The organism is Hyphomicrobium sp., assembly GCF_019753045.1.
Classification (GTDB): domain Bacteria; phylum Pseudomonadota; class Alphaproteobacteria; order Rhizobiales; family Hyphomicrobiaceae; genus Hyphomicrobium_B.
On sequence record NZ_JAIELN010000008.1, the window covers coordinates 114,553 to 198,247 of the forward strand.

77 protein-coding genes and 1 tRNA gene (1 of these 78 cut by a window edge) are annotated in these 83,695 nt (G+C 59.4%); 44 read left to right on the forward strand and 34 right to left on the reverse strand.

What is annotated here, in order from left to right; all coding sequences use genetic code 11:
* Positions 1-306, forward strand: the 3' portion of a protein-coding gene (locus K2Q04_RS10635; RefSeq protein ID WP_291163036.1) for a nucleoside deaminase. 219 nt of this gene lie to the left of the window's left edge; 306 of the gene's 525 nt are visible here — the last part of the coding sequence; its start codon lies off the left edge, out of view; its stop codon occupies positions 304-306.
* 9 nt (positions 307-315) lie between these two features.
* On the opposite strand, the gene K2Q04_RS10640 is transcribed toward K2Q04_RS10635, so the two are convergent.
* Positions 316-996 carry a hypothetical protein gene (locus K2Q04_RS10640; RefSeq protein ID WP_291163039.1) on the reverse strand — a complete coding sequence of 227 codons (681 nt, stop codon included), beginning with the start codon at positions 994-996 and terminating at the stop codon, positions 316-318.
* A 418-nt stretch (positions 997-1,414) separates the two neighbouring features.
* Here K2Q04_RS10640 and K2Q04_RS10645 point away from each other — a divergent pair, with 418 nt between their 5' ends.
* Entirely contained in the window at positions 1,415-1,804 is a 390-nt protein-coding gene (locus K2Q04_RS10645; RefSeq protein WP_291163042.1) for a hypothetical protein, read from the forward strand.
* Between the two features lie 40 nt (positions 1,805-1,844).
* Here the strand turns inward: K2Q04_RS10645 and K2Q04_RS10650 are convergent, their stop codons facing one another.
* Entirely contained in the window at positions 1,845-3,590 is a 1,746-nt protein-coding gene (locus K2Q04_RS10650) for a carboxylesterase family protein (protein WP_291163045.1), read from the reverse strand.
* A 441-nt stretch (positions 3,591-4,031) separates the two neighbouring features.
* On the opposite strand from K2Q04_RS10650, the gene K2Q04_RS10655 reads away from it, so the two are divergent.
* A complete protein-coding gene (locus K2Q04_RS10655; RefSeq protein WP_291163280.1) occupies positions 4,032-5,654 on the forward strand; it encodes a carboxylesterase family protein in 1,623 nt (540 codons plus the stop codon).
* 73 nt (positions 5,655-5,727) lie between these two features.
* On the opposite strand, the gene K2Q04_RS10660 is transcribed toward K2Q04_RS10655, so the two are convergent.
* Both K2Q04_RS10660 and K2Q04_RS10665 read right to left on the reverse strand, forming a co-directional pair.
* Positions 5,728-6,396, reverse strand: coding sequence for a response regulator transcription factor (locus K2Q04_RS10660; RefSeq protein ID WP_291163048.1), 669 nt, complete (start codon positions 6,394-6,396; stop codon positions 5,728-5,730).
* Positions 6,393-7,784 (reverse strand): ATP-binding protein, encoded by a 1,392-nt coding sequence (locus tag K2Q04_RS10665; RefSeq protein ID WP_366935751.1) that lies wholly within the window; start codon positions 7,782-7,784, stop codon positions 6,393-6,395. The genes K2Q04_RS10660 and K2Q04_RS10665 overlap by 4 nt, the downstream gene beginning before the upstream one ends.
* Positions 7,785-8,041: 257 nt before the next feature.
* On the opposite strand from K2Q04_RS10665, the gene K2Q04_RS10670 reads away from it, so the two are divergent.
* The 5 genes from K2Q04_RS10670 (at position 8,042) to K2Q04_RS10690 (ending at position 11,853) form a co-directional block, all read left to right on the forward strand.
* Positions 8,042-8,776: a MotA/TolQ/ExbB proton channel family protein gene (locus K2Q04_RS10670; protein ID WP_291163283.1), complete on the forward strand. Its 735-nt coding sequence runs from the start codon at positions 8,042-8,044 to the stop codon at positions 8,774-8,776.
* Positions 8,773-9,438, forward strand: coding sequence for a hypothetical protein (locus K2Q04_RS10675; RefSeq protein WP_291163054.1), 666 nt, complete (start codon positions 8,773-8,775; stop codon positions 9,436-9,438). Before K2Q04_RS10670 ends, K2Q04_RS10675 begins: the two co-directional genes overlap by 4 nt.
* Positions 9,435-10,034, forward strand: coding sequence for a hypothetical protein (locus K2Q04_RS10680; protein ID WP_291163057.1), 600 nt, complete (start codon positions 9,435-9,437; stop codon positions 10,032-10,034). The genes K2Q04_RS10675 and K2Q04_RS10680 overlap by 4 nt, the downstream gene beginning before the upstream one ends.
* A gap of 74 nt (positions 10,035-10,108) precedes the next feature.
* On the forward strand, positions 10,109-10,345 hold the full coding sequence (locus K2Q04_RS10685) for a hypothetical protein (RefSeq protein ID WP_291163060.1): 237 nt from the start codon (positions 10,109-10,111) through the stop codon (positions 10,343-10,345).
* The gene (locus tag K2Q04_RS10690; RefSeq protein WP_291163063.1) at positions 10,345-11,853 is read left to right on the forward strand and encodes a sodium:solute symporter family protein; all 1,509 of its coding nucleotides are present in this window, start codon (positions 10,345-10,347) and stop codon (positions 11,851-11,853) included. Before K2Q04_RS10685 ends, K2Q04_RS10690 begins: the two co-directional genes overlap by 1 nt.
* A 35-nt stretch (positions 11,854-11,888) precedes the next feature.
* On the opposite strand, the gene K2Q04_RS10695 is transcribed toward K2Q04_RS10690, so the two are convergent.
* The 3 genes from K2Q04_RS10695 to K2Q04_RS10705 all read right to left on the reverse strand — a co-directional run bounded on the left by K2Q04_RS10695 (position 11,889) and on the right by K2Q04_RS10705 (position 13,918).
* On the reverse strand, positions 11,889-12,677 hold the full coding sequence (locus K2Q04_RS10695) for a molybdopterin-binding protein (protein WP_291163066.1): 789 nt from the start codon (positions 12,675-12,677) through the stop codon (positions 11,889-11,891).
* A complete protein-coding gene (locus tag K2Q04_RS10700) occupies positions 12,674-13,534 on the reverse strand; it encodes a cytochrome b/b6 domain-containing protein (protein WP_291163069.1) in 861 nt (286 codons plus the stop codon). Before K2Q04_RS10700 ends, K2Q04_RS10695 begins: the two co-directional genes overlap by 4 nt.
* A 90-nt stretch (positions 13,535-13,624) precedes the next feature.
* Complete coding sequence (locus K2Q04_RS10705) at positions 13,625-13,918, reverse strand: pentapeptide MXKDX repeat protein (protein ID WP_291163072.1); 294 nt, start codon at positions 13,916-13,918, stop codon at positions 13,625-13,627.
* Between the two features lie 228 nt (positions 13,919-14,146).
* Between K2Q04_RS10705 and K2Q04_RS10710 the strand changes: the two genes are divergently transcribed.
* The gene (locus tag K2Q04_RS10710; RefSeq protein WP_291163075.1) at positions 14,147-14,644 is read left to right on the forward strand and encodes a DUF2165 domain-containing protein; all 498 of its coding nucleotides are present in this window, start codon (positions 14,147-14,149) and stop codon (positions 14,642-14,644) included.
* 181 nt (positions 14,645-14,825) lie between these two features.
* Here the strand turns inward: K2Q04_RS10710 and K2Q04_RS10715 are convergent, their stop codons facing one another.
* Positions 14,826-15,608 carry a DUF4239 domain-containing protein gene (locus K2Q04_RS10715; RefSeq protein WP_291163078.1) on the reverse strand — a complete coding sequence of 261 codons (783 nt, stop codon included), beginning with the start codon at positions 15,606-15,608 and terminating at the stop codon, positions 14,826-14,828.
* A gap of 600 nt (positions 15,609-16,208) precedes the next feature.
* On the opposite strand from K2Q04_RS10715, the gene K2Q04_RS10720 reads away from it, so the two are divergent.
* On the forward strand, positions 16,209-17,105 hold the full coding sequence (locus K2Q04_RS10720; RefSeq protein ID WP_291163081.1) for a MurR/RpiR family transcriptional regulator: 897 nt from the start codon (positions 16,209-16,211) through the stop codon (positions 17,103-17,105).
* Between the two features lie 292 nt (positions 17,106-17,397).
* Complete coding sequence (locus tag K2Q04_RS10725; protein ID WP_291163084.1) at positions 17,398-18,159, forward strand: TorF family putative porin; 762 nt, start codon at positions 17,398-17,400, stop codon at positions 18,157-18,159.
* 125 nt (positions 18,160-18,284) lie between these two features.
* On the opposite strand, the gene K2Q04_RS10730 is transcribed toward K2Q04_RS10725, so the two are convergent.
* Complete coding sequence (locus K2Q04_RS10730) at positions 18,285-19,493, reverse strand: diaminopropionate ammonia-lyase (protein ID WP_291163087.1); 1,209 nt, start codon at positions 19,491-19,493, stop codon at positions 18,285-18,287.
* A gap of 42 nt (positions 19,494-19,535) precedes the next feature.
* Positions 19,536-20,756, reverse strand: a complete 1,221-nt coding sequence (locus tag K2Q04_RS10735; protein ID WP_291163115.1) for a M24 family metallopeptidase — start codon at positions 20,754-20,756, stop codon at positions 19,536-19,538.
* A 53-nt stretch (positions 20,757-20,809) separates the two neighbouring features.
* Between K2Q04_RS10735 and K2Q04_RS10740 the strand changes: the two genes are divergently transcribed.
* The 5 genes from K2Q04_RS10740 to K2Q04_RS10760 all read left to right on the forward strand — a co-directional run bounded on the left by K2Q04_RS10740 (position 20,810) and on the right by K2Q04_RS10760 (position 27,755).
* Entirely contained in the window at positions 20,810-22,042 is a 1,233-nt protein-coding gene (locus tag K2Q04_RS10740; RefSeq protein WP_291163118.1) for an extracellular solute-binding protein, read from the forward strand.
* 177 nt (positions 22,043-22,219) lie between these two features.
* On the forward strand, positions 22,220-23,584 hold the full coding sequence (locus K2Q04_RS10745; RefSeq protein ID WP_291163121.1) for a glutamine synthetase family protein: 1,365 nt from the start codon (positions 22,220-22,222) through the stop codon (positions 23,582-23,584).
* 108 nt (positions 23,585-23,692) lie between these two features.
* Positions 23,693-24,997, forward strand: a complete 1,305-nt coding sequence (locus K2Q04_RS10750; RefSeq protein ID WP_291163124.1) for an FAD-binding oxidoreductase — start codon at positions 23,693-23,695, stop codon at positions 24,995-24,997.
* A 28-nt stretch (positions 24,998-25,025) separates the two neighbouring features.
* Positions 25,026-26,747: an amidohydrolase gene (locus K2Q04_RS10755; protein WP_291163127.1), complete on the forward strand. Its 1,722-nt coding sequence runs from the start codon at positions 25,026-25,028 to the stop codon at positions 26,745-26,747.
* 366 nt (positions 26,748-27,113) lie between these two features.
* Positions 27,114-27,755: a TetR/AcrR family transcriptional regulator gene (locus tag K2Q04_RS10760; RefSeq protein WP_291163130.1), complete on the forward strand. Its 642-nt coding sequence runs from the start codon at positions 27,114-27,116 to the stop codon at positions 27,753-27,755.
* Positions 27,756-27,887: 132 nt separating this feature from the next.
* Here the strand turns inward: K2Q04_RS10760 and K2Q04_RS10765 are convergent.
* The 3 genes from K2Q04_RS10765 to K2Q04_RS10775 form a co-directional block, all read right to left on the reverse strand.
* Positions 27,888-27,964, reverse strand: a tRNA-Arg gene (locus K2Q04_RS10765).
* 204 nt (positions 27,965-28,168) lie between these two features.
* Positions 28,169-29,713, reverse strand: coding sequence for a HAMP domain-containing sensor histidine kinase (locus K2Q04_RS10770; protein WP_291163133.1), 1,545 nt, complete (start codon positions 29,711-29,713; stop codon positions 28,169-28,171).
* A complete protein-coding gene (locus tag K2Q04_RS10775) occupies positions 29,713-31,167 on the reverse strand; it encodes an FAD-dependent oxidoreductase (protein ID WP_291163136.1) in 1,455 nt (484 codons plus the stop codon). Before K2Q04_RS10775 ends, K2Q04_RS10770 begins: the two co-directional genes overlap by 1 nt.
* Positions 31,168-31,625: 458 nt before the next feature.
* On the opposite strand from K2Q04_RS10775, the gene rpmH reads away from it, so the two are divergent.
* From rpmH to yihA, 4 genes are all read left to right on the forward strand, one after another.
* Positions 31,626-31,760, forward strand: coding sequence for a 50S ribosomal protein L34 (gene rpmH, locus K2Q04_RS10780; RefSeq protein WP_092869043.1), 135 nt, complete (start codon positions 31,626-31,628; stop codon positions 31,758-31,760).
* A 78-nt stretch (positions 31,761-31,838) separates the two neighbouring features.
* Entirely contained in the window at positions 31,839-32,213 is a 375-nt protein-coding gene (rnpA, locus tag K2Q04_RS10785; RefSeq protein WP_291163139.1) for a ribonuclease P protein component, read from the forward strand.
* A 91-nt stretch (positions 32,214-32,304) separates the two neighbouring features.
* Entirely contained in the window at positions 32,305-34,173 is a 1,869-nt protein-coding gene (yidC, locus tag K2Q04_RS10790; protein ID WP_291163142.1) for a membrane protein insertase YidC, read from the forward strand.
* Between the two features lie 50 nt (positions 34,174-34,223).
* Positions 34,224-34,880: a ribosome biogenesis GTP-binding protein YihA/YsxC gene (gene yihA / locus K2Q04_RS10795; protein ID WP_291163145.1), complete on the forward strand. Its 657-nt coding sequence runs from the start codon at positions 34,224-34,226 to the stop codon at positions 34,878-34,880.
* Positions 34,881-34,882: 2 nt separating this feature from the next.
* Here the strand turns inward: yihA and K2Q04_RS10800 are convergent, their stop codons facing one another.
* Positions 34,883-36,811: a Clp protease N-terminal domain-containing protein gene (locus tag K2Q04_RS10800; RefSeq protein ID WP_291163148.1), complete on the reverse strand. Its 1,929-nt coding sequence runs from the start codon at positions 36,809-36,811 to the stop codon at positions 34,883-34,885.
* Positions 36,812-37,096: 285 nt separating this feature from the next.
* Between K2Q04_RS10800 and argB the strand changes: the two genes are divergently transcribed.
* The 3 genes from argB to K2Q04_RS10815 are packed head-to-tail and all read left to right on the forward strand — an operon-like array spanning position 37,097 to position 39,463.
* The gene (argB, locus tag K2Q04_RS10805) at positions 37,097-38,053 is read left to right on the forward strand and encodes an acetylglutamate kinase (RefSeq protein ID WP_291163151.1); all 957 of its coding nucleotides are present in this window, start codon (positions 37,097-37,099) and stop codon (positions 38,051-38,053) included.
* Positions 38,053-38,799, forward strand: a complete 747-nt coding sequence (locus tag K2Q04_RS10810) for a pyrimidine 5'-nucleotidase (protein WP_291163154.1) — start codon at positions 38,053-38,055, stop codon at positions 38,797-38,799. Before argB ends, K2Q04_RS10810 begins: the two co-directional genes overlap by 1 nt.
* 10 nt (positions 38,800-38,809) lie before the next feature.
* Complete coding sequence (locus K2Q04_RS10815) at positions 38,810-39,463, forward strand: LysE family translocator (protein WP_291163157.1); 654 nt, start codon at positions 38,810-38,812, stop codon at positions 39,461-39,463.
* Positions 39,464-39,489: 26 nt separating this feature from the next.
* On the opposite strand, the gene K2Q04_RS10820 is transcribed toward K2Q04_RS10815, so the two are convergent.
* A complete protein-coding gene (locus K2Q04_RS10820) occupies positions 39,490-40,248 on the reverse strand; it encodes an SDR family oxidoreductase (protein WP_291163160.1) in 759 nt (252 codons plus the stop codon).
* A gap of 125 nt (positions 40,249-40,373) precedes the next feature.
* Between K2Q04_RS10820 and K2Q04_RS10825 the strand changes: the two genes are divergently transcribed.
* Positions 40,374-41,171: a hypothetical protein gene (locus K2Q04_RS10825; protein ID WP_291163162.1), complete on the forward strand. Its 798-nt coding sequence runs from the start codon at positions 40,374-40,376 to the stop codon at positions 41,169-41,171.
* Positions 41,172-41,200: 29 nt separating this feature from the next.
* Here K2Q04_RS10825 and K2Q04_RS10830 read toward each other — a convergent pair whose 3' ends face one another.
* The 5 genes from K2Q04_RS10830 to K2Q04_RS10850 all read right to left on the reverse strand — a co-directional run bounded on the left by K2Q04_RS10830 (position 41,201) and on the right by K2Q04_RS10850 (position 45,002).
* A complete protein-coding gene (locus K2Q04_RS10830; RefSeq protein ID WP_291163165.1) occupies positions 41,201-42,130 on the reverse strand; it encodes a 3-hydroxybutyryl-CoA dehydrogenase in 930 nt (309 codons plus the stop codon).
* Positions 42,131-42,165: 35 nt separating this feature from the next.
* Positions 42,166-43,110 carry an FAD-binding protein gene (locus K2Q04_RS10835; protein ID WP_291163167.1) on the reverse strand — a complete coding sequence of 315 codons (945 nt, stop codon included), beginning with the start codon at positions 43,108-43,110 and terminating at the stop codon, positions 42,166-42,168.
* On the reverse strand, positions 43,110-43,865 hold the full coding sequence (locus K2Q04_RS10840; RefSeq protein ID WP_291163169.1) for an electron transfer flavoprotein subunit beta/FixA family protein: 756 nt from the start codon (positions 43,863-43,865) through the stop codon (positions 43,110-43,112). Before K2Q04_RS10840 ends, K2Q04_RS10835 begins: the two co-directional genes overlap by 1 nt.
* Positions 43,866-44,164: 299 nt before the next feature.
* Positions 44,165-44,746, reverse strand: coding sequence for a cob(I)yrinic acid a,c-diamide adenosyltransferase (locus K2Q04_RS10845; RefSeq protein WP_291163286.1), 582 nt, complete (start codon positions 44,744-44,746; stop codon positions 44,165-44,167).
* 67 nt (positions 44,747-44,813) lie between these two features.
* Positions 44,814-45,002, reverse strand: a complete 189-nt coding sequence (locus K2Q04_RS10850; protein WP_291163171.1) for a twin transmembrane helix small protein — start codon at positions 45,000-45,002, stop codon at positions 44,814-44,816.
* A gap of 257 nt (positions 45,003-45,259) precedes the next feature.
* On the opposite strand from K2Q04_RS10850, the gene K2Q04_RS10855 reads away from it, so the two are divergent.
* The 4 genes from K2Q04_RS10855 to K2Q04_RS10870 all read left to right on the forward strand — a co-directional run bounded on the left by K2Q04_RS10855 (position 45,260) and on the right by K2Q04_RS10870 (position 49,610).
* Positions 45,260-46,873, forward strand: coding sequence for a peptidoglycan DD-metalloendopeptidase family protein (locus K2Q04_RS10855; RefSeq protein ID WP_291163174.1), 1,614 nt, complete (start codon positions 45,260-45,262; stop codon positions 46,871-46,873).
* Positions 46,873-48,303, forward strand: coding sequence for a S41 family peptidase (locus K2Q04_RS10860; RefSeq protein ID WP_291163177.1), 1,431 nt, complete (start codon positions 46,873-46,875; stop codon positions 48,301-48,303). The genes K2Q04_RS10855 and K2Q04_RS10860 overlap by 1 nt, the downstream gene beginning before the upstream one ends.
* A gap of 84 nt (positions 48,304-48,387) precedes the next feature.
* Positions 48,388-48,909, forward strand: coding sequence for an RNA pyrophosphohydrolase (locus K2Q04_RS10865; RefSeq protein ID WP_291163180.1), 522 nt, complete (start codon positions 48,388-48,390; stop codon positions 48,907-48,909).
* Positions 48,910-49,067: 158 nt separating this feature from the next.
* On the forward strand, positions 49,068-49,610 hold the full coding sequence (locus K2Q04_RS10870) for an RNA pyrophosphohydrolase (protein WP_291163183.1): 543 nt from the start codon (positions 49,068-49,070) through the stop codon (positions 49,608-49,610).
* Positions 49,611-49,656: 46 nt separating this feature from the next.
* On the opposite strand, the gene K2Q04_RS10875 is transcribed toward K2Q04_RS10870, so the two are convergent.
* From K2Q04_RS10875 to K2Q04_RS10895, 5 genes are all read right to left on the reverse strand, one after another.
* Positions 49,657-49,860, reverse strand: coding sequence for a DUF2474 domain-containing protein (locus tag K2Q04_RS10875; RefSeq protein WP_291163186.1), 204 nt, complete (start codon positions 49,858-49,860; stop codon positions 49,657-49,659).
* Positions 49,857-50,864 (reverse strand): cytochrome d ubiquinol oxidase subunit II, encoded by a 1,008-nt coding sequence (gene cydB, locus K2Q04_RS10880; RefSeq protein ID WP_291163189.1) that lies wholly within the window; start codon positions 50,862-50,864, stop codon positions 49,857-49,859. The genes K2Q04_RS10875 and cydB overlap by 4 nt, the downstream gene beginning before the upstream one ends.
* A gap of 5 nt (positions 50,865-50,869) precedes the next feature.
* Positions 50,870-52,300, reverse strand: a complete 1,431-nt coding sequence (locus K2Q04_RS10885) for a cytochrome ubiquinol oxidase subunit I (RefSeq protein ID WP_291163192.1) — start codon at positions 52,298-52,300, stop codon at positions 50,870-50,872.
* Between the two features lie 283 nt (positions 52,301-52,583).
* Positions 52,584-52,847 (reverse strand): hypothetical protein, encoded by a 264-nt coding sequence (locus K2Q04_RS10890; RefSeq protein ID WP_291163194.1) that lies wholly within the window; start codon positions 52,845-52,847, stop codon positions 52,584-52,586.
* Between the two features lie 92 nt (positions 52,848-52,939).
* The gene (locus K2Q04_RS10895) at positions 52,940-53,065 is read right to left on the reverse strand and encodes a hypothetical protein (RefSeq protein ID WP_280140589.1); all 126 of its coding nucleotides are present in this window, start codon (positions 53,063-53,065) and stop codon (positions 52,940-52,942) included.
* A 264-nt stretch (positions 53,066-53,329) separates the two neighbouring features.
* Between K2Q04_RS10895 and K2Q04_RS10900 the strand changes: the two genes are divergently transcribed.
* Entirely contained in the window at positions 53,330-53,614 is a 285-nt protein-coding gene (locus K2Q04_RS10900; RefSeq protein ID WP_291163199.1) for a hypothetical protein, read from the forward strand.
* Positions 53,615-53,921: 307 nt separating this feature from the next.
* Positions 53,922-55,238 carry an MFS transporter gene (locus K2Q04_RS10905; RefSeq protein WP_291163201.1) on the forward strand — a complete coding sequence of 439 codons (1,317 nt, stop codon included), beginning with the start codon at positions 53,922-53,924 and terminating at the stop codon, positions 55,236-55,238.
* Between the two features lie 82 nt (positions 55,239-55,320).
* Here the strand turns inward: K2Q04_RS10905 and K2Q04_RS10910 are convergent, their stop codons facing one another.
* Both K2Q04_RS10910 and K2Q04_RS10915 read right to left on the reverse strand, forming a co-directional pair.
* Positions 55,321-56,844, reverse strand: a complete 1,524-nt coding sequence (locus K2Q04_RS10910; protein ID WP_291163204.1) for an acyl--CoA ligase — start codon at positions 56,842-56,844, stop codon at positions 55,321-55,323.
* Between the two features lie 57 nt (positions 56,845-56,901).
* A complete protein-coding gene (locus K2Q04_RS10915) occupies positions 56,902-57,906 on the reverse strand; it encodes a 2-dehydropantoate 2-reductase (protein ID WP_291163207.1) in 1,005 nt (334 codons plus the stop codon).
* A 158-nt stretch (positions 57,907-58,064) separates the two neighbouring features.
* On the opposite strand from K2Q04_RS10915, the gene oxlT reads away from it, so the two are divergent.
* Complete coding sequence (gene oxlT, locus K2Q04_RS10920) at positions 58,065-59,342, forward strand: oxalate/formate MFS antiporter (RefSeq protein WP_291163211.1); 1,278 nt, start codon at positions 58,065-58,067, stop codon at positions 59,340-59,342.
* An 81-nt stretch (positions 59,343-59,423) separates the two neighbouring features.
* Here oxlT and K2Q04_RS10925 read toward each other — a convergent pair whose 3' ends face one another.
* Together K2Q04_RS10925 and ubiG are read right to left on the reverse strand one after the other, a co-directional pair.
* On the reverse strand, positions 59,424-60,080 hold the full coding sequence (locus K2Q04_RS10925) for a rhomboid family intramembrane serine protease (RefSeq protein WP_291163214.1): 657 nt from the start codon (positions 60,078-60,080) through the stop codon (positions 59,424-59,426).
* Between the two features lie 50 nt (positions 60,081-60,130).
* On the reverse strand, positions 60,131-60,913 hold the full coding sequence (gene ubiG / locus K2Q04_RS10930; protein ID WP_291163217.1) for a bifunctional 2-polyprenyl-6-hydroxyphenol methylase/3-demethylubiquinol 3-O-methyltransferase UbiG: 783 nt from the start codon (positions 60,911-60,913) through the stop codon (positions 60,131-60,133).
* Between the two features lie 196 nt (positions 60,914-61,109).
* Here ubiG and K2Q04_RS10935 point away from each other — a divergent pair, with 196 nt between their 5' ends.
* The 6 genes from K2Q04_RS10935 (at position 61,110) to K2Q04_RS10960 (ending at position 69,305) form a co-directional block, all read left to right on the forward strand.
* Positions 61,110-62,372, forward strand: a complete 1,263-nt coding sequence (locus K2Q04_RS10935) for an aspartate kinase (RefSeq protein ID WP_291163219.1) — start codon at positions 61,110-61,112, stop codon at positions 62,370-62,372.
* A gap of 84 nt (positions 62,373-62,456) precedes the next feature.
* Complete coding sequence (ptsP, locus tag K2Q04_RS10940) at positions 62,457-64,751, forward strand: phosphoenolpyruvate--protein phosphotransferase (RefSeq protein ID WP_291163221.1); 2,295 nt, start codon at positions 62,457-62,459, stop codon at positions 64,749-64,751.
* Positions 64,752-64,852: 101 nt separating this feature from the next.
* Entirely contained in the window at positions 64,853-65,722 is an 870-nt protein-coding gene (locus K2Q04_RS10945; protein WP_291163224.1) for a helix-turn-helix domain-containing protein, read from the forward strand.
* 108 nt (positions 65,723-65,830) lie between these two features.
* On the forward strand, positions 65,831-66,910 hold the full coding sequence (gene prfA / locus K2Q04_RS10950; protein WP_291163227.1) for a peptide chain release factor 1: 1,080 nt from the start codon (positions 65,831-65,833) through the stop codon (positions 66,908-66,910).
* A gap of 1 nt (position 66,911) precedes the next feature.
* Positions 66,912-67,793, forward strand: a complete 882-nt coding sequence (prmC, locus tag K2Q04_RS10955; RefSeq protein ID WP_291163230.1) for a peptide chain release factor N(5)-glutamine methyltransferase — start codon at positions 66,912-66,914, stop codon at positions 67,791-67,793.
* Positions 67,794-68,219: 426 nt separating this feature from the next.
* Positions 68,220-69,305 carry a DUF4167 domain-containing protein gene (locus K2Q04_RS10960; protein ID WP_291163233.1) on the forward strand — a complete coding sequence of 362 codons (1,086 nt, stop codon included), beginning with the start codon at positions 68,220-68,222 and terminating at the stop codon, positions 69,303-69,305.
* A gap of 76 nt (positions 69,306-69,381) precedes the next feature.
* Here K2Q04_RS10960 and K2Q04_RS10965 read toward each other — a convergent pair whose 3' ends face one another.
* Entirely contained in the window at positions 69,382-70,161 is a 780-nt protein-coding gene (locus K2Q04_RS10965) for an MOSC domain-containing protein (RefSeq protein WP_291163235.1), read from the reverse strand.
* Between the two features lie 195 nt (positions 70,162-70,356).
* Between K2Q04_RS10965 and clpB the strand changes: the two genes are divergently transcribed.
* The 3 genes from clpB to K2Q04_RS10980 all read left to right on the forward strand — a co-directional run bounded on the left by clpB (position 70,357) and on the right by K2Q04_RS10980 (position 73,898).
* Positions 70,357-72,951, forward strand: coding sequence for an ATP-dependent chaperone ClpB (clpB, locus tag K2Q04_RS10970; protein ID WP_291163238.1), 2,595 nt, complete (start codon positions 70,357-70,359; stop codon positions 72,949-72,951).
* A gap of 213 nt (positions 72,952-73,164) precedes the next feature.
* Entirely contained in the window at positions 73,165-73,596 is a 432-nt protein-coding gene (locus tag K2Q04_RS10975) for an addiction module toxin RelE (protein ID WP_291163240.1), read from the forward strand.
* A gap of 2 nt (positions 73,597-73,598) precedes the next feature.
* Complete coding sequence (locus K2Q04_RS10980) at positions 73,599-73,898, forward strand: helix-turn-helix domain-containing protein (RefSeq protein WP_291163242.1); 300 nt, start codon at positions 73,599-73,601, stop codon at positions 73,896-73,898.
* A gap of 182 nt (positions 73,899-74,080) precedes the next feature.
* Here the strand turns inward: K2Q04_RS10980 and mddA are convergent, their stop codons facing one another.
* Entirely contained in the window at positions 74,081-74,884 is an 804-nt protein-coding gene (mddA, locus tag K2Q04_RS10985; protein ID WP_291163244.1) for a methanethiol S-methyltransferase, read from the reverse strand.
* Positions 74,885-75,204: 320 nt separating this feature from the next.
* Here mddA and K2Q04_RS10990 point away from each other — a divergent pair, with 320 nt between their 5' ends.
* Positions 75,205-76,236 carry an AraC family transcriptional regulator gene (locus K2Q04_RS10990; protein ID WP_291163247.1) on the forward strand — a complete coding sequence of 344 codons (1,032 nt, stop codon included), beginning with the start codon at positions 75,205-75,207 and terminating at the stop codon, positions 76,234-76,236.
* A gap of 63 nt (positions 76,237-76,299) precedes the next feature.
* On the opposite strand, the gene K2Q04_RS10995 is transcribed toward K2Q04_RS10990, so the two are convergent.
* Complete coding sequence (locus K2Q04_RS10995) at positions 76,300-77,784, reverse strand: DUF1254 domain-containing protein (protein WP_291163250.1); 1,485 nt, start codon at positions 77,782-77,784, stop codon at positions 76,300-76,302.
* 443 nt (positions 77,785-78,227) lie between these two features.
* On the opposite strand from K2Q04_RS10995, the gene K2Q04_RS11000 reads away from it, so the two are divergent.
* The 3 genes from K2Q04_RS11000 to K2Q04_RS11010 all read left to right on the forward strand — a co-directional run bounded on the left by K2Q04_RS11000 (position 78,228) and on the right by K2Q04_RS11010 (position 80,283).
* On the forward strand, positions 78,228-78,689 hold the full coding sequence (locus K2Q04_RS11000; RefSeq protein WP_291163253.1) for a hypothetical protein: 462 nt from the start codon (positions 78,228-78,230) through the stop codon (positions 78,687-78,689).
* A 228-nt stretch (positions 78,690-78,917) separates the two neighbouring features.
* The gene (locus K2Q04_RS11005; protein WP_291163256.1) at positions 78,918-79,736 is read left to right on the forward strand and encodes a c-type cytochrome; all 819 of its coding nucleotides are present in this window, start codon (positions 78,918-78,920) and stop codon (positions 79,734-79,736) included.
* A 118-nt stretch (positions 79,737-79,854) separates the two neighbouring features.
* Complete coding sequence (locus tag K2Q04_RS11010) at positions 79,855-80,283, forward strand: cytochrome c family protein (RefSeq protein ID WP_291163259.1); 429 nt, start codon at positions 79,855-79,857, stop codon at positions 80,281-80,283.
* A gap of 174 nt (positions 80,284-80,457) precedes the next feature.
* Here K2Q04_RS11010 and K2Q04_RS11015 read toward each other — a convergent pair whose 3' ends face one another.
* Positions 80,458-80,718 (reverse strand): hypothetical protein, encoded by a 261-nt coding sequence (locus K2Q04_RS11015; protein ID WP_291163262.1) that lies wholly within the window; start codon positions 80,716-80,718, stop codon positions 80,458-80,460.
* Positions 80,719-80,914: 196 nt separating this feature from the next.
* Positions 80,915-82,987 (reverse strand): M23 family metallopeptidase, encoded by a 2,073-nt coding sequence (locus K2Q04_RS11020; protein ID WP_291163265.1) that lies wholly within the window; start codon positions 82,985-82,987, stop codon positions 80,915-80,917.
* Positions 82,988-83,695: the final 708 nt, after the last annotated feature.

An 83,695-nucleotide genomic window follows, 5' to 3' on the forward strand; every position in this document is an offset into this window, starting at 1 on the left:
GATAGAGATCCGACCGCACACGGCGAAATGGTGGCGATCCGGGCTTTTCTCTCGGCTCACGGCCCCGATGTGCTCCAGGGGAATACGACACTCTACACCTCGGGCGAGCCCTGCTGCATGTGCATGGGCGCGATCCTGTGGTGCGGCATCGGACGGCTCGTTTATGCCGCGTCGGTCGAACAACTTTCGACGAAGATAGGTCAGATCATGCTGTCGGCAGAGGATGTCGCGTCGAAAGCGCCCTTCGTTTCAATCGACATCGCCGGACCCGTGCTCGGCGAGGATGCGATGAAGTTATTCAAGTAGAGCCGGTTGCTAAGACAGACGCTTGCCAAACTTGCGATCGGCGACTGTCGCACCGAACAGCGCCATTGTTACGAACTCGCGGGCTGCCCGCAGAAGCTGCCTTCGAACATTCTTGGCTTTCGCTTTAGCCCGGGCGCTGTCGTGGACGATCGCGGAATTTCCCGGGGCCTTCGACCATTCCAGACCGCGATGCGTGTCGGGAAGCGCCTGAAGGGATGTGCCGACCGTTCTGGCGATCGCTACCATCAGCAGAATTTCATCGTTGTTCACTTCAGCTCGCCGGCAAAGCTCCGACCAATTGTCCAGCAGCTTGGTCGCCCCGGCTGTCGGGCTCCATACCGTCACTCTTGACGTGGGGTAGAGCCTGGCCATGCGCTCTCGTATTTCATTGAAGGCCAAGCCGACGTCGGCGCTAATTGCGAGCCCTGATGCTATGGGTTCTTTGATGCTGCAGTCGACGTCCATGCTGACGATCGTCTTGCCGGGGTATTCCACCCTCGCGCGCTTTATGTAGACGGGCTTGAGCAAGGTCGCTGCGTGCCACTCAGCAGGCGTTGTCGCGTAGAGGTGGTGCGGAATATCGAACTTCGACAAATCCTCGGCCAGGCGCGCAGCCAGCGGTCGATAGTCCGGCGTGAAAAATCCAATCACAACGTAACTGTCATTCGTCCCGCCGATGATGTCGGTCATGACCTGCCCCCGGCTACGTTCATTGCCGATTTCTCAGATTTTGTGGTCGAAGAGTCCCCAGAAGACGCGGGCCAGCCGAAGCAACGCGACGCATCCCCGACCGGCATATCGGCCGCGGCAGCGCACCGCAATTCGCCTTATGGCCTAGCTCTTTCGCTGGTTGCCGATCCTCGAACATCAGGTCTCGGCGCCGATCGGCACGATTGTTCTACCCGGGGGTGCCAATGGCCGCGGCGCTGGAGGCGCGTTTCTCGCGGCAGCGATCTTCGGCGTCGAGTCAAATTTGCCAAAGCATTTTTACAATTTGTTTTGCGCGTTCCGCGCCTCCGCTCCTCCGCTCCGATCACCGGCGTACGCGTCGCGGGACGATGCTACAGTCGGAGCGGTGCGACGGCTCTCATCGCTGAAGAGGTGTGCTGTGGGCGATATAACGAATGTGGGCTTGATGGTCGTCATCGGCGTCGGGACGGCCGTCGGAGCTTTCGCCGGGATGGTGTTCGGTAATGCGATGGACCCCAACGCGCTCCTCGCAGTCCTTTCCGGCCTGACAGGTACGGTGGCTGCAGCGGTGTCGCGCAATGCGCTGGTCGAACTGGGCTTCGGCGTCGGCGAGTTCGAGCAGGCGTTACCAATGCCCGTCTTCATATTTGCTATTATTGCCTCGATCTTCGGAAGTCTGGCAGGCCTCGAAGTTGCCGCGCTTTCGAACGTCCTTTTGCCGGTTTACATTGGCGCACTCGCGGGTTTGTTTTCGTCGATCCTGACGGCACTGCTCGTTATTTCCTATCATATGCCGACACAAAAATAGGGCCGCGTTGAAGCGGCCCTAAGTTGCTCGAGACCTCAAATTACTGCAGCGGATACAGCAAAACCGTATCCCAGAAATCGCAATTGTACGTAGCGCGGTAGCTCGAGCGTCCGTTCGTCGAGAGAGGAATGTCCTGAACGAGGTAGCTCGCGTTGCTGCCTGCGTATTTCGGCCAGGGCGAGTTCCCCGAACCGTTCGGATTGCCCGTTGCGGCGAAGTTGGTCCACGCGGCAACCAGCTGATCGGAGAGATTGCTTTCCGTCTGATTGAGATCGCGAGGCATCCCGGTCGCTTGGTCCAGGTTCACGCCGAGCTGGCCGCCATGCCAGTTGTTGAAGAGGAACTGGATGTCGATCGTGTGCGCGGCGTTCGGTTTGAAGCCTGGCATTTTCGGGAAGTAGTAGGGCGCGTCGGAGTAGGTGAAGTCATAGGCGTAGGTAGGAATCTGTGGCGCCCAAAGATTCAGGACGTGATCTGCCTGACATTTCTGCGCATCCGTCGTCACCCTATTGTAGGCTTTCATCGGATCGTTGCCGTAGGCCGACAACGGATACTGATTGAGAACCGCAGTCGCCGTTCCTGCCGGATAGGCCGGCGGTGCGCCACCGGGACCAGCGTTGCCTGAGTAAGTTTTCGTAACCGCGGCCGTGTATTGATCCGCTGTCATTGGTACCTGAGGCGGTCCGGAGAAGTACTCGGTAATGCTGATACCGAAATTGCCTTCGTCGCGAACGCGGCCGCCCATGGTCGGCATCTTGTTATACTGTCCGGTGGTCCACGCCTTTTGGGGAGCAATCGGAATAACTGTGCCGTCAACGAAAGGACCCGTGATGTAAGGCCCGTTGGCGTTCGGCGTGCCCTGGAGCTGCAGAATTCTTGCGGCCGTCAGATCTCTGAGACACGCAGCTGCCGGCTTGCCCGAGGTCGTGGGACATCCCGCTGCGGCAGCAAAGTTCTGCCCGTTTGTTTGGGCCGTAGACGCTGCCGGGAGATTGGGCAGAGGTCCGCTCTCATAAATTGCCCGGCTGAAGAGATTGGCCGAGAACGGCGAGAGGACGTTCGCGCCAGTGTCAGTTGCGCCCGCCGATTGTCCGCCAACAGCCACTTTATTCGGATCGCCTCCGAACGCCGCGATATTGCGCTGAACCCAGCGAAGTACGGCTTGAATATCCATGATGCCGTAGTTGCCCCACAGATGTCCTTCGCTGTTCAGAGCCGGATGCGAGAGATATCCGAATAGTCCCATGCGGTAATTCAGAGTGACGACAACGGTCTCTTTTCCATCCGGGCCGCCTTGGGCAAGTTTCGTACCGTCGTAGTCATTCGATTCACCGTCGACGTTGCCGCCGCCGTGAATCCAAACGATGACGCCCTTCTTCTTATTGCTGTTGCCGGTCGTGAAAACGTTCAGATAGAGGCAGTCTTCGGTGGTGCTCGTCGGGCCCGCGAACGCACCGAGTTCAGTGACTTGCGGGCAGGTGTTGGCGAACTGCGTCGCGTCGAGCGTTCCTTTCCATCTGCTTACAGGCTGCGGCGGCTGCCAACGAAGCTTTCCGACAGGTGGCGCGGCGTAGGGGATGCCCAAGAAAACGTTGACGCCATTCTTCGTGTATCCTTGCACCTTCCCGTCGGTGACGGAGACTGTGGGGCCGCCCTTTTTGTTGCCGTCGGAATTGTCGTCGTGCGCGAATGCCGGCGTGCATGCGATACCTGCAGCGGCTAGCGAAAGCGCAAATGCGCGTCTGCTCCATGCGCTGTGGTATCGCGGACTATAAGATCTACTCATGTTTCTGCTCCTTGGCGTTTTTTTGATTCTCCGAATGCGATCGTTCGCGCTCGCCGACAGAATTTTTCGGCGAGCAGGAGCAGCGAAGCGCGGTTTCAGAAACATTGCTCGGTGTGAGGTGTACTGAATCTCTCCGAGAGCGCACAGCCGTCCAAAAAATTGCGCTGCGCTGCGCGCTCTTCTTTGAGAGCGACTCGATTGGTGAAGCGCGAGTGCGTGCACTCATTGACGAGATCGGTACGCTCTGAACGTAGCCGCCATTTTCATTTCATCGGAAAACTGATCGTCCCGCTTGCGGGCACATGATCCCGCGCCGACGCCCAAGTGCCGGCGCCGCGCTATTGGCTGCGATCAACCAAAGAAAATTTTGATATGGGAGTAATTGCCTTGATCAAGTCTTCCGATTATCGGGGGCGCCGGCCCCTTTCGTCGCCTCTCTCCATGTTTGCGCGAGGCATTTGCGTGGCGTCCTTCGCGGCATTGACGTTTGCCGGAGCCGCCCTGGCGGACAATGATGGACCAACGGTCAGCACCGGCGATGGAAACGTTCGCGGGTTCAGCAAGAACGGCGTCAATATTTTCTTGGGCATCCCCTACGCCGCGCCGCCGGTCGGAAAACTTCGGTGGCAGCCGCCGCAAGCTATCAACAAATGGAAGGGCATGCTCGACGCGACGCAGTTCGCCAATACATGCCCGCAGGTGACGGAGCTCGGCGCCTTCGCCGGTCCGTCCAGCACGACCGAGGATTGCCTCTATTTAAATGTCTTCACGACGGGGAGCAGTCACAACGGGAAGAAGAAGCCGGTCATCGTGTGGATCCACGGCGGCGGCAATATCGACGGAGAGACTGTCGATTATGATGCAAGCAAACTTGCGCAGGGTGGGCCGGACGGTGTCGCGTCGGTCGTCGTGACGATCAATTATCGCTTAGGCGTGTTTGGCTTCTTCTCGCATCCTGCAATCAATGGCGAAGGCCATCTCTGGGGCAATTACGGCGCTCTCGATCAGCAAGCCGCGCTTCGTTGGGTTCAGCGCAACATCGCGTCGTTTGGCGGAGATCCGAACCGGGTCGCGCTCGGTGGCCAGTCCGCCGGCGCTGTCGACACGGGAGTAAACCAAGTGTCGCCCTTGGCGCACGGGCTCTTCAACAGAGCTATTTATCAGAGCTCGCCGGGCTTCTTCTCGACACTTCCGTCGGCGAGCGACGCGCTGACGAAGGGCAAGAATTTCGGCACCGCGGCAGGATGCTCAGGATCGAACGCGGCGGCTGCAAATTGTCTGCGCGGATTGACAGCCGCTCGCATTCTTCAGCTCCAGGGCACGCCGAATGCCGACGGACAATATACGTCGGGTCCTTTTGTCGACGGAACGATCATCCCTTTGACGCCGCAGCAGGCATTCTCGAGCGGCAGGTTCAACAAGATGCCGATCATAGGTGGCGCGGTGAAGGACGAGTTCACGTTCATAACCGGCATTACGGAATACTTCTCGGGGCCGCCGCAAGCTCCGATGACAACGGCGCAATATGCGGCGGCGGTCACCGGCCCTGCCGCGGCACAGTATCCGCTCTCGGCATACGGCGGCGATCCGATGCTTGCTTACGAACGGTTCTTGACCGATCCGAACAAGTGCCGCGAACTTCACGTCGTGCAGCTGTGGGCGCCTCAGGTGCCGACTTATGCCTACGATTTCACCTATCAGAATGCGCCGTATTACTTTCCAAAAATGCCCGGGTTCAAACCGCTCGCCGCGCATACGATCGATATTCAGTTCGTCTTCAATAACTGGCACGGCGGGAATTTGGGTGTGAACCTCGACCAGAACTCCGGTCAGCCGCGAGAACTCAATCAGCAAGAAACCGGCCTGTCCGACCAGATCGTTGCGGCTTGGACGAACTTCGCGGATAGCGGCAATCCCAACGGCTCCGGAAATTCGCCTTGGCCGAAATTCGAAGGTGGAAGCGCCAAATATTTCGTCCAGGACATCCCGCTCTCGACAACGTCGATTGCGAACTTCAGAGCCGCCTACAAGTGCGATTTCTGGGATACGCAGTTGAGCTATTGATGATGCGTGCCGATGCAATGGTTGGTGGGGCCACTGCCATTGCATCGGTTTCTGCTCGTGAGGCAAAGGCAATCTACGACGGCTGAACTTCAAATCTCGCGTCTTCGATGGTGACGAGACCAGCGCTCACGGCAAGCCAGACGAGATGCGCATCGTTTTGCGCGCCGATCTTGCCTTTGATCGCGTAGTGATGATTGCGCACTGTCTTCGTGCTGAGATTGAGCATCTCGGCGATAGCCTCGCTCGTCAGCCCTGAGGCCAGAAGGCGAAGTATTTCGGTTTCGCGAGGGCCAAGCTGGTCGATAACGCGCTCGGGTCCCGCAAGGCGATCGCTTGCGATGGCTCGCGAAATATCTTCGCTCAAGAAGCGGCCGCCGGCCGCGACGGCCTTCACAGCCTTCACCAATTCTCCCGGAGCACTGCTCTTCGTTACGTAGCCGGATGCGCCGGCTTCGAAAGCCTTGAGCGCGAATGCGACTCCCAAGTGCATCGTGAAGATCAGGATCTTGGCGTCTTTGTCCCACTGACGAATGTGGCGCACGCCTTCGAGACCGCTCGCGCCCGGCAGCGTCAGGTCCATGACAACGACGTCCGGCCGGTGTTCCTTGTAGGCGCGATAAGCCTGCTCGGCGTCATCGGCCTCAGCGCAAACGTGAAGTCCATCCTGGCGTTCGAGCAACCGATGGTAGCCTTCACGGACGATCGGGTGATCGTCCACGAGAAGGATCGTGACCGCACTCATGCGGTTGCCTGACAGAAGGCCATGCCATTGGGAGCGCCGAACACCGGGATGATGGCTGCTACGCGCACACCCTTCGCGGCTTTGACGATGGACAGGCTGCCGCCAAGTGCTGCTATGCGTTCGCGCATTCCGAGAATTCCGTGGCCGTTACCGCGGCTGATATTGCTGGCGTCGCCGCCACCGTCGTCTTCCACGGTCAGGCTGATCGTGTTGCGCGCAAGGCCGACATGCTCGACCCTCAGGCGTACCTCCGTCGGCGACCCATGCTTCATCGCATTGGTCAGGCACTCCTGAGCGACGCGGTAAATGTCGATCGCTACCTGCTTCGGCAGCGCAGTCATTTTGCCGATGACGTTCAGGCGGACGACAGCGCGGGACGCAGACTGCGTGTTGTGGTCCGATACAAGCTGGCGAAGGCTGGCTTCGAGCCCGATCTCATCGATATTCTGCGAACGCAGACGAACGAGCGCTTCGCGAAGATTTTCCATCATGCGTTGTTGGGCGCGGGTGATCGCGCGCGCATCTTCGATGAGATCCTGACGGTCGGACGGGGATCCCGCTTCGATGCTGGCCGCGAGGGCCGCCGTTGCTGTCAAGCACTGGCCGAATTCGTCGTGGAGATCGCGTGCGAGCGCGCGGCGCTCCTCCTCCTGGACTTGAAACAGCCGGGTCGTCAGTGCCGTGCGTGCCGAGTTCGTGCGCTCCAGTTCTTCGGACAGGTCGTTGACCGCACGGGCGATCAGATTGAATTCGGCGGTACGGAACCGCGGCAGCCGCCACGCAAGGTCGCCTTGCTGCAATTTTCGCAATCCCTCGATGATGGTCCGCGCCGGGATCAGTGCATGCCCGATCATAAGCGTAGTGAGGACAGCTATTGCTGCCGCCATCGCCATAGCGACGCCAACGACGATCGAGACTTGATGCCAAGAGAGACGGAGCGCGGCTTCCGGCTGAGCGGCGGACAGGACGTATCCTGCATCCTTGTCGCGGATGGAAAGATAGCGCTTTTGCTCGACCTGCGGACCAAAGAGGAAACCATACGTTGCCGCGAACCAGGCAGGAGCGGGCTCGCCGAGCGCTTCGATTTGACTGCAGAGTTGACGAGGATCGACGCCGGGCGGTTTTACCATTACACAAATTCCGGGCGAAACGATGCTTGCGGTCGCTAACGTTTCCCACTCGGGCATCGGCAGCAGCGTCTCCCTGCTTACGCCGTTTCGCCATACGAGTTTTTGCCAGTAAAGCGCTGCGAGATGCTGACTGACGCGATCCGCGGTTGCCCCTGTTTGAGCGTCGATCGAGCGATGGGCATCAACCATGACCCAGCCGATTGCGCCAGCCAGACACAACAGCACAACGGCCAAAAGGCGTCCTACGAGGCGGACCATCAAGTTCACGGCTTAGCTCCCCATGTTCTGCGCCGGCTGATTTGGCACCGACAACAGCGTTATTGGCAATAGCCTAACCCATTGTCGGGCATTTTGCCCAACGTCTCGCGTGGCCTGTGCCCTTTTCGAAAACGTCGTGTTGCCTTCAGTTCTCGACCCCGGATGGGGCTTTAACCGGCGTGGGAAGTGTGAACTTGGAATATCGTGGGGAATTTCGAAAGCTTCTTGGGGGCGACCCTCAGGACGAGACGCCGGCATTGTTGCGACGCACGCCGCTGCTGTACTGGATGATCTTCACCGGCGTGACCCTTTTCGCAGCGGTTCTGCTTTGGCATTTCGGGCTGATCCAGCAGATGGTCGTCAGCGACCGCACACATATCTCTTCGTTGATCGGGGTGCTCTATATCGGGGCGTCCCTGCATTGCCTCTGGCGGACCATCATCATCTCCCGCGAAGACGATGCAGCTCGGCGGGCAGGCCAACTGGTGGCCGCAGACAGCCGTCTTCTCGCTTTTCATGAGAACGCTGCGGGCGTCGCCAACGAACTCCCGAAGGGCCTCGTCACGTCGCATATTCGCAATCTGGCGACGAAGGCCGGTCTGCAAGGAGGCGGTCGCCTCGATCAAACGCTCCTTCTGCGGGGACTGGCGGGACAGTTGCGGGGATCCAATCACTTCGGGTCATTCGCCAGCGATACGTTGATGAAGCTCGGACTGCTCGGAACGATCGTCGGCTTCATCATGATGTTGGCTCCCATCGCCGGCCTCGATGCCGAAAATCGCGTGGCGCTCAAATCATCCATGACGCTCATGGGCGACGGCATGGCGGTCGCCATGTACACGACGCTTGCGGGTCTCGTCGGGTCGATCCTGATCAAAATACAGTACTACATGCTCGACGACGCCACGAACCGCGTCTTCAACCGCGCGGTCGGCATGACCGAGGTTCATGTCGTCTCGGCCCTCGAACGGCAATCGGCGGGAAGCAAATGATCGACGAGTTTGATCTCGCTTCGCGCGACGAGCCGTTCGATCCGTTTGGCGTGATGCTGTTCAAGGCGCTTCAGGTCATCGCCTTTCTGTTCTTCATCACGCTGCTGATGGTGGCGCCGGACGCGAAGAGCGGCAAGGTCGACACCAAAGCGGAATTTCTCATCACCATTTCGTGGCCGGACAACCATCCCGACGACGTCGATCTCTTCGTGCAAGATCCGCTCGGACATATCGCCTTCTATCGCCGGCGTGAGGCGGGATTCCTGGTTCTCGATCGCGACGATCGCGGTGGCGCGAATGACTTCATCCTTGTCGGGGACACGAAGGTGAATTCGCCGATCCGGCAGGAAATCGTCAGCATCCGCGGCATCGTTCCGGGCGAATATACAGTGAATGTCTACCACTTCACGGCGTCAACCGGAAAACCGGTGCCGGTATCGGTGAAGGTGGAGAGGCTCAATCCCACCGTGCAGGTCGTGCACTACGATACGATTGAACTCAACGGCAGCGGCGAAGAGAAAACGGCCGTTCGCTTCACGATGGATAAAGAGGGCCAAGTTACCGGCGTCAACCGCGAGCAGAAGTCATTGTTACGCGAACTCGCCTCGTTCAACGGCTCGGTTTGGACCGGCATGGGCATGGACAAAGGCGACGGCAAATGAGCCTGCAAAGCGAAATTCTCGGATTGGCGCTCGCATATGCAGCGCTCGGCGTTCTGCTGCTGATCCTGCTCACGCGTACCAATCTGTCGTTGCGTGCCAAGGCTGGTGCGGTTGTTGCGATGAGCGCTCTGTACGTCGTCGTCTTCTTCAAGCTTCAGGGTCTGCTCGGATGGTCTGCGTACGAAGGCTTGCCACCGCGATTTGAATTGTTGTGGGCGCGGGTCGTCGAAAGCAATGTCGTCAACAACGAACCCGGCGCCATCCATCTATGGGTCGAGGAACTGGACGAGAAAAATCGGCCGAGCCTCGTGCCGCGCGCGTTCGTTCTGCCCTATTCGGCGGCGCTCGCGCAGAAGGTTGAAGCGGCCAAAAACGAGCTCAAGCTCGATCACCATCTGTGGGGGAAGCCTAAAGACTTCGGTTCGGGCGGTGGTCAAGACAATCCCGGAGGCGCAGCTGTTCGCACGGGCGGCGGTATCGGAGGAGATCCATCCGGCGGGGGACTTCTCGATTCCAAGTTTCTTGGCGGCGGTGCGCCTGCCATCGAATTCGCGCCTTTGCCCCCGCCGACGTTGCCGCCCAAAGACGCTCCGTGATGTTCGAGGTGCGGTAGCTTCGGCTTTCACAATTAGGAAGTGCCCATAAAAATAAAAATGAGGGAGTGCTCGCGGTGTCCGACGACGGCAAGACCAATCCCAACAATCACGCAGCTTGGATCATAGGATGGTTCATTCTCGATGCAGTCGTCGCGCTCGCTCCACCGATTTACTGGGCCTTTGACCGCAACAGAACCGCGATCCTTGGACTGCCGGCCGTCGTGACCTACTTCGTTGCCGTAGCGGTTTTCATAACGGCGAGCATCGTAGCGGCTTATCTGGCTGAAGCCCGTTCAGGGAAGGCCGGCTGATGCTCATCACATTCGGCGCAATCGCAATATTCTTTGCTGTCATCATCGTCGTTCTGCAGCTCAGCGGCATCAAAGACCGCGATTTTACCGACTATGCGGTCGGCGGGCGCTCTTTCGGCGCGCGCTATCAGGCGATGTCGTTCCTCAACACGTGGTATCCTGGTGCGATGTTCACGGCGTTCGGCGGCATGGCCGCGAGCGCGGGCGTGATCTCGTTCTACGTGCTTTCCTACAGTCTGCTCACCGTCGTCCTCATGTACTTGATGGCGAAGCCTGTGTGGATTTGGGGGAAGACGTTCAATCTTCGCACGCAACCCGATCTTCTGGCGTTGCGTTTCGGCTCGCGTCATATCCGGACGATTGCCGCCGTGGTTGGCATCATTTCCGGCGTGCCTTGGCTCGTGCTCGGCATGCAGGCGCTCGGTACGCTTTTCCAGCATATGTCACTCGGCACGCTGTCGTTTGCTGAAGCCGTCATGCTTGGCGTGGCCGTCATCGCGCTCCGGCAGGTTTGGACCGTGCGCATGGGAATGCGCGGCGTCGTCATCTCCGACATGGCGCAGGGCATCGTCGCCTACATCATAGGCAGCGCCGTGCTGATCGGCCTTATCGTGTGGATGGTGCTCGCACGCGGCATCTCGTTCGACGCGCTCGATCAGAAGATGTTCGCCATACCCTCCGTCGGTTCGGCAGAGGGCCCGCTATACCTTTTCAGCCTGATCCTGACGGGCGCGATCGGCGGTTGGTGCTGGCCGTATATCTTCGTTCGCCTCTTCACCGCCGATGGTGTGGAAAGCCTGAAGAAATCTGCGGCGCTCGCTGTTCCGCTGTCGCTCATCTTTGGCGTCGCGCTGCTGATATTTGGAATGCTGGGGTCGCAAGTTCCAGGCGTTTCGGCGCATCCCAATGACGTCTGGTTCATTGTCAGCAAGGAAGCCGGAGGGCTTTGGCTTCTCGGATTGGCGGGCGTGATCGTGCTCGCGGCCTCGATGGGGCACACGGATGGTAACATTCAAGCGACGGGCGCGCAGATCGCCAACGATCTCGTCGGCAACTATTGGCAGCTCGGCGAGCGTCAGCTGATCGTCATCGCCAAACTCGGAATGCTCGCATTGACGATCCTGTCGTCGTGGCTCGCCTGTCTGGAGTTACCCGCGCTCTTCTCGCTTGCTGTCCTTGCTTATCAGGGCATCATCCAACTTGCCGTGCCGCAGTTCCTCGGCATCTTCTGGAAACGGGGCAACAAGTACGGTGCGATTGCTGGAATGGTCGTGGGGTTCGTCGTTGCGGTCGTTCTTGAGCTTGGCTATCCGGGTTACCTGCCATGGGCATACGGGCTGACCTCGGGAGCCGTCGCGCTCGTCGTCAATCTGACGATATACGTCGCGATGGCTTACCTCATTCCCCAATCTCAGGCCGAGCGGCGGCGCGTCGAAGAGCTGTTCGATTTGATCGAAGGGAAGCGTTCAGCTGCTGCGGTTTCGAAAGGCGTGCGAGAGCCGGCATAAGGTCTAGGGCCGTGCTGCCGCACGGCCTGGGACATCTAGATGCCTGCGTACCAATCGTATCCGAGGTCTTCCCAAAATCCGCCCTTGCCGCGGCCCATATGGGCGAAGCTATCCACGAGTTCGATGGTGTGAACATACTTTGGCTGTTTGTAGCCGAGCGCGCGCTCGATGCGGACGCGGATCGGTGCGCCGTTGGCGACGGGTAGACTTTCGCCATTGAGCCCGTATGCCAAGATCGTCTGCGGATGGCGCGCGTCGATGAGATCGCAGCTCTCGTAGTAAGGAACCGCGCCGGCGTTGTCGTCGTACTTGTCATAGCAATGAAAGACGACGTAGCGCGCGTTCGGCTTCAGGCCGGCTTCGTCAAGAATGCGAGAGAGCGCCGTGCCGGTCCATTTGGCAATGCAACTCCATCCCTCGACGCAATCGTGCCGAGTGATCTGAGTTCGCGATGGCATGTTCCGCAGCTCTGCCAGCGAGTAGCTTCGCGGCCGCTCGACGAGCCCGGTTACCGCGAGGCGGTAGTCAGCAAACCCGTTGCCTTTGAGCGTCAAATACTCGTTCGTTTGCGGATCGGTCGATCCGTTGGGACGCTGGCCCTGGCGAATCTCGGTCTCGGAATATTCCGGTGCGAGCGCGCCGTTGCGGATCAGCAGCCGCTGGGCGTGGTAGGTGAGATCGTTTGCCTTTTCGAGAACGGCGCGCGCGTGGCTGTCGTTCTGGCTCAGGAAATCGAACGCATCGCAGCCGCCGAGAACCAGCGATGAAGCCCCGGCGGCGCCTGTAACCAAGAGCTTGCGGCGGGTCAGCATGATCTTGCTCATGGCTTCTTCCCTTCATTCGCGATCTTGTCGGGGCCAATGGAAGGGCTTGTGCGATACCACCCCGTTATCATCGAGCGCAGTTCGTTGAATGGACCCGCCAACAAAACCATCAGGACGTGGACGAAGAAGAACAGGACCAGCAGGAACATCGCGAGGAAGTGGAGCGTGCGCGCGGTCTGGCGGCCGCCGAACAGTTCGACCAGCCAGGGAAATCCCGCGTCAATACCTGGGCTCATCGTCAGTCCGGTTGCGATGATCAGCGGAAACAAGACGAAAAGGACGGCGCAGTAGGACAGCTTCTGGAGGACGTTGTAGCTCTCGCCGTGATGAAAGCGGAAGCGCACGTGGTCTCTGACGTCATTCGGAAAATTCTCAAGATCGCTGCGCGTCGGTGCGAGGTCGCGGCGCAGATGGCCGTTGGCGAAACTCGCTGCCAGCCAAACGACAAGTGTCGCAACGAGCAGCCATGCAAAGAAGAAATGTACGACTCGCCCCGTCGCGAGATCCCGGTAGGACGGAATCGTGAGCGCTGCCGGAATACCCCGATAGTTTGGGTCGTCCGCAGGGCCGCTTACGCCGAAGACACCGGTCGTATTGAATTCGTGTCCAAGGATGCTCGTCCGCCCCTCGGGGCCATGAGGTGTGTCGACGGCACGCATGCTCAGAACGGCGTTATCGTATCCGAAGCCGCTCTGATTGCCGATGTAGAGCGTCGGATGGGCATTGAAAATCTGCAGCCCCGACAACAGCAGAAAGAACAAGCAAACAGCCCACGTCCAGTGAGTGAGCCGCGTTATGAGGGCCTGGCGGTAAATTAGCGGTCCTTGCGACGCCGTGCTTTCATGAGCGATGGACATTTGCTCTCCGCATTTTACGAGGGCGGCCACGATCAGGGTTCCGCGCTTCGCCCCGATGGGGGAAGCGCGGAGCGGTGAACCTCAGGAATCTTACTTCTTTTCCGGAGCCATCGAGTCATGGGCCGACTGGCCCATGGCGTCAGATCCCATACTGTCCTTCTTCATCGCGCCTGAACCCATGGCATCTTTACCCATGCTGTCTTTGTTCATCGCGTCGGACCCCATACTATCCTTTTTCATTGCGGCGGAATCCTTCGTCATGCTGCCGCTTTGCATGGCATCGCCGGCTTTGCTCGTGGCATCGTCGGCAAAAACGGGGCTCGCCAGCGAGCCTGCAGCGGCGAAAGCGACTGCAAGTGTGATACTGCGAATGGGTAGGGCCATGCCTAATTCTCCGGACCGGCGTGACCACCCGGACCCTATGGCCGGCATGCACGCTGCCCTCCGTTGTTCGATGGCGGCGGGGCGATGGTTACATCGGCAATAAAAAAAATCGGGCGGGTCGAACTCTCGGAAATCGTGGGATAGTTAAGGCGAAGGCAGGCATTTCATGTCGGGCGAAGACCGGCTTTCCTCTCACGGGGAGAACCATCGAATGCGGGGAACAAGCCAATGCTCATAACGCGGTATGCCAAGATCACAATGTGTTTTGCACTTGGCGCGGTTTGTCTGTTGATCGCCTTCAACAACGTCACGGACTACGGGACGAACTACGTGTTCGTGCAGCACGTGTTGAGCATGGACAGCACGTTGCCCGACAGCACCCTCAAATACCGCGCGATTTCAAATCCTGTCTTATGGGAAGTGGCATACGCGGCGATCATAACGGCGGAGGCTCTGACAGGCGTTTTGTTCGTTAGCGGAGCGGCAGCACTTTGGCGCGCGAGGCGCGCGCCGGCCGAGGAATTCAATCGTGCAAAGGGTTATGCGATTGCGGGGGCTACGCTTGCGTTCCTCGTCTGGTTCTTCGGCTTCATGGGCATAGGCGGCGAATGGTTCGCGATGTGGGGATCGCAAACGTGGAACGGCCAACAGGCAGCTTTCCGATTCTATATGACGATGCTTGCGGTGTTGGTTTTTCTAAATCAGCCCGATGCCGATTTGGAGTGAGGGTAACGACGCTCTAACAGCCTTCACGTTGGCTGCCTCTTTCGCGCGGCCGTCGGCAATCCGCTTACGCCGAATGTTATTGAGCTGGATGACATCAACACCATCGTCAAGAAGTAGCGCCTTCCCAAGGGCTGTGCCGGGATCATCGAGCCGTTGAAAGCATTTTCCGCGGGGCCAAGCGCTAGGTGCGATGGCCGAAATCCGTGAGAACCCTGCTGAGTGGTTCGCTATCGATGTGTACAGGTCCGGTGAAGGGATGATCGATTGAAATGATCACAAGAAGTCCCATAAAGACGATCGTCGATAGGATGCCTGTCATCAAAACTTGAGCGCCAAGATTTTCGGTTCCAAAGAAGAATGTGAACCCGACAGTGAGGATCGCGCCAAATACTAAGACGAGCCACAAAACGCTCGGCATGATGCCGTCGGCGAGCTGAATTCTCGTTCGCCGAGATTGGGTAAGGGCGTCGAGCTGTTTGAACATCTCGGTATATACCGCCGACGCCCCTCCGTTTGCGCTGCTTGCGCGAATTGCCGCCAGATAAAGATCATCGAGTGATTTTCGCACATCGTCGCTCGCCTCCTCTCCGGCCATTCGCGGCCAATCTTTCTCGATCGCGAGACCCAAGTAGTTGCTAAGCGCATTCCGCAACGCAACCGCGTCAGGTGCCGGACCTGGAGAGAGTCGATAAATCGTTGCGGATGCTCCCGCTTCTTGGAGGACAGCGGTTTCGGCATCGCTAAAGCGCTCCCAAACGACGATTACCGCGAATGCCAGAAGGACCGCGTAGATGACGCCGACGGTCGCGAATTTGAAGCCGGCAATTTCATTGTTCGACGTCAATCGCTCCAGTCCGACTCTGCGTCGGACGAGCACTGTGCCGATCATCGCGGCTGCCGTGGGAATGATAACGACCAGGAGGGTCCCGAGCCAAAGAGGGAGTGAGGACAGGTAATGCGACATGACTGATTTCCCCGACAGGCGCTGCGGGGACAATAAGCATGGCCACGCGTAATGCGCATCTGCTGCGCGGTGACTTGGGGGTGATCTTCGGATGGGGGCGGAAGCCGTGGATGCGCCTGCGTAGCACTTTCGCGGCGGGACTAGTTTGCCGCTGAGCGCCCGCCAGACGAAATTCTGCGGACACCGATACATGCTAAGCTATTGATTTCTTTGGCGCGCTGAAGATGATGAAGATGAGAATTTTGACATTTCGGTCAGCTTGGCTCGCTGGGCAGAAGACGTCCAATAACTACCCAGCTATGACCCTAGTTGTAGCATTCCGCTAAAGGAACGCGGCCGACGCTGGTGCTGTGAAAGCTGAGACCCGAGCCGCTTCCGGTGCTGCAATGGGCACAAGCCATGAAAAAAGATGTGCGAACGGCAAGTCGGCTGGAGATCGAAGCGAGGTTTAGGCTAAACACCTAATTGCAATGGTACAGATGTGCACCTCATTGCGATCGAGCTCACACCCTTTACGTTCTACGGTTGGGGTGGCAAATGGTTCGGTGGCACATGAAATTTCTTCGGGCCATATCCATTTCATTTTTGGGCTGTGGACAGATGGCCGATTCACCAATTCGCTCAGACGATGCTTCTCAGGTTCTTGAGGCGTTGACCCGGTGCCTCGAAGATCTGACGCCTGAACTAAGGAAGGCTGCCACACATGTATTAGAGAATTCGAGCCTCATCAGTGTCAGTTCGATACGGGAGATGGCGCAGCGGGCTGACGTCAGCCCGAATACTCTCGTTAGAATGGCTCGAGCAGTTGGATTCGAGCGCTACGAGGACTTCCGCAGGCCCTTTCGGGACAAGGTCATCAATGGTGACGATCCCTTTCCCGAGCGCGCATCCTGGCTAAAGTCCCTATCGAAAGGCGGCAAGCTCTCGGAATTGTACACAGGAATGGCCACAGCGTCGATAAACAACATCGAACGGCTATTCTCTGAAACGAATGCCCGCGCGATCAAGGGAGCTGCGGACGACATAGTCAAAGCTCAAATGACGTATGTTTTAGGAGTGGGCATCTTCAATGCAATGGCTATGAATTTTACGCACCTGGCGGGTATCGCCTTGGGGTCAGTGATTGCCATCCCACGCGATGGCTTATCGCCGATCGAAGGGATCGCTCGTGCGGAAAAAAGAGACGTGCTTCTCGCGATGGCATTCAGGCCTTATCGGCGCGATGTCGTACAAGCTGTTGCGCTTGCAGTTTCGCGAGGCGTCAAGGTCATCGGCATTTCCGATAGTCCTGCCGCGCCGATCATGGCGCGGGCAAGCCATCGATTTGTGGTTCCAACGGATCCATCGCAGTTTTTTCCCTCTACCGTGGCCCTCGCCTCTCTTCTTGAGACGATTATTGCATTCGTTGTTGCTGGATCTGGGCCTGAAGCGGTGACCAGAATGGAAGAGCTGCAGGAGCGCGACGACGACCTCGGTATCAATTGGAATGAAGATTGAGCGCCGCACGGGTAGCGTTGAGACCGGATGCCAGAAACTGGATCTGGCCAACGAGGCATTTCCGGAGCGGCAGATTATTAGACTAAGAACCTTCGCGCCGAGTGCCTGACGCGGCGCCTTTCTGATTCTCGATGCCTCTTTCCTGAGCAGCTGAACTCGATGATGGCAATTGTTGCGGGAAGATCACGCATCTCGCCATGAAACAAATGTGTTTTCATTTGAATTGAAAAAAACATTTGTATTATTATGATGAGGCTACGTCGCAATCGAATTGCACATGACGGGGGACCAGATGTTTGAACGAGAAGTGGGGGCTAAGATAAGTGCAGTCGCTCTGGCGCTGTTTGGCCTAGCCGGCAACGCGTCGGCAGACGAGGCGAAGTTTGGATACTCACTATCGATAACGGGATCGAGCGATTACATTTTTCGAGGTATCTCTTATACTAGCCAGGCCCCGACCATTAACGTCTATAACGAGTTCACTTACGGTATTGCATATCTTGGCCTTTGGACGTCGACCATCAATTACGGGACCCTCGGGCCTTACGAACAGGATATCTATCTGGGGCTTCGGCCCGTCACAGGTCCCATCAGCTGGGATCTTGCGGCGCAATATTACATTTACGGCAACCGCGACCATGGCCAGTTCGGATCGGTATTCGACACTTCCTATCTGGAATTCAAAGTCGGCGCTACGGCATCGCCGGTCAAAAATCTGATGGTGGGCACAAATGTCTTTCTGATCCCCGATCAAGGGTACGCCGCCACGAACAATCTCTCCTTGGAAGGTGCTGTCTCCTATGATCTTCCGCAGATTGGAGAGTTTTCACCGTCCGTAAGCGGCCTCATCGGCTGGTCCCACTCCGGAACGAACAAATATTATCCGACAGGCTATTGGGAAGGCCTTCAGCAATACACCTACTGGAATGCCGGTCTTAAGCTCACCGTCGACAAGTATTTCATGGATTTTCGCTACTGGGGCACTTCAATCGACCACAACGACATCGCCAGCGACAGATTCGTATTTTCGGCCGGTGTTAATTTGCTCCCCTAACCGCGCTTCAGAATTTTAAACCCGGCCGGGCAAGAGGCGATTCCCTCGCCTGCCTCGGAGAAAGCCGCTGCGTGCAAAACCCCGCGCAGCGGCTTTTGAGATTCCGAAAGCTCCGCCTTTCGTACTTATATGCCGTCACAAGGCAGTCCGGCGGAGACGACAAGCGGTGAAAGGCCTACAATCTGATTGTAGCGCGATAAGTCCATTGCACCTTCTGTGTTGACCACGAGAATGCGGGAATTGGAATTAAGCTCGATCCGGCTGCTCAGGGAGGCATCTTGCGCCAAGCGAATAAGACCCGCGAGTCCCACGCCCCCACTTTCGCCAGCAACAATCGCTGGATCGTTTCCCATCGGCTTTGCCAATTGATTCATTGCCGAAATCGCGTCGTCTTCTTTGACAATCATGAAGAAATCGGCCTGGCGTGAAAGGATACGCCAAGCGAGGTGAGATGGTTCAAAGCATTCCAGCATCGCCATCACGGACGGCGCGTTACCAGCAATCTTATGGATATTTCCTTTGGCGGCGCTTGCATACAGGCAAGCGGCTCGTTCCGGCTCGACGACGATGATTGTCGGCCGTTCCGCGCCAAGAGTCGTGGCCAAGTGACCGGTTATGGCGGCAGCCAAGACCCCGATCCCCGCTTGGACGAAGATGTGGGTTGGAGCGTTTGGGATTGTGCGCATCGCTTCGGATATGATCGGCACGTATCCTTGCATGATGAACTTCGCGGCGTGTTCGTCGCCGGTTCCGGATAGATCGGAAACTAGAATGGCTCCAGATCGAGCGCAGGCCCGCGCTGCTTCAGCGAGCGCTTCTTCATATGGGCCGTCTACGCGAATGACATGAGCTCTCCACCGTTCAATCGCGGCTATCCGTTCTTTACTGATGTTAGCGTGGACAAACACGACAGCTTTTGCGCCCACAAGGTGGGCGCCGTAAGCAACAGCCAATCCTTGGTTCCCCGTGGTCGCACAGCCAAAGACCATCTGCCGTGCAATATCTCGAACACTGCGCGTGTGAAGCTCGCTCACATTCACCGCGCGCCCCAATTGCGATGATGCATTTTCGAGTACCAAACGAATTATTGCATATGAGCTGCCGAGGGCTTTGAAGCTCCCAGCGTGCAGGCGGTGACTCTCGTCTTTAATATAGATTCCATCGACATTTAATTTTTTTGCGAGAGCCCCAAGCGAATAGAGCGGCGTAGGCTTGTGATTTTCTCGAAGTTCAAGAAAACCCTCCACTTCGGCGGCCGCCTCTGCGCGGAGTGCTTCTGCGTCCTGCGCGGTCAGCGGCCTTCTATATTCCGGTAGTTCATTACGTATCAGCATCCCTGTGTCCGTTGTGACATGCTGCTGAAGATCCAGATCAGATCAGCCTCCGACGACCAAAAGCCGCCGAGGTGTTTCGGACAGCACCTCGACGCCTCCGTTGAGGAAGACCACGGTATCGATGTGCCCGGCACCTCCGACGAAGCTCTCGAAGTTGGTTACGAGGCCATGCTCGACATACTTGTCGTGCTCGTCGAGTTCGACATTCCAATTGAACTCACCAACCCAGTCCGGTGGAAAGGCGATTCCGAGCTGGTAGCCCCCAATCCAATCCCTTAGCTTCCATAGGCCGAACGATTGGTAGTACTCGCGGAGTTGCGCGCTTACCGTTGCGAATGAAATTCCGGGCTTGGCCACGTTCCTGAGGACGTCGACCGCACCGGCTGCGACGTCGCTGGCCTCCATCAGATCTTTTGGCGGCTCTCCCAGATAGAACTGTCGTGCGGTGTTGGCGTGGTAGCGGTGCTTGACGCCGCAAGGGTCGGCGAGGAGCTGGCCGTGACCAATGCGGCGGGTGCTGGAGAAGGCATGGCAGTAATTACGGGTGCGCGAGATCGTGTCGTGCAATCCGGCGGTTTCACCTCCCGCCCGAGCCATTGCCAGCTCCAACTCGGCCCACACTTCGATCTCGGTCATGTCTTGCCGGAGGTTGTTCGACAGGAGGTGCGCGTAGCCGGCATCCAGGATTCGTGATGCCTCGCGGATCACGCGAATTTCAGCGTCGGACTTAATGCGCTGAAGATCACGCATCATGACCGATACATCCAACACCGTGACCTGACCGCGGAGCGCTGATTCGAGGTGCTCGGTGGTGGCGGCGTTCTGGCGCGGCGACCATTTCTCGAGCCCCCATGTCCCCGACAGCCAGCCATTGGAGGCGAGTTCGTTCAAGATGAAGCCGTGTACGCTTTTCAGGCTGGGATCATCGGAAGTGGGATGCCGAACATCGGTAGCAATCGACGTAAAGGCGATCAGCCGGGCGTGGTCGGCCGTGTCAAACACGATAAGGCTGTCCTCGTCGACGTGGACGGCGGTGAAGTTGACGGGTGGCCATTCCGTAGTCGATCCGGTCCGATACCAGCGCGCTTGGTAGCCGTGTAGCCAGCACTGCGACTCCGGCGAGGACAGCAAGACCACATCGATACGCGCCTTCGCCATTGAGGTGCGGAGCTTGTTCAATCGTGAGGCGTATTCTTCGGTACTGAAGGCATGCTGCGGCGGCACTTTCTCATCCATCAGCTGCTGCAGAATGTTCAGATCCATTAATGCCTTCGCTTTTTCATCTTACCGACACGAGCAGTCCGCGAAATCTGCCCTTGAGCCGCACTACATGCTGCATTTATCCTTGCGTCAACAAAAAACAGAATGCGTTCTGTTTTTTGTTGACGCAAATATTGTGTGCGGATTACCTTCACTTCATGGGCCGAAGCTCAACGAAGCTGAAGGGGAAGATAATGAAGATTCTGAAATCGGGAGTCGCGGCTCTGATTTTCTCCGCTGCGGCGTTTCATGCAAACGCAGAAGACAAGACGCTCAATCTTTATAGTTGGTCCGGATTTTTCGATCAGAAGATACTCGACGATTTCACCGCCAAGACCGGATACAAGGTCCGTTATGATGTCTTTGACACCGACGAAATGCTGGAGACAAAGCTGCTCACAGGGTCCAGCGGCTACGACCTCGTAACGCCCAGCGGCCTTCCCTTTTTGCAGCGGGAAATCAAAGCAGGTGCCGTGCGCACTTTTGATACGAAGCTAGTTCCCAACATTTCAAAACTCGATCCGGCGATCGCCGATCTACTGAAAGTGAGCGATCCGGAAGCGAACCATTCGACCGTTGTCGTTTGGGGATCGACTGGCATTGCGTTGAATATCGATAAAATAAAAAAGGTATTCCCAGATGCGCCGCTCGATAGCTACGATTTGGTATTCAAGCCGGAAAATGCTGCAAAGTTGTCGAAATGCGGATTCGTCGTGGTCGACTCCGCCACCGATGTTGTCCCTATCGCCATGCACTATCTCGGCATTGACACCTTTAGTGACGATCAGAAGCAAATCGACAAGGCGATCAGTCTTTTGAAAGCGATTCGTCCCTACATCACCTACATGGAAACGACCAAGTATAAGAGCGATTTGGCTGACGGATCCATATGTGCGGCCATCGGATGGTCTGGTGACGTGATTGCAGCTGCAAAAAATGCGATTGAAGCAAAGACCGGCGTCAAACTCTCCTACGTCGTGCCCAAGGAGGGTACCCTTGCTTGGCTGACGACCATGGCAATTCCATCCGATGCGTCAAATCCGCAAGCAGCCTATGCCTTCATGAATTACGTTCTCGACCCAAAGGTCTCGGCGCGGATAACCGAGACCTCCGGATATGCATCACCCGTAACCGAGTCGAAGTCGTTTTTGCCGCCGGAATTGGCGGAAGATCCGGCCCTCTTTCCGTCTGACAGTGTGAAGAAGCGCTTTTTTATGGGCTCCTCTCAGAATCCGGCGACCGTGCGTTACGTGAACAGGGAATGGACCCGCTTTAAAACCGGCGAATGATGGTTTTTCATGAAGCAAGTGACAGGGCGGCGTGAACAAACGAATTTGCGGCGAGTAGGAATGTCAAATGCGCTTCTTTTTCCAGTGCATCTAACAAATCGGACTTTCGAGTTCCGCAGAGATTTTTGCATTCTGCGCCTACAACCATGTAGCTGACTTCCTTCAAGAGAAAAAATCATGTCCTCTCATCTCTGGGCGCAGAACCTTCCAGACTCTTTTGTCCAGTACCAACGCGGCCGTCGAATTTACGAAGTGGAGTGCATGATCCCCGACATCGCTGGCATTTCGCGGGGAAAGGCGATGCCGGCCGCCAAATTCGCGGTTGCCACCAAGATGTTTCTGCCGTCGTCGGTCTTCTATCAGACGATTACCGGAAACTATGCGGATCTCGACATCACCGATCAATGGACCGAGGTCGATGTCGTCCTAAAGGCGGACATGTCGACGGCCTGTGCCGCTCCTTGGGCGGATGAAGTCACACTACAGGTCATCCACGACGTCGAAGACAAGCACGGCAATCCACTTCCCATCGCACCGCGGAACGTTCTTCGCCGCGTTCTAAGACTCTACGAAATGCGCGGCTGGCGGCCGGTAATTGCGCCGGAGTTGGAATTCTATCTGACCCAGCCGAATTCCAACCCTAACGATCCGATCGAGCCGCCAATCGGCCGCACGGGTCGCAAAGGCATTGGCCGGCAATCCTATTCGATCACGGCTGTCGATGAGTATGGCAATGTAATAGATGACATTTACGAGTTTGCCGAAGCGCAGGGCTTGGAGCTCGCTTCTGTGATCCAAGAAGGAGGTGCCGGTCAGCTCGAGATTAACCTCACGCATGGTGATCCGCTTCGCCTTGCCGATGAGGTGTTCCTTTTCAAAAGATCTATCCGGGAAGCGGCGCTTCGCAACGGTTGCTTCGCGACCTTTATGGCAAAGCCGATGAAGAATGAGCCGGGGAGCGCCATGCACATCCACCAGAGCGTTGTCGACATCGCCACCGGAAGGAACATCTTCTCCCACGCCGACGGCTCCGAAACCGATGAATTTCATCACTTCGTTGGCGGATGCCAGAAACATTTCTGGGCGGCGACGGCTTTGTTTGCGCCATACGTCAATTCATTCAAGCGCTTTTCGGGCGACGACAGCGCCCCGACGAATATCGAATGGGCGGCCGACAATAGGACGACGGGTTTGCGTATTCCCGTGTCGGCGCCCGAGTCCAGGCGCGTGGAAAACCGGGTCGTCGGCATGGACTGCAATCCGTATCTCGCGATCGCCGGAAGTCTTGCAAGCGGCTATCTGGGTATGATCAACTTTGAAAAGGCGAGAGAGCCAGCCTCCGGCGAAGGCTACGGTCGCGGGCTATCGTTACCGCGAAGCCTTTCCGCTGCACTTCAGAAACTATCGGAAGATGAGGCGTTTCGCGATGTAATAGGAGAAGACTTCTGTTTGCTCTATGAAGGTATAAAGCACGCGGAACTGGATGAGTTCCAAAGCGAGATTTCCCCATGGGAACGCCAGCACCTGCTCATGGCGGTATGAACCTCCGAGCACCTTTTTTGGCAAGGTGAAACTCATTTTCTGCTCCGCAAGAAGCCGTGCACGGGGGGCTGCGGCGCACCTTCCCAAAATGTTCGAACCAATGATGTCATGGATCTTCTGACTATAAACGATCGGCCCGGCGTTCATCCCGATACCTACTACGCGGCGTCGGCTCACCATTCTCTGGAGCGCCCGGCGGCGGAAGGCGACGTCAACTGCGATGTCTGTGTAATCGGGGGAGGCCTTACAGGCGTCTCAAGCGCATTGCATCTCGCGGAAAAGGGCTATCGGGTTGTCCTGTTGGAGGCGAACAGGGTCGGGTGGGGCGCCTCAGGGCGCAATGGCGGACAGGTCAACACGGGCATGCGGCTCCATCAGGATGAGTTGGAGCACATGTTCGGCGATGACACAGCGCACCAACTCTGGGGAATCGCCGAAGAAGCCGTTACGCTCGTGCAAGACCTGATTGGCAAGCACAACATCGCGTGCGCCTTCAAACGCGGGGTGCTGACGGCGTGTCACCGCCACCGATATGTCGATGAGACACGACGATACGTTGATAAGCTGCAGCGGGAATACGGCGTCAGCGGACTGACGTTCCTTGATCGTGATGCCTTCCGAGCGATACTGCCATCGGACTTCTACTGGGGCGGTTCTCTTGACATGAATGCAGGTCACCTGCATCCGCTGAATTACCTCCAGGGCTTGGCAAAAGTAGCCGAGCAGCTGGGCGTTAGGATATGCGAAACATCGCGGGTCGTTCGTATCGACGATGCATCGCCAGCGACAGTGCACACGGACGACGCCAAGATTTCGGCTGACTTTGTGATCATTGGCTGCGATGGCTACGTCGGAGATCTCAATCGAGAGATCGCTCGCCACGTCATGCCGATTAACGGCTTCATAGCGGCGACCCGGCAGCTTTCAGAAGGGGAAGCGTCTCACGTTTTGACGCATGACTACGCGGTTGCTGACACGAAATTCGTCATCAACTACTTCCGACTCTCCGAAGACCGTCGTCTGCTTTTCGGCGGCGGCGAAAGTTATGGCTATCGCTTTCCGACCGATCTCGATGCCGTCGTCCGCAAGCCGCTCCGCAAAGTCTTTCCGCAGTTGGGCGATGTCGCGTTCGATTATCGGTGGGGTGGGACGCTCGGAATAACGGTCAGCCGCATGCCCTACTTCAGACGCTTAGGAGGAAACATTCTGACGGCAGGTGGATTCTCCGGCCAGGGAGTTGCGCTCGCGACCCTTGCAGGAAAGCTTCTCGCTGATACGATCGCCGGCCAAGCTGAAAAATTCGACCTAATGGCTTCGCTGCCCGCCTCGCCTTTCCCGGGCGGTTCACGTTGGCGGTCGCCACTCCTAGCCCTTGCCATGTCCTGGTACGCGTTGCGAGACGCTTTGTCGTGAGAGTCGGCGATCAAAGGAATTCTGGAAAATGAACATCATTGGGCCGATCGACTACATCCTGTTTGGCGGACGGATGAAAACGATGGACGAGACACGACCTTTTGCCGAAGCGCTCGCTATTTCCGGAAACAGGATCGTTGCCGTCGGCACCGACGCGGAGGTTGTGCCGTTGGCGCAAGTGCGAACAAGACTCATTGACGCCCGCGGCGGAACGATACTTCCGGGTTTCAACGACGCGCACGTGCACATTTTCAGCGGCTCCACGAGTTTGGTTCAGCTTTCGCTCGCCGGCGTGCAAGGTTTCGACAACGTGAGGTCCGTTATCGCCAACCACATGGCGGCGCACCCGGATACGCCCTCGATCGTCGCGCAAGGCTGCCTTTACTCCGCAATATCGCCCGCAGAGCCGATAACGCGGCATCATCTCGACCGGATTACAAACGATCGTCCCCTTCTCCTGTTGGCCTACGATCTTCATACAGCTTGGGCGAATACCATTGCGCTCGAACGCGCGGGCATCCTCAGAGGACGCCAACTTGCCGTCGGCAACGAGATTGTGATGAGCGGCGATGGCTTGGCGACGGGTGAACTGCGCGAAGCAGATGCCATTTCGCTGGTCTACGAGCAGTTTGAGGGCGGTGGGAGAGAGACACTCGGTATCGCGACCGGAGGCGAACCGGACGACGTAACTGAGGCAGAGCGTTCCTACGACATCGCGCTCTTGCGACGTGGCCTTGCCCACTGCGCCAGCCTTGGAATCACGTCAATCCAGAATATGGACGGCAATCGATATCAGCTCGAGCTTCTGGACGAGATCGAGCGGATGGAAGGTCTGCCGGTCCGTGTTCGGATGCCGTTCCATATGAAGAACTTCATGCCGCTTTCGGATCTGCTCCAGAATGCAGCTGCCTGGAACCGCCTCTTCGACTCCGACAGGCTGCGTTGCAACTTCGTGAAAGTATTCATGGATGGCGTAACGGAAAGCGAAACCGCTTTCTTCCTGGAGGACTACGCGCACCGGCCTGGCTGGAAGGGAGAAGTTCTCTTCTCGCAGGAGCACTTCAATAGCATCTGCGCGACGGCCTCGCGTCTAAACCTTCAGGTGGCAGCCCATGCGGTCGGCGACGGCGCGGTTCGTCGTGTGTTGAACGGCTACGAGCATGCTTCGGACGTGGCCGGAGGGTGCGATCTTCGCCATCGCGTGGAGCATATCGAAGTAATTCATCCAGAGGATATTGGGAGATTCAGCAAGATTGGGGCTGTCGCCTCGATGCAGCCAATTCATGCACCTTCGCGGTCAGAGATGAACGTGGAAACGGCACCACGCTTTATTGGCCCAGATAGGTTGCCCTACGCATTTGCTTGGCGTGCGCTCGCCGATGCCGGAGTTCCAATGATATTCTCGACTGACTGGCCCGTGGCGCCGCTCGATCCGATGCTTTCGATTTCGGCGGCGATGACGCGCGAACCCCTCGCCGACGAAATTCCCGACCAGCGACTTCCACTCGATGAGATACTGCGCGGTTATACGCTGAATGCGGCTTGGGTCGAGTTCATGAGCGATCGCAAAGGCATGTTGAAAGAAGGCTATTTGGCCGACGTTGTCGTCCTCGATACCGATATCGAACGCATGGCTCCACAAGACTTGGCGACTGTCAGCATCGCGCTGACCATATGCGACGGACGGATCACGTTTGAGCAATCGAGCAGAGTAAGCGCCACTGCCTCGGCAGATGTTCTTCACGCTTGAAAGAGCTTACGGTATCAGAAAATAATACTTCCGATAGGTCGCGTGTTCCCCGAAATTGGTGATTTCGACTTAAAATCCGCCTCGAGTGTTTTTGCCCTTTTTTGATATTTAGGTGGGCGGAGTGGCTGGGTATACCACACCGCTTAGTTTAGAACTCGAAGCGGGAAAATTCGAGGCTTCTACGCGCCTTTTGTTAGCCCCACCTCGCCCGTTCCGCAAGACGACCTTGTCGCGTCCCTGGTTCTGCCGGAGACGGGACAGTCTGTTTGTTTCGATGGGTTTCCGTGTAAACACGCTCAGCCGTCGGGTGTTATCGATGCCCGTCGCCGGAACGATATGAAGACCTTCTCGTCAAAGGGACTGAAAATGAACGCTGTCGCATCGGAAAAGAAAGAACCAAAAAGAGAAAAGAATGCGATCGCCATCCGTCGTAAGATATTAGTCTCGTCGAGAGAGCTTTTTTCCGAAGATGGTTATCAGGCCGCAACGATTACGCGCATTCGGGAGAAGGCGGATGTCTCGATTGCAACTTTCTACAAGTACTTTGACTCAAAGCAGTCAGTTCTTCTGGCGCTTCTCGAGGACGAGCGCGAAACGTATAAGTCGTCCATAAGCCGCGCGGTAGAAGCTGCTGTAGATCGGCCGGTCGCATACGTGGTGTCTGTCGTCGAAGCCTTACTCGATCCACCTGACGATCCCAAGTTGAAGATGCTTTGGCGTGAAGCGATAGCGGCGACAATCGTGATTTCGGCCGATCCCGACGTGGGACCACAGATTAGATCCGACAACGAGTTTTACCATCGTCAGCTGGAAAGCGCGTTTGACCATCTTCGTAGCCTTGGCCTACTCCAGCCCAACGCGCCGGTCAAAGCGCTGCTTGGTGTCGTAGAATGCGTCGTCGCATACGGTTTTCAGAGCTATGTATGCGAAAGATATGCGGATCGAAAAAGTTTTCTCCGTCAAATTAGGCAGCAACTTTCGAGTATTCTGACGCCGTGGTTGGCATAAACGGTTGTTTGCGCGATTGCCTGCCCAAGTGGCCCGCCGCCGCGACCCCGTAGGCTTAAAGCCGTTCTGGCGCGCGCCGCATCCGACGGCCTCGATCAGAAGACGCCCGCAGTTCTCTCTTTTGTTCGCAAATGGCGCGCCGGGAAGGATTCGAACCCACGACCCCCAGATTCGTAGTCTGGTGCTCTATCCAACTGAGCTACCGGCGCATTTTTCGTCGCATTGGGGTGGATGGCCCCGTCCGGCGGTGTGGCCGGGCGGCGAAGCACCCCTCTCTAGTGGGTCGCGTCGCGGAGCGCAAGTGCTTCGGACAGAGCTTTAGCGGACGAGACGCCGCGCTCCCCCTCACCTCAGCGCTGGTCGCGAATCCCGATGCGCCGCGCGTGTCGGGATTGAGCGCTCTCGAGGCCGTTTCAGTCGACGTGCCGATCCGGCAGCTCAATGCGGAAATGCGCGCCTTTTTTGCTGTCCATAAGCTTCAGCGAGCCGCCGTGGGCCTGCACCAGCTCGGCCGAGATGACGAGGCCGAGGCCCGTTCCACCCTTCTTTGTGGAGCCTTGGAATGCCTTGAAAAGATTTTCCCGGGCCTTGGGCGGAATGCCGCTGCCGTTATCCATCACATCGATGATGACCTTGCGTCCTTCGCGATGAGCTGCAACGCGAACCTCGCCGTCGGTTTTACCTTCAACACTTTCGATCGCCTGCGCGGCGTTGCGTATGAGATTGCTCAAGGCGCGGAACAGGTGCTCTTGATCGGCGTCGACCCGGAGCTTCGCGTCCATGTCGGTGATGAATGCAACGGTGCCCTCGCGGGGGAGACCCTGACTGTCGGCGACTTCTTCAACGAGAGGCTTCAGCAACATCAATTCGCGGCGTGGGGCAGCTTCGGAAACGCCGCCGAATTGCAGCGATGAATTGCAAAACTGAATTGCCCGATCGAGGGACGCAATGAGCTTTGGCACAAAGCGCTGTACCGTCGGGTCAGGGAGATCGACGAGTCTGTCGGATATCAGCTGCGCATTCGCGAGCATGTTCCGCAAATCGTGATTGATCTTCGAAACCGCCATGCCGAGTTGCGCAAGACGGTTCTTCTGAGTGAGCAAATTGCCGAGCTGACGCTGCATGCTCGCAAGTTCGCGTTCGGCGATGCCGATCTCGTCGCTGCGGCCGGTCTCCGGCATAATGCGGCTTTGATCTTCGGGGTTTTCCGCGAAGTGCAGCATGTTGCTCGTGATACGCGTCAACGGCTTCACGAACAGGCGGCTCAGCGCAAAATAAACGACGACAGCCGTCAGCACCGAAAGGATGATCGACAGCCAAAGAATGTTCATGCCGTAGCGGATCATCGCCGCCTTGAGCGGCGCTTCCGGAATGACGATTTCGATCAGGTTGTTGTTGTCGGGCCCGCTGTGACCGATGACGCGGATGGTGCGATCACTCGAGAGCAGCGTCGTCACTGCATCCTTGGCCTGCTGGAGACGCGTCGTCAGGCTTTCCCAGAAGTTGTCGGGCTCAGGCGGCAGGTAATACACGTAGTCGATGGTCAGATCGCCTTCGGGCGGAAACACCATTCGGCGTTCGCCTTGGCTCCGCGATGCGATTGCGCGCACTTGCGCGGTCCGAAGGAGATCGGCGCGGAGAGCCGATGGAATTTGTCCGCCGGGAAAGGCATCGGACGTTAGCGCCGCAAGTTGCGCTGCCGTCAGCCGTTCTTGAAGCCAGGTCACGCGATAACTCGCGATGGACGGCAGAAAGATCAGCGCTTCGGCGAGCAGAACAAACGCGGCCGTGAGGATGATGAGCTTCGCCGGAAGGCCGCGGCTTTCCCAGAGATGCTTTAGGGCATGCCAGGGCGCGCCGGCAAAAGACGTCTTCGCCTTCAGGTCGTCAGTTTCTGGGTTGTTGCCGTTGGTAATTGCGCGCTGCACCGGATCGTACTTCTCCATTGCGGAGATCATTAACCGAGCTTTGCCAGTAACGCGATGACTTTGCGCAAAAAGGGGTTACTCGGAACTGTTGCAAAGTAACGGAATGCAGCTTTCTTGTTGATCTCCGAAAGCGTGGGGTAGGGCGAAATCCATTCCGTCATCGCCTTGATGTTGAGGCCTTGGGATATGGCGAGCGACCACATCTGAATCAACTCGCTGGCCTCGGCTCCGACGATGCCTGCGCCCAATATTTTCCCGTGCTTCGACGTTATGACCTTTATGTGCCCGTCGGTCTCGTGTTCGAGCTGCGCCCGGTCGTTCTCGTGATAGGGCCAGCGCAAGACGTTTATTCTGCCGTACTTGGCGCGCGCCTCGGTTTCGTTGAGGCCGACAGTTGCAAGTTCGGGGTCTGTAAAGACGACGCGCGGTGCGATCCGGGCCTTTGCTCTCGCAGGCAAGCGGAAAAGCGATCTCCGCAAGACTGTCTCGGCATGCTCGCCCGCCACGTGCGCGTATCGCGGTGCGCCCGTTGCGTCGCCGATCGCGAACACCCGGCTATTGGCCGTTCTCAAGCCTGCATTAACTTTGATGGCAGTTGGCGTGACCTTTACGCCGGCGGCGTCGAGACCGAGATCGGTAATGTTGGCTTTCCGTCCGGCTGCGAGGAGGATCGCCGTTCCTTCGATGGTTTCGGAAACCGAATTGGTTTGAAGTTCGACGACGATTTTCCCCGCTGTGCCCGAGACGCGCTTTATCTGCACACCTTCGCGAATGAAGATGCCTTCGTCGGAAAGCCGCGCGATGAGTGCGACTGTGAGTTCGGCGTCTTCGCCGCAGAGCGCATTGGCGCTGTCGAAGACCGTCACACGCGAGCCAAGGCGGCGATAAGCCTGCGCCAGTTCCAATCCGGTCGTTCCCGCGCCGATGATGAGGAGGTGCGGGATCAGGCCCGTATTGTCGAAAATTGTTTCGTTCGTGAAGTAGGGGACATCCGCCAGGCCCGGAATGGGCGGAATGATTGGCGAGGAGCCGGTTGCGATGACAATCCGGCGCGCCGTGATACGGTAGTCGCCAGCTACAACCGTCGACCGGTCGACGAATCTCGCAGCTGCCGAGATGACGCGGATGCCGAGGCCTGTGAAACGCTCGACGGAAAAGTTCGGCGAAATTTTCGCGGTCACGTCGTCGATGTAATGGCTGACCGCGGCGTGGTCGATGAGCGGCTCGACACCACGGACGCCGAATGACGAAGCGGTGCGCATTGCGTAGGCTCGCTTGGCTGCGGCCAGCAGGGCTTTCGACTGCACGCCTCCGTAGTTAACGCTGTCCCCACCCATTTTGTGCTTTTCGATCAGAACCACGCGCTGGCCGAATGCGGCCGCGGCCGAGGCGAGGGCCAAGCCGCCTGCGCCCGCACCGATTATGCAAAAGTCGGTTTCGATGTTTTGGCTCTGGGGGGCCTCGTCGGCCGTATCCTTGGGCATAAAGAGCGATCCAGAAATGAAATTGGTTCAGCGAATTCGAATGCGCTTTTGATGCTCGCCGGGAAAACGCGGGCGTTACTCTTTCCAACGGCGGTCAGCGGAATAGTTTAATATGCCGGTGCCGCTTTGGGTGCGGGAGATCCTCGCTATCCCCTGCTAGCAAGCGCGCAGGGGGCGAGGGCTTTATTGCGGCATATACGACTCGTGGCGCGGGGTGGTTGCTTTGCGGGCGTTTGGGGAGGACAGGCGCAAACCTTCGGATTAGAACGGTTGCTGTGGCTTGCGCTCGTTGACTTGCCCAATCGGCCCGACTATAAGGGCGCGAATTCCCGAGATATCTGCACTCTGCTGGGGTCTTGAGCCCCGGGCGATGTGTATTGGTAAGTCTCGGAAACAAATAAGCAATATGCCGGCGTCCAGCACTGGATGCGGCTCAAGAGACTTGGACGGAGAGTTCCGTGAAGCGCACATATCAACCGAGCCGCCTTGTTCGCAAGCGCCGCCACGGATTTCGCAAGCGTATGCTGACGGCCGGTGGTCAGAAAGTTCTGGCGCGCCGTCGTTCGAAGGGCCGCAAGCGTCTTTCGGCCTAGTCGGGTCTAGCGCCGAGGCCCCGCTGTCGCTTTGTCGCGGCTTTGGAGGCTGTCATTCCGATCCTGCCAACGCTCAAAGTGCGGTCCGAATTTCTGGCTGTGCGTGGCGGCCGGCGATCATCCACGCCGGCATTTCTGATTGAAATGCGTGAACGATCCGACGCGCCGAAGCGCGTCGGCACGGGGCCCCGTTTCGGGTTCACGATCACAAAGAAGATTGGGAACGCGGTTACACGTAACCGTATTCGCCGCCGCCTGAAGGCGGCTTTCGCGGCAGATCTCAAACGAAGGGAACTCGGGTCCTGCGACTATGTCGTGGTTGCCCGCCGTGCCGCCCTGGACCGTCCATTTGCCCTGTTACTTGGCGACGTTAGCCAAGCCATGTCCGCGCTGGCCCGCAGCAGGCCAGTCCGGACCGATAAAATCCCGGTCAATAAAAAAGGTTCAGCGTGACTGGGTGTCCCCTTCCTTTTATGACCAGTTTCCGCCATCGCTTCCGGGCTAAACGAGGCCCCTGCCGCCGGCGCTGTGCCCTGAGGATTTGATGAGCTCTTCCAACGATCCCAAAGACCAGAACAACTTGATCCTCGCCGTGGTGCTGTCGATCGTGGTGCTGATGGGCTGGCAATACTTTTTCGCGCGCCCGCAAATTCAACACGAGCAGGCACGCCAGGAATTCAACAACGCCCAGAACAACGGCACGGCAAACGTCGAGCGCCCGCCCAACGGCGCGACCTCGCCGGTTGCTCCTCCGTCCGCGGCTGTTCCCGGCACAACGCCGCCGCTGCCTGAAAAGGCGCTGACGCGTGAAGAGATTCTCAAGCAATCGCCGCGGGTCGAGATCGCCACGCCGTCACTCGAAGGCTCGATCGATCTGAAGAGCGGTCGCATCGACGATCTCGTGCTGTCGAAATATCGCGAGACGGTCGATCCCAACAGCCCGAAGGTGACGCTGCTGTCGCCTGCCGGTTCGATTGATCCTTATTTTGCTGAATTCGGCTGGGTGCCCCAAGCGGGTTCAGCCATCAAGGTGCCGGACCGCGACGCGGCTTGGACGATCGAAAGCGGGACGAAGCTGACGCCGGAAACTCCGGTGAGCTTGGTGTGGGACAACGGCCAAGGGGTCGTCTTCCATCGCACCATCTCGGTCGACAAGGACTACATGTTCAAGGTCGTCGACGAGGTCGAGAACAAGACCGGCGCAGAGATAACTCTGATGCCCTATGCGCGCGTGCATCGCAGCGGCCATCCGCCTTCGCAGGTCTTCTCGGTTCTGCATGAAGGTCTCGTCGGCGTTTCCGGCGAGCACGGTCTTCAAGAGTTCAGGTTTGCCGACGCCGTCAAAAGCGGCGTTCCGACGACATTCGAGAATGTCATCGGCGGCTGGCTCGGCATAACGGACAAATACTGGGCGACGTCGCTGGTTCCTGATCAGGCGGCTCCCTATCGCGCGACGTATACCGCGCTGCCCGCCCGCGATCCGGGCGGCAAGGACGCGTTCCAAACGGACTATCTGCGCGGCGCTCTCTCCGTGCCGCCGGGAATGCGCAAGGGAACCGAGGGGCATCTGTTCGCCGGCGCCAAGAAGGCTTCTTTGATCGACGGGTACGAGAACGCGCTGCATATTCTGCGCTTCGACCGCATGATCGATTGGGGCTGGTTCTATTTCATCACGCGTCCGCTCTTCCATTTGATGGAGCTCATCAATGGCGTCGTGCACAACTTCGGCATCACCATTCTCATTCTGACGGTGTTCGTGAAGGCGGCCTTCTATCCGCTTGCCACCAAGCAGTACGAGAGCATGGCACGCATGAAGATGATGCAGCCGGAAATGGCGCGCATCAAAGAGCTGCACAAGGATGATCCGCAGCGGCAGCAGAAAGAGATCTTCGAGCTTTATCGCAAGGAGAAGATCAATCCGCTTGCCGGTTGTTGGCCGATCCTATTGCAGATCCCGGTCTTTTTCGCGCTCTATAAGGTGCTGTTCGTCACGATCGACATGCGTCACGCGCCGTTCTTCGGGTGGATCCACGATCTTTCCGCACCCGATCCGACATCGCTCTTCAATCTGTTCGGACTGCTTCCGTTCGCGACGCCGGAGTTCCTGCACATTGGCGTGTGGCCGCTGATCATGGGCATCACGATGTGGGTTCAGATGCAACTCAACCCGCCGCAGCCTGATCCGATCCAGCAGCAGATCTTCCAGTGGATGCCGGTCATGTTCACGTTCCTGCTGGCGAGCTTCCCGGCTGGTCTCGTGATCTACTGGGCGTGGAGCAATACGCTCTCGATCGCGCAGCAGATGCTGATCAACAAGCGGGCGGGCGCCGAGATTCATCTCTTCGGGAATCTCAAACGAACGTTTGCCCCGCTCCTACGATTGTTCGGGGCCAGTAGCGGCTCCGGCAAATAACTTTGCCGGAGCCGGCCTCTTTTGCGGGGGCCGCTCCATCGGATCAGATAATGACAGACGTCGCGACGTTATCGGCTGACGAGATAGAAAGGGGCCGGCGTCTTTTCACGCGTGCCTGGACCTTCGCGCGCGGCACGCCCGATCTCGATCACCTGCCGCCCGACGACCGCCCGGAGATAGCCTTCGCCGGACGTTCAAACGTCGGCAAGTCGAGCCTCATCAATGCGCTTGTCGGCCAGCTTCGGCTCGCGCGCGCGTCGAACACACCGGGGCGGACGCAGGAGCTGAATTTCTTCACCGATCCGGAGCGCGATCTCTTTCTCGTGGACATGCCGGGCTACGGGTTTGCGGAAGCTCCGAAAGAGAAGGTGGCGGCCTGGAACAAGGTCATTCGCGCCTATCTTGCCGGACGGCGAACGCTTCTCAGGGTATTTCTTCTCATCGATGCGCGCCATGGGCTGAAGCCGCCGGACGATGAGATTTTGAACCTGCTCGACGGGGCGGCCGTGTCCTATCAGGTCGTGCTGACCAAAGCGGACAAGATAAAACCGACGGACCTCGAGAAAGTCATTGAGCGCACGCTGAAAGCGCTCGCGAAACGTCCCGCGGCTTTCCCAGCCATCATCGCAACGTCATCGGAGAAGGGGCTGGGATTTGAGGAGTTGCGCGGAACGATCGCGCAGCTTCTGGAATCGCACGGCAAGTGACGTCAGTGCAGAAACTTCTGCATTAGGGCCATTCCGGATTCGCCGAAGGTTGCGAGTGCTCCGCCGACGACCGCCGCGACCGTCCAGCCGAGAAAGCGCGTGAGGGTTCGTGCGATATTGGCGCGGACCTTTACTTCAACGATCTGATCGGGAAGCGCGGTTTCCGCCGCGACGCCGTCCGCGCCGATCGTGCGGGCAGACACGATAATCTGCAGGCTCGACCAGCCGCGCGATTGCGGCGTGATGAGAAAACGCCAGCTCGCGAAATCGTCGCTCGCGTAGCCCAGATTGCTCTCAATCCATTGCGTCTCGGGCGACGCGGATTCGATGAAGAATCCGCCCTCGGGGGCGCGAATGCGAACCGACATTGCCTTGGTGATAGCAACGGCGTGCTGCCAGACTTTGCCGCCGCCTTCGAGACCTTCCGTCAGCGCTTTTACCGAGGATTTGGCGATGCGGATCTCGGCGCGCGAGGTTTTTCCGACGCGCATCGAGCGCGGAATATTTTCCGCGAGTTGTCCGGTGTCGACGTTAGGGCCCTTGGAGCGCTTTTCCTTCCGACGTGCTTTGCCGTCCGGCGCTGGGCGCTGCGAAACAGGCGGGCCCATTGGAGAATCGGTCCGGAAAGCAGGGTCGTGACCGAGCGTGGGTCTCGAACCCGGAGGTGCTGAACCCGGCGCTATCGGGGCGCCCTGTGCGGACCCCATCGGAGCCGACGGCATTGGAGCAGAAGGCATGGGACCGGAAGGCATCGGACCACGCATCCGCGGGGCGGCGGGTCCGCCGTGGATCGGCGCTCCGGGCGGAATTGGAGGCGGCTGCATCCTGGAAGGTTGCGGGCGCGGTGGCAGATCCGCGAAGATATCGGGAGGCGGTGCGGGGCTCGCCTGTGGTGATGCCGGGCCGGCCGGATGGGGCTGCGGGAATGACTGGTCGTTCGGTCTCGCGGGTGCGGCCGGAGATTGCGGTCCCTGCCAGGCGGGATGAGACCACGACGGATCGGGCTGGGCACGACCTGGCTGCGGATGCTCGGGTTGCGCTGCCGGCGCGCCGCCGCCAAAGCTTGGTTCGGGCCGATGCTGTTGCGCTTGGTGCGCTTCGCGCTCGCCGCCAGTCGGCAATTGCGGGTCGAGTGGTGCGGGAGCTTCGGGCGCCGGAAAAGGTGCAGCTTCGGTCGGCGGCTGTGGTCCGGTCGCGGCACTCGGACTGCTGAACGTCGGCTCTTGCCGGTTTGGTTCTTTTGTCTGCTCGCGCTGGGGCTCAGGCGCCGAGGGTTCCGGATGCGATGGCACGGGGCTCGTGGCGTCAGGGCTATAAGGCCCAGGCTGGGGCGGCGCCGGCGCTGGCGGCGCGGGCCGCGGCATATCCTTCATGATTTCGCGCAACGACGGCGCTGCACGGGATTGGACGCGTTCGCGTGCCCGGGCGAGTACGTCATCGGCGACGGGCGGGGCCGGCCCTGCCGGTACGTCGCGCGGCGGCGCCAGTGCGGCTTGCAGGGCCCGGATGGCGTTATCGAATGTCAGCCCGTGGGATTCGAGAATTTGTGCGGCCGTGCTTCGCGCGTCGCCGACAATTGCGGCCAGCACGATCGCGCCGTTGATATCGCGCCTGCGGCTTCCGCGCGCGGCCGCAGCCGCAGCCTCGAGGATGCGCCGAACGTCCTTCGATACGCCGAGGGAATCATGACGTTCAGGAGACGGTTCAGTGCCTTGCAGGACGCGAGAGACGACATCAGCCTTCAGGCGTTCAGCGTTGATTTGGCTAGCATCCAGCACCGCGGCCGCATCGGGATCGTCGCAGAGGGCCGCGAGCAGATGCTCAAGCGAAACCTCTGCCGCGCCGCTCGACCCGGCAAAGTCGGCCCCCCGTGCCAGTGTGGCACCGAGATCAGACGACATCGGAATCTGCGTAATATCTGTGGCCGTCACGCCCACGACGTCTCCCAAACTGAAGGCCAAGACGGCCAAGACTGGCCAGGACTCAACGCATTAACGTGCCGAAAGGACATGCTGATGGCAAGGTATAGCAATGGCATGATCCTGACACGGCAGAATGACTTTTCGTCCCCAGATGCCCTAAACGCCTGCGTCAGTAACGCCCGCGGGTGGTAAAGGCCGGGAATTCCGTTGAGGCATTCGGCCGAGAAGCTATAAGACCGCGACGAAGCGACCGGCTCCCCGCCGGCGCGAACAGAATGGCAAAAGGGGGAGCGCGTGACGTCAACGAAAAGTCTCTCGGGAAATGCAGGAGCGGCGCCTGTTGAAACGCCTCTCAGCGCACATCAGCAAGCGCGTATCCTCGCGGAAGCCATACCGCATCTGATTCTCTACGATGAGAAGACCGTCGTCATAAAATTTGGCGGCAATGCGATGGGCGACGAGGAGCTTTTCAAAGCCTTCGCGCAGGATATCGTTTACCTGAAGCAATCGGGCATCAATCCGATCGTCGTGCACGGCGGCGGTCCGCAGATCGGCAGCATGCTGCAGAAGCTCGCGATCAAGTCGGATTTCGTTCACGGTCTGCGCGTGACGGACAAGCCGACGGTCGAGATCGTCGAGATGGTTCTCTGCGGAAAGATCAACAAAGAAATCGTTTCCGCCATCAACCGGCAAGGCGGCAAGGCGGTCGGCATCTCGGGCAAAGATGCCAACCTGATGATCGCCAAGAAGATCACCGAAATGCCGCACCCTCAGTCGAACGAGATGCAGAAGGTCGACATCGGCTTTGTCGGCGATCCTCTGGAGGTCAACCCGCATATCGTCGAAGTGATTTCGAAGTCCGATCTCATTCCGGTGATCGCGCCTGTCGCCATCAGCCGTGACGGTGAAACGTTGAACGTCAACGCCGACACATTCGCGTCGGCTCTCGCGGCACGCATGCAGGCCAAGCGCCTGCTTCTCTTGACCGACGTTTCCGGCGTGCTCGACGAGAACAAGAAACTCATTCCGAGCCTTTCGATCGAGGAAGCGCGCGCGATGATCAAGACCGGCGCGATTTCGGGCGGCATGATCCCGAAAATCGAGGGCTGCATCGAGGTCGTCGAGGCGGGCGTCGAAGGCGTCGTCGTGATCGACGGGCGCGTGCCGCACTGCGTGCTGTTGGAACTCTTCACCGAACACGGCGTCGGCACGCTCGTGAAACGCGCCGAGCGCAAGCGGGGCAAGGCCTGATGGCCATTACGGCCTCAGCGTCGGATTTGCCGAAGCTCCCGCCGGCTGCGGCCAGGCGCGGGTTCAATCACGTCGACGCCTGGATTTTCGATCTCGACAACACGCTCTATCCGGCGTCCTGCAATCTCTTCGCGCAGGTCGATGTGCGCATGAGCGAGTTCATCGCCAAGACAATCGGTGTGCCGCGTGAGCACGCACGCCATTTGCAGAAAGCCTACTATCGCCAGTTCGGCACGACGCTCGCCGGGCTGATGAAAGTTCACAAGCTTCCTCCCGGTCCGTTCCTCGAATACGTGCACGATATCGATCTCTCCGTTGTTCCGGCAATGCCGGATCTCGCGGCTGCGATCTCAGCCCTTCCGGGACGCCGGCTTATTTTTACGAACGGCTCGCGCCTTCACGCGGAGAACGTGGCGCGCAAGCTCGGCGTGCTCGATCTCTTCGAGGACATCTGCGATATCGCGGCGATGGAGTATGTGCCGAAGCCCGAGCGCGAAGCCTTCGACCGGATGCTTAAGCTGCACGACGTTCCTGCGGCGCGGGCGGCCATGTTTGAAGATATGCCGCACAACCTCGTGCCGGCATCGACACTCGGGATGACGACGGTGCTCGTTCATTCCGACTACATCGATCATCCCGCGCAGCTGAAAATCCGGGAATGGCGTGAGCTTCCCGATCATGTGCACTACTTGACGCGCGACCTCACAAAATTTCTCGTCGACGAGGTCTCGGCTCCAGCGAAGTAGGATGAGTGCGATGCCAGGCGCTGTCCAAGGGCTTGCCATCTTTGGTGTCCCGCTCGCATTTATTTGGCTCTCCTTCATGGTCGAGCTGACGCCCGGCCCGAACATGACGTATCTCGCCGTTTTGACGTTGGCCGATGGCCGGCGCGCGGGTTTTGCGGCAGTTGCCGGTGTTGCCTCCGGTCTTCTTCTGATTGGCCTTCTTGCGGCACTCGGTGTCGCGGCGCTCATTTCCGAATCGCCGATGCTCTACCAGTTTTTCCGCTGGGCCGGGGCTCTCTACATGTTCTGGCTGGCTTACGACATCTGGCGCGGCGAAGAGCCGGCGGAGGCAGAAGGCGAGGCCGGACGTTCAACGCCTAACAGGTATTTCTTTCGCGGCTTCCTAACGAATGTCCTCAATCCGAAAGCGGCAGTTTTCTATATCGCGGTGCTTCCGCAATTCATCGATGCTAGCCGGGATCTGCTACCGCAAACGATTTCGCTCACTCTGGCCTACGTGGCCGTCGCGACGATCGTTCATGGCGGGATCATCGCATTGGCGTCGAGAGCGCGGCCGTTGCTGCAGAATGCGGATCGCATGCAAATGGTGAGACGCGTGCTCGCGGTCGGTCTTCTGCTGGTCGCGGTGTGGCTTCTGTGGTCGACGAAAGCTTCCACCTTCTAGGCAAGCGACTGCACGGCGGCCATCGATCAGCCGCGGCCGATGAAGGGCATTCCCGTCGCCATAAGCGTCATGAACTGCACGTTGGCATCCAGCGGCAGGTTGGCGATGTAGAGGACTGCGTCGGCAACGTGGGCAACGTCCATCCGCGGCTCAACCATGACGCGACCGTCGGCTTGAAGAATTCCGCTCGCCATTTTCGCTGTGACGTCGGTCGCGGCGTTGCCGATATCGATTTGCGAACAGGCGATGTTATCGGCGCGGCCGTCGAGTGAAATGGATTTCGTGAGGCCGGTAATGGCGTGCTTCGTCGCCGTGTAGGCGGCCGAGAATGGGCGCGGCACTTGCGCGGAGATGGAGCCGTTGTTGATGATCCGTCCGCCTCTCGGTGTTTGTGCCTTCATGATGCGGATCGCTTCGCGCGCGCAGAGAAACGGTCCCGTCAGATTGACATCGACGACGCGTTTCCATTCTTCGAGTGGCAAGTCTTCGAGCGGTACACCCTGCGTGAATGTTCCGGCGTTATTGAATAGGAGATCCAAACGGCCGAAAGCTGAGCGCGCCTTTTCGAAAGCGGCGTGGACGGCGGTTTCATCGGAGACATCGGCTGGTGTGACAAGGAACCGGCCACCGCCAGATGCGGCGTCGGCGGCGGTTTTTTCCAATTCGGCGATGCGCCGGCCCAGGAGAGCGACGTCAAATCCGTCGGCCTGAAGCTTCAGAGCAACAGCCCGGCCGATGCCCGATCCGGCGCCCGTCACCATTGCCACGCGTGAATTGCCAATCATCTTCGTCTCTTGTGCTGAACATGCGAAACGGCTGCATAACTCCGAACGGCCCGGCGCGCCAGTTTGTGACGCCATGTGGGCATGATAGAAGAATCGCCGCTCGGGGCAGCACGGGGGTCGCGGTCATGGCGGGAACGGAAGCGGCAGGTTCCGCATTTTGCGTCAATTGCGGCACGGCATTGCGGGGGAAATTCTGCAGCGGCTGCGGCGCGCCCGCGGCGGTCCACCAGGACAAAGAAGGCTGGAGCGCTCTTTCTTCCGAGTTCTTGAGCTCTCGTCGCGACAACAGCTTCTTTCCGGTTGTCGTTTCGTTTCTGATCCACCCCGTCGATACGATCATCCGGCTGACGGACGATCCCGCTTACCGGTCGCATTGGGGGTTCCTGACGGCGATGGTCGGCGCGCAGCTGACGCTCGCTTACGTCATCATGCCGAAAATCTTCGCAGCGCTTTTCAATGTTCCTAATACAGCCAACAGCGCGACTGTCGTGACGAGCGAGGTCGTACAGTACGTTGGGATGGCGATCCTGACGCCCATTCAATATTACGTGTGCCGCGCACTGGGCACACTGCGGCGGTCACCGATGTCGTACGTGAAGCTGTGCGTGTTGAGCGTCAGCTATGGGGCGATCGTGGCGATAGCCGTCACGCTCATTGCGTTCGCGATAGGGGTTGCCGTCCTGAAGACCCAGGCAGACATCGATCTCGCTTTGGTTTGGCAGGTTTTGACGCTCGCAACTTACGCCGCCGTCCTTGCCTTCGTCTCGGCGAGTCATAAGAGATTTTGGGGAATGTCCTGGCCGGTTGCGATCGGCGTCACGCTCTTTGTCGGCGCTATGTCGTGGCTGGTCGTTTATCCGGCGCTCACGGCGATTGCCGAACGGGCGGATGTGGCTGGGACTTTGGGCAGCGTATTGGGATAGACGTCAGATAGCGCTAGGCGCCCCAGCCTTTAGCGCGTCGGTACCGGCTTTTCGCCCCGGTAGTCGTAGAAGCCGCGCTTCGTCTTGCGGCCCAGCCAGCCGGCCTCGACGTATTTCACGAGGAGCGGACATGGGCGGTATTTTGAGTCCGACAGGCCTTCGTACAGGACCTGCATGACGCTCAGACAGGTGTCGAGACCGATGAAGTCGGCAAGCTCCAAGGGACCCATCGGATGGTGCGCGCCGAGGCGCATCGCCTTGTCGATCGCATCGACAGTGCCCACGCCCTCGTAGAGCGTATAGACCGCCTCGTTGATCATCGGCAGCAGGATGCGGTTGACGATGAAGGCCGGGAAATCTTCCGAAACTGCTGTCGTCTTGCCGAGGCTTTCGACGAATTGGCGTGCCGTCGCAAACGTCTCGTCGCCGGTCGCGATGCCGCGAATAAGCTCGACGAGTTCCATGACCGGCACTGGGTTCATGAAGTGCATGCCGATGAAGTCTTCGGGCCGGTCCGTGGTCGATGCGAGCCGCGTAATCGAAATGGATGACGTGTTCGAGGCCAGCATGGCCGTCGGCTTCAGGTGCGGACAGAGCGCCGCGAAGATCTTGTGCTTCAGGGCTTCGTCTTCGGTGGCTGCCTCGATAACGAGATCGCACTCTCCGAAGTCCTCAAACGACGGCGCGAAGCTGATGCGCTCCAGCGCCGTGTCGCGATCTTCTTCCTTGATGAGGCCCTTGGCGATCTGGCGCGCCATGTTCTTGTGGACGGTTTCGATGCCCTTATCGAACGACTCTTTCTTCAAGTCGTTCATGGCGACCGTGTACCCCGACAGGGCAACGACGTGGGCGATACCGCTGCCCATTTGACCGGCACCGATGATGCCGACCTTGCTGATCGTCCTGGCAGGTTTCACGCTGACCCTGCCTTTTTCCATCAGCTTCTGAGCTTGCCCCATGAACGCATGTCCTTCGCGGTGAAAAGAAGCCGGGCTTAGCGCCCGGCTTTCTGGAGTTCTGCGTCGAGTTCGGGCAGCGCTTGGAACAGATCAGCTACGAGCCCGTAGTCCGCGACCTGGAAGATCGGCGCTTCGCCGTCCTTGTTGATCGCGACGATGATCTTGGAATCCTTCATGCCGGCGAGATGCTGAATGGCACCCGAAATGCCGACCGCGATGTAGAGGTCGGGCGCCACGACCTTGCCGGTCTGTCCGACCTGCCAGTCGTTGGGCACGAAGCCAGCGTCGACAGCGGCGCGCGAGGCGCCCATGGCGGCGCCCAGCCGGTCAGCGATCGGGGCGATGTACTTGGTGAAGTTCTCGCCGTTCCCCATGCCGCGGCCGCCGGAGATGATGATCTTCGCCGAGGTCAGCTCGGGGCGGTCAGATTTCGAGAGTTCGGCTTTCTCGAAGGTCGAGATGCCGACAGGGGCCGGAGCGGCGATCGTTTCGATTGCAGCAGAGCCGCCTTCGCTCGCGGCCGGGAAGGCGGACGTGCGGACGGTGATCACCTTCGTTGCATCCGACGATTGAACGGTCTGGATGGCGTTGCCGGCATAAATCGGACGTTCGAACGTATCGGGCGAAACGACCTTGGTGATGTCGGATATCTGCATGACATCGAGCTTGGCGGCGACGCGCGGCAGGACGTTCTTGCCGTATGCGGTCGCCGGAGCAACGATGGCCGAATAGCCTTTGGCAATCGAGAGGATGAGTGCGGTGACTTCCTCGGCGAGGCCCTTGGCGAGCTGCGGCGCATCCGCGACGAGAACCTTCGAAACGCCTGCAAGTTTGGCTGCGGTCTCGGCGGCGCTACCAACGTCGGAGCCTACAACCAGAATGTGGACGTCTCCGCCAAGATCCTTCGCCGCGGAAAGCGTTTTGGCCGTTGCCGGCGAGAGCGTATTACCGGAAAGCTCTGCGAGGAGAAGTGTCGTCATTAGAGAATCCCCGCTTGGCTTTTCAGGAGTTCAACAAGTTCGGCAACGCTGCCGACCTTCACGCCGGCTTTACGCGATGCAGGTTCGCTCGTCTTCAAAACTTTGAGACGGGGCGCGATATCGACGCCAAAGTCTTCCGGCTTCTTGACATCGAGCGGCTTTTTCTTGGCCTTCATGATGTTCGGAAGTGAAGGGTATCTCGGCTCATTCAATCGCAAGTCGGTCGTGACGACTGCGGGCAGGTTGACCTTGATGGTTTCGAGGCCGCCGTCGACCTCGCGGGTAACGGATAGCGAGCCCGCTTCGGGAACGACCTTTGAGGCGAACGTGGCCTGCGGCCAGTCGAGCAAGCTCGCGAGCATTTGGCCGGTCTGATTGCTGTCGTCGTCGATCGCTTGCTTGCCGAGAATGACGAGATCGGGCTTTTCGGTCTCCACGAGGGCTTTGAGGAGCTTCGCTACGGCGAGCGGCTCAACGAGCGTGCCTTCAGGGACTTCAATGAGAATGGCGCGGTCGGCGCCGATGGCGAGCGCTGTACGGAGCGTTTCCTGGGCCTTCGCCGAGCCGATCGAGACGGCTACGACTTCCTTGGCGCCGCTCTTTTCCTTGAGGCGAACAGCTTCTTCGATGGCGATTTCATCGAATGGGTTCATCGACATCTTGACGTTTGCCAAGTCGATGCCGGAGCCGTCCGGTTTGACGCGAATCTTGACGTTGTAGTCGACGACGCGCTTGACCGGCACAACGATCTTCATGTCATTCGCCAGAATGTCCGGCGCTCCCTTGTTGTTGTTTCCCGCGCTTCGGACGAACGCAGGTTCTTGCAGCGCGCCTGCTGGTCCAGTCGGGCAAACCGGCTGCACCCCAAAGGGCCGGCCTGCCCGGTGGCAGAAATTAGCTCTCGCAACTGCGAAGGCCGAAAGCTACGGGTGGGTTTTGCTCAAGTCAATCGGCGCGTGCGTCGCGGTGTCCTAAAGTTTTGGGGTCATTTCAGGCTACCGGAGAAGGGCTTGTCGGGTCTCTCGGTTTATTGCCCTTCGGTCATCCGTGCCTGTCACCGGTTCTTACCGGGCACCCACAGGATATCGCTTTTGCCCCGATCGTTGACGTAGCGGCTTGCGACGAAAAGGAAGTCGGAGAGGCGGTTAATGTATTTGAGGGCGGGCGCGCTCACGGGCTCATCGGGAAGGGCGGCCAGTTCGACCATTTTCCGTTCGGCCCTGCGCGAAACCGTCCGTGCGACGTGAAGTGCCGCGCCAACCGGGCTGCCCCCTGGTAGAACGAACGACCGTAAGGGATCGAGTTCGGAATTCATCTGGTCGATCTCGCCTTCCAGCCGCGTCACCTGCGCATCGGAGATGCGCAGCGGCTCGTAGGAAAGTTTTTGGCCTCGATCCGGCACACAGAGATCGGCGCCCAGATCGAAGAGATCGTTCTGGACGCGAAGTAACATTGCATCCACGTCTGGCTGTTCGCCCGCCAATTGGGTGCGCGCGACGCCGATGACGGCATTCGTTTCATCAACGGTGCCGTATGCCGCTATACGGGGGGACGTCTTCGGAACGCGCTCGCCAGTCCCTAGCGCCGTCGTCCCGGCATCGCCGGTTTTGGTATAAATGCGATTGAGTACGACCATCGGTGCGAAAACCTGGTTTGGCTCATGCAAGAGAAAAGCGTCAGCGCCTGTGGCAGGCGGCCCGCCATTAGTGGGTCACAAAGACGTAGGCAAGAATAATAAGGATTGCCACAAACTGGAGGCCAACGCGCCACCGCATGAGCTTCTGGCTCAGATTGGGGTTTTTGCCCCTCATCATGTTCCAGAAGCCGAACAGCAACACGATCAGTACAGCAAAAACAGCAATCGTAGTGGCATGGTAGAGAATAGTTTGCATTACCTACATCCGGACCGTGATTTGAGATTTTGCTTACGCCTTCCACCTGGGATGAGCAATGTTCATGTGGTTAAACGGACTGTCAGTACAGGTACGCGGCCAGCCCGGACAGGGTTCGGCCTCCAAAGCATTACGCATTTGAAATTTGCTCTCCGCAGTAAATCCCTTAATTTTTCCGCCGCATCATTCGCGCGCTCGGTTCGGGTCGTCCCAAATCGTGCACACTCTGCGATGTGCGCCCAATGAGCCGAGGTCTCGTGTCAAAGAACCTATCGTCGTCGCGCAGTGGACGGCCTCGCCTGAATGGCGTGGGCGGACGCGCGGGATTGGCCGGCGCACTGATGCTGTCGCTCGCCGTTGCTCCGCTCCATCCTCTTTACGCGGAAGACGCTCTGCCTTCCGATCCGGGCACCGCGCGCAAGGTGCTCGAAGAGAAGAAGCGCGAACTCGACGCCAATGCCGCCAAAGAGCTGACGATCCAATCTGACGTCCTGCAGCTCGGCGCCGAGCGCGAACGGCTGAACGGTCGTCTCGTCGAGACGGCGGCCCTCATTCAGCGCAGCGAAGCGCAGATGACGTCGATCGAGGGTCGGCTTTCGGAGCTCGAAGAGCAGGAACGTGTCGTGCAGGGCTCGCTTGCCCAGCGGCACGGCCAGATCGCGGGATTGCTGACCGCATTGCAACGCATGGGGCGTAATCCGCCGCCCGTTCTCGTAACGGCGCGCGAGGATGCCCTGGGAATGGTGCGCAGCGCGATGCTGCTGTCGTCGGCGTTTCCAGATCTGAGAGACCAAGCGGTCACGCTCGGAACGCAGCTCGCCGATTTGCAGCGCGTAATGGGTAATATTCGCACAGAGGGCGCGAGGCTGCAGGCCGAAACGGACCGCCTCAACGAGGCGCGCACCCGTCTCGCCAGCCTCATGGAAGCCAAGAAGCTGACGCTCGCCGATCGTCAGTCGGAACTCGCGTCGGTTCGCGTCGCGACCGCCGACATCACGAAGAGCGTCACCAACCTGTCGGAACTGATCAACCGTCTCGATACGACCGTGACGGAGAAGACCGGGCTCGGCGCTTACAACGAGGAACTCAAGGCACGGCATCTCGCTGACGCGTCGCAGGGACAGACTCAGCCGGCCGGACCGCAGATCATCAAGCCTCCGCCGCCCGAGCAGGATGGCGATAACGCAAAGCCGGCGGACGTCGGAACGCTTGCCACCAATCTCCCCACCAATCCGGCCGTCAAATCGCCGACAGCCGCTCCGCAGGCGAAGGCCATACCGGTTGGCGGGCTGACGAAAGTCGCGGCGCCTGAAGCCGACCTTGCGAAGGCTGCACCGAGTCCAGCCGGTGGAAGCGGCTCAAAAGTCGCGATGGTCGAACTGGCTCCCGGCGGATCGTCGCTCATCACCGGCAGTCCGGGCCGAATCAAACCTGCTATTCCGTTTTCCGACGCTCGCGGCAAACTGCCTTTGCCAGCCCAAGGACGGCGCGCTCTAACGTTCGGCGAGCGCACCCAATTCGGCGGCCAGTCGAAGGGCATGGTCATTGAAACGCGGGCTTCGGCGCAGGTCACATCACCGTGTGATGGCTGGGTTGTCTACGCGGGAGAATTCCGCAGCTACGGCCAACTCTTGATCATTAACGCGGGCGATGGCTATCATGTGCTGCTCGCGGGTCTATCGCAGATCGACGTCCAGCCGGGACAGTTCGTGCTGACTGCTGAGCCTGTCGGCACAATGAGCGGTGGGCAAAAGAATTCCTCGCCCGCGCCTGTTAGCGGACCTGTTTTATATGTTGAACTTCGTAAAGATGGGCGTCCCATAGATCCCGATCCCTGGTGGGCATCAGGTCAGCAGAAGGTACAAGGCTAATGCGCAAGACTGACTATGCATTCTGGACATTCCTGTTGATGACAGGTCTGGCCGGTGCGACCACGCTGCTGAACGTCACTCAGACGTACTCGGCAACCGCGTCGCAGAATTCAGAGCTCTATAAGCAGCTCGATCTCTTCGGCGACGTGCTTGAGAGGGTTCGCTCGGATTACGTAGAAAAGCCCGACGATACGGCGCTCATCGAAGCGGCGATCAACGGCATGCTGGCCTCGCTCGATCCGCACTCATCCTACATGAGCCCGAAGAATTTCCGGGATATGCAGGTCCAGACGCGCGGCGAATTCGGTGGCCTTGGAATTGAAGTCACCATGGAGAACGGCGTCATCAAGGTCGTTTCGCCCATCGACGACACACCCGCCGCCAAGGCCGGCCTGATGGCGAACGATCTCATCACCCATCTCGATAACGAAGCAATTTCCGGCCTTACGCTCGAACAGGCCGTCGAGAAGATGCGCGGTCCGGTCAATACGCCGATCATGCTGACGGTCGTGCGCAAGGGCAAGGATGAGCCGTTCGACGTGAAGGTCGTGCGCGACGTGATCCGCATCAACGCCGTCAAGTCGCGTGCCGAAGGCGATATCGGATACGTGAAGGTTACGACCTTCAACGAGCAGACGCACGCCAACCTTGTTAAAGCCGTCGAAACTCTCGACAAGCAGATCGGGCCCAACATCAAGGGTTACATCATCGATCTGCGCAACAACCCGGGCGGTCTCCTCGATCAGGCCATCGCGGTGTCGGATGACTTCCTCGAGCAGGGCGCCATCGTTCTCACCAAGGGCCGCAACAACGAGGAAACGCAGCGGGCGAACGCTCGTCCGGGCGACATCTCGGACGGCAAGAAAATCGTCGTCCTGATCAATGGCGGCTCGGCCTCGGCTTCGGAAATCGTTGCGGGTGCTTTGCAGGATCACAAGCGTGCGACGGTCATCGGCACGCGGTCGTTCGGCAAGGGATCGGTCCAGACGATCATTCCGCTCGGCGCCAACGGTGCAATCCGCTTGACCACGGCTCGTTACTACACGCCGTCGAACCGGTCGATCCAAGCCAAGGGCATCGAGCCGGATATCAACGTCGAGGAAGCCGTGCCGGATGACATGAAGGACAAGATCGCCGCCGAGAAGCCGCGCGGCGAAGCCAGCCTTCGCGGCCATCTGAAGAATCCTGACGGCACCGAGAAGGAAGACGAACTGGGCGAACCGTCGGGCTCGTCGTCCTACGTCGCCAAGGACGCCGACAAGGACACGCAGTTGCAGTACGCAATCAACTTCCTGCACGGCACCGCGAAGGGTCCGGAGACATCCAGCGCGACGCCGTCGCCTGCACCGACCACGACGGGACCGACGTCCGGATCGAACAACAAGGCACCGGTTCCGTCCGACGATGACAAGAAGGTCACGCCGAACTAAAGCAACCTGCAGAGGTTAGGGTTTGAAGGGCGCCCATTCGGCGCCCTTCATTTTGTTGGGCTCTATTCAAAAAGGGGCAGGGCTATGCCGGATCAGTTGAAGAAGGCCGCAGCGGGTGAGCTTGGATATCGTCCCTGCGTCGGCCTCATGGTCATCAACGCGCAAGGCCTCGTGTGGGTCGGCCGGCGCGCCGACGTCCCCGGCGACGCCGAGGGACGTGGGACGTGGTGGCAGATGCCGCAAGGCGGCATCGATCCGGGCGAAGATCCGGCGACGGCGGCCCGGCGTGAGCTTTTCGAGGAAACAGCGATCGTCTCGGCCGAACAAATCGGGGAGCTATCGAAATGGCTGACCTACGATCTCCCCGACAATCTCATCGGCGTCGCATGGGGCGGGAAATATCGCGGACAAAAGCAGAAATGGTTCGCCTTCCGCTTCACCGGAGATGACAGCGAAATCAACATCATGCCTCCCAACGGAGAGCCTGAGTTCGTGGCTTGGCGTTGGGCGCCGGCTGACGATCTGCTCGATCTCATCGTGCCGTTCAAACGAGAGGTCTACCGGGATGTCTTAGCTGAATTCGCTCCGTTCGCGCGTGGCGGCTGATATGAGGGCCTTCCAGCCCTCGGGAAAGCTGCCTAAAAAAGCGCCTTGTGGCGTTTGTCCCCTACGTGACAGTCTAATGTCATAAGACTGCTATGATTTTCTGTACGATAGGCGAATCATAACGCAAACTTGAGTCAAGTTATCCACAGGCTCGGCTAATGTCTTTGCTGCCTGATCTTCCAAGCCTCTCGCACCATGCGCTTCCTTTCCGGACGTGTGTCGGCATTATGCTGCTCAATCGGCAAGGCTTGGTGTGGGTCGGCCGCCGCCGTCCCAAGTGGGCGGGCGATCATCAGGCGTACATCTGGCAAATGCCCCAGGGCGGTATCGAGAAGTTCGAAGCACCGCGGCTAGCGGCTCTGCGGGAGCTTCGCGAGGAAACCGGCGTTACGAATGCCGAGGTGATCGGCGAGCATCCCGAGTGGCTCACCTACGAGCTTCCTGACAGCTTGCTCGGCATCGCGCTCAAGGGCCGGTATCGCGGCCAACGGCAGAAATGGTTCGCTATGCGGTTCCTCGGAGACGATAGCGAAATCGATATCTTGCCGAAGGAAGGCACGAAAGCCGAGTTCGATACGTGGCGCTGGGCTCCGCTCGAGTCGGTTCCGAAGCTGATCGTGCCGTTCAAGCGCGAAATCTACGAGCGCGTGACGGGCGATTTTGCGCACCTGGCGCGGCCATTGGCTGAAGGCCAGGGCTAGAGTTCCAGCTCGTCCGCGAGTTGTTCGACGTTCAGCAAACAAATTATCAGTGTGGCACGGTCATGCCGGCGGCCGACATGAGCATTCGAATAAGAACAGCGGCGACACCGACGGTGATGACGCCTGCGGCGTAGATCAGCACGAGCCAGCCGATGCGGCGCAGCCACGAGGGCTTCTCCATTTCGGCATCTTTGGTGCGGGCGATGCGCGTGCCGCGCGCCGGCTGCCCGCGCGGAGCGCCCGGCGTCAATGGTAGCCCTCGCCGGCTCTCACCTTCCCGCGAAACACGCTGTAGGCCCAAGCCGTGTACACGAGGATGAAGGGAATGATGAAGAGCGCTCCAACGAGCGTGAAGCCAAGGCTTTGTGGGGGCGATGCCGCATCCCAGATCGAAATCGACGGCGGAAGGATGTTCGGCCAGAGGCTGATGACCAAGCCGCTATAGCCTAGGAAGATCAACACCAGCGCGAGCACAAACGGCAGGGCGTGAGAGTCTCGCTGTACTGCCCATAGCAATGCGAGCGTCGCCAAGACGACGAGTACAGGCACCGGCGAAAATAGGATGATGTTGGGGAACGAGAACCAGCGTTCGGCTATCGCCCGGTGCTCAATGGGCGTCCAGATGCTGACGATGACGATCGCCACGAAGAGGGTGATGACGATCGGGCGCGCGAGCACGCGCATGCGCTCCTGTAGTGGGCCCTCGGTCTTGATGATCAGCCATGTTGCTCCGAGAAGCGCGTAGGCGAAGAGCAAGGCCAGTCCCGTAAAGATGCTGAATGGCGTCAGCCAGTCGAACGGCCCTCCGGTGTAGGCGCGGTTCGTTACCGGGAAACCCCTGATGAACGTGCCGAGGACGACACCTTGCGAAAAGGTTGCGAGGTAGGAGCCAAAGGCGAACAACGTATCCCACGTGTGTCTTGGCGTCCGTTCGGCACTCAAACGGAATTCGAAGGCGACGCCACGAAGAATGAGGCCGGCGAGCATCGCGATGATCGGGAGGTAAAGGGCGGTCAGAACGACCGAATAGGCGACGGGAAAGGCTGCGAGGAGACCTGCGCCGCCGAGCACCAGCCACGTCTCATTGCCGTCCCATATCGGCGCGACGGAGTTCACCATCAAATCGCGATCGGAGCGGGCGGGCACGAACGGGAAGAGGATTCCGACACCCAGATCGAAGCCATCCATGATGACGTACATCATCAGGCCGAAGCCGATGATCAGTGCCCAGATGAGCGGAAGATCAATGCCCATGGCTGTCAATTCCCTGGCGCTGATGGAACAACGTTGTCGGCTCCGGAAATCGGGCGGGCGGGACGACGGAACGGATCATCGATGGGGCCGGCGGCCGGGCCCGCGCCTTCGTCCGGACCTCGCGCAACGATTTTCAGCATGTAGGCGATGCCCACGCCGAAGACGAGGCAATACAAGACGATGAATACGATCAGCGAGATCGAGAGCTGGAGAACGGAATGGTTCGATGCGCCGACCGCCGTGCGCATCACATTGTAGACGACCCAAGGCTGGCGCCCCATCTCGGTCGTTATCCAACCGGCGAGGATGGCAAGCAGTCCCGCCGGTCCCATCCACAACGCAAAACGCAGGAAGGATCTCGATGTGTACAACGCGGACTTCCACCACAGCCACAGGCCCCAAAGGCCGAGCGCGAGCATGAGGACGCCGAGCCCAACCATGAGGCGGAATGTCCAGAAAGCCACCGTCGCATTCGGTCGATCATCCGGCGGAAATTGCTTCAGTCCCGGGATCTCGCCGTAGAGCTTATGGGTCAGGATCAGGCTGCCGAGATATGGGACTTCGACAGCGTACATCGTTTTCTCCTCAGCCATGTTCGGCCAACCGAACAGTATGAGAGGGATACTCTCGCCGGGAACGCTCACCCAATGGCCTTCGATCGCCGCCACCTTGGCCGGCTGGTATTCAAGCGTGTTGAGGCCGTGCTGATCGCCGATGAATATCTGGATAGGCGTCAGAACCAAAACGAGCCCTATCGCCATCAGGAACATCGTGCGTATGGCGGGCGTCGATCGGCCGCTCAGAATATGCCATGCGGCAGCTGCGCCGACGAGGAGCCCCGTCGCCAAGTAGGCCGCGACCGTCATATGCGCGAGCCGGTATGGGAATGATGGATTGAAGACGACTTTCAGCCAATCGGTGGGAACGACCTGATCATTGACTACAGTGAAGCCTGCCGGCGTTTGCATCCAACTGTTGGACGCGAGAATCCAAGTTGCCGAAATCAACGTTCCAGCGGCGACCATGATGGTCGCAAAGAAATGAATGCCTGGGCCGACTTTTTGCCAGCCGAAAAGCATGACGCCGAGGAAGCCAGCTTCCAAGAAGAATGCGGTGAGAACCTCATACGCTAGGAGGGGGCCAGTGATCGGGCCGGCAAAGGTCGAGAATACGCTCCAGTTGGTTCCGAACTGGTACGCCATGACGATGCCCGACACGACGCCCATAGCAAAAGCGATTGCAAATACCTTCACCCAATATTGGTAGAGTTGGCGGTATTTGGCTTGCTCAGTCCACAGCCATAGACCTTCCAATACCACGAGGTAGCTTGCGAGCCCGATCGTGAGTGCGGGGAAGATGATGTGGAACGAGATAGTGAATGCGAACTGGAAACGCGCCAGATCGATGGCCAGAGCCGATGCGGCGGTGGTATCCATGCTTTAGCCTCGGAATCCGAACGCGCGAGTATCACACGCTCTACTTCACCAGCGTAAAAGTCGCGGCTACCTTGCACCCGGCGCCGCTGCTCTTAAACAGCGTCGCCTCCGCGAACTTAATGAACGGCTAAGGCGAGGGCGACTTTTCAGAATACATCATCGTTCGCAATAGTTCGTTCGCTGATCTATTTTATCGCGACGAGCAATTCAGAAAAATCAGAAATTCAAATCAAGAATTCAAGCTAAGAAAGCGCTTCGCGTATTCTTTGCGAAAGTCATGCGGCTAACGACGCTGGCCGCCGCCACCACTACTTGGGACGCCGCCGGGCCGCGTGTTATAAATCGACGGATTGGTGTAGTTTCTCAGCCGCTCCGGATAGGTCGGGCCAGGCGAGCCGACATTTCGATCGCCGCCGCTATTTACGGTGCTCGGCGGTGTGCGGATGATCACGCCCGATCCGCCGGACGTCTGACCTGATGCTGTCTGCGCCCAGACAGGCGCGACAACTACCAGCGTCGCCGCTACAGCAAGGATTGGTTTTTTCATTTTTGCCTCATAACTCATCGTCACGCAGGGGCCGATCCGCCTCATTCACATGGGGAATCCGGATCAGGCTGCAAGGCTGGCCGGGACCGGCGTCAGCGGACGAGGAAGATGGTCCAGGTGGCAAGGCCGACTAGGACGGCACAGAGTAGCGTCAGCATGACCGGATAGCTCACCGGAGGTCTGTCGCTACCGTCGGGTGGATCAGTGAGTTTTGACATGGAGCATCAAGAATGCAAATTGTTTGAGCTGAGTATGATGGAAACTTAATACGATTTTTCAGTGAGTTGGCAGCTAAATGTCGAAAAGTGGTTGATCTTTCGTGAATAAGGTTTTGAACTTGGTTCCGCATCGGCGCGTCGCAGATCTACGATCATCTAACATAGAGCATTTGCGGATTGGCCGAATAGTCTGGAATTTGACGCGATCCGGCATATTTTGAGTCCGCGGCGGGGGAGTGCTTCCGAGAGCTGAGGAGCTTCAGGATGCCAATGCCATACCTCAGCGGCTGCATTGCGGCCGTGGTCGCTATTCTCGGGCCCGGCGCGTTCAGCACGATCGCTTATGCGGATGCGGAGCCCGAAAGCCTTCGGATCCAGAGAGAAGCCGAGAAGTCTTACAAGACGACGCCGGTCGTCCCGATCGATCGGCCAAATTCTCATCACCGAGAGTTTTTGAAAGATGGGCCGGCCGGCTATCAGCTCGGTCCGGCGCCGCCTATTCCCGGCACGGGTGGGCCCGGAACCGGAAAACGTGCGTCCGGAAAATAGGGTGATGATTTTTTCCAGGGGTCCGAGCGGCCCCTACAAGCTCACGCAAGTCGCGGGAGCGCGTGTCACGCCGCCGGACGATCTGCGTAGAGCAGCCCGTCCTCCAACACATGCCGAACCTAAGTCTCGCCGGGCAACGTCCTGATGGGGAAAGGCGAATGGCGCTCGCTAGAGGCGCTGCGGCATCCGGCACATTGGACAATTTGCCCAATGCCCTCGCGGTTGGGACCGGGACAAGAAGCTACGAAGAGGCTCGCGGACGCTTTGCGCGCAGAGCTGGGCATGGTTCAAGGAGCAATTACGGCCGATGAGTGGAGCCTCAGCCACGTTCGAACGGGACGCGAGAATTCTGAATGCGCGTCACGGCGATGTTAATCCCGGCGAGATCGCCATCGGGGTCATCATCGGCCGGACCTCGGAGTTTTTCGACTTCTTCGTCTACGCCATCGCGTCGGTCCTCGTTTTTCCGAAGCTCGTCTTTCCGCATCTCGATGCGCTGACCGGCACGCTTTATTCCTTCGCGATCTTCGCGCTCGCTTTCGTGGCGCGTCCGATCGGCACCGTCATCTTCATGGGTATCGATCGCGCCTACGGTAAGGGCGTGAAGCTGACCATCACGCTGTTCCTTCTCGGCAGTTCGACCGTCGCGATCGCGTTTCTTCCCGGCTACGAACAGATCGGCTGGGCATCGGCGTTTCTTCTCGCGGCTTTCCGCATCGGCCAGGGCCTTGCCCTCGGCGGCGAATGGGATGGTCTTCCCGCTCTGCTGGCGCTCAACGCGCCTGCAAAGCGGCGCGGCTGGTACGCGATGATTCCGCAACTTGGCGCGCCGCTCGGCTTGATCGTCGCAGCTGCACTTTTCGCCTATTTTGCATCGAACCTGTCGTCGGAAGATTTCCTCGGTTGGGGCTGGCGCTATCCGTTCTTCGTTGCCTTCGCGATCAACGTCGTTGCGCTCTTCGCACGGCTTCGCATGGTGGTGACGCCGGAATACACGGAGCACTTCGAGCACCGTGAACTCGAGCCGAAGCCTATCGGCGAGACGATCCGCGCCGAGGGCGTGCACGTCGTCGTCGGTGCGTTCGCGCCCCTCGCGAGCTTCGCGCTCTTTCACATGGTCACGGTGTTCCCGCTTTCGTGGGTCTTCCTCTACACGGACCAGAGTCCGTCGCGCTTTCTTGTCATCGAGCTGATTGGCGCTGTCGTCGGTCTCGTCACTATCGTGCTCTCGGGATATGTGGCTGATCGCGTCGGCCGTAGAAATCTGCTGTCGGCGACGGCGGCGGCCATCGCCGCGTTCAGCGGGTTCGCGCCGCAGCTTCTCAACGGCGGCGACGTTGGCGAAATCATCTTCATGGTGTCCGGCTTCATTCTGCTCGGCCTGTCGTTCGGGCAGTCGTCGGGCGCGGTGGCGTCGAACTTCTCGAAGGCTTATCGCTACACCGGATCGGCGTTGACGACGGACCTTGCTTGGCTCGTCGGCGCTGGGTTTGCACCGTTCGTCGCGCTTTATCTGTCGAGCAAGTTCGGTCTGATGGCGGCGGGTGGGTACCTGCTCTCGGGCGCCGTGGTAACGCTGCTGGCGCTTGCGATGAGCCGTCAGCTCGAATCGACCGATCGCTAAGTCTCTTCGATCATTTCTGTTATAAAAAACGCGCCCGGCTGTCAGCTGGGCGCGTTTTTTATCGTCAGCTTGTGCGCTCGCCTCAGGCGAGGCCGAGCTTCTGCGCCAGGCCGATGCGCTGAAGCTTGCCCGTCGCGCCTTTCGGAATTTCCGGCAAAAGCAGAATCTTGCGCGGCACCTTGTAGTTCGCCAAGCGCTCGCCGGCGAAATCACGCAGCTCGCGTTCGGTTGCTTCCTGGCCTTCCCTGAGAACAACCGCAGCGGCGACGTCCTCGCCGAGCTTGTCGTGCGGCACGGCAAATGTGACGACCTGCAGGACGGCGGGATGGTCCATCAGAACTTCGTCGACCTCGCGCGGTGATACCTTCTCGCCGCCGCGATTGATGATCTCTTTCAGGCGGCCCGTGATCGTGATGTAGCCGTCGGCATCGATCGTGCCCTGGTCGCCGGTGCGGAACCAGCTGTTGGTGAAGGCTTCGCCGTTCGCCTTGTCATTGTTCTCGTAGCCAGCGGTGACGTTGTCGCCGCGGATGACGATCTCGCCGACTTCGCCGGCTTTAAGCAAATTGCCCTCTGGGTCCATGATGGCGACCTCGGGTCCGGCGGCGATGCCGACGGTGCCAGGCTTCCTGACGCCACCGATAGGGTTCGACGCCATTTGGTGCGACGCTTCGGTCATGCCGTACGCTTCGACGACGGGCGCGCCGAATGCGGCTTCGAGCTCGGTGATGACTTGCGGCGGCAGTGACGATGACGACGAGCGAATGAAGCGCAGCTTATGACGCGCAATCGTTTCGCGATTGTGGCTGGCGCGGCCGACGATCGCCTGATGCATGGTCGGGACTGCCGTGTACCAAGTCGGCGCGGCCTCTTCCATTGCCAAGAAGAATTTGAGGGCATTGAAGCCGGGCGTGCAGAAGATCGAGCCGCCACGTGACAACGGCGCAAGCACGCCTGCGATGAGGCCGTGGATGTGGAAGAGCGGCATGATGTTGAGCGCGCGATCATCGGCCGTGAGGTTCAAGGCGGTCGCGATGTTCGAAGCGGATGCTGCGACGTTCCCGTGCGTCAGGGGCACGATCTTGGGACGAGACGTGGTGCCGGACGTGTGGAGGATCAGTGCGGTATCGTCGCTATCTGCCGGGCCAGGCCGTGCAGGCTGTTCGCGGTGGGCGGCAGTTGTCGAAAGCGTGAAGGCGCCCGCGCCGTGCGCGGGATCGGGCTTCAGCGTGATGATGGTGATGCCACGCTTTTCAGCAACGCCGACCGCGGGCGATGTGCTGCCTTCCTCGACGATGAGCGCCTTCGTGTTGATGTCCGACATGTAGAAGTCGAACTCGTCGGCACGATATGCGGGGTTGAGCGGCGCGGCGGTCGCGGCAGATGCGGTGGCAACGAATGCCGTTGCCATTTCAGGGCCATTCGGAAGCACGATTGCGACGCGGTCTCCGCGGCCTATCCCAAACTCATTGAGGCGAGCGATCGTGCGCAAAACGAGCGTGCGAAAGCCCGCATACGTCAGCGGTTCGGTGCCCGAAGCTCGGATCGCCGGGGCTTGGTCGTCGCCCGCTTTGAGAAGGTCGTGAAGTGTCGTGCTCGTTGTCATTTGTTGCTCGTGTTTCCGATGCCTCGCCATTTGTAGGCGTCGTTAGACTTTTTCAACTCAGGCTTTTTCGATTCTCAGGCGGCCACCGTCGCGTGCCAGCGTGGCTGCAAGCAGCTTCACGCAGGCGTAAACCGTCTCGATTTGCGGGGTCGGGACGTTTGCGATCTGGCCCAGTTCGATGACTGAGCCAATCAGCGCATCGGCTTCGATGCCGCGGCCTGCCTCGATATCCTGAAGCATCGACGTTTTGTGCGGGCCGACGGCCTCAGCGCCCGCAATGCGTTTCTCCAACGGAATGCGGAAGCGAACGCCGAGAGCCTCGCCGACGGATTGGGCTTCGCGCATGAGGCGGGCCGCCGCGTCCCGCGTCGGCTGGAATTTGCAGATATCCTCAAGCGTAGCATGCGTGAGGGCGCTGATCGGATTGAAGCTCAGATTGCCCCAGAGCTTGGTCCAGATCTCGGCGCGGATATCACCCGCGACAGGCGCCTTGAAGCCCGCCTTCTGCAGTGCCTCGGAAATACGCACTATGCGTTCAGTTTTCGAATTGTCGATTTCGGCGATCGAGAATCGGTTGCCTTCGATATGCTTAATGACGCCGGGCTCGGTTATCTCGGCAGCCGGATAAACCACGCTGCCGAGCACACGCTCTGCCGGCAGGTTGTCGGCGATGATGCCGCCGGGATCGACACTTTCGAGGCGGCGGCCTTCGTGCGGCCCGCTGACGCGCAAGAAATACCACCAGGGAATTCCGTTCTGTGCGGTGAGCACGGCGGTGTCGCGACCATACATCGCGGAAAGATCGCGAACGACGGCTGCGACCTGATGTGCCTTCATGCCGAGTATAACCAGATCCTGTTCAGACACATCCGCGATTTTGTCTGTCGCAGCGATGCGAGAGACGTTTTCGCGGCCATTCTCTTCGATCAGCTTCAGCCCATTCGCACGGATCGCGGCGAGATGTGGCCCGCGAGCGATGACCGTAACTTCTTCGCCAGACTGCGCGAGGCGCGCGGCTAGCAGTCCGCCGATACCGCCTGCACCGACGACACAAATTCTCATTTAACTTAGTCCTTCACGTGTTGCGCAGCGCAGAAAACTTTGTCGCCGGTTCGCGTCAACGCTCCACTTGTCGAGCGTGATAATTCACGATTTATGTGCGGAGCGCTTTTTAGTGCGAAATCAAAAAGAATTACAAGCCTGAGGGAAGGCCCGTACTTATGACAATTCAAGCGGAGTCCAGTGCTCCCACCTCGAGCTTTGCCGCCCAGTCGTCGAAGCGCTGGCTGCAGCTGCTTCTTGGCGTGCTGTGCATGACCATGATCGCTAACCTGCAATACGGTTGGACGCTCTTCGTCAATCCGATAGCCACCAAGTTCGGTTGGGAAATGGCGGCTATCCAATGGGCCTTCACCATTTTCGTGTTGACGGAAACGTGGCTCATCCCCTTCGAAGGCTATCTCGAAGACAGGTTCGGACCGCGGCCGCTCGTGCTGTTCGGCGGTCTCATGGTCGGCATTTCGTGGGCGATGAACTCTTATGCGAACTCGCTCATGATGCTCTACGTCGCACAGGCGATCGGCGGCGTCGGCGCGGGCGCGGTTTACGGCACGTGTGTTGGAAACGCTCTCAAATGGTTTCCAGACCGGCGCGGCCTTGCGGCGGGTGTGACGGCCGCGGGCTTTGGAATGGGATCTGCGCTGACGATCATTCCGATCTCTAAGGTCATTGCCGCCGACGGGTACGAAGCGGCGTTTCTCTATTTCGGGATTTTGCAATCCGTCGTCATCGTGATTGCGTCGTTCCTTCTCAAGTCGCCATCGAAGGAAGTGCTCGCGGCCCGGCCAGTGACGCTCGTCTCGGCGCGCCGGTCGTTCGCACCGACGGAGATGCTGAAGTCGCCGATTTTCTGGGTCATGTATGCGATGTTCGTGATGATGGCGGCCGGCGGCTTGATGGCCACGGCGCAGCTCGCGCCGATCGCAAAAGACTTCAAGGTTGCGGACGTCCCGGTGTCGCTTCTCGGCATTACGCTGCCGGCGTTGACGTTTGCGCTCTCTCTCGATCGCATTCTCAACGGCGTGACGCGGCCGTTCTTTGGTTGGGTCTCGGATAAGATCGGACGTGAGCAGACGATGTTCATCGCCTTCGGCATCGAGGGCGTCGGCATTCTCGCGCTCGGCCACTACGGGCATGATCCGATCATGTTCGTGCTGTTGACGGGTCTCGTGTTCTTCGCGTGGGGTGAAATCTACAGCCTCTTCCCCGCGACGTGCGGCGATACGTTCGGCTCGAAATTCGCGACGGCGAATGCCGGTCTTCTCTACACGGCGAAGGGAACTGCCGCGCTACTCGTGCCGTTCTCCAGCATCCTGACGCAATCGACGGGAAGCTGGCACGCCGTGTTCTACGCGGCGGCGGGAATGAATATCCTGGCGGCTGTTCTCGCGCTCTTGGTTTTGAAACCGATGCGCGAGCGGGCTTTGCGGAAGCAGTAACGCGTCTCTAGATTTCAAATGCTTTGAAAGTCTCGAGCGAGCTGGAACCTCGTTCCGGCTCGTTCGCTTTTCTCCGAAACGTCACGCCGTTTGCGAGGGACCGCCGCGCTTTCTGAACAGCAAGGCGATTGCGAAACCTGCAGCAAAGCCGCCGACGTGGGCCATGTACGCGATGCCTCCGGTGTCGGCCGTCTCGGTCTCCGCAACGGAGCCGACGCCGCTGAAGAGCTGCAGGACGATCCAGAAGCCGATAACGACCACCGCCGGCATCGAGATGACCTGGCGAACGACGAGCACGTCCACGCGTGATTTTGGAAACATCAGAATGTAGGCACCGAGCACGCCTGCAATTGCGCCTGACGCACCGACGTTCGGAATGCTTGAGCCTGTATTGAAGACGTATTGGGCGAACGTCGCGGCGATGCCGGCGGTCAAATAGAAGGCGAGATATTTTGCCGGGCCGAAGTTGTCCTCGACGTTATCGCCGAAGATATAGAGATAGAGCATGTTGCCGAAGAGGTGCATCCAGCCGCCGTGCATGAACATGGCGGTGAAGATCGTGGGCCATTCCGTGGCCGGGCTTTGACTGAAGTGGCTTGGAATGAACGCCCACTTTTCGACGAACGCGTCGCCGACGCTGAGTTCGACCAAAAAGACGAGGATGTTGGCCACTATCAGCGCGTAGTTGACGACGGGAGTGTTGAGTACCGTCGAGTCGTCGTCGCCGATTGGAAACATGCCCGTCCCCTCAAGAAGCTGCGCCGTGCTCAACGCCGTTACTTGCCCGATCAGGCTGGGTGTAGCTTCCGTGCCGACATCAGATAATTGACGCCGGTATCGGGGTTTCGGGTCCACACGTCCTGCAGCGGATTATACGTGATGCCTTCGAAGTGCGTGTCGGTCAGGCCGGCCGCCCTGACATATTGCCCGAGTTCTTCGGGCGTGATGAAGCGGTCCCATTGATGGGTGCCGCGCGGCAGCCAGCCGAGGACATACTCAGCGCCGACGATCGCGAGAGCCCAGGCCTTGAGCGTCCGGTTGAGTGTCGAGAAAACCGCGATGCCACCGGGCGCGACCAAGGCCGCGCATTCGGCCATGAACTTCGCGGGGTCCGGAACGTGCTCGACGACTTCGAGACATGCGACGATATCGAACGAGCGGCCTTCGGCGACGAGGTCTTCGACGCGGGCTGCGCGGTAATCGATTGCCAGGCCCTGCGGTTCGGCGTGCGACTTCGCGATCGCGATGTTGCGTTCCGAGGGATCGATGGCGGTTACGGTTGCGCCCATACGGGCTAAGGGTTCGGCGACGAGGCCGCCACCGCAGCCGATATCGATCGCCGTCAGGCCGGACAGCGGCCTCAGGGCTTTGGCGTCGCGGCCGAACTGTGCCACCGCCGAATCGCGGATGAACGAGAGGCGTGGGGGGCCGATCTGGTGAAGGGGGCGGAATTTCCCCGTGGGGTTCCACCATTCGCTTGCGAGGCGAGAAAAACGCTCAACCTCTTCGCTATCGAGCGTTCGGTCGGCGGTTCCAGATCTTGGGGCTCCAGATTGTTGCGGTGCGGTCATTATCCTCTCCGGTCTTGAGCCCTACTCGTGAGCCGGGCGCGCATATTGTCAAGCGATTGTCCGATCTTGCCGGGCCCAGGGCAGTTGCAGGGGGGCGCGTGAGCGGTTAAGAAGCGCCGGACTCAATCCAAATCTCATTACGCGTTTGGCCCCTATCCGGGTCCGAGCGGGTTTGCTCAGGGAAAGCGCTTCGCCGATGGCGACGGTAGTCATGAAATTTGGCGGTACCTCCGTCGCCAATATCGAACGGATTCAAAATGTCGCTCGCCACGTGAAGCGCGAGATCGATGCCGGCAATAAGGTTGCCGTCGTCGTTTCGGCCATGTCGGGGGTGACGAACCAGCTCGTCGCCTGGGTCAAGGATGCGTCTCCCCTTTACGACGCCCGGGAATACGACGCCGTGGTCGCAACCGGCGAGCAAGTGACGGCAGGCCTTCTTGCGATCACGCTTCAGGGCATGGGCCTCAGGGCGCGCTCGTGGACGGGCTGGCAAGTCCCCGTGAAGACGAATGCCGCGCACGGCACGGCGCGCATCACGGAAATTCCGGGCGCTCAGATCAAAAAGGCCATCGAGGGTGGCGAAATCGCGGTCGTTACCGGCTTCCAGGGAATCGAGCCGCTCGAGAAGCGGATTTCGACGCTCGGCCGCGGCGGCTCCGATACGAGCGCCGTTGCGATTGCCGTCGCGCTCGAAGCGGACGTATGCGACATTTATACCGACGTCGACGGCGTCTATACGACGGACCCACGCATCGTTCCGAAGGCAAGGCGCCTCGCCAAGATCTCGTATGAAGAAATGCTCGAGATGGCGTCCCTCGGATCGAAGGTCTTGCAGACCCGTTCCGTCGAGCTGGCGATGGTCTACAAAGTGAGAACGCGTGTTCTCTCGAGCTTTGTCGCGCCCGACGGCATGAAGGCCTTCAGCCCCGACAATATCGAAGATATCGGCACTATCGTATGCGACGAGGATGAGATCGTGGAACAGCAAGTCGTGAGCGGCATCGCCTATGCGAAGGACGAAGCCAAGGTTACTCTGCTCAAGGTTGACGATAAGCCGGGCGTCGCCGCTCGGATTTTCGGGCCGCTCGCGGACGCGAACATCAACGTCGACATGATCGTCCAGAACGTCGGCGCCGACGGCAAGCATACGGACATGACGTTTACCGTTCAGGCGGCCGAGCTTACGCGCGCGATCGACGTCTTGAAGAAGGCGAAGGCCGACATCGGCCATTTCGACATCAAGAGCTCAGCCGACATCGTGAAAATTTCGGTTATCGGCGTCGGGATGCGCAGCCACGCGGGCGTGGCGGCGCAGATGTTCAAGGTGCTCTCGGAGAAGGGCATCAACATTCACGCCATTTCGACGTCTGAGATCAAAGTCAGTGTATTGATCGAAGCGGCGTATGCGGAGCTTGCCGTTCGCGCATTACATTCCGCCTACGGGCTCGACAACGATTAGACGGGCGCTCTTCCAAGCCCCGTCTCTTTGCGGATATGAAACAATCTGCGGCAGCAGTCTGCCGGCGGGACGGTTGGCAAGGTTATGATAGCGCGGCGCGACGATCCGAGACCCCTACCGAGCGAAACCTCGCTCCGGGTGATCATGCGCCATTTGCGCGAGATCATGGCCGATGGCGGCGAGGGGCAGGAGAAGCTCGACCGTATCGTCCGCCAGATCGCCGGCGTCATGGTTGCCGAGGTCTGCTCGATCTATCTGAAGCGTCAGGACGGCTCGCTCGAGCTTTTCGCGTCTGAAGGCCTCAACCCCGATTCTGTCCATACAACCCGTCTGAAGCGCGGCGAAGGCCTGGTCGGCCGCGCGTCGGAGCTCGGCGTGACGGTGAACGAGCCGGAGGCTTCGAACCATCCGGCGTTCTCCTACCGGCCGGAGACGGGCGAAGAGATTTATCACTCCCTCCTGGCCGTGCCGATTTCGCGTTCGGGGCAAGTCCTCGGCGTGCTCGTCATTCAGAACCGGACGCCAAGGGAATATTCCGACGAGGACGTCGAGGTGCTGCAGGCGACCGCGATGGTAATCGCGGAGAACCTCGTTTCAGGCGCGGTCGCGGGTACAGTCGCGTCCATCGAAGCATCGCGCTCGCAGCCGGGTGTGATCGAAGGCGAGCCGCTGTCCGACGGGATCGCGCTCGGCCATGTCGTGCTGCACGAGCCGCGCATCGTCGTCACGCAGCTGCTGGCGGAAAATCCCGCTATCGAAGTCGAGCGTCTGGATCTCGCTCTCGACAAGCTGCAAAAAAATATCGACGAAATGTTCGAGCAGGAGCATCTGTCGAACGTCGGCGAGCATCGCGATGTGCTCGAAGCCTACCGCATGTTCGCGCATGACAAGGGCTGGCATCGCCGTTTGCGCGAAGCTGTCGAAGGCGGTTTGACGGCGGAGGCGGCCGTCGAGCGCGTTCAAAACGCCATGCGCACGCGCATGCTGCGCCAGCACGATACGTACTGGCGGGAGCGCCAGCGCGATCTCGACGACCTCTCCGACCGGCTGCTGCGCGTCCTTGCGGGACGTCTCAAAAGTTCCGAGGACGACGGCGGGCTTCCGCCCGATACGATCCTCGTTGCGCGCACGATGGGGCCTGCGGAGCTGCTCGATTACGATCGAAGCCGCCTGAGGGGGCTCGTCGTCGAAGACGGGTCGAGCCAGAGCCATGTCGCGGTCGTCGCGAAAGCGCTCGGGATTGCTGCGATCGGGCAGGCGACCGGCATCGTCGACAGGGTGTACGCGGGAGATGCGGCGATCGTCGATGCCGTCACGGGCGAGGTTCACCTTCGCCCGACAGGCGAACTCATTTCTGCATATTCCGATAAGGTGCGGTTCCGGGCGCGCCGGCAGAAGCGCTTTCAGTCGTTGCGCGACCGCCCGGCAATCACCAAGGACGGAATTCCGATCAGCTTGATGATGAACGCCGGCCTTCTGGTCGACCTGCCTCATCTCGATGAATCGGGCGCCGACGGGATCGGCCTCTATCGTACCGAGCTCCAGTTCATGCTGTCGGAGGCGTTTCCGCGCCTCGACCGGCAGACGCAGCTTTACCGTGCGGTGATCGACGAAGCCGGCGGCAAGCCCGTCGTATTCCGCACGCTCGACGTCGGCGGCGACAAGGTGCTTCCGTACCTTCGCCAGCCGAAGGAAGAAAATCCGGCCATGGGCTGGCGCGCGATTCGGATGGCTCTCGACCGGCCTGAGCTTTTCCGGCTTCAGATCCGCGCGCTGCTCAAGGCGGCTGCCGGGCGCGAGCTTCGCGTCATGATCCCGATGGTGTCTGCGAGCTATGAACTCGGGGCCATCCGGGCGCTGATCGAGCGGGAAAAGGCGTTCCTGACCGAGCACGGGCATCCGCTGCCGGAGAAGGTGCTCGTCGGTGCGATGTTCGAGGTTCCGGCGCTGCTGTTCGAGCTCGACGCTTTCCTGACCCGGGTCGATTTCGTGTCGGTCGGTTCCAACGATCTGATGCAGTTCCTGTTTGCTTCCGACCGTACGAATGCCCGCGTCGCGAGCCGCTTCGACGTACTGGCGCCCGCACCGCTCAGGGCGCTCAGAGCGCTCGTCACGGCGGCGAACAGCTACAACGTGCCGGTTACGCTCTGCGGCGAGATGGCGGGAAGTGCGCTCGAGGCGATGACGCTCATCGCGCTCGGCTTCCGGTCATTGTCGATGGCGCCGGCTTCCATCGGTCCGATCAAGGCGATGGTGCTGTCGCTCGATGCCGCCAAGGCGAGCACATTCGTCGACGGACTTTTGAAAGAAGGTGCGAAAGACGTCCGCATGTCCTTGCAGCAATTCGCGGAAAAGGAGCGCGTCGCGATCGACGGTTAACGAACATCGCTCATTTTTGCGCTCGGGCTTTGACAAACAAGCATTTTTTAGCCAAGAGTATGCTTAACGTTGGGGGCCGGCGCGTGATGCCGGAATGTTGTATGCGTCGTGGCTTTGAGCAGACCGTTCCGGTCGGGGGTTATGAGTATGCGCGGCCGGTCGCGGCGCGCATGGATTCGGCTCAACACCAGCAGATCGCTGAAAGCCGCGCGCTTATCGGGCAATTCTTCATCGATCTCAGACGGGCATTGCGGCTGACACTGCCGCAGGCGGCGGAGTACCTGCAGGTTCGCCCGGAGGTCATCGAAGCGCTCGAGACCGGCCATGTCGAATACTTGCCGGACTGGGCCGACACCTCTGCGATCGTCATGACCTATACGTCCATGGCGGGCATCAACGGCCGCCCGGCGCTGAACGCCATCGGTCAGCTGATCTCCTATCTTTCCAGTTTCGCACCGGTTCAGAGCCTCCCCGCCGCCAGCGATTATCCGCCGGCTCACGTTCAGGCGCAGGCGTATTCACCGCCCCGGGCCCAGGCGCAGCAGTTTCCGTATTCGCAGCCATTGCCACGGTCCGAGCCGCGCTCGCTACCAAGCAACCCGGCGAGCCCTCCGAGGGACAGGCCGGCCGGCCGGCAAGGCGGCGGCGTGCAGGCGGCGAACTTCATGCGCGCCGGTTCGGCGATTGCGAACGGCGCCAAGCGGCTGCCGCAAGAAGCGCTCAATCAGTTCCGGCGACGGCCGCAGCGGGCGCTTTACGCCGTATCGCTGCCGCTCGGCCTGATGCTCCTTACGTTGCATTCGTCTATTTTTGAAACCGTCTCAAAGCCGTTCGGGTCGGCCGTGCGCTGGGCCAGCAGCTATTTTCAGGAACATTACGGCCCCATCCGAGACGGCATGCGCTATATCGAGGTCGAGGATCCCCGGTCGCGGCGGGGGGACAAATTGCGGATTGGCAGCGGTTCGTATTAGATACGCCCGGCTGATGCGCGACCTTCGCGCTCAGAGCGCCCCGCGGCTCTTTCGCGGCCTGTCATCAAAGCCCACATTTAAGCCCCACCGGCGAAACTCATCGAACACATGTCAGCACTGCCGCGCGAAAAACTCGACCGTCTTTCCGAACGCTGGATCGCCATTCAGGATCAGCTGAACCATGGCGTGTCACAAGCCGACTACGTGAAATTGACCAAGGAATTCTCGGAGCTGAGCCCGGTCGTGGCGCAGATCGACTCGCTGCGCAAAGCGGAGGCGGAGAACAAAGACCTCGAGCAGCTCATTCGCGATCCGAGCGCCGACAAGGACATGGTCGATCTCGCCTATGCGGAGCGCGCCGAGCTTGCCGAACGCATCACGGGTCTCGAGCAGCAGCTTCGCATCGCGCTCCTGCCGAAAGATGCGGCGGACGAGAAAAGCGCGATTCTTGAAGTCCGGGCAGGAACGGGCGGCGATGAAGCGGCGCTGTTCGCGGCGGATCTGTTCCGCATGTACACGCGCTATGCCGACCTCAAGGGCTGGAAGACGGAAATCATTTCGGCGTCCGAGAACGATCTCGGCGGCTACAAGGAAATCATCGCCTCGATCACGGGGCAGGGCGTGTTTGCGCGACTGAAGTTCGAATCCGGTGTGCATCGGGTGCAGCGCGTTCCGGCGACGGAAGCGAGCGGGCGCATTCATACGTCGGCTGCAACTGTCGCGATCATGCCGGAAGCCGAAGACATCGATATCGACATCAAGCCGGAAGACATCCGCATCGATACGATGCGGGCTGGCGGCGCCGGCGGTCAGCACGTCAACAAGACGGAAAGCGCCGTCCGCATCACGCATTTGCCGACGGGCATCATCGTCGTGTCCGCGGAAAAATCGCAGCATCAGAATCGCCGGCTGGCCATGGCCGTTCTCAAGGCGCGCGTTTACGAACTCGAACGCGAGAAGGCTGCAAACGAGCGTTCCGACGCACGCAAATCGCAAGTCGGCTCGGGCGATCGTTCGCAGCGGATCAGGACCTACAATTTTCCGCAGGGCCGGGTCACCGATCACCGGATCAACCTGACGCTCTACAATCTCGATGAGATCATTGCGGGCGGTGGGCTCGATGCCTTGATCGACGCGCTCGTGACCGATCATCAGGCGACGATGCTTGCGGAACTGAGCGCGGCGTAACATGCCGACTTCCTTGCGCCTGCGGCCAGAGCAGAGTGTCGCCGACGCTTTGGCGACAATGACGCGCGCATTCACCGAGGAAGGTCTCGAAAGCCCGCAACGCGATGCGCGTTTTCTGCTGCAGGGTTTGCTCGGGATCGATGGCGCGCAGCTGCTCTCGGCATCCTCACGGCCCTTGGGAACTGCCGCAGAGATCGTCAGCGCGGGCGCCAATCGCCGGCTCGCGCACGAGCCTGTTTCGCGTATTCTCGGGCGACGCGAATTCTATGGCCGGATGTTCACCGTGACGCCGGACGTTCTCGATCCAAGGCCCGACACCGAGGCCGTCATCGAACTCGCCCTCGACGTCGTGAAGTCGAGCGGGCTTTCGGGGCGGCCGCTTAGAATTGCCGACGTCGGTACGGGCTCGGGCATTCTGATTTCGACGCTGCTGGCCGAACTTCCCGACGCAACGGGGGTGGCGACAGACGTCAGTTTGGCCGCACTCGATGTCGCTCGGGGAAACGCCGAGAGATTGGGTGTTGCCAGCCGAATCGCGTTCGTTGCGACATCTGGTCTCTCCGGCTGTGCTGGCCCATTCGACCTCCTCGTCTCAAACCCTCCCTATATAAGCGGAGAGGAGATTGCCGGCCTCGAGCGAGAAGTGAAGGATTTCGATCCTCTCCTGGCTTTGGATGGCGGGGTAGACGGGTTAGACGTTTACCGTGAGATCGCCCGTAATGCCTTGGAATTGCAGAGCCCGCTACGGATCATTCTCGAGGTAGGCTCGACCCAAGCGGATGCTGTGGAAAGCCTATTTAAAGCAGTCGGGGCGCGGCCCCTCGGCCGGCGCCTTGATCTCGGCGGACATACCCGAGCTGTTGCAGTGGAGATACATCTCTAACCTAACCGATCATTTCTATTTGCGGAAACGTGTTTCCGGGGTAATATTGGAGGCGAAGAGTTTGATCGGATGCGCCCGGAGCTGACGTGCCGCTGAAGCGGCGATAAACCCGGCCTTCCCATCTCAGATCATCAGCGCAAACTTTCTCGGACGCCTTGGTCCGTTGAGTGTCGAGCGTCGAGCTTCTTTCCTCGGCGCGTGTGCTGACAAAGCTCCTTTGAGGACGGCTCTAGTATCTTTTGCAGGGTTGATGAACGGGATTACTGCGATTTTGCCCAAGGCAGTGGGGCAAGAGCCGGGACTGAGGTCCGTGGGGCAGTGGTGGCTTTAGAATCGACTTATTGAATTGGATCGGAGGATCCATGGCGCCGCATACCGATCAGCGTGCGCCGATGGCAACGTATCAACAAGCATGAACGGGAGCCCATGAGGCAAGGTCAACAGAACCGTCGCGGTCGCGGTCGAAACAACAACAATAATAACAACAATAACCGCAAATCGCAGAATCCCCTGATGCGCAGTTTCGAGAGCTCGGGGCCCGACGTGAAAATCCGCGGCACGCCCTCGCATATTGCCGAGAAGTACATAACGCTCGCGCGTGACGCCCTGTCGTCGGGCGATCCGGTGCTGGCTGAGAATTACCTGCAGCACGCGGAACACTATAATCGCATCATCCTCGGCTATCGCGAACAGATGGCGCAGCAAGGCGGCGTTGACCCCATGGGTAACGGAGCCGCCCGCACGCATTCGCTCGCTGGGCCTGAGGGTTCGGACGGCGATGAGTTCGGTGAAGAGGAGGGCGACGAGTTCGCCGCTCAGCCGCCGGCTGGTGGCCAGGGAGGGCAGCAGCCCGATCTGCAGCAGCCGTCGTTCCCGCAGCAGCAGCCGCGCAACTTCGACAATCAGAACCGCTACGAAAACCGGCAGCCGCGCCACGAGCGCTTCAACAACAATCGCAACGATAATCGCGGCGATCGGGGCGACCAGCAGCGGTACGACCGGAACGATCGCAACGACCGCCAAGACTTCCGCGGCGATCGCTATGACCGCGGCGACAACCGCTACCGCGACGACCGGCGTCCGCATGGCGGCGAAGGCAATCACAATCAGGGCGAGGGCGGTTTCCGCCGCCGTGAACGTTATCAGGGCCCGAACGGCAATGCTAACGGCGGCGATCGCGATGGCGCCAATGGTTTCCCGCAGCCCGTCGTGGGTGCGCCGCAGCCTGTCGCTGAACGCGCAGAACGCCCTGAGCGCGCGGAGCGTCCGGAACGGGTAGAACGCGCGGAACGTCCTGAGCGGACAGAGCGTGCTGAACGGCCCGAGCGTCCTGAACGCGCTGAACGTTCCGAACGAGCAGAGCGTCCGGCTCCAGCGGCCGCTCCGGCCTCTATCGAGCAGGAGCAACCAGCATTCCTTCGCCGTCCGGTTCGCCGACCGCGCCGTGAGGAGCCCGCCGAGGCTCCGGTCGCGCCGCCGGCCGCTGCGAACGCGAACGAAGACCAGGAATAAACGCGGTCGTCAGCGCATACATTTTTCGCCGGTCACGGTCTCCGTGGCCGGCGAAATGCGTTTTGGGCGGCTTTCTCTATCCGTCGATGATTTCGAACTCGTCGCCGGTCTGGACGTGGCCGCCATCAACGACGCGAGCGTAAACGCCGAAATCGCTGTGTCCGAGTGTCTTCGAAAGGAACGAGGGAATTTTCAAATCGCGGACGCCCGTTTCGGGATCGACGTTGGTCGCGGCGCAGCGTTCGGTGCGCTTGAAAACCTGAAGCACCGTGCCGCTGCGCCCGCGGAGTTTTTTGCCGACGAGATCGAGTTCGCTCCAAGGCGCGAGACCGCCGATCACGAGATTGGGACGGAAGCGGCGGACATCGATGGTGGTGCCGAGCATCGCGCCGAGCGCTTGGACGCTTTCGCGATTGACGATGTGCACGCACTTGGCGGCGATATCTGAAAAGCTGTGGCCGGGGCTCGAGACGATCCGCGGCGGGCCCCGAAGGCCGGAGGTGACGACCCGCGCAATGGCATCTTCGATCCGGCGGCGGCCGTCTTCCGTGCGCAGGTCGCCGCGGGCGATCTCGATGCCAGCCTTAGCGATAACGAGCGTCGATGTCTGGTCGTCGAATTCTGTGCGAAGCGTCGCCAGTTCCTCGTTCTTCATCAGCATGACGAAGTGGATCTTCGAGAGATGGCGCGGGTTCTCCGGGTCGAAGGGGCCGGGTCCGTTTTCGATTGCGTATGCACGGTCGAAGGGCAAGGTCTGCATAGGGGTCAAAGGAACGCTTTCGAGCGGTTCCGGCATCAAACCCTTAACCGGGTAGCGATAAAGAGCTTCAATCCTTGCGGGACCAACCTTTGCCATGCCGCGAATATTCCCTCGGGTTTGCCTTCCCAGCCCCTTTTTCCGGCGCCGCCCGCGCCTATATCGCGTTTATCATACGGGGCGGTGGGGATGCCTACCATTGGGTCTTTGTCCGTACCTGGATGATATATATCAAATCGCATGGCATTCTTTCCGGGCCTTATGGGGTGGTGAGAATGCGCTGGAGAACGCGACATGAATTTTGAACGGTACACGGACCGCGCCAAGGGCTTCGTTCAGGCAGCCCAGTCGCTGGCGCTTCGTGAAAATCATCAACAGGTCACCCCTGCTCATCTCTTGAAAGTGCTGCTCGACGATCCGGAGGGTCTCGCAAGCGGTCTCATTCAGCGGTCGGCCGGAGATTCGCGGAAGGCGCTACGCGAAGTCGAGGCCGATCTCGCCAAAAAGCCGAAGGTGACCGGCGGTTCCGGCCAGGTCTACGTATCGCCGGAGATGGCGCGGCTTTTCGATTCCGCCGAGAAACTTGCCGACAAGGCGAGCGACAAATTCGTCACGGCCGAGCGGCTGCTGCTCGCGCTGGCCTCCGATGTCACGACGGACGCCGGTAAGATCCTGCGCGACGCGGGCGTCACGGCCGAGAAGCTCAATGGCGCGATCAACGACATCCGCAAGGGCCGCACGGCCGACACGGCGTCTGCCGAACAGGCTTATGATGCCTTGAAGCGCTATTCGCGCGATCTGACCGAAGCGGCTGCGACCGGCAAGCTCGATCCCGTCATCGGACGCGACGAAGAGATCCGCCGCACTATCCAAGTGCTGTCGCGGCGCACGAAGAACAATCCCGTCCTGATCGGCGAACCCGGCGTCGGTAAAACGGCCATCGCCGAAGGCTTGGCGCAGCGCATCGTCAAGGGCGACGTGCCCGAGAGCTTGAAGAACAAGCGGCTTCTCTCGCTCGATATGGGCGCGCTGATTGCAGGCGCCAAATATCGTGGCGAGTTCGAGGAGCGTTTGAAAGCCGTTCTGTCCGAGGTCGAGGCCGAAGGCGGCAACATCATTCTCTTCATCGACGAGCTGCACACCATCGTCGGTGCCGGCAAGACCGAGGGCTCGATGGATGCGGGCAACCTGTTGAAGCCGGCTCTCGCCCGCGGTGAATTGCACTGCGTCGGCGCGACCACGCTCGAGGAATACCGCAAGCACATCGAGAAGGACGCTGCCTTAGCGCGGCGCTTCCAGCCGATCTTCGTCTCGGAGCCGACGGTCGAGGATACGATTTCGATCCTGCGCGGCTTGAAGGAGAAGTACGAGCTGCATCACGGCGTGCGCATCACCGATAGCGCGCTGGTCTCTGCAGCAACGCTGTCGAACCGCTACATCACGGACCGCTTCCTGCCGGACAAGGCGATCGACCTTGTCGACGAAGCCGCGTCGCGTCTCCGGATGCAGGTCGATTCCAAGCCCGAGGAACTCGATGCGATCGATCGCGATCTGATGCAGCTGCTGATCGAACGCGAAGCCTTGAAGAAGGAAACCGATGCGGCTTCGAAGGACCGTCTCGGCCGCATCGAAAAGCAGATCGCGGATCTCGAGGAAAAATCGAAGGCGATGACGCAGCGCTGGGAGGCCGAGAAGAAGAAGCTCGGCTCGGCGCAGAAGATCAAGGAGGAACTCGACAACCTGCGGAACGCGCTTGAGCAGGCGCAGCGCAAGGGCGATCTGGCGCGCGCGGGCGAGCTTCGCTACGGGCGCATCCCCGAGCTCGAGAAGAAGCTTGGGGAAGTCGAGAAGCAGGAAGGCAAGGGTGCGCTCGTCGAAGAGGCGGTGACGCCGGATCAGATCGCGGCCGTCGTGTCGCGCTGGACGGGCGTGCCTGTCGATAAGATGCTCGAAGGCGAGCGCGAGAAGCTTCTCAAGATGGAGGACGCTCTCTCGAAGCGCGTCATCGGACAGCGGGAAGCCGTCGTCGCCGTGTCGACCGCCGTTCGCCGCGCACGCGCCGGGCTGCAAGACCCGAACCGGCCGATCGGCTCGTTCATGTTCTTAGGCCCGACCGGCGTCGGTAAAACGGAGCTGACGAAGGCGCTCGCCGGATATCTCTTCGACGACGACACTGCGCTCATCCGCATCGACATGTCGGAGTACATGGAGAAGCATTCGGTCGCGCGCTTGATCGGTGCGCCTCCGGGCTACGTCGGTTACGAAGAAGGCGGTGCGCTGACGGAAGCCGTGCGCCGACGGCCGTATCAGATCATCCTCTTCGACGAGATCGAGAAGGCGCATCCGGATGTGTTCAACGTGCTGCTGCAGGTGCTCGACGACGGGCGACTGACGGACGGCCAGGGCCGCACGGTCGACTTCAAGAACACGCTTATCGTGCTGACGTCGAACATCGGCGCGGAATATCTCGTCAACCAGAAGGAAGGCGAGGACACCGAAGCCGTGCGCGAAGAAGTGATGGCGGAAGTGCGGACGAAGTTCAGGCCCGAGTTCCTGAACCGTCTCGACGACATCATCCTGTTCCACCGTTTGCAGCGGAGCGAGATGACGAAGATCGTCGACATCCAGATCGCGCGTCTGCAGAAGCTCTTGAGCGATCGCAAGATCAAGATCGAGCTCGACGAGCAAGCCAAGACGTGGCTCGCCAACCGCGGCTACGATCCGGCGTATGGCGCGCGGCCCTTGAAGCGCGTCATTCAGCGCAACGTGCAGGACCCGCTCGCCGAGCAGATCCTCGCGGGTGGCGTCAAGGATGGTGACACGGTGCAGGTGTCAGTCCGTGACGGCGAGCTGACGATCAACGGCTGGCCCGCGAAGGAAATAGCTTAACGGTTGGCGCGGGCGACTCGCCGAGAGGCGAGCCGGCCGCCCGCGCGGGCTTGTGGCTTCTTTCTTTTTACGGTGGTTCCCGGCGACTGCGCCCCGCGCAGCCGGCCGCACGCAATGTTTACCAGTCGTTAGTACGTCACTGACATACTACGTCATTGACGTACATCGAGTTGCATACTATCTTGTGCTTCGAGCGGTTCGCATGGGGGAAACATGGCGGCTGAACACAAGATAGTCGTCATGGTTTCAGAAGCAGACCATACGATCCCGCTTGAAATTGTTGAGTTGAAAGATTTCTCGCGCGACATCGATCGACTTCTGCCGCAGGAAGAAGTCGAGGAGATGCGGGGAGAGCTGGCAACGCTGCGTCAACTGGGAACCGTAATCGCTGGCACAGGAGGCTTGAGAAAGTTCCGATGGGCCGCAAAGCAGAAAGGTAAGCGTTCCGGAGTTCGCATTATCTATTTCTACGGCGGGGATCATATGCCGATCTTCCTAATTGCGGTTTACGCAAAGAATGAGAAGACCGATATGTCCGGGCCGGAGAAGAAGGCGGCTGTTAAATTGGTTCGGACGCTTGAGAAAGAATACAAAAGCAAGCGTCCTCAGAAAGCGTTTCGCGTGTTGCAAGGCAGGAGAACATAAACATGGCAAGGAAAAGCAAAATCATCGCTGGGCTCAAGGATGCCGTGCGATATTCGCGCGGAGACCTTGCGCGTGGGCGTGTTTCAGGCGTGCAAGTTCCTACTCCACTAAACGTCCAGGCTATTCGGCAACGTCAGGGTCTGACACAAAAGGCGTTTGCTGCAAAATACGGATTTTCGTTGTCGACGTTGAAAAACTGGGAACAGGGACATAGGGCGCCGACTGGGCCGAGCCGCGTTCTTTTACTAGTGATTGAAGCCAATCCTAAGGCTGTTGAGGATGTTTTGCCAAAGGCTGCGTGATTCGACGAGAGGGCCGCTCACCGCATAATCCAATCTCGTCAATGCTGATAAAGGGCATGAGCGCGTGCCGTGTCCGTCCGCGACGGCGAGGTGACGCCAAGGCAGCGGCCTGATGTACTTTCGGACGCGATGCGGTGAGCATCGCGTCCGGTTTTGAGGACGGGCGCGACGGCGAACATTTATCAGGCTGACTTTCGCCACGGGATCAGCATGGGCACGCGGTCCTTATAGCGGCGGTATTCTTCGCCGAAGAGATCGATCAAGTCGCGCTCTTCCAACGCTATCCCAACCAAGATGTACGCGGTCGTCCCAGCCGCGAACAACAGGTGGCCAACGGTCATGGTCGGTGCCGCCCAGAACGCGACGATCAAACCGAGGTAGAGCGGGTGCCGCACGATCTTGTAGAACAGCGGGGTCAGAAAATGTGGTGCCGGTGTGGGCCGGCCGGCGAGATTGCTGGTCACTTGATGCAGCCCGAACAACTCGAAGTGGTTGATCAAGAACGTGCTGGTCAGCGCGAACAGCCAACCGGCGAGCGATAAACCTGTCACCGCCGCTGCGATTGTCGGATCTCCGATGTGCCAGACCACTGCCGGAATGGGCTGCCATTGCCAGAGCAGCAGGGCAAGCGCCAAGCTGGCCAACAGCACGTAGGTGCTGCGCTCGATCGATTTCGGTACGAATTGCGTCCACCATCGTTTGAACTGCGGCCGCGCCATGACGCTATGTTGGATGGCAAACAACGCCAAAAGCGACATGTTGACGACGATTGCTTCGGCCAGCGAGGTCGCGTCTCCGGAATCGATCGTCTTTGGCACCAGGAGTCCGTCAACAAAGCCGATGGCGTAAAGAAAAGTGACAGAAAACACGGCGTAGGCGGCAATTCCGTAAAGGAATGAGGCTGCCCTGCCAAGGATGCCGCTCTTGCCGGAAAATGTGCCGTGCACTTCCGATTCTTGCGTAAGCACGTCGTGAGACTCAGTCATGAATTGCTCCTTCCACTTCGCATCAGTTGCATCATTTTAGGCGGTGGCGTTTGCCGACGCCCCCCCCCCTCGTTGCCTTGGGTAATTTGGCGGTGGCGGCTTCGATTTCGGCCATGTTTGCCCATGCGCCCAGCCGGCAAATGAGATAAAGATCCATGATGTTTGCTCCTATCTTGGAGGCGATCGCGACGTCGGTTTCCTAAGGAACATCGCGGCGAACGCGAATGACTAAGCGTCCGCGATGCATGACGCGGCGTCGGAAATCTCAGCTTTTTGATAGGGCGTCTTGGTAAGACGCCCAGGCGTCTGGCGGAGATGGAATGGCAGCTGACGCACTATCTGATGTCTTGAAGACGGTCCGGCTTACCGGCGGGACGTTCTTTGACGTTATTGCAGCGGCTCCTTGGGCGGCCGAGTCGCCGCCGCGAGAAATGATCCTGCCGAAAATCTTGCCGGGTGCCGCGCATCTGATCGCGTATCATGTGATCGTCGAAGGTCGTTGCTTTGCCAATATCGTCGGCGAGGAGCCGATGGCGATCGAAGCTGGCGAAGTCATAGTCTTTACAAAGAGCGATCCGCATATCCTATCGAGCAGTCCCGGCATGCGGGCCAATCGCGGCGCGCTCGACGCGCTCGATGCTGCGGCGGCTGGCCAATTGCCGTTCCTCATCAACTACGGAGGCAATGGGCCGGTCTCGGCTAAGTTCGTCTGCGGTTATCTCGCCTGCGACGCCCAGCCATTCAATCCGCTTCTCGAAAACCTCCCGCCAGTCATGAAGGTCAGAGGCAAACAGGGTGACGATGCAAACTGGCTCAGCCAGTTCATCCGCGTGGCGATGCTCGAGTCGGCGAACAAACGGGCCGGCGGGGAAAGCGTGTTGGCCAAACTAAGTGAGTTGATGTTCATCGAGGTGGTTTGCCGGCATCTCGAGGCTCTCTCGCCGGAGCAGGCGGGTTGGTTTGCGGGGCTGCGCGACCCGTTTGTCGGCAAGGCCTTGTCGCTGATGCACGCAAGGCCAGCGCGGAACTGGACAATTGGGGAGTTAGCCAAAGACGTTGGGGTCTCTCGCTCGGTGCTGGCGGAACGCTTCGCCGACCTCGTCGGCATTCCACCCATGTACTATCTTGCGAAATGGCGGATGCAGATAGCGTCGGGGCTTCTGAGCGGTGGTAACACCAATATTGCAGGCGTTGCTGCCGAAGTCGGCTACGGTTCCGAGGCGGCCTTCAGCCGCGCTTTCAAGAAGATGGTGGGGATTCCACCCTCGGCCTGGCGTCACCGTCTCGATGACAACGGACCTTCCCGAACCGCCGGGCCGCTTTCCCCTGATCCTCAGAGTCAGAGGTCATAGCATAGGGCATCTTCCACCTTCGGAAGTTGGAACGCCCTTCGAGCGAAGGGCGTCCCAATGACCTCATTGCGCCGTTCCCGGTGCGACAGCTTCACTTCGCAATACCGGCGGCGGGTTCCATTTGCCGGTCAGCGCATCGGACTTCGGGGCGTAGAGGCGCATGGTGAGATTGAACGGCCCTTTCGGTGAAGGCAGCCAGTTCGCTTCCTTATCGGCGCCGGGGCTCTCGTTCTGGAAATAGAGATCGAGTGAGCCATCCGCGTTGAACTTGAATGGCATCCAGCTGCTCACAGCGAAGCGATTTAGGCTATTGGCGACCTGGAACCCCTCGTCATCATAGAGGGTGATTGACCAGAAGGCGTCGACCGGCGGTATCGCAGTCTTGTCAAAATGGATCGTGTATCTGTTAGTGCCGTCGAGAGGCTTCCCGGTGTTGTCCGCGAGGTTTGCTGGATAAATCGCGTCTTCGGGCAGGTTGGCGCCGAGGCCATATTGCGTGATCAAGGCGCGCTTCAGATAGTAGTTGCCATAGACGCCTATCGTATCGGTGTTCATCGACCAGCCGTTGGCCACGCGTGCGAGTGTCGGAAGCTTCCATTTGAGGAGCTGCTGCGCATCCTGCGGAGCCGTCTCGAGAGCCTTCTGAACGGCGGGATCCAATTTGGTGATGTCGAAGCTCTTGCCGGGTTCGATGCCGATCCGGCGCATCTGCGCGATGATCGGTTGATCGGTAATGTGCGGAGGATGCAGCTTCAGGAGTTCGGCGGCATAAGCAAAGAATTTGCCGGCAGGCATTGTGTCGACGAGGGTTTTGGGTGGCGTCTTCACATCGACGCTCGGATCGATCTTGGCTTCGATCGGCGCCGGCGCTTTGCCCCATTCGGACAGCGGCGTGATCTTATAGCCAGCCTGGATCGCGTGCACCGCATCATAGTCCGCCGGGCCATCAGTCTTCGTGCGTCCGATAATCCAGACATAAGGTGTCGGAGCGTCGATGAGCTCAGTATTTTTGGGCAGCCCGAAGTCCTCAATCAGCTTCCCTTTCAGCTCGGGCTTCCAACCCGGCGGCACGAGAACAAAGTTACCGGCTTCAGTTCCGGTGGTTCGCCAGCCGGGTGATGCAAAGACATCCGTCCACATGTCGAGCATCGGTAGGAGGTAGTATCGCCCATGCGTATCGGGCACCGAGACAACCACAGGCTCTTTCGTAAGATCGAGCCAAGCGCTCGAATAGAGCGTATCGAAATTAGGGCGGACGACCGTCCGCATATCGGCAGTCGGATAGGCGTCGATATTTGCGAAGGTATTCATCGGAGCGCCGATCGATCCCTTGCCGGGCGGCGTATTGATCAGCTGTTTCCGGGTCAGATCCATCGTCACGGGAGAATAGAAATAAAGGTAGGCATTAACGGCGATGTCGTGTGCTTCCTGCGGGTTGATGGTTTGGGCACTGACCGCAGTCGATTGAGCGACCACTATGGCAAAGGACGAAGCGGAAATGAGCGCGTTAATAAGTACGCCTCTTCCTCGCGCTGAAAACGCCGGCATGGCATAGTCTCCTGCCCTCTCGACACCCCACGCCCCTATGAAAACACTTATTTTCGTGCGAACGCGCTAAATCCCGCTGCAAAAGGTAAACAGCGGATTTCGCGTCTGGATAACGGAGGGAGAGCGGACGCTTGCTTTAAGCGAGACGGGAATTGGCGCGCGAAAACTTATCCCCCTCTATCCGCACACCGCATCCTCACTGCATCTCGCCAGCCTGACAAAGGGCATGAACGCGGGCCGGGAGCGTTGAGGGGGGAGCGCATGCAGGCCTGCTCTTTCCGCGTGTGATCGTTCGACCCTGCCTGGAATGGCGCACGCCCTCCGTGCGTATTGTCCGATCGAAGTTACTGTGCGTGTTGCAATTTCGCGATAGCTGAGACGTGCATTCCCTGATTGTATCCCGGTTGATTGTAATCCCGATGGTGCGGGGCGGAGTGTACGAAATGCGGCATCTCAAATTCATTGGTGTCGTGCTTATCGGTGCGATACTCGCTGGATGCGGCAGCCATGATGCCGAAAATGCCGGCCTCGCCAAGATGCCACTGCGTACATCCGATGCCCGGCTCAAGATTTATCGAACCGATGCTTTGGAATCGGCTGGAGACGCGGCGCGTGTAAAGATCGATGGGCGAGAAGTGGCCAGTCTCGGAAGCGGCGGATCGACAATGCTCGATGTCCCCGCCGGACTACACAAGATCGTCGTCGACACTCCATTGCATCCGAACGTCTACGAGATTTCGCTCGCGACAAAGGCAGGCGCGCATTATGCGCTTGAAGTCTCGCCGCGATCTGCGGCGACGGTTGCGAGGATGTTCGGCGTAGTTGGCATGCTGGCAGAATCCGCCGCCAATCAGAATGGCGGGGAATTCCAAATTCGCGTCGTAGAGCCTGGTGAGAAAACCTAGCCGAAAACTTATCCTGCTCTATCTGCACACCGCATAGTTCTCGCATTGCGCGACGGCAGCCGACCAATGCAACCTCATGCCGACAGATGTCAGCGACCAGACAAGTGTCATCATCTCGCGTGTCGAGCCTATGGGGCGGATATTCTGTGGCCGTTAACTCTTGGGCGGTTAATAGATAGGTTCTGCTAGCTGTGCGGGGGGCCAATGAGCCGACGAAATGCCGGGGGAATGGTGCTGCTCGTTGGGCTGGCGGCGGGGCTTATCGGAATTGGAGCCGGATACATCCTGTGGGGATGGCCCCCTAACTGGTACGCAGCTCGCGATGTGTTCAGGCTGCCGGCAACTCCTGAAAGTCAGTTGATCCAGTATGGATGGCAGCTTGTTGCGGAGACACCGCGTTTAATCGGCAAGAGTGCCTCGGATCCGGCATTGCGGTACGCCGGCAACGATCTGGCTTGCACGCAATGTCATTTGAAAGCAGGCAGCAAACCTTTTGCGGCACCTTTTATTTCGACGTTCGCATCATTTCCGATGATGGTGAATGATGAGGTTCTGACGCTCGCGGAACGCATTAATGGCTGCATGACGCGTAGCATGAACGGTCAGCCGCTGCCCGAAAGCGGACGCGAGATGGATGCCATCATCGCTTACATGCGATTTATCGGAAAAGACTCTCCGCAAGGCGTGCGTGTTGCCGGGATGGGACTGCTGCCGCTGGCGCCAGCACAACAAAAGCCGGACCGTGAACGCGGTGAGAAGATTTTCTCTGACTCATGTGCCAGCTGCCATGGGACGAACGGTCAGGGCCAACGTAGATCGCCGCCGGAGGTTGGTTTTTCGGTGCCGCCACTGTGGGGCGCGGATTCATTCAATTCAGAAGCGGGCATGAGCCATATCGAAACCGCTGCGGCGTTCATCCGAGCCAACATGCCGTACTTAACGACTGACTATCGCAACCCGTTTTTAAGCGAGCAGGAGGCGTGGGACGTGGCGGCTTACGTTTCATCTCAGCCGCGGCCGTCCAAGCCGTCAGAACAATCTCGCTAACGGACGTAAATCCGCACACCGCGCCGCTTGTCGGAATTGTAAACATTCCGAGAGGAACACTGCTTATTCTGCAGCGTTCGTCACACGTCGAAGCATCTCAACCTTTCCTCCAGGTCGCATGAAAAAAATTTCCTTTCAGGCCGGCGCCGTTCTCGTCGCCGCGGCAGCAACTCTTTACTGCCTCGGCACGACCGCGGCAGTTCTCGCTCAAAGCAACGCCTCCAACGACGATCTCGAGCTGGCCTTCAATGGCCATTGCCGCGAGTGTCACGCGTTCGATAAGGGCGATAATCGATTGGGTCCGACGCTTTACGGCGTGGTCGGCCGGAAGGCGGGGACCGTTCCGGGGTTTGCCTATTCGGACTCGCTCAAAGGGTCCGGCATCACTTGGAACGAGAAAACTCTCGACCAGTGGATCACCAATCCGAATGCGGTTGTGCCGGGGAACAACATGGGGGCAATCTTCAGCGGCCTGGCGGACGCGGGCGAGCGCGCGAAGATCATCGCCTTCCTCAAGCAGGATACGAAGACGGGCAACAAGATGTGAGGGGTTGATTGCTTTCTTTGCGATCGGCGACAGAGTTCTCTCTGTTGCGCAACCGACACGCCTTCGGCGAGCCGGCCGGTTGCGCGTGACGTGTTGCGCGGAGCCGCCCGCCGTCTTTTGATTGCGATCGGCGACGCCACTCCGTGGAGCCGGCCGCCGATCGCGTACGACTAGTTAGTTGCGCGGGCGATCGCGATCACGATCGCGGTTGTAACGGGCGCGGTGGTAGCAGCGCTTCGCGCCGATCTTGCATGCGATGTTCGGACCGGCGGTGTAGCCGATGACGCCGCCGGCGACGAGGCCGACTGGACCAAATACAACTGCTCCTGCGAGGCCGCCCAGGGCCGCGTCGGTCACGCGTTCATACGCGTTGGCTGCGGCCGGTCCGAGGACGATGCCTGCGGCAACGACAAGACAGCCTGCAAAGGTCTTCATGGTTCTTCCCTCCGTGGTTTCGTCCCCCGCGGACGTCGTTGAGACCCAGGTCGCATCATCGACGATTCGAAATTTGATGACGACCCTGAGCTTTCCATCAGAGTATTCACAAATGGTTTCTGAGATTTTTCGCCTGCAGTTATTCTCGAGGACGCGCAAACGCGAGATGCGCGGCGGCGAATGAAACAGAACGGCTCTATTTGTTCTGCTGCATCACGGGCGTGCGGCGCATGAGTTCTTCAATGCGGCCGCGCTCTTTCTGGAATTCCGCGAGATCCTTGCCGTCGAGCTTTCTTTCGCGCGGCACCTGAATCGACATCGGATCGACGAAGCGGTTGTTCACGAGCACTTCGAAATGCACGTGCGGACCTGACGACAAACCTGTCGATCCGACAAAGCCAATGACTTGCCCCTGGCGCACTTTCATACCGGGGGTGACGTTTCCGAAGCGGCTCATGTGGCCGTAAGCGGTCTGATATCCGTTGGCGTGACGAATGCGGATGTAATTGCCGTAGTAGCCTTTGTGTCCAACTTCCTCGATCGTTCCGTTGCCTGCGGCAATGATCGGGGTGCCTTGCGCGCAGGCCCAGTCGACGCCGGTGTGCATTTTCCGCGAGTTCAGCAGTGGGTGGAAACGGACGCCGAAGCCGGACGTGAGGCGCACGTCGTCGCCGCGAACGGGTTTGCGGACAAGGAACTTCTTCGAGTTGTTGCCGTCCTCGTCGTAATAGTCGATGACGCCATCTGTCGAGCGGAAGCGATAGAATTTGTAGAGAGCGCCGCCGCTCGAGATCGCCGTGTAAAGAAGTTCGCCGGGATTACCGTCGGTCGATTGATCGTCCTTCATGTCGAAGAACATTTCGAGCGCATCGCCCGGGCGGACGCGGCGGCGGAAGTCCGTATCGAAGGCATTGATGCTCAACACCTTCGAGATGGTCTCGGGCGGCAGACTTTGATTGAGGCCGGCGAAATAGACGCTGGCATAGAGGCTGACATTCTGCGGATCGTCGCCGTCGCTGTTGGCGATGTGCTGCAGTTCGTCGTTGAACGGCGGCTGCGAAGAGCCGACGAATTCGCCCGCGGCGCTGCGGCTGACGGTGACGAGATGGTCGTGGCCATCGGAGAATATCGAGTAGCGAGCCGGCTCCATCTTGCGCGGATCGGACAGCGAGGGAATGAGCGTTATGCGAACTTCCTGGCCCGGAACGAGCGCGTTTTCCGAGAAGATCGAGTGACCGGCCTCGATCATGCTGTGCACGTCCCAGTCGGGGGCTCCGGCTTTGGCGAGGATTTTTGCAAGCGTGTCCTGCGGGCCGACCTTCACGACGATGACCTGTCCATCTTCGAGGTCGTCGGAAGGCTCGTCGGGGGCTTCGGTCGACTTGAAGATGTCGGTCGTGTTGAGATTGTCGGACGTCGCTGCCTTTGGCCGCCAGGAGTCCGTTCCTTGCGCGGGTATCGCGGGACCGGAAGCTGCTACGCCATCGAGAGGAGCGCCGGAGCCATCTCCAACGGTCGCGCCGGCCGCGCTTGCTTCTCCACCGCGCTCAACGATGTCCTGAACTTCCTGGGCATCGAGTTCCTGACCGTCCTCCTCGGGCAGGATACCGCCAAGAAGTTCGACGACTTTGGTCGAGACGTCCGATCGGGACAGACCGCTTCCCGCATTCTCGTCGGCGTCCTCGCCGCGCTCGGAGGGCTGACCGCTGCCGTAGAGCTTGAACGGGTTGAACGTTGGTATTTTTTCTTTCTGGTCCGCAGGAACCGGAGCGAGGCGGGCAACGATGCGGGCGTAAGGTTTCTGGCGAACGTATTCGCGGCTATCGCGGCGGCTCTTCGAGGACTCGTGGATAATGTAGCGGGTCGAGAGGGCGCCGGTCGTGAGCTGGAGGCGGTCTGATTTCGGCGTGACCCACTTGAGGCCGCCGGCATTTTTCGGGGTGAGAGCCACTTGAGGGACGAGCGCTCCTTCGCCGAGGCTTTTCAACGCCGGGAGGAGACCGTCGTTCGAGCGATCGCCGTCGTCGGAAGATCCGTAGACGACAATCAAAATGGCGATGGCGCCGATCGTGGCGGCAAGGCAGGTGCTCAGAATCCAGCGAAACCGGCCGCCTGCCGGGCGTTCCGCGTGACTTTCGGTTTCGTAGATGTGTTGGAAAAAACTACCGCCGCGACCGGCGTAGGCATTTGTCGGAAAAAGGCGCGTGTCGTCGTCGGGTGCAAAAGCCCCCTCGGTCGCGGCCGAAATCTTCTTCCGACTCTGAAGCACGCTCAGCAGGTCCCCCACAGCCCCGCGAGGCCTCTCTTACAAGCATTTTAGCGGAGAACCCCCCGCTTCGGGGCCGTAGACCTCGAAACGTGGCCAAACCACGCCTTACCGCCCGTTGAGACGACCAGCCCCCGATACCGTCAACAAGCGAAAAGCCCGAGCCGGCGCAGCGACGTACACCCGACACACGTTTGTGAAACAATCGGGGCGTGGTCAAGGCAAGGCCCCTAAAGAGACGTTGGTGACGTCTTTTAGGGGGCTCGGAGGAGACGGTCGAAGGTACGGCGTTCAAAAGGCGGGCAAAAGTTGCCGGACGGGCCGGAAAACGGCTGGAATCGGATTATTCTTAAGGCGCCCGCGGAAATCGAGTTCCTGAGTCGGTCGAAACCAGACTTGAGAGGACGACACCAGAGACGCATTCCAGAAGCCGCAGCCGAAAAGATTTCAAACCTAAGCCGCTGATAAACATAATGTTTTCTCGGTAAACGGCTTTCTTTGAAGATTTTTTAAAACGGGTGTTGACACCGAAGTCGGTATGTTGTTTAAACAGCCTCGTTGGCGGGCCACACGGCCTCGCCGCCCTCGCAGGGCATTGAACTCTCGAAACTCTCGTGGTTCCTAACCGGCCATACCGGTGGGGACCTCGTCGTCTCGGAAAAAACCGGCGGTCCGCCGCGGGTCGAGTTGGTGTCGGCGATTTTCGAATTT

What these genes read in the sequence shown, in the direction of transcription:
- K2Q04_RS10640 (WP_291163039.1), bottom strand. Translation starts at nt 996, where the DNA reads ATGACCGACATCATCGGCGGGACGAATGACAGTTACGTTGTGATTGGA.
- K2Q04_RS10650 (WP_291163045.1), bottom strand. Translation starts at nt 3,590, where the DNA reads ATGAGTAGATCTTATAGTCCGCGATACCACAGCGCATGGAGCAGACGC.
- K2Q04_RS10655 (WP_291163280.1), top strand. Translation starts at nt 4,032, where the DNA reads ATGTTTGCGCGAGGCATTTGCGTGGCGTCCTTCGCGGCATTGACGTTT.
- K2Q04_RS10660 (WP_291163048.1), bottom strand. Translation starts at nt 6,396, where the DNA reads ATGAGTGCGGTCACGATCCTTCTCGTGGACGATCACCCGATCGTCCGT.
- K2Q04_RS10665 (WP_366935751.1), bottom strand. Translation starts at nt 7,784, where the DNA reads ATGGTCCGCCTCGTAGGACGCCTTTTGGCCGTTGTGCTGTTGTGTCTG.
- K2Q04_RS10675 (WP_291163054.1), top strand. Translation starts at nt 8,773, where the DNA reads ATGATCGACGAGTTTGATCTCGCTTCGCGCGACGAGCCGTTCGATCCG.
- K2Q04_RS10680 (WP_291163057.1), top strand. Translation starts at nt 9,435, where the DNA reads ATGAGCCTGCAAAGCGAAATTCTCGGATTGGCGCTCGCATATGCAGCG.
- K2Q04_RS10690 (WP_291163063.1), top strand. Translation starts at nt 10,345, where the DNA reads ATGCTCATCACATTCGGCGCAATCGCAATATTCTTTGCTGTCATCATC.
- K2Q04_RS10695 (WP_291163066.1), bottom strand. Translation starts at nt 12,677, where the DNA reads ATGAGCAAGATCATGCTGACCCGCCGCAAGCTCTTGGTTACAGGCGCC.
- K2Q04_RS10700 (WP_291163069.1), bottom strand. Translation starts at nt 13,534, where the DNA reads ATGTCCATCGCTCATGAAAGCACGGCGTCGCAAGGACCGCTAATTTAC.
- K2Q04_RS10705 (WP_291163072.1), bottom strand. Translation starts at nt 13,918, where the DNA reads ATGGCCCTACCCATTCGCAGTATCACACTTGCAGTCGCTTTCGCCGCT.
- K2Q04_RS10710 (WP_291163075.1), top strand. Translation starts at nt 14,147, where the DNA reads ATGCTCATAACGCGGTATGCCAAGATCACAATGTGTTTTGCACTTGGC.
- K2Q04_RS10715 (WP_291163078.1), bottom strand. Translation starts at nt 15,608, where the DNA reads ATGTCGCATTACCTGTCCTCACTCCCTCTTTGGCTCGGGACCCTCCTG.
- K2Q04_RS10720 (WP_291163081.1), top strand. Translation starts at nt 16,209, where the DNA reads ATGGCCGATTCACCAATTCGCTCAGACGATGCTTCTCAGGTTCTTGAG.
- K2Q04_RS10725 (WP_291163084.1), top strand. Translation starts at nt 17,398, where the DNA reads ATGTTTGAACGAGAAGTGGGGGCTAAGATAAGTGCAGTCGCTCTGGCG.
- K2Q04_RS10730 (WP_291163087.1), bottom strand. Translation starts at nt 19,493, where the DNA reads ATGCTGATACGTAATGAACTACCGGAATATAGAAGGCCGCTGACCGCG.
- K2Q04_RS10735 (WP_291163115.1), bottom strand. Translation starts at nt 20,756, where the DNA reads ATGGATCTGAACATTCTGCAGCAGCTGATGGATGAGAAAGTGCCGCCG.
- K2Q04_RS10745 (WP_291163121.1), top strand. Translation starts at nt 22,220, where the DNA reads ATGTCCTCTCATCTCTGGGCGCAGAACCTTCCAGACTCTTTTGTCCAG.
- K2Q04_RS10750 (WP_291163124.1), top strand. Translation starts at nt 23,693, where the DNA reads ATGGATCTTCTGACTATAAACGATCGGCCCGGCGTTCATCCCGATACC.
- K2Q04_RS10755 (WP_291163127.1), top strand. Translation starts at nt 25,026, where the DNA reads ATGAACATCATTGGGCCGATCGACTACATCCTGTTTGGCGGACGGATG.
- K2Q04_RS10760 (WP_291163130.1), top strand. Translation starts at nt 27,114, where the DNA reads ATGAACGCTGTCGCATCGGAAAAGAAAGAACCAAAAAGAGAAAAGAAT.
- K2Q04_RS10770 (WP_291163133.1), bottom strand. Translation starts at nt 29,713, where the DNA reads ATGATCTCCGCAATGGAGAAGTACGATCCGGTGCAGCGCGCAATTACC.
- K2Q04_RS10775 (WP_291163136.1), bottom strand. Translation starts at nt 31,167, where the DNA reads ATGCCCAAGGATACGGCCGACGAGGCCCCCCAGAGCCAAAACATCGAA.
- yidC (WP_291163142.1), top strand. Translation starts at nt 32,305, where the DNA reads ATGAGCTCTTCCAACGATCCCAAAGACCAGAACAACTTGATCCTCGCC.
- yihA (WP_291163145.1), top strand. Translation starts at nt 34,224, where the DNA reads ATGACAGACGTCGCGACGTTATCGGCTGACGAGATAGAAAGGGGCCGG.
- K2Q04_RS10810 (WP_291163154.1), top strand. Translation starts at nt 38,053, where the DNA reads ATGGCCATTACGGCCTCAGCGTCGGATTTGCCGAAGCTCCCGCCGGCT.
- K2Q04_RS10815 (WP_291163157.1), top strand. Translation starts at nt 38,810, where the DNA reads ATGCCAGGCGCTGTCCAAGGGCTTGCCATCTTTGGTGTCCCGCTCGCA.
- K2Q04_RS10820 (WP_291163160.1), bottom strand. Translation starts at nt 40,248, where the DNA reads ATGATTGGCAATTCACGCGTGGCAATGGTGACGGGCGCCGGATCGGGC.
- K2Q04_RS10825 (WP_291163162.1), top strand. Translation starts at nt 40,374, where the DNA reads ATGGCGGGAACGGAAGCGGCAGGTTCCGCATTTTGCGTCAATTGCGGC.
- K2Q04_RS10830 (WP_291163165.1), bottom strand. Translation starts at nt 42,130, where the DNA reads ATGGGGCAAGCTCAGAAGCTGATGGAAAAAGGCAGGGTCAGCGTGAAA.
- K2Q04_RS10835 (WP_291163167.1), bottom strand. Translation starts at nt 43,110, where the DNA reads ATGACGACACTTCTCCTCGCAGAGCTTTCCGGTAATACGCTCTCGCCG.
- K2Q04_RS10840 (WP_291163169.1), bottom strand. Translation starts at nt 43,865, where the DNA reads ATGAAGATCGTTGTGCCGGTCAAGCGCGTCGTCGACTACAACGTCAAG.
- K2Q04_RS10845 (WP_291163286.1), bottom strand. Translation starts at nt 44,746, where the DNA reads ATGGTCGTACTCAATCGCATTTATACCAAAACCGGCGATGCCGGGACG.
- K2Q04_RS10850 (WP_291163171.1), bottom strand. Translation starts at nt 45,002, where the DNA reads ATGCAAACTATTCTCTACCATGCCACTACGATTGCTGTTTTTGCTGTA.
- K2Q04_RS10860 (WP_291163177.1), top strand. Translation starts at nt 46,873, where the DNA reads ATGCGCAAGACTGACTATGCATTCTGGACATTCCTGTTGATGACAGGT.
- K2Q04_RS10865 (WP_291163180.1), top strand. Translation starts at nt 48,388, where the DNA reads ATGCCGGATCAGTTGAAGAAGGCCGCAGCGGGTGAGCTTGGATATCGT.
- K2Q04_RS10870 (WP_291163183.1), top strand. Translation starts at nt 49,068, where the DNA reads ATGTCTTTGCTGCCTGATCTTCCAAGCCTCTCGCACCATGCGCTTCCT.
- cydB (WP_291163189.1), bottom strand. Translation starts at nt 50,864, where the DNA reads ATGGGCATTGATCTTCCGCTCATCTGGGCACTGATCATCGGCTTCGGC.
- K2Q04_RS10885 (WP_291163192.1), bottom strand. Translation starts at nt 52,300, where the DNA reads ATGGATACCACCGCCGCATCGGCTCTGGCCATCGATCTGGCGCGTTTC.
- K2Q04_RS10890 (WP_291163194.1), bottom strand. Translation starts at nt 52,847, where the DNA reads ATGAAAAAACCAATCCTTGCTGTAGCGGCGACGCTGGTAGTTGTCGCG.
- K2Q04_RS10895 (WP_280140589.1), bottom strand. Translation starts at nt 53,065, where the DNA reads ATGTCAAAACTCACTGATCCACCCGACGGTAGCGACAGACCTCCGGTG.
- K2Q04_RS10900 (WP_291163199.1), top strand. Translation starts at nt 53,330, where the DNA reads ATGCCAATGCCATACCTCAGCGGCTGCATTGCGGCCGTGGTCGCTATT.
- K2Q04_RS10905 (WP_291163201.1), top strand. Translation starts at nt 53,922, where the DNA reads ATGAGTGGAGCCTCAGCCACGTTCGAACGGGACGCGAGAATTCTGAAT.
- K2Q04_RS10910 (WP_291163204.1), bottom strand. Translation starts at nt 56,844, where the DNA reads ATGACAACGAGCACGACACTTCACGACCTTCTCAAAGCGGGCGACGAC.
- K2Q04_RS10915 (WP_291163207.1), bottom strand. Translation starts at nt 57,906, where the DNA reads ATGAGAATTTGTGTCGTCGGTGCAGGCGGTATCGGCGGACTGCTAGCC.
- oxlT (WP_291163211.1), top strand. Translation starts at nt 58,065, where the DNA reads ATGACAATTCAAGCGGAGTCCAGTGCTCCCACCTCGAGCTTTGCCGCC.
- K2Q04_RS10925 (WP_291163214.1), bottom strand. Translation starts at nt 60,080, where the DNA reads ATGTTTCCAATCGGCGACGACGACTCGACGGTACTCAACACTCCCGTC.
- ubiG (WP_291163217.1), bottom strand. Translation starts at nt 60,913, where the DNA reads ATGACCGCACCGCAACAATCTGGAGCCCCAAGATCTGGAACCGCCGAC.
- K2Q04_RS10935 (WP_291163219.1), top strand. Translation starts at nt 61,110, where the DNA reads ATGGCGACGGTAGTCATGAAATTTGGCGGTACCTCCGTCGCCAATATC.
- ptsP (WP_291163221.1), top strand. Translation starts at nt 62,457, where the DNA reads ATGATAGCGCGGCGCGACGATCCGAGACCCCTACCGAGCGAAACCTCG.
- K2Q04_RS10945 (WP_291163224.1), top strand. Translation starts at nt 64,853, where the DNA reads ATGCGTCGTGGCTTTGAGCAGACCGTTCCGGTCGGGGGTTATGAGTAT.
- prfA (WP_291163227.1), top strand. Translation starts at nt 65,831, where the DNA reads ATGTCAGCACTGCCGCGCGAAAAACTCGACCGTCTTTCCGAACGCTGG.
- prmC (WP_291163230.1), top strand. Translation starts at nt 66,912, where the DNA reads ATGCCGACTTCCTTGCGCCTGCGGCCAGAGCAGAGTGTCGCCGACGCT.
- K2Q04_RS10960 (WP_291163233.1), top strand. Translation starts at nt 68,220, where the DNA reads ATGAGGCAAGGTCAACAGAACCGTCGCGGTCGCGGTCGAAACAACAAC.
- K2Q04_RS10965 (WP_291163235.1), bottom strand. Translation starts at nt 70,161, where the DNA reads ATGGCAAAGGTTGGTCCCGCAAGGATTGAAGCTCTTTATCGCTACCCG.
- clpB (WP_291163238.1), top strand. Translation starts at nt 70,357, where the DNA reads ATGAATTTTGAACGGTACACGGACCGCGCCAAGGGCTTCGTTCAGGCA.
- K2Q04_RS10975 (WP_291163240.1), top strand. Translation starts at nt 73,165, where the DNA reads ATGGCGGCTGAACACAAGATAGTCGTCATGGTTTCAGAAGCAGACCAT.
- K2Q04_RS10980 (WP_291163242.1), top strand. Translation starts at nt 73,599, where the DNA reads ATGGCAAGGAAAAGCAAAATCATCGCTGGGCTCAAGGATGCCGTGCGA.
- mddA (WP_291163244.1), bottom strand. Translation starts at nt 74,884, where the DNA reads ATGACTGAGTCTCACGACGTGCTTACGCAAGAATCGGAAGTGCACGGC.
- K2Q04_RS10990 (WP_291163247.1), top strand. Translation starts at nt 75,205, where the DNA reads ATGGCAGCTGACGCACTATCTGATGTCTTGAAGACGGTCCGGCTTACC.
- K2Q04_RS10995 (WP_291163250.1), bottom strand. Translation starts at nt 77,784, where the DNA reads ATGCCGGCGTTTTCAGCGCGAGGAAGAGGCGTACTTATTAACGCGCTC.
- K2Q04_RS11000 (WP_291163253.1), top strand. Translation starts at nt 78,228, where the DNA reads ATGCGGCATCTCAAATTCATTGGTGTCGTGCTTATCGGTGCGATACTC.
- K2Q04_RS11005 (WP_291163256.1), top strand. Translation starts at nt 78,918, where the DNA reads ATGGTGCTGCTCGTTGGGCTGGCGGCGGGGCTTATCGGAATTGGAGCC.
- K2Q04_RS11010 (WP_291163259.1), top strand. Translation starts at nt 79,855, where the DNA reads ATGAAAAAAATTTCCTTTCAGGCCGGCGCCGTTCTCGTCGCCGCGGCA.
- K2Q04_RS11015 (WP_291163262.1), bottom strand. Translation starts at nt 80,718, where the DNA reads ATGAAGACCTTTGCAGGCTGTCTTGTCGTTGCCGCAGGCATCGTCCTC.